Below are 115,343 nucleotides of genomic sequence, written 5' to 3'. Positions count from 1 at the left end.
GACTGATAGAACCATTTGTGGGCGGCGGTTCGGTGTTTCTCAACTCAGACAAGCACGAACGTTTCCTTCTGGCTGACGTCAACGCCGACCTGATTAACCTGTACCAGATGCTGGCCGTAGTGCCTGATTCGGTAATCGCAGAGGCAATAAAAGCTTTCAGACATCTGAATGATGCCGAAAACTACACAGTAATTCGTGAAGCATTCAACGCCCAGAAACTGAATGCGACAGAACGAGCAGCCGCATTCCTTTATCTCAACAGGCACTGCTTTAACGGTCTGATGCGTTACAACCTTGACGGTTTTTTCAATGTTGGATGGGGAAAGTATAAAGCCCCATATTTCCCGGAAGAAGAGATCAGGGCATTCAGGAAGAAGTCTCGCGCGTGCGTATTTATGACTGCGGGTTTCGAACGTACTCTCAGGCTGGCGGGTGATGGTGATGTCGTTTACTGCGATCCGCCATACGAGCCAATACCCGGCACCACTGGCTTCACTAGCTACGCCTCCGGTGGGTTCTCATGGGATAGCCAGGTAGCGCTTGCTGAAAGCTGCGTTGCAGCCCATCAGCGCGGCGCAAAGGTGTTTATCAGTAATTCTACCGCACCACGCGTTATTGAACTTTACGAGCGGCACGGCTTCACTTTGCACCGGGTCAATGCCCGCAGATCAATATCGAGTAAAGGCAGTACCCGAGAAACAGCGAACGATATCGTCGCCTCACTGGGGATTTAGTGATGATGAAACTTATTAACAGAAGCAAGCAATCACCAGTCGGTCGTCGCGCATGTGATATTGCACTGGCTGCGCATCATGAGAAGTTCGGCGATTACGGCAGACAAAAGCACGTTACCAATTACACCGTTGTAGTGGATGGCGTAAAGGTTCCTGTCGAAGTAGTTAACCGGGCCACCAGCTACGTAGCCACCGCAATGATCGGCGTCCGGAAACTTAGAAATCTGCCGGCACAGGCAAACTGAATATTAGCGATGGCCCGCTGCAGGGCCACTGGAGAAAACGATGAGCAACAAAATCGAGAACCCTGTCGTGATTGGCGGTATGCAGTGTGGGAACATTCGACGCCTAACTGCCAGCACTCTTTATTCTACTGCGATGGTCGCTGGTGCTGTCTATGTAGCCAGTCTGTGAGGTGGATATGAACGATATTGCACAGAACAATGTTGGTATGATTGACGAAAAAGAAGCTATGAGAATGATCAAAGTATCTTCACGGATGACCATTTCGAAATATACCAAGCTATATAATTTTCCAAAACCAATCCGAACTCACCCCAAACAATACCTTCAGTCTGAGGTGGTACAGTGGATCTTAAACGGGGGGATCAACCAGAAATCTTCCTGATATGCCAGAATATTTTTTCAGCGTACAGCTCATAGGCGGCTTTCTGTTCAGCAATCCAGTCATGTTTGTTATAAACAGAAAGTACGCCGCCCAGCTCATGCCCCAACATTTTCTCAATAACATGCGGAGCTATACCTTCTTCTGAAAGTCTGGTTGCCAGTGTACGCCGAAAATCATGAGCGGAAAATTCGCCAATACCCAGGGATGATTCTATCCTTCCAAGAAATCTGTTTGCACCAGCAATAGTCATGGACTTTTTCAGATCCGGACCAGGGAAAAGAATATTCCCGTATGTCATTTCTGCTTTTTTAAGCAACTGATCGGCCGCGTCAAAAATTGGTCGTCTGATAATTCTGTTCGTTTTACTTTTTTCGGCGGGTACGGTCCATATCCCCTCCTCACGATCGAATTCCTCCTTAACAGCCAAGCGAAGTTCGCTATTCCTTGCGCCATACAGCATCAGTAGTTGATGGAGCAATCGGTTAGACGTTGACCCTCTGCTACGCTCTATCGCCAGCCAGATTTTAGCAAGCTGATTATAACTGAGTGTCACCTCACCCACGGTTGGTTTTGTCCCCACATCTTTTGGCTGTAACAGCATTAAATCAGCCGTGCTGATAAATTGTCTGCGTGTACACCAGCCAATAGCTGCCCGAAGTTGTACCAGTAACTGACGAGCCCTGCGTGGGTTTAATCGCTCTTCGTCAGTAAATCGTTCAACCCACAGGCGAACAGGAATTTCTTCAATCGGAACACCGGCGAACGCATCACTCATGTGCTTTATGACCGTCGACCTGTAAAGTGCCTTAGTCTTTTCCCTCAAAGCCACGTTAACATAGTTTGCCTCCCAGTAATCCAGGCAGTCTTTTACCGTTGGTTTTTTCTTTGACTTGTTGTTTCCGGCAAGCTCACGAGGATCAATGCCTTTATCGACGGACTCTCTTAAATCTGCGACTATGTTACGGGCGTCACGCAGAGTGAGAGCAGGATAGCGACCAAGTCCCATGCGGTGCTGTTTCCCATCCCAGCGAAAACGGAACTGGAAGCTAATGATTCCCTTTGGAGTAATACGGATACCCAACCCATCAGAATCAGTAATTTCAGATGGGCCGGAATATGGTTTACCATAGACAGAGCGAAGCTTAGTGTCACTGATTGCCATTTTAGTTTTCTGTACTCAATGATTTTATGGTTTATGTACTTATTTTGTACTCAATATCGCATGTACCAACATAAACCACAATATCCAGACATGTACAAATAAAAGCAATCAATATCAAAAACGGCACTAAAAACATTTTATTTCATGGACATACAACATCAGGCGTGTACATCAGGTGACAGTTAAAAACAACAGCGTACAGAATACATTCCTCTTCCACGATTACGAAACCTTCGGTACGCATCCGGCCCTCGACAGACCTGCGCAATTCGCCGCGCTCCGTACGGATAACGACTTCAACGTTATTGGCGAGCCGGAGGTGTTTTATTGCAAACCCGCCGATGATTATCTACCGCAGCCCGGCGCAGTGCTGATTACCGGCATCACGCCGCAGGAAGCGCGTGAGAAAGGAGAAAACGAAGCCGCTTTCGCCAGACGCATTCATGCGCTGTTTACCGTTCCTAAAACCTGCGTTGTGGGCTACAACAATGTGCGCTTTGATGATGAAGTCACGCGCAATATTTTTTATCGCAACTTTTACGATCCCTATGCCTGGAGCTGGCAGCATGATAATTCACGTTGGGATCTATTGGATGTCATGCGCGCCTGTTATGCGCTGCGCCCGGAGGGAATTAACTGGCCGGAAAACGACGACGGCCTGCCCAGCTTTCGTCTGGAACATTTAACCCAGGCGAACGGGATCGAACACAGCAACGCGCATGATGCGATGGCGGATGTCTACGCCACTATTGCGATGGCGCAACTGGTGAAAACACGCCAGCCGCGGCTGTTTGATTATCTTTATAGCCACCGCAGTAAACATAAACTGGCGGCGCTGATTGACGTTCCGCAAATGAAGCCGCTGGTGCATGTCTCCGGCATGTTTGGCGCGTGGCGCGGTAATACAAGCTGGGTCGCGCCGCTGGCGTGGCATCCTGAAAACCGTAACGCGGTGATCATGGTCGATTTAGCAGGCGATATTTCTCCTCTTCTTGAGCTGGACAGCGACACCCTTCGCGAGCGGCTTTATACGGCCAAAGCCGATCTTGGCGATCTCGCCGCAGTGCCGGTAAAGCTGGTGCATATCAATAAATGTCCGGTACTGGCGCAGGCGAATACCTTGCGCCCGGAGGATGCCGACCGGCTGGGAATTAACCGCCAGCACTGCCTGGATAACCTGAAAGTGTTGCGTGAAAACCCGCAGGTCCGCGACAAAGTGGTGGCGATTTTTGCCGAAGCCGAACCTTTTGCCGCCTCGGATAACGTTGATGCCCAGCTCTATGATGGTTTTTTCAGCGATGCCGATCGCGCAGCCATGAAAATCGTACTCGAAACCGAGCCACGTAACCTGCCCGCGCTGGACATTACCTTTGTCGATAAGCGCATTGAGAAGCTGCTGTTTAATTACCGCGCACGCAATTTTCCCGGTACGCTGGATGACGCAGAGCAGCAGCGCTGGCTGGAGCATCGCCGTCAGGTACTGACGCCGGAGTTTTTACAACAGTATGCCAACGAATTGCAGATGCTTTCTCAGCAGTATGCGGAAGATAAAACGAAGCTGGGGTTGCTGAAATCACTGTGGCAGTACGCAACTGAGATTGTGTAATTGACCAATGCCTGACGGGCATTGTTAATCCAGAGCGGATAAATAGTGACGCAGCCATCTGGTAAACGTGCTGGATGACAGACAAAAAACCGGAGGCACTGCCTCCGGTTTTACTATTGCCGATAATACGCGCGATTACGCGACGTCTTCGTACTGTGGAACCGGGTTGCGGAAGCTTTTAGTTACGCAGGCCAGATAAATCAGCCCGATACCCGCCCAGATCAGGCCCAGTACCATTGAGCTCTCTTCCAGGTTAACCCACAACGCGCCAACCGTGAGCGCGCCGCACATGGGCAGGAACAGATACTGGAAGTGATCTTTCAACGTCTTATTACGCTTCTCACGGATCCAGAACTGCGAAATCACCGACAGGTTAACGAAGGTAAACGCGACCAGCGCGCCAAAGTTAATCAGCGCCGTCGCCATCACCAGGTCAAAATTAATCGCCAGCAGCGCGATCGCCCCGACCAGGATGATGTTCATCGCTGGCGTACGCCATTTCGGATGAACGTAACCGAAGAAGCTTTTCGGGAATACGCCGTCGCGCCCCATAACGTACATCAGGCGCGCTACGCCTGCATGCGCCGCCATACCGGAAGCCAGTACGGTGATAGTAGAGAAGATCAGCGCACCCACCTGGAAGGTTTTACCCGCCACGTACAGCATGATTTCCGGCTGAGACGCATCCGGATCTTTAAAGCGAGAGATATCCGGGAAGTACAATTGCAGGAAATAGGTTGCAAAGATGAAGATCAGGCCGCCAATCAGCGCGGTCAGGAAAATCGCACGCGGGATCACGCGTTCAGCATCTTTGGTCTCTTCCGACAGGTTACTGATGCCGTCAAAGCCGGTAAAGGAGAAGCACAGGATCGTCGCTCCCGTAATCATCGGGATAACGTGCGCATCGCCGGACCAGAACGGACGGGTGCTCGCCAGCGTACCGGCGCCTTCGCCTTCAAATACGCCATAAACCACCATGCCCAGAATGACCGCAATCAGCACCACCTGTAGCACTACAATCACGGTGTTGAAGTTAGCGACCGATTTGAGGCTGCGCAGGTTAAAGGCCGTCATAAAGGCCACCAGCGCCACGACAAACACCCATGACGGAATGGAGGGCACCAGCGCTTCAAAATAAATTTTCGCCAACAGAATGTTGATCATCGGCGCGAACAGATAATCGAGCAGAGAAGACCAACCCACCATAAAGCCAACGGTCGGGCTGATGGATTTCTGGGCATAGGTGTACGCCGAACCCGCGGAAGGGTAGCGACGCACCAGTTTCCCGTAGCTCAACGCCGTAAACAGAATCGCGATTAACGCGAATGCATACGCCGTCGGTACGTGACCGTCAGTGAGGCCTGAAACGATACCAAATGTATCGAACAGCGTCATCGGCTGCATATAGGCAAGACCCATCATTACAACCGGAACTAACGTAAGCGTTTTACGTAATTCCACGCGAGAGGTGTTTGGAGTAACGTTATGCGACATGGTCATTCTCCTTTACGGCGAATGCCGTCGCGTAAGCAAAAAATTGCCCCATTTTCTGGATTCCTCAGCGACAACAACTGTCGATTTTTAAGTAAGTATCTATCCGGTACGAAGCCCGGCCTCTTGGTATTGAATGATGTGTTTGAAGCAAAAAAATAACCGACGCGTATTAAAACGTCGGTTAGTGTCATTTTTTGCAAGCGGCGTATTCTGCCCTAAATTGAAGTGAAATGACAAGAGAATGCGAGCGCGTTCAAAAAATTATTTTTCATAAGCGATTGATTTTTAAACCGGCGATTTTGCATACACCCCAGCAATAGCATTATTTGCTAAAATTTCATCCCGCCACCAGCCGCTGGCCAGCCCGGCGGTCTGTTCATTCCAGCCAACCCACACCGGTTCATAGACGATTTGCGCTACAACTTTCTTCTCTATAAGCGCACCGCTTTCCAAAAATCGCTGCGCCAGATAACGCGGTAAATAGCCGCATCCCAGGCCGCTAATTTGCAGCTCCAGCTTGGTTTTAAAATCAAACACGGTAATCGCTTCCTGAGCGTCGAGCAGTTCAGACCCTATTGATCGCGAGGAATGGACGCTATCGCCAACCACAATCGCGCGAAAACGTTTGATCGTCTGGCGGCTAAGCGGTTCCTCTTCATGAACCAGCGGATGATGCGGAGCGACAGCAAACACCAGTTCAAGATCGCCCAGTCTTGCAAAGCCAAAGCCGGTGTCAGGCGGCGGCGCGCGCATGGCGCCAACGATGATATCCGCCCTTCCCTGCGTCAGCGTCTCCCATGAACCGCCGAGAACGCCATTAACAAATTTAAGGCGCGTCACGCTGTGGCGTTGATAAAAAGCGTCGATAAGCGGGGCCAGAAGAGAAAAGGGAAAGGTATCATCCACACCGATGACCAGTTCGTTCTCCCAGCCTTCATGCAGTTTAATCGCCTGCTTTTCCAGCTCGCGAACGGTGTGCAGCACTTCACGGCCTTTTTCCAGTAGCATCTTACCGGTTCGCGTAAATCGCGCGCGATGCCCGCTACGGTCGAGCAGTTGGATATTAAGATCGTTTTCCAGCTTATGAACGGTATAACTAAGGGCGGACGGCGTTTTAAATAATTTTGCCGACGCCGCCGCGAAGCTGCCTTCTTTTTCTAACGCATCAAGAATAATCAGAACGTCCAGCAGTGGTTTCATACTCGTCCCCTTGCGCTATATGGCGACCACCTGCTGGACAGCGACTCACTCCATCGGCATCACCAGCGGATCGGGATATTGATATTCAAATCCCAGCTCATTACAAATCCGGCTACCGTCGATAATCTTCCCTTTGCCGTTGTCCGGTGCGTCACGAAAATGCGGCGGCGCTATTCCCAGCAAGCGCGTCATTTGCGGATAAAACACGTTGCGGGCTGGATGCGCCGGCGCACATATATTATAGATGTGCCCTCCTTTTGGCGCCTGTAGCAAGAGGGTAATTGCGCCAACCACGTCTTCAAGATGCACCAGATTGACCCCGTGTTGACCATCCGGCGCGGTTTTTCCAGCAAAGAAACGTCCGGGGTGGCGTCCAGGCCCGACCAACCCCGCCAGCCGCAGAATATCCACTGACGTGCCCGGCAGATTATGCAGCCAATCTTCCAGTTCCTTCAGGGTACGCCCGCTGGCCGTGACCGGATTACGCGGCGTATTCTCTTTCACCACGCCTTGCGCATCGCCGTAAACAGACGTCGAACTGGTAAAAATAATACGCGGGATACGATAAGCCAGCGCGCTGTCGACCAGTTCCTGCATCGCCTGCAGATAAAAATCCTCTCCCGGACCGCTACGGCGCGCGGGCAGTGTTATCACCAGCGCATCGACATCCAGCAGAGCGTCAAGATCGTCCGCCTCACAGACCAGCTCCGGCTCCAGACGCAGCGGATAGCTTTCAATTCCACTCATACGGGCCGCTTCCACCCCGTCAAGGGTGGTTTTGCTGCCGGTAACCTGCCAGCCTCTCGCTGCCAGCGACATTGCCAGCGGCATGCCTAACCAACCTAAACCGACAATTGCGACCTTTTTCATCCATTTTCTCCTGACTTTAACGCCTTATACATAAGGCTACGCCAGCCCGCCGTGACTGACAATTCATACTATAAATGCGAAATGAAAAAAGCGCTTGCTTTAAGGCGTAAAAGTGGTTTAGGTTAAAAGGTATCAAATGAATAAGCATTCATCGGAATTTTTATGACACGCGTTCAATTTAAACACCACCATCATCACCATCATCCTGACTAGTCTTTCAGGCGATGTGTGCTGGAAGACATTCAGATCTTCCAGTGGTGCATGAACGCATGAGAAAGCCCCCGGAAGATCATCTTCCGGGGGCTTTTTTTTGGCGCGCGATACAGACCGGTTCAGACAGGATAAAGAGGAACGCAGAATGTTAGACAACACCCGCTTACGCATAGCTATTCAGAAATCAGGCCGTTTAAGCGATGATTCACGAGAATTGCTGGCCCGCTGCGGCATAAAAATTAATTTACACACTCAGCGCCTGATTGCGATGGCGGAAAACATGCCGATTGATATCCTGCGCGTGCGTGATGATGACATTCCGGGTCTGGTGATGGATGGCGTGGTCGATCTCGGCATTATCGGCGAGAACGTGCTGGAAGAAGAGCTACTCAATCGCCGCGCGCAGGGCGAAGATCCGCGCTATTTTACCCTGCGCCGTCTTGACTTCGGCGGCTGCCGTTTATCGCTGGCAACGCCGGTTGACGAAGCCTGGGACGGCCCGGCGGCGCTGGACGGTAAACGTATCGCTACCTCTTATCCGCACCTCCTCAAACGCTACCTCGACCAGAAAGGCGTCTCTTTTAAATCGTGTCTGCTAAATGGTTCTGTCGAAGTCGCGCCGCGCGCGGGGCTGGCCGACGCTATCTGCGATTTGGTCTCTACCGGCGCGACGCTTGAAGCTAACGGCCTGCGTGAAGTCGAAGTTATCTACCGCTCTAAAGCCTGTCTGATTCAGCGCGACGGTGAGATGGCACAGAGCAAGCAACAGCTGATCGATAAATTGCTGACCCGTATTCAGGGCGTGATTCAGGCGCGCGAATCGAAATACATCATGATGCACGCGCCAAGCGAACGCCTGGAAGAGGTTATCGCCCTGCTGCCAGGCGCCGAAAGGCCGACAATCCTGCCGCTGGCGGGCGAGCAACAGCGCGTGGCGATGCACATGGTCAGCAGCGAAACGCTGTTCTGGGAAACCATGGAGAAACTGAAAGCGCTTGGCGCCAGCTCGATTCTGGTACTGCCGATCGAGAAGATGATGGAGTGATCTGACGCCTGATGGCGCTGCGCTTATCAGGCCTACGTAATGCGTTGATATTTTGGGTTCTGTAGGCCGGATAAGGCGGAACCCTGTGATGGAGTAAAGACCATGAGCTTCAATACCCTGATTGACTGGAACAGCTGTAGCCCTGAACAGCAGTGTGCGCTGCTGACACGTCCGGCGATTTCCGCCTCTGACAGTATTACCCGGACGGTCTGCGATATTCTGGATAATGTAAAAACGCGCGGTGACGATGCCCTGCGTGAATACAGCGCTAAATTTGATAAAACAGAAGTGACAGCGCTACGCGTCACCCCTGAAGAGATCGCCGCCGCCGGCGCGCGTCTGAGCGACGAATTAAAACAGGCGATGGCCGCTGCCGTCAAAAATATTGAAACGTTCCATTCCGCGCAGACGCTACCGCCTGTAGATGTGGAAACCCAGCCAGGCGTGCGTTGCCAGCAGGTTACGCGTCCCGTCGCGTCCGTCGGTCTGTATATTCCCGGCGGCTCGGCTCCGCTCTTCTCAACGGTGCTGATGCTGGCGACGCCGGCGCGCATTGCGGGATGCCAGAACGTGGTTCTGTGCTCGCCGCCGCCCATCGCTGATGAAATCCTCTATGCGGCGCAACTGTGTGGCGTGCAGGAAATCTTTAACGTCGGCGGCGCGCAGGCGATTGCCGCTCTGGCCTTCGGCAGCGAGTCCGTACCGAAAGTGGATAAAATTTTTGGCCCCGGCAACGCCTTTGTAACCGAAGCCAAGCGTCAGGTCAGCCAACGCCTCGACGGCGCGGCTATCGATATGCCAGCCGGGCCGTCTGAAGTGCTGGTGATCGCCGACAGCGGCGCAACACCGGATTTCGTCGCTTCTGACCTGCTCTCCCAGGCAGAACACGGTCCGGATTCCCAGGTGATTCTGCTGACGCCTGATGCTGACATTGCCCGCAAGGTGGCGGAGGCGGTAGAACGTCAACTGGCGGAGCTGCCGCGCGCGGACACCGCCCGGCAGGCCCTGAGCGCCAGTCGTCTGATTGTGACCAAAGATTTAGCGCAGTGCGTCGCCATCTCTAATCAGTATGGGCCGGAACACTTAATCATCCAGACGCGCAATGCGCGCGATTTGGTGGATGCGATTACCAGCGCAGGCTCGGTATTTCTCGGCGACTGGTCGCCGGAATCCGCCGGTGATTACGCTTCCGGAACCAACCATGTTTTACCGACCTATGGCTATACTGCTACCTGTTCCAGCCTTGGGTTAGCGGATTTCCAGAAACGGATGACCGTTCAGGAACTGTCGAAAGCGGGCTTTTCCGCTCTGGCATCAACCATTGAAACATTGGCGGCGGCAGAACGTCTGACCGCCCATAAAAATGCCGTGACCCTGCGCGTAAACGCCCTCAAGGAGCAAGCATGAGCACTGAAAACACTCTCAGCGTCGCTGACTTAGCCCGTGAAAATGTCCGCAACCTGGTACCGTATCAGTCCGCCCGCCGTCTGGGCGGTAACGGCGATGTCTGGCTGAACGCGAATGAATTCCCGACAGCGGTGGAGTTTCAGCTCACCCAACAAACGCTTAACCGCTACCCGGAATGCCAGCCAAAGGCCGTGATTGAAAACTACGCGCAATATGCTGGCGTAAAGCCAGAGCAGGTGCTGGTCAGCCGCGGCGCGGATGAAGGGATCGAGCTGGTGATCCGCGCCTTCTGCGAACCGGGAAAAGACGCCATTCTCTACTGTCCGCCCACTTACGGTATGTACAGCGTCAGCGCCGAAACCATTGGCGTAGAGCGCCGGACGGTTCCCGCGCTTGAAAACTGGCAGCTGGATCTACAGGGGATTTCCGACAACCTTGACGGCACAAAAGTGGTGTTCGTTTGTAGCCCCAATAATCCTACCGGGCAACTTATCAACCCGCAGGATCTGCGCACGCTGCTGGAGTTGACACGCGGTAAAGCGATAGTCGTCGCCGACGAAGCTTATATTGAGTTTTGCCCGCAGGCCACGCTGACAGGCTGGCTGGTTGAATATCCTCATCTGGTTATCCTGCGCACATTGTCGAAAGCTTTTGCACTGGCGGGTCTGCGCTGCGGCTTTACGCTGGCTAATGAAGAGGTGATCAACCTGCTGTTAAAAGTGATCGCCCCTTATCCGCTTTCTACGCCAGTGGCGGATATCGCCGCCCAGGCGCTGAGTCCGCAGGGAATAAACGCAATGCGCGATCGCGTGGCGCAGACAGTGCAGGAACGTCAGTATCTGGTGAATGCCCTGCAACAGACCGCCTGCGTAGAACACGTCTTTGACTCTGAAACCAACTATATTCTGGCGCGGTTTACTGCCTCCAGCAGCGTGTTTAAATCCTTATGGGATCAGGGCATTATCTTACGCGATCAGAATAAACAACCTTCTTTAAGCGGCTGCCTGCGGATTACGGTCGGCACCCGCCAGGAAAACCAGCGCGTCATTGACGCCTTACGTGCGGAGCCAGTATGAGTCAGAAGTATCTTTTCATCGACCGGGACGGAACCTTAATTTCCGAACCGCCAAGCGATTTTCAGGTAGACCGCTTTGATAAACTGGCCTTTGAGCCAGAGGTGATTCCCGTATTGCTGAAGCTGCAAAAAGCCGGTTTTAAGCTGGTGATGATCACTAACCAGGATGGACTTGGCACGCAAAGCTTCCCGCAGGCGGACTTCGACGGACCGCACAACCTGATGATGCAGATTTTCACTTCTCAGGGCGTATGCTTTGATGAGGTGCTGATCTGCCCTCATCTGCCCGCAGACGATTGCGACTGCCGTAAGCCCAAAGTGAAGCTGGTGGAGCGTTATCTTGCGGAACAAGCGATGGATAGCGCCAACAGCTATGTGATTGGCGATCGTGCAACCGATATCCAGCTCGCTGATAACATGGGCATTACTGGTTTACGCTATCACCGTGAAACGCTGAACTGGACGATGATTGGCGAACAGCTAACGAAACGCGATCGTTATGCGCATGTGGTCCGTAACACCAAAGAAACACAGATTGATGTCAGCGTCTGGCTGGATCGCGAAGGCAACAGCAAGATTAATACCGGCGTCGGCTTCTTTGACCATATGCTCGATCAAATCGCCACCCACGGCGGCTTTCGCATGGAGATTACCGTTAAGGGCGATCTCTATATCGACGATCACCACACGGTAGAAGATACCGGACTGGCGCTCGGTGAAGCATTAAAACTGGCACTCGGCGACAAGCGCGGTATCTGCCGTTTTGGCTTTGTACTGCCGATGGATGAATGTCTGGCGCGCTGCGCGCTGGATATTTCCGGTCGTCCGCATCTGGAATATAAAGCTGAATTTACCTACCAGCGTGTGGGCGATTTGAGCACAGAGATGATTGAACACTTTTTCCGCTCACTCTCTTACACGATGGGCGTCACTCTGCATCTCAAGACTAAGGGTAAGAACGATCACCACCGTGTCGAAAGTTTGTTTAAAGCCTTTGGTCGAACGCTACGCCAGGCTATTCGCGTGGAGGGCGATACATTACCGTCCTCGAAAGGAGTGCTGTGATGAACGTCGTCATCCTTGACACCGGCTGCGCCAATTTAAGCTCGGTAAAATCCGCCGTGGCGCGCCACGGTTACACCCCGGTGGTCAGCCGCGAAGCGGAAATCGTATTACGCGCTGACAAACTCTTTCTGCCCGGCGTCGGCACGGCGCAGGCCGCTATGGATCAACTGCGCGAACGTGAACTGATCGACTTAATTAAAGCGTGTACTCAGCCGGTACTGGGTATCTGCTTAGGGATGCAACTGCTGGGTCGTCGCAGCGAAGAGACGCGCGGCGTGGATCTGCTGAACATTATCGAACAAGATGTGCCGAAAATGACCGACTTTGGTCTACCGCTGCCGCACATGGGCTGGAATCGCGTGTATCCGCAGGCGGGCAACCGACTGTTTCAGGGCATTGAAGATGGCGCCTATTTTTACTTTGTGCACAGCTACGCGATGCCGGTCAACCCGTGGACTATCGCCCAGTGCAATTACGGCGAGCCATTCACCGCGGCGGTACAGAAAGATAATTTCTTCGGCGTACAGTTCCATCCGGAACGTTCGGGCGCGGCGGGCGCACAGTTGCTGAAAAACTTCCTGGAGATGTAATGATTATTCCGGCATTAGATTTAATTGACGGCACCGTGGTGCGTCTCCATCAGGGCGACTACGCCCGCCAGCGGGATTACGGTAACGATCCCCTGCCCCGTTTGCAGGATTACGCCGCCCAGGGCGCCGGGGTGCTGCATCTGGTAGATCTGACCGGCGCTAAAGATCCGGCGAAGCGACAGATACCGCTGATTAAAACCCTGGTCGCGGGCGTGAACGTGCCTGTTCAGGTCGGCGGCGGCGTGCGTACCGAAGAAGACGTTGCGGCATTACTGAAAGCTGGCGTTGCCCGTGTGGTCATCGGTTCAACGGCGGTGAAATCCCCTGACGTGGTGAAAGGCTGGTTTGAACGTTTTGGCGCGCAGGCGCTGGTGCTGGCGCTGGACGTTCGCATAGACGAACACGGCAACAAGCAGGTGGCGGTTAGCGGCTGGCAGGAAAATTCCGGTGTCTCGCTGGAGCAACTGGTGGAGACCTATCTCCCCGTCGGCCTGAAACATGTACTGTGCACCGATATTTCTCGCGACGGCACGCTGGCGGGCTCTAACGTTTCGCTGTACGAAGAGGTATGCGCCAGATATCCGCAGATCGCCTTTCAATCCTCCGGCGGTATTGGCGATATCGATGATATTGCCGCCCTGCGCGGCACCGGCGTGCGCGGCGTGATTGTCGGGCGCGCTCTACTGGAAGGGAAATTTACCGTTAAGGAGGCCATCCAATGCTGGCAAAACGTATAATTCCGTGTCTGGATGTTCGTGATGGTCAGGTGGTGAAAGGCGTACAGTTTCGCAACCATGAGATCATTGGCGATATCGTTCCGCTGGCCAAACGCTATGCCGACGAAGGCGCGGACGAACTGGTGTTCTATGACATTACCGCCTCCAGCGATGGTCGCGTAGTCGATAAAAGCTGGGTGGCGCGCGTTGCCGAGGTGATCGACATTCCGTTTTGCGTAGCGGGCGGTATCCGGTCAATTGACGACGCCGCCAAAATTCTTTCTTTCGGGGCGGATAAGATCTCTATCAACTCCCCGGCGCTGGCTGACCCAACGCTGATTACCCGTCTGGCTGACCGTTTTGGCGTACAGTGCATTGTCGTCGGGATTGATACCTGGTTTGACGACGCCACGGGGAAATACCATGTTAACCAGTATACCGGCGATGAAAACCGTACCCGCGTGACGCAGTGGGAGACGCTGGACTGGGTGCAAGAGGTACAACAGCGCGGCGCGGGGGAAATCGTCCTGAATATGATGAACCAGGACGGCGTGCGTAACGGTTACGATCTGACGCAGTTGAAAAAAGTCCGTGACGTTTGCCGCGTGCCGCTAATCGCCTCCGGCGGCGCGGGCACGATGGAACACTTTCTTGAGGCATTCCGTGATGCCGATGTCGACGGCGCGCTTGCCGCCTCCGTTTTTCACAAGCAAATCATCAATATTGGCGAATTAAAAGCGTACCTGGCAGGCCAGGGCGTGGAGATCAGGATATGTTAACAGAGCAACAACGCCGCGAGCTGGACTGGGAAAAAACCGATGGCCTGATGCCAGCCATCGTGCAACATGCGGTATCCGGCGAAGTATTGATGCTGGGTTATATGAACCCACAAGCGCTGGACAAAACCATTGAATCCGGCCATGTTACGTTCTTCTCACGCACGAAACAGCGTTTATGGACCAAAGGCGAAACCTCAGGCCATGTGCTGAATGTCGTCAGCATTGCGCCAGATTGCGACAACGATACACTGCTGGTGCTGGCAAACCCTGTCGGGCCGACCTGCCATAAAGGTACCAGTAGCTGCTTTGGCGACGCCAGCCATCAATGGTTATTCCTGTATCAACTGGAGCAGCTACTGGCAGAGCGCAAAACCGCCGATCCGGCCAGCTCTTACACGGCGAAACTGTACGCCAGCGGTACCAAACGTATTGCGCAAAAAGTTGGCGAAGAAGGTGTGGAAACCGCGCTGGCGGCCACCGTTAACGATCGTGTTGAGCTGACCAATGAAGCGTCTGATTTGATGTACCACCTGCTGGTGCTGTTGCAGGATCAGGATCTCAACCTCACCACCGTGATCGACAATCTTCGTAAGCGTCATCAATAAGCGTAAAAAAACCGGGCAACGCCCGGTTTTTTAGTGAGAAATTTTACCTGTCGTAGCCGAATAAGGCACTTGTACCACCATCCGGCAAAGAAGCTTACAAGGCTTTTGGCTTATAGCTACGTAGCGCATTGCGTCCCAGCACAATCCCGGCGCCGATCATCCCGCCCAGCAACACTGCCAGCACGAGAGTAATGGCTGTTTTCGGGCTATCGCGACGGACCGGCAGCGTCGGCTTCATCACATAACGATAGACGTGCACCGTATCGGCAGTCACTTTCAGATTTTTAATGTCCAGCAGTGTCTGCTTCGTCTGGTAATAGGCCGGAGAAAAGACCAGTGGACGCGTCGCTTCGTTCTGTATCATCGATTTCAGCGCATCGCTGCCCAGCAGGAACATCGTGTCCTGGGTAACATCCTGGGTTTGCTGAATCTGCGGCTGCGTGATTTTGGCCTCATCCGCATAACGCAACGCTTCTTCGATTTGCTTAATACGCAGATCTTTTTGTTCCTGCGCCACAACTTCCTGCGTCTCAAGAGACTCCTGCAACGTTTTGGTTTGCAGCGTGATGTTATCTTTCAGGTCAACTTCCAGTTCCTTAGCGACCTCTTCATCCACCTGTTGGATATATTCCGCCAGCCGACGCTGCGCCCCTTCAGCGGTAGTACTCACATAAGAAACCGAGAGTGGCAGCGCCTGCCCCTTTACCGACTGTTCAATGGTGAGCTTTTCCCGCTCTTTCTGATTATCCAGCGCTTCCGATAATGCGGAAAACGCAGAGCTAAAGCGGCTTATAAAATTCGCCTGCACTTCAGAGATTTTGGGAGCATTCCCGCCATACAAGACGTTGAGCGCGTTGGTATAGGTGGCAACCTGCGCGGCATCAGGTTGGGTAATAATCGCCGTGGATGTCCATTTTTCTTTGGCTATCATCAGGTAGCCTACGGCCAGCAAAATGGCGATAACAACGGCTACAATAATGGTCATCTTCCCACGCCATAACTGTAGAAATAACTCAATCAAATCAATCTGTTCCGGATCGTTCCCATGCCCGGAAGACGTATTACTATCCACTGTCATAGATACCCTAACTAAAAAAAGGATGAAGCTGGAGACAGTGTAGTCATAAAGAAAATATATGCCATAGGATTAATGATAAAAATCAGACATTATTTCCATTTGGTCAATAAATCATCGGGACTCATCAGCCCCGATTGCCTTATTAATCACTACCGAAAAGATCGCGGGTATACACTTTTTCAGCGACATCCAAAAGCTCTGCCGCCATCCTGTTGGAAATAATGACATCCGCCTGCTGTTTAAAGCAGTGCAAATCACGCTCAAGGCGAGAGTTGAAGTAAGTATCTTCTTCCATTACCGGCTCATAGATAATGACCTCTACGCCTTTCGCTTTAATACGTTTCATAATCCCCTGAATCGATGAGGCGCGGAAGTTATCGGAGCCACTCTTCATAATCAGGCGATAAATGCCCACCACTTTAGGCTTTCTGGCGAGGATAGCGTCGGCAATAAAATCTTTACGCGTACGGTTTGCTTCAACGATAGCGGAGATAATATTATTAGGCACTGACTGATAATTAGCCAGCAACTGTTTGGTATCTTTTGGCAAACAATATCCGCCATAACCAAAAGAGGGATTATTATAATGATTGCCAATACGCGGGTCGAGGCATACCCCTTCAATAATTTGTCGGGTATTTAACCCTAATGTTTCAGCATAGCTGTCTAATTCATTAAAATAAGCGACTCGCATAGCGAGATAAGTATTGGCGAAAAGTTTAATGGCTTCCGCTTCAGTGGAGTCCGTAAACAGCGTCGGAATCTCCTGTTTAATAGCGCCTTCCTGGAGTAATGCGGCAAATTCTCTGGCGCGCTCAGACTGTTCCCCAATCACGATACGGGAGGGATAAAGGTTATCGTAAAGGGCCTTACCTTCACGTAAAAACTCCGGAGAGAAAATGATATTTTCTGTCGCAAACTTCTGGCGCATTGCTGCCGTGAAGCCAACCGGCACCGTGGACTTAATAATCATCACGGCTGCGGGGTTGAAGCTGATCACATCCTGAATGACCGATTCCACACTGGACGTATCAAAATAGTTGGTTTTTGGATCGTAATCTGTAGGCGTAGCAATGATGACGTAATCTGCATTCTGGTACGCATCAAACTTATCCAGCGTTGCCCTGAATGTGATGTTATCTTCCTTTAAAAATTGCTGAATTTCTTTATCAACAATCGGAGATATCCGATCATTTAACAGTTCAACACGGGAAGGAACAATGTCTAACGCCACCACTTCATGGTGTTGTGCAATAAGCAAACCATTAGACAAGCCAACATAACCCGTCCCGGATATCGTGATTTTCATTATTCGCTCTCAGAATTAACTTAATTATGAATCATGATGTATTTCGCATCCTGATAAGATATTAAAGTTTTAACGCCTGAGTATATAAAGTGCAACGCAGACGAAAACAATTCAGATTATCTTCATTACGATAAACACAGATTATTAAGTTAATATTAAGCAAAAGCGATAAATCAATAAGAATAGAGATAAAAAAAAAGCCCGGTATTAAACCGGGCTTAAACATTTTTGCAGAAATTATTCCAACCACTCGGTATGGAAAATGCCTTCTTTATCAGTACGTTTATAGGTGTGCGCACCAAAGTAGTCACGCTGCGCCTGAATTAAGTTAGCTGGCAGTACTGCGGCGCGATAGCTGTCATAGTAGGCCACTGCCGCAGAGAATGTCGGCACCGGAATGCCGTTCTGCACCGCGTAAGCCACAACATCACGCAGCGCCTGCTGGTACTCATCAGCAATTTTCTTGAAGTAAGGCGCTAACAGCAAATTGGCAATACCAGCGTTTTCTGCGTAAGCATCGGTGATTTTCTGCAGGAACTGAGCGCGAATGATACAACCCGCACGGAAAATCTTAGCAATCTCGCCGTAGTTGAGATCCCAGTGATATTCATCAGACGCGGCGCGTAGCTGCGAGAAGCCTTGCGCATAGGAGACGATCTTGCCAAGATACAGCGCGCGACGCACTTTCTCGATAAATTCCGCTTTGTCGCCTGCCGGCTGCGCTTTCGGCCCGGAGAGCACTTTAGATGCGGCAACACGTTGCGCTTTCAACGAAGAGATGTAACGCGCAAAGACAGATTCGGTAATCAGCGACAGCGGTTCGCCCAGATCCAGCGCGCTCTGGCTGGTCCATTTACCGGTCCCTTTGTTGGCGGCTTCATCAAGAATGACATCCACCAGGTAGTTTCCGTCTTCATCTTTTTTAGTGAAGATGTCTTTAGTGATGTCGATCAGATAACTGCTCAGCTCGCCGTTATTCCACTCGGTAAAAGTGTTCGCCAGCTCTTCATTGCTGAGGTTCAGGCCGCCTTTCAGCAAGGAGTAAGCTTCAGCGATAAGCTGCATATCGCCATATTCAATACCATTGTGGACCATCTTGACGTAGTGACCAGCACCATCGGCGCCGATATAGGTCACGCACGGTTCGCCATCTTCCGCCACAGCAGCAATCTTCGTCAGGATCGGCGCCACCAGTTCATAGGCATCTTTCTGACCGCCAGGCATGATAGATGGCCCTTTCAGCGCGCCCTCTTCACCACCGGAAACACCGGTACCGATAAAGTTAAAACCTTCCGCAGACAGCTCGCGATTGCGACGGATTGTGTCCTGGAAGAAGGTGTTACCGCCATCAATAATGATATCGCCTTTTTCCAGATACGGTTTCAGCGAATCGATAGCTGCATCAGTACCTGCGCCCGCTTTCACCATTAACAGGATACGACGAGGCGTTTCGAGGGATTCAACAAACTCTTTCACCGTGTAATAAGGCACCAGCTTTTTGCCGGGATTCTCGGCAATCACTTCTTCGGTCTTTTCACGGGAGCGGTTGAAAACGGATACGGTATAACCACGGCTTTCGATGTTGAGCGCGAGATTGCGCCCCATCACTGCCATACCGACGACGCCGATCTGTTGCTTGGACATTACATACTCCTGTCAGGTGTGGTTACTCATAGGAACTATATCCAATGAGATGAAGTGAATAATATGATAACCCAGACTTAAAGCCCGAAGAAACAATCATTAATTACCTATTTCTACCTACGACACACCGGAATCCTTATCTGGGAACGCGTCGGTAGACTAAATAAAAATCTCCTGAGTAACCTATTACGTGATATTTATCCTAAAATTAACACTTAAACATTAGGCCGCATTAAAGCTAAAATTAGCTTTTAATTGATTCTAAAATCCCGCTTAAATTTTATCTTCCCTATTACTTTCTGTTTCAGAATACTAAAAATTAGAGGCAGTAGCAAACCTAATGCAATGTAGACAGGAACGGACCATTTAGTGATAAAGTGATTATCATATACATCTGTTCCCGATAGGCTATAATCGCCTAAAATTGAAGCAATTATATCTAAAATTACATATACAAGTAAATGATATGCCATGATAGCTCTTGAATTCTGACCTATCATTTTTAGCAGCTTAATTTCTTTCACTCCCCTTGTAATTAATAGAGAGATAAAAAACACAGCATAAATACCTATCAGCGCGTTAATAACAGACATTATTAACCCATCCGGATAATAACTCCATGACATAATTGTCTGCGTAGAGAAACCATAACTTTTCGAAACATATAATATTACAGTTAATAAAATAAAAATATAGAAATTTAATAAGCTATATATCTGATTTCTTATCACATATCCAAAAATATAAAACGACATACCGGTTAACACCTGGCATATAAAATTCAGCTTATAGTCTTTCACCAGAATATACTGAGGAGATAAATATGTTATTGAGACAGTTATTAATAATGCACTAATCGCCACCAATACCGATAATAATAAAGCATTGCTAACAACGACCCGTTTTATGCTTTTTATAATAATCACCGACAAAATGCTCACAAATATATAAGCAAACAGAAACCAACCTGTTAAAAACATTTTATTGTTATGAAAATTTGATTTTATAGCAAGTTTAACCGTTTCATATAGTCCTGTCGAAAAAGCATCACCTGTGTGTATTCCATAACGTACATTAATTAATAATGCAATAGCACCAATAATCAAATAAGTTATTATAAGATAAGGTAACTGTTTTTTTATAACATGCGCTATAAAATTTGTTATACATCTTGTATCTTTATATAAAACCCCACCAATAAAGAAAAATAATGGCATATGAAAAAGATAGGCATAATAAACATTAAATATGTCATTATTTATATGCCCAACCAATACGAAAATCATACCAAAAGCTTTAACATAATCCATAGTTAAGGAATGTTCGTGGCTTATGGGAAAAGAGCTTTTTTCCGTCATAACTCCGATTATGTCTCCATAACAATAATGTTTCTCAATATATATACTGGACGTTTTTCATATAAAAATATAAAAATAATTGCACATGATTTATAATATAAGATAATTAGTACATAAATTACCTCAAACTGAACATGACAATTATACTAGCATTCTGCCAAATATAATATAAAATTAATACGCACCGTTGCGGTGAAAAACAACTTTTACCGTTTTAAACAGAATGGCAATATCATTCCAAAGCGTCCAGTTTTTAACATACCAGGAATCAAAATAAACACGGGTGTCATAATCAACATCATTACGCCCACTCACTTGCCATAGACCTGTCATGCCCGGCTTTGCCATCAAATAATAATCAACATCATCACAATAACGCTCCAGTTCATCCGAAACGATAGGTCGTGGTCCAACCAGGCTCATATCACCTTTTAGTACATTAAAAAGTTGTGGCAACTCATCAAGACTAGTTTTACGTATAAATCGACCTACAGCTGTGATTCGAGGATCATTTTTCAGTTTAAAATCTTTTTCCCATTCAGCCCTGGCAATAGGATCGTTAGCTAAAAGTTCTTTTAGTACCTCTTGAGAATTCATAACCATAGAACGAAATTTGTAGCATGGAAAAAGTTTTCCATGCCGACCTACTCGCTGGTGGCCATAAATAGCCGGACCACCATCCCGAGTAACTTTATACCACAGATAAATCATAAGTGGTGATGCAATAATAAGAATCATTATTGAACAAACAATATCAAATGTCCGTTTGAGAAAACGGGACGACCTTTTAGCCAAGTTATTTTGTATCCTTAATAACATAACTTCATGGCTAAAGATAAAAGACATATCAGTATTATATAATGGCAATCCTCTAAACGAGGGGACTACAGTAACAGAACGACAATGATGTTTTGAAAGTTCACGTAGCCAAAAATGTGTTTTCTCCAACTCGGTGTATTCATAAGCAAGTATATAATGGACATCACCTGTACGATTTAAATCCCAAATAATCTCAGTATCCTTTATCACCGGCAACATATTTATTTCAGCATCTGACGCATCCGTATCAAAAAAAGCGATAACATCAAACCCCATCATTTCCTCACTTTGCAGCGCAGAATATGCACCACGAGCATTCTGTCCGCTCCCCAGGATGATAGTTTTTTTCTTCCAGATACCTAGCTTGTTCAATAAATGCTTTGTAAGTGCGCGAAAAAAAGGCACCAGGATTATGGCAAAAGTCCAACAAAACACCCAGACATAGCGTGAAAACTGCCATTTTGTAAACGCTATCAGAGCCAAATCAAATATAGCAAAAATAACGATCGTACGAAAAATTTCTTTTAACTCATACCAAAATGGCTTGCGGTATGTATAATGTCGCAAACGAATCCAAAACCAACCGACACATACTACTGACAAAATAAAATGTGTAATAACTCTTGTATCTAATTGGTCTTGAGGAATAAATCGCTGTACTTGATCAAAAATAAAATAGACACATCCTAATGAAAACCATAAGGCTAAATTAAAAAAAATCAAATCCGATATAGCCAAAAAAATTTTACATAGCTGTGGATTATACTTATTATCAATATTATCCATTTAATCCTCACCCTCTGACCGTGCATAATGTAAATAAAATAGGCATATTAAGTAAATAACATTCAATTCTTTTACGGCAAGCATCGTTTTTTAATATTAGCAAGCGTTGTATTTACAAGATCCTGAGCTCTATTTAATAAATTAGCTTCTGCATAGCAGCGTAACTCAGGTGCATTACCAGAAGCGCGCAAATGCACAATACATCCATCACGTAAGGTAATTCGCATACCATCTGTCATATCTGTAGAAATTGCACCTTCATTCTCCAAGCCAATATAGCTTAAGAGGTTGCTCAGATTTTCTCTGCCCATACTAATTAAGGATTGGCTTTTATCAGTCGTAATCCCCTGTAATCTGTCAGAATGGGTGTAACGAGTTGGGAGTTCATTGACTAAAGCGCTAATGCTGGTATTCCTACTTTTGTAAAGCAGCATTATTGCCGGTAATACAGCATCACGAGTTGGTAAGGCATGAAGATTCTGCTCGTTAATACAGATGTCGCTTCCTAATAAAAAGCCGCCATTGGCTTCAAAACCGACAATACGACTATAACTCCGCGATAGTTCATTAAAAGCTTCGATAACATAAGGCGAACCTATTTTCGTAAGCTTAACATGTTTAAAAAAGCAGCCAGAAGAGATTATGCTATTACAACTAACAGGAATAGCGACGGCTTCTGCATCCAATGCAAGTGAACATAATAGACCTAGTATATCGCCTCTTAGCCACTCACCGGCCTCATCAGCAATAAGAGGGCGATCACCATCCCCATCTGTCGAGAATATGGCATCTAAATCGAACTCTTTAGCCCATGAGCGAGCTTTTTCCCGATCCTCTTTGCTTACAGCCTCTGTATCTATAGGTACAAAATTATCGCTTCTACCCAAGCTAACGACTTCAGCCCCCAATGCAATAAATAAAGGCTTATAAAGATCACGCCCAGCGCTTGAATGTTCGTAAATACCAATACGCTTATTTTTCAGGAATGGAGTAGAAAATAAAGATGTATAACGAGATATATAATTAACAGCAGCCATTTCTGAAACTATGAGTTCTTTAAGCTCTAAATGGCTACACGTATCTTCAACACTAAGGATCGCAGCCTCATCATGTTTCGTGATTTCACCATCAGGACGATAAAACTTGAGGCCGTTCCGCTCGAATGGAATATGACTTCCCGTAACCATTATCGCAGGCATATTGTCAGACATAGACTGAAAGGCCAAAGCTGGGGTTGGTACCACTCCATAAAAAATACAGTTAACGCCTTTATCCGCCAATGCAGCAGCACACGCCTGAGCCATCCCATAACTACTTGGACGATTATCTATTGCCAATGCTACGGTATCAAACGAAAAATGTTCCTGCATAACGGCAATAAATGAAACCGTAAAAGCAGCACATACCTGAGGTGTAAAATCTTTTACAAGACCGCGAGCCCCACTCGTTCCAAACACAATACCTGATGAATGAATAACATCACGGCTATTATTAACTACGTTCATTAGTCCACTCCTTCGAAAATCCAGAACGTTGTTCTAAACGAATAATATCATCCTCACCAAGATAGGTACCTGATTGAATCTCAATTAACTTCAGGGGGATCATTCCGGGGTTTTCCAGCGCGTGAATAGTATCCGGAGGAATAAATGTTGATTCATTTTCAGAAACCATGTAAATCTGCTCTCCCTTTGTAACACGAGCAGTCCCGGATAATACTATCCAATGCTCAGCCCGGTGGTGATGCATCTGCGCCACAAATTTCTCACCCGGCTTAACAGTGATACATCTAACGAGGTAATTTTTTCCGCTATCAATCACATTATATTTTCCCCAAGGGCGGAAAACTTCTTGATGTTGTTTATATTCGTTCCTATCATTTCGTTTTAAATAATCGACAATTTTTTTAACATCTTGTACTGTATCTTTATTAGCCACCAGTAAAGCGTCTGTTGTTTGAACAATGACAAGATTACTTACACCAATCGCACTTATAAACATATCTTCGGAATAAATGTAATTATCATTACAAGCATGTGCGAAGATATCTCCTTTTAAAACATTTCTCTGATGATCTTTATTCGATATATCCCAAAGTGAGGACCAGGATCCCACATCCGACCAGCCAGCACTCATTGGTATCACCACGGCATGCTGTGTGTGCTCCATAACTGCATAATCGATAGAATCACTCGGGCATGAGATAAACTCTTCTTTATCAATACGAATAAAATCAAGATCGGGATTTATATGTCCTACCGCCTTTTCACAAGCTTTGTAAATTTCAGGTGATAAGCACTTCAATTCGTTTAAATAAGAGCTTGCACGAAATAAAAACATACCGCTATTCCAGTAATATTTCCCTGATTTGAAATAGTCACCGGCGGTATCGATATCCGGTTTCTCCACAAATTCAGCCACTGCATAAGCGTCATTTCCTATCAACTCACCACGACGAATATATCCATAACCCGTTTCAGCATGCGTTGGAACAATACCAAAAGTTACAAGCTTACCATTTGCGGCGTATTCTTCAGCATGTCTGACAGCTTTCGTAAAAGCTATTTCATCTTGGATCACATGATCTGCAGCAAGAACCAACAAAAGAGGATCAGCATTATCAGCATTCTGGAGCGCACAAAACGCGGCAAGAGCGATCGCTGGTGCAGTATTACGGCCTACCGGTTCGAGAATAATATTATTTGCTAACTTGTCAATTTCGCGGAGTTGTTCAGCGACTAAGAAACGGTGTCTGTCATTACAAATGACAACGGGTTCTTCTGTAGAAAGTGAAGCTAATCGCTTTATAGTATTTTGCAGCATTGATAGTTTACCTTCAACGCTTAGAAACTGCTTCGGATGATATTCGCGTGAAAGCGGCCATAAACGGCTACCTGTGCCGCCAGCCATAATTACGGGAAGAAAAGACATTTATTTTATCTCTTTTGACGAAGAATATTGGATATTATTCCAATAACTCTTGTACATGCTAAAATAGCGACATGTAGACAACGGTAAAGATTGCCAATGCTTGCCTAATTTGTAACCCAGAAATTTAGCAAAGGTTGTTAATAAAGCTCTTGGAATCCAGAACGGTGCATTTTTAAGCAGGAATTGAATCTCTGATTTTACGAAGCGGAAACCCTCACCACCGGCTCCGCCAAAGTCACGCTGAATCCAAGGGTTACAGGCATGAAATACCCCTGTATCAAAATACCGTTGGAACTCTTGTTTTGGCGTATAATTATGCGAATGCCTTACACTGGCTTCTGCGCAATAAGCAATTTTATAACCCGCCTGGATCATTCTCGCAGCCATAAACATATCTTCAGCGAGGATAGTATGTTCAGGAAACCCCCCAAGTGCTTCAAAAACAGACCGCCGATAAGCTGCAAAAGAATTTGACATGAACACGGTTTTAATGCCGAGTTTTTTTATATCATTTTTACTTTTAATTAGAGTTTCAGTACCATAATTAAAATTTCTTGCGTGTATAGCAAGAGGATTAGCATCATGATGAGGAAGCTGTCTGCCACATACTGCAGCGACATTTTTGTCATTAAATAATGATAATATTTCTTCCAGGGCATTTTTATTTTCAAATATAGCATCCTGGGTTAAAAAAACAACAAAATCACTTTCTTCGGCGGAAGCTAATGCTTTATTTCTCGTCCCTCCGTGATTAAATTCACTTGGTGATATAACTATAATATTGTTGGTATAAGTGCTTGCAATATTTCTAGTGTCATCTGTCGATGATGAATCAATGATTATCAATTGTGATGGCTGATTAGTTTGTTTTTGAAAAGCGTGAAACCACTCATTCCATCTAGCACTACCAGCATTATATGTAGGAACAATTAAAGTAAAGGAGGGCATTTTTTAGTCCAAAAGCTCAAGTATTTTTTTACCAAATTGTGTTTTATTAACAATGTGAAGCTTTTTATGGCTTTCAATACCTTCAGCCCCAACCTCAGTAGCAACAACCGTTGCACCCGCCTCAAGCATCTGTAACACCTTTATTTTTACTCCAGCTCCATATAGTAAAGGTGCAACACTTAAATCGGCCTTTTGAAAAGCCAAGGTAGGATCTGATACAGCACCAGCGACATGTACATTAGATATACACTTGCCGATCAACTTCAGTAAAGGTCTGGGAGCCAAGCCTAAAATCCAAAGATGGATATGTGGATTTTGTTTTCTTATTTTAAGAAAAACAAAAAATATAAACCATATTATAGACCAGTGGTTTTCCGCACGCTTCATGTAACCAAAAAAAATTAAATTTTTTCTATCCTTAAATTTATTTACAACCTCTTCAATCGGAATACCATTTAATACCTCACCGACTTTTTGTACTCCAAGATCAGCAACCTCTATAACTCCCTTATAATTCATTTGTTCAAGTAACAATTTATCTTTATGAGACATTGCCACAATTTTTTTCAACTTACAGAATAAGTTTGCCTCAACTTTTGCAATCTCTTTATTGATAGGTTTCTTTGTAAGAGAACGACTTGTGCGCTGTGATACAACATCATGGGCAAAATAATGAATATTTGGATGTAAAATATGTTTTACCACTCCTAAAACTGATGGAAAATCAAGCCATACTAAGTCGTAATTCGTGTGAGAGATCTTATTATTTATCCGTTTAATTAAACTTTTATTTACTCTAGTAAAAAACCATGGCGCAATAAAAGATTTATATTTAGCATTGAAAAGTATTCCTTTAAGATAATCTTTCTTACTAACGTTGATCACTTCATAAGAATGGCATAGTGCTTTAATTTCGGGATTTTCATATTGTGTTGCAGGAGATATAACAATAACATCGACTTGACTGCCATTATTTACATGTTTTTTTAAATTATCACCACAAATGGCCTCACCAGCACCGATCGAACCTCTCGCCCCAGGATGAAAGGCACTAATAAAAAGAACTTTATGCATTTTTAATTCAACCATTATTTTTAAGTGGGAGTAACTTATAGATAAAATAAAAAATCATCATAAATATGAACAAAAGAGAAATATATTTAACACCATAGGTAAGGTCTTTTCTCATTGCAACAAATATGAGGGAAATAATTGGAAAATGATAAATTATGAGCCTGCTTTTCTTGGCTACACGATAAAATACTATTAGCATTACACCCAAGATTAAACCATGCAGGAATACTCCGACATAACCAAGTGAATGAAAAGCCTCTGTGAATATAAACTGCCCACCTTTATCCTCATAAAAACGCATCTCATTATTCTCGAACAAAGATTGTTTATCTAAACCAAAAATGCCATATATAAAAGCAGGGATAATAAATAATATGGGAGAAAATAAATCTAATACTCCCCCATAAGGTAAATTATTATATAAATGTGTTCTCACTTCATTAGCCAAAGTCGCTAAAGAAAAATGTGTTTCATACATCACGGCAAAAGGTATAGCTGTAAAAATACTTCCTCCTGAAGTTGAAGTGCTTTCACGCAAATATAAACCTAATCCAGCAATGAAAAACATTATTATACAAATAATGCTTACTTTGATAATACGTTTAAAATTAATTTTATAATTTAGCATATAGAATGACACGAAACATAATATTAGCAAAATTAAATTTTCTCTTCGTCCCTGAATAAATATAGAAACAAGTATTAATAGCGATACTGCTATGACAACTTTATTAGTTATTGATATTTCTTTAAAGTTGACACGAATGCTAGTTAATAGTGCATAGTTAGCAAGCAATCCCGATGAAGATATGAGAATATCTCTGGTTTGATTTTCTGCACTACCTTCATAGATTGCTATATAAGGCGTATGTAGAAATGCTATGTAACCACCATATGCAGCGACACCTAAGGCGAAAATTAGAAACGCTGAAATAATAAAGCATACTGAACAAAAATTTATAAAACAAGAATTATTAAAATCTTTTATTCCTACTAACTTGATTTTAGAAAATGCAAAATAGCCGAGAAAAACTCCCACTATCCCCGTGGATACGACAATGATTACATCGCCCACTGTATCAGTATATGCAAGGGCCCCTAGTGGTGATAATTGAGGAAATTGAAGATAAAGAATTCCACATATTATATATATCCCAATAGCAATAAACCAAGCTAAAAATACCATAACACATCTCATATTATTAAGCGATAAGGAATAAGATAATACTTTATTACATATATTTATCTTGTTTAGATTTATACCTTATTTTCAATAGCCAAATAGTCGCTTTTGCGTACACCACTACGCTTAATATATATCGGTTTCATTATCAAACTATCCAGGCAACGATCTTTTTCTCCAATTTTAGAGAATCAATTTTCCCTATACATTTTTTTAAACATAACAAACATGAATTTCCGAACGTTGCTATCAAAGACGCTGTATATCATTATCAATAACAATAAAGGAGTAATGCTACTCATACACACTTGTATAAAGAAATCTAGCCATTCATTGCTGACTATAACTTTTGCCCTTGTAATAAAAAAGATGGAAAGCAAGAATATGCTTATAAAGAACCATGATCTTATAAGCTCATGAATAATAAATGCATTATCCGATTTAAGGGCATTTTTGTATAAAAATACTGGTTTCAAGATCATGACAACGATGATATTACTAACGATAGTTCCAATAACTATCCCATTTAAACCTAAATAATGTACTAAAACTAATGAAACGATAATATTAATTATGGCTTCCAGTAGGGGTAATTCAATATCTGACATATAACCAAGGCCTACTTTTGCAACATCAAAAGAGATCCTTGCAATCAATACGAAGCAATTAACAGAAAGTAACAAAACTAATTGTTGGCTAAGTACAATTTCTTTTCCCATCCATAAGGATACAAATGTACTTGAAGATATATAAAACATGTACGCGCAAAAAACACCTAGCATAAAAAAAAGTGAATTATAAAGTGATATAATCCTGATAACTTTTTCCTTACTATCAGAATATAATTTTGCTCCTATATAGGCACCCAGTGGGGAAGCTATTGCTGATATCAGAAAACCCAATGCTTGAATTAACATCATATAGGAAGAAAAAGATGTGATAACCGTTATACCTAGAAAGACAGATATAATTAAATAATCTGTATTAAATACAACAACACCAGCAATTTTATGTACAAACGTATATTTTATCTCTCTTTTTATTTTAGATTTTACACTTATTATATTTTCTTTATTGATAGTATCAGTAATATCCAACTTTACTAATTGCGGATATTTTTTTAATGTTAGTCTGTTAAAAAGAATAAGTTGTATTACATTAGAAAGTAATTCAATAGCGCACACAATCCAAAAGGAGACGCCGCAAATCATTAGAAATATTTGCAATATATACGCTAAACTTCTAGTTAACCCAGTAATTAATTTAACCAAATAGACATTCTGGTCTGCTGTTAAAATGACAGATTGAGCAGAGTATAAATATGATAATGATGTACTTATAACAAACACCCCCCATGTTATATATAGATTTTCAGGGGATATACTTGCATTTACTATAGAATTTAATAACAAAAAGAAAAGCAGTCCAATAACTAATATGCCCAATGCTATAAAATGGTATATTTTCTTTATTATAAAATATAATTGTCTTAACTCACTATTTTCTTTTCTATGCAGTGGTTTAAATAGGATATATGTTAAGGCTGTACTTATACCTAGCTCAGCAAGGTTTAATACTCCCATCAACTGTACTACTAATAAATAATACCCGGTTAAATCAGAACCATATACTTTAACAAAGTAACTTCTTAAAAAAAAGTTTGTTATTAATATAAGAACTGAAGTAAACAATCCTATCTGAGACCCAAGAGCAACTTTATTTCTAAACATATTAGGATAAAACTCGAATCATCTGTATTTTGTTAGCTAAAAAGGAATGTTGAATGATAGTTTCTAATATCATATTTTTATTTTCTTGAACTGACTTTACTTATTCCAGGTAAATATCTGTCTGATATTTTTTGAAATCTATCTAACTTGGTTATTTTGTCTAAAAAACCCATATTCACACATCGTTCACACAACAGATGAATAGACTAAGCTCTTTAAAATATCTCTATAACTCTCTAAATTTTAATTACAATGCAATAAATAGGATTAGAAAATTTTAATAACACCTATAAAACGCTTATAGGTGTTGAACAATATCTATTCAATTATAAATAATGGCAATTGTGTTACTTTACTAAACCTTTATGAATTTTATCTTTTAATGAAAGAATTGGACTATCTATTCCCCATGTAATATTAATATCAGGATCATTCCAAATAATACCTCTTTCATGTTCGCCAGAGTAATAGTTTGATGTTTTATAAACAAATTCAGCTTCTTCACTTAATACTAAGAACCCATGAGCAAAACCTTCAGGTATCCACAACTGCCTTTTATTTTCAGAAGAAATATTGACACCAACCCATTTACCAAACGTTTCGGAATCTTTGCGAATATCTACAGCAACATCAAAAACTTCTCCAGCTATACAGCGTACAAGCTTCCCTTGAGCATAAGGTTCAACTTGATAATGTAAACCACGTAACACACCTTTAGTTGATTTTGAATGATTATCCTGAACAAATTCAATCTTTCGGCCAACCGCTTCCTCAAATACTTTCTGATTAAAACTTTCCATAAAGAACCCACGTTCATCACTAAACACTTTAGGTTCAAAAATTAATACATCAGGAATTTCTGTTTTAATAACGTTCATTTTATTAATAACCTTTAATCATGTTCAGGAGATACTGCCCATAAGCATTCTTCGACAACGGTTTAGCCAGATTCTTAATCTGCTCCGCATCAATAAACCCTTTTCTATAAGCGATCTCTTCCGGGCAAGACACTTTTAGTCCCTGGCGTTCTTCGATGGTTGCAATAAAATTACTGGCCTCTATCAAACTCTGATGCGTCCCTGTATCCAGCCAGGCATAACCGCGCCCCATCATGGCGACAGACAATCTTCCCTGATCCATATAGATACGGTTAATATCCGTGATTTCTAACTCACCGCGAGCGGAAGGCTTAAGATTTTTCGCCATCTCCACCACGCTATTATCATAAAAATACAGCCCCGTTACCGCGTAATTACTCTTCGGTTGTAACGGTTTTTCCTCCAGACTAACGGCTGTGCCACTTTGGTCAAACTCAACCACACCGTAGCGCTCTGGATCGTTTACATGATAAGCAAAGACGGTAGCACCACTTTCTTTATTAACGGCAGCTTCCATTAACTTTGGTAAATCATGACCATAGAAGATATTGTCACCTAGTACTAATGCACAATCATCATTACCAATGAACTCTTCACCAATAATAAACGCCTGTGCTAAGCCATCCGGGCTTGGCTGTACTTTATATTGAAGATTCAGCCCCCACTGGCTGCCGTCTCCCAGCAGTTGTTGAAAACGCGGCGTGTCCTGTGGCGTACTGATGATCAGGATATCCCGAATGCCTGCCAGCATAAGTGTGGAAAGGGGATAGTAAATCATCGGTTTATCATAAATTGGTAGCAATTGCTTACTTACCGCCATGGTCACCGGATAAAGACGGGTGCCGGAGCCCCCCGCTAAAATAATGCCCTTACGCGTTTTCATTTCCATTTCTCATTCATAGAAAATGCCCTGATGGGCATTTAAATTTATCAGATGGTTGTCGTCGTAAACATTTCAGTCAGCATGCGCTTAACTCCTAATTCCCATTGCGGCAGAATAAGGTCAAAATTACGCTGAAACTTTTCAGTATTGAGACGCGAATTGCCTGGTCTGCTCGCCGGCGTCGGGTAGGCACTGGTCGGCACAGCATTAAGCTCAGTCAGCGCAAGCGTTATCCCTGCCTTGCGCGCCTCGTCAAAGACTAAGGCCGCGTAGTCATGCCAAGTTGTGGTTCCCCCGGCAACCAGATGGTAAAGACCTGCGACTTCTGGTTTATTTAACGCCACACGGATCGCATGCGCCGTGCAGTCAGCCAGTAATTCCGCACCGGTCGGCGCACCGTACTGATCGTTGATGACTGAAAGTGTCTGACGCTCTTTCGCCAGACGAAGCATTGTCTTTGCGAAATTATTGCCCTTACCTGCATAAACCCAACTGGTGCGGAAGATAAGATGCTTAGGGCAGTTATCCTGCAGGGCCTTTTCTCCCGCCAGTTTGGTCTTGCCATAGACATTCAGCGGCGACGTAGCGTCCGTTTCCTGCCATGGGATATCGCCGGTACCAGGAAATACATAATCGGTTGAATAATGCACTACCCATGCGCCAGTTTCGTTGGCCGCTTTAGCGATGGCTTCCACACTGGTGGCGTTAAGTAACTGCGCCAGTTCTGGTTCAGACTCTGCTTTATCTACTGCAGTATGGGCTGCTGCGTTAACAATCACATCGGGACGAAGTTTACGAACGGTTTCGGCAACGCCTTTCGGATTGCTAAAATCACCGCAAAACTCTTTTGAATGGACATCCAGGGCAATCAGATTCCCCACTGGCGCAAGAGAACGTTGCAACTCCCAGCCTACTTGCCCTGTCTTACCAAAAAGTAAGATATTCATTACTGGCGTCCTTCATAGTTCTGTTCTATCCAACTCTGATACGCCCCACTTTTAACATTGTTTACCCATTGAGTATTTGCAAGGTACCATTCCACTGTTTTACGAATACCGCTTTCAAAGGTCTCCAGCGGTTTCCAGCCTAATTCACGGCTAATTTTACCTGCATCAATGGCATAACGACGATCATGGCCCGGACGATCCGCGACATAAGTGATTTGTTCACGATAAGAAGTCGCTTTGGGTACAATCTCATCCAGCAGATCACAGATAGTAAATACCACATCGAGATTTTTCTTCTCATTGTGGCCACCAATGTTATAAGTCTCCCCTGCCTTGCCTTCAGTCACTACCATATGAAGCGCGCGAGCGTGATCTTCTACATATAGCCAGTCGCGAATCTGATCCCCTTTGCCATAAATTGGCAAAGGCTTTCCTTCCAGTGCGTTCAAAATGACCAACGGAATCAGTTTTTCAGGGAAGTGATAAGGGCCATAGTTATTAGAACAATTGGTAACGATCGTTGGTAGACCATAGGTACGCCGCCAGGCACGGACTAAATGATCGCTGGATGCTTTTGACGCAGAATAGGGGCTACTTGGCGCATATGCCGTCGTTTCAGTAAATAACGGCAGCGTAACGCTGTTTTCAACTTCATCAGGATGCGGTAAATCGCCGTAAACTTCATCAGTGGAAATATGATGAAAACGAAAACTATTTTTTTTATCTTCGCCAAGCGCAGACCAGTATTTACGCGCAGCTTCAAGAAGTACATAGGTGCCGACGATATTGGTTTCAATAAATGCTGCCGGCCCGGTAATCGAACGATCCACATGACTTTCCGCAGCCAAATGCATCACCGCGTCCGGCTGGTACTGCTCAAAAATACGCGTTATTTCAGCGGAATCACAAATATCCGCGTGTTCAAAATTGTAGCGATTACTTTCAGAAATATCAGAAAGGGATTCAAGATTACCGGCGTAGGTTAATTTATCAATATTAACTACAGTGTCCTGTGTATTCTTAATAATATGGCGGACAACAGCTGATCCAATAAAACCTGCCCCGCCAGTAATAAGTATTTTCACTTTTCTATTCCATAAGGCGTATTTAATGTGGTATTTAATTTGCCAATAAAAATTAATTGCTCAAGTCGTTACACACGCTACCGCCCCTGGCTCATCAGCTACCAGTGCACTGCGTACATATCGACTTGTTACAAACCTCGCCCAGCAGGGCAAAGTTCACTAAAACTTAAACGCTAATTGTCTTATTAATTGCATCCGGAAACAAGGATTAATCTTATAAAATCAGCATTAAAATGCTCCAGATAACCCCTTGTTACTTAAGTCCTTTATACAAAACTAAAACGGCAGTCAACACTCGTTTCAGCCAACTTGCCGCTTCGAATGTTCACTGCCGTTATTATGTTTATCACCAACCATTTATCACGGTTGTTAATACTTATTCATGCAGAAGCTGCTCTATGCTCTTACGGAACTTCGCTCCTTCTTTCAGGTTGCGCAGCCCGTACTTCACAAATGCCTGCATGTAGCCCATTTTTTTACCGCAGTCATAGCTGTCACCCGTCATTAGCATCGCGTCAACCGACTGTTTTTTCGCCAGTTCTGCAATGGCATCGGTGAGCTGGATACGGCCCCAGGCGCCCGGTTCGGTTCTTTCCAGTTCCGCCCAGATGTCGGCTGAAAGCACATAACGGCCCACCGCCATCAGATCGGAATCCAGCGTCTGCGGCTGATCCGGTTTTTCGATAAACTCCACAATCCGGCTGACTTTGCCTTCATTATCCAGAGGTTCTTTCGTCTGGATAACGGAATACTCCGATAAATCACCTTTCATGCGCTTCGCCAGCACCTGGCTGCGACCCGTTTCATTGAAACGCGCCACCATCGCCGCAAGGTTATAGCGCAGCGGATCGGCGGTAGCATCATCAATAATAATATCCGGGAGTACCACAATGAAAGGGTTATCGCCCACGACCGGACGCGCGCACAGAATAGAGTGCCCCAGCCCTAACGGCTGCGCCTGGCGCACGTTCATAATCGTTACGCCCGGTGGGCAGATAGATTGCACTTCCGCCAAAAGCTGACGCTTAACGCGCTGTTCAAGAAGTGATTCAAGTTCATAAGAGGTGTCGAAGTGGTTCTCAACGGCGTTTTTGGACGCGTGAGTCACCAGTACGATTTCTTTGATCCCTGCAGCCACAATCTCATCGACAATGTACTGAATCATTGGCTTGTCGACGATCGGTAGCATCTCTTTTGGGATTGCCTTGGTGGCAGGCAACATATGCATACCCAAACCCGCTACCGGTATAACTGCTTTCAAATTCATCATTGTTTCTTCCACCTGTAAAATGGTTGCTGAATTATAGCTCTTTAGCTTGTTTTCGCCAGCATGAATTACTCTGCTGCCAGGGATAATGATGGCACGCTCTACATTACGTCTTAGTCGGCACCATAACATTAAGTATGAACAACTTTTTCCCAGGAATTTTCGTAAAAATAGCGGTACTTACCCTCCCCGCTTCGGCAGCGGAAAATTCACTGCTTCGACATTCACGGTTTGGTGATTAATCCTGTCGATATCCACGGAACTCTGCCCGTTTTCATTGATGGCATGAACATTAGCGAGGGAAAGCAGCGTGTCCTGGCGGGCCATAAATTGACCACGGACATCTTTACGCAAATCGAAGCGCATTTTTAACGCCGGGCCAATGACTGAAGTTTGCATCACGTCGATATTACGCAGAAAAAGATGCTGTGGTTGATTATGCAGTTCCAGCGTAGCACGCGTCATCCGTACATTGGTGATGGCGACAAAAGAGGGGGCGTTACCGGAGGAAATTTGAATGCCGCGTAATTTATAAGCAACCTGGCGATTATCCAACCGAATAGCGTTTAATTTAAAGTTTTGCGGAATTGACAGGTATTTTCCTTTAACAACGCCATAGCCGATGAGCATCCCAGCACTATTCGTCATATCAATATTATCAATGACGAAATTATCACAGCCATAAATTGCGATCGTTGCGTTATCAATACCTGCATTTTTACTGAAATCGGGCGTGATGTTTTTGGCTTTGACATTGCGAATGACGAAATGTTTGCCATTTTCTACGTGCACAAGCTGTCGGCAATCAGATCCGGTAATATTGGCCACCACAAAGTTTTTTACTGCCTGGTCTTCAGGATAACTATTGTCATAGGTGCTACCCGCCAGCCCGATGCCGATCCCCCAGTTGATTTTGCCATTGGTACAATCAATGCGTTCGATGACATGATCGGAAATCAGGATGTCGCGGTCGTGAATCGCGACATTCCACTCAATGGCGTCCCCCTGCAAATCGCTAAAGCGGCTATGCGTAATCCGCACGCCGTCCATTTGGTTATGAAATCCCTGGCGGAGAATGGCGTAGTTGGCGTGGGTAACGGTGATGTCATCGATAATGAGATTACGCATCACCTGCGGTTCCTTACCGCCAATGAAAATTTGCGCGACGGGGCCAAAGCCGCTCATCGTCACGCCTTTAATCACACAGTCCGACCCGCGAACATCCAGCGTCACATTGTGCAGACTGCCGCCCTGCTCCCCCACCACCTGACACCCGTCTAGCAAAATAAACCGTCCCCGGCCATTCCCACGCACCGCGCCCTGTACCCGCAGCGTTTTTCCCGCCGGGATCGTTATCGCCGCATTGATATTTTCACACACCCATCCTGGCGGTACGACCACGGTCTGTCCGTCGGCGAAGGCCTGTTTGAACGAGGCAATACCGTCATCCGCCGGATAATCCTTAATATCGACGGTCTGGCGAGGTTCACGCGCCTGTAGCGGCAAGGCGCGCAGAAAAGGAAGAACAGCAAGCGCGGAACCTGCCGTCAGGAGGGTTCGTCGGGAGAATTTAGTCGCGGGCATACCACCTCGTTTATATCGTTTGTAGCAGGCTGGCTAACTGGCGATTAATCACCTGCTGATTAAAATCTTGCGCCACTTTTTCACGGGCGCGCGTGATCACCGACTCCAGCGTGTCGTGGTCAATCCGGCTGAAATCAGCGAGTCGGGCCGCCAGCGCCTGCGCATCGTGTTCCGGCACCAGCCAGCCGGATTTGCCGGCCTCCACCAGTTCCGGAATGCCGCTATGCACGGTAGACACCACGGGAATCCCCACCGCCATCGCCTCCATCAGCGCTACCGGAATACCTTCCATATCGCCATCCGTACCGGTAATCGACGGCAGCAAAAAAACATCGGCGTCATCCAGCATCGCCTTCACTTCATGGCTCGGTTTAAACCCCGGCATCTCAATGACATCCTCTAACTGATACTGCTCGATGAGCGTGCGCAGCCGACGTTCCCACGGGCCAATCCCCAGAATGCGGTAGCGAAACGCCACGCCCTGCGCTTTCAGTTGCCAACAGGCTTCAATCGCCACATGCAGGCCTTTTTTCTCGGTCAGGCGCGCGACGGAAATCATCTCCAGCGGCATCCCTGGCGCTTTCACTGGACGATGAGTAAAACGCGTCATATCGACGCCCATGCGCGAAACGGCAATCTTTTCCGGCGGGCAGCCCATACTTTTCAGGCGACCGGCCCACAGATCGCTGATGGGCAGCATCAGATCGCCACGACGAAACAACTGCTGATACTCCGGCGTGTAATGACTGAGCACTTCGCGGCTGGAAATATCAATCCCGTGGAAAATAGTCGCGATTTTGCCGCGAAGCACGCCCAGTTCGCGTAGTTTGGCCGCCGTCACGCCCGCCGGACCAAAGTGTGCGATAAACACATCCGCCACAAAAGGGTGGCTCACCTGCGCGCAAATCGCGGAAAGGATCAAATTGCGTGATTCATCGCCATAGCGGGTAAAATTGAGCGCTTTCCAGGTCGCCGCCCGATGCAGCCCCGGCAGCGTTTTACATGCCCGGTAGCGCAGTTTCGCCAGCCGTCCCTGGGGCTCATCCTGTAACCAGCGGGTTTTCGCCGCCAGGCCATACTTCTCCCAGGCGGCGTGAGTATGTTGGGTATCGCCTTTTTGTAACGCGACAATCTCCACCTCATGGCCCATATCAATAAACGCAGTAATCTGATTCAGCACAAAGGTTTCCGATGAGAGTGGAAATTTCAGCAGAAAAAAGCTGACTTTCATTGTTCCTCCCGAATTCTGTCGAGAACGGATTTGATCATCGTGAACCCTTTCGCCCGCTCCTCGGTGACGGCGTTAGCCACTTTTGCCTTTAGCGCAGGCAATTGATTGAGCGTATCGGCCACCACGCTTTGTAATGAACCGTTCAGCAAGTGACGGATATCGATAGCCAATTCCGCCAGGCCTAGCTGCTGCATAATCCCGGCGGATTTATGTTCATAATTAATGGCGATGGCGGGTGTGCCAAAATTCATGGAGATAATGGCGGAATGCAGGCGCGTCCCGATGGTCAGTACGCAGGAGGCGAGGATCTTTCCGATTTCCACGTCATTGAGTTCGTCCATCGCGATATGGAAATGTTCTGAGTCGTTTACATACTTCGCCATCCGTAACGCAACCATCCGGTCATCGCGGTTATAGCGATCGATACTGGTGCAGGTCGACAGCGCCAGTACCTGATAACCGTCCGCAATCAGGCGATTCACGACCTGGGCAAATGCCTGCTCATAGGCCTGCTGAGTGGTGCCCAGGCGTTTATCAAACGGCTCCAGATCGCGCAACGTAATCGCGACGGTTTTGCGGCGCGCGGTGACGTCCAGCCAGTGCTGCACAGCATAACTGGCGACAAACTCGTCGTGACGGCGTTCGACTAACCAGGCAGTATCCACCCCCTGCTCTACTTTTCGGGTATCGATCTGCGCGGCGGTCATCAGATCGCGGCTGACGGTTTCACGCAGGATCAGCGCACTGGTGCGCCCAAAAACATAATTGGCGAGCTGGTTAAAGTCAGGGTTCTGGAAAGGGCCGACGCTATGTCCCACCATATAAATTGGTTTGTTCGCCATAAACGCGCACAGCGGATATTCAAAGTGAGTCAAACCGTATAAGTCGACATAGTTTGAACCGCCCACCTGAATGACGGCGTCATACTGCGCAATAAATTGCGCGAATTCGGCAAATTCCGGCGCGATAGCAAAATTACGCAGCGATCCTTCCTGGGCGACTTTAGACAATAAAATTTTATGCTGAAAACGACGGCGTAATACTTTTTTCACCCGACCGTTAAGTCCTGCCGCCGCCTGCTGTTTCTGACTTAACTGATACAGCGGGTCGGCAATAATCGGGCGCCCCTGCAACCAGGAGGAACTCACCGGGAAACGGCTCATCACATCCATCTCCGCCTCTGGCGCCTGTTGACGGATGGCATCAAGCAAACCGCGCATAATGGCGCTATCACCACGGTTGCCGCATGTGTGGTTGCCTAAAATTAATAATTTCATAAATAGCCTCTTATATCCCCGTCATCCGACACGTAATAACTTTTTCAGTTTTGCACTGCCAACAAGCTGATTTTTAATTTCCATCACCAGCGCATTGCGTGAAAAAATAATCATTAAAATAAAACTCAAAATACCGACCATAACCTGTAGCGCGAATACCCCTGACAACGGTAAATAGCCGTCGACCAGCTTTCCTGCGCCGTAGCTGGTAATAAATGTGGGCAATGAGAGATAAAACGGTAGCCACAGGCTGAGAATATACTGACGATAGCTGGAGCCGAGTACCGGCTTAATCATCACGAAATAGCTCAGAATGGTGTTGATGATTTGCACCACCAGGAACCCCAGCGTCACGCCAATCGCCCCCGCCAGATGGCCACCAATGAGAATTGCCGGGATAAACAGAAACGTTTTAAAGACGTTGAATTTAAAGCTGATATCCACGCGCGCTTTCGCCATCAACAGCGAACCAATCGGGTTGCCGACCGAGCGCAGCAGCCCCACCACGCACAGCAATTGCAGGATCGGGATAATGCTGTTCCACTTCTCGCCAAACACTAACGGCACAAAATTGTTCGCCACTACCATCAGGCCCAACAGCGCGGGAAAATTGATAATTCCCACCACGGAAAGCAACTTATAGAAGTTGACGCGCAGCTTCTCGGTATCGTCCTGGATTTTTGCGAATGCCGGAAATAGCACGCGAGTAATGATGGGGTTAAGCTTCGCCGGCGGCACAACCGCCACGTTGTACGCGAGGTTATATCCCCCGGCGACGCTTGCGCCGAGAATTCTCGCCAGTACCAGCGTCGATAAATTCGTGTTGATGTAATTGACGATACTGTCCGCCGTCAGCCACGCGCCAAAACGCAGGTTCGTGGACACCGATGCCAGCGAAAAATGCAGCCCCGGACGATAAATCTTGCGGCCAAAGTAACCAAACAGCAGCGTTCGCACCGCGCTGTTCACCAGATAGCCGAGAATCGCGGTTAACGCCAGCGGCCAGTAATGGGCGCTAATCACCGTAAAGGTGAACCCCGCCAGCACGGAGGTCGTTTCGATCATGCCGATCTTATTGAACTCCAGCTCTTTTTGCATCAGCGCGCGGAACTGCTGCCCGTGAGGGATCACGATAAACGCCAGCGACAACGTTTTGATTAACGGCGCGAGATCCGGGTTATGCAAAACATGGGCAATCGCATCGCTCAGCCAAAAGACCACCGCAAATACCACAATCCCAAGCCCAACGTTTAGCCAGTAGAGCGTGGTCAGCTCCAGATGCCCAATCGTTTTACGCTGGATAATCGAGTTCGCGATGCCAAAGTCCGAGATCGTGTCGGCCAGCGCAATAATCACCAGCGAGACGGTCAACAGGCCAAACTGGTGGTTGTCGATGATCCGCGCCAGCACCGTCATCTGAATTAACCCCAGACCGATAATCACTATCGTGGCGATAGCCGACCATTTAGCGCCGCTGATCGTTTTTTGTCGTAAACTCATTCTTTTCTCCAGAACCTGTTCACAAGGCATCATTGGCGCAGCCAGATTGAACACGGACTGCGCGGAAAAACCGGAGCGTACACGCTGCCCTGGTGCAATATGGCAAGTAAAATAGCCTTGTGGGTCAGGTTCTTAATACGCCGCTTTATTCACAAACCCTTTAAAAATCGTCAGAAAAACGATTTTGATATCGAACCAAATACTCCATTCGCGGATGTATTCCAGGTCGAACTCCACGCGTTTTTCCATTTTCTCCAGCGTATCGGTCTCACCGCGCCAGCCATTAATTTGCGCCCAGCCGGTGATGCCCGGCTTCATCTTGTGGCGTAGCATGTAACCTTCAATCAACTGACGATACTGTTCGTTATGCGCCACCGCGTGCGGGCGAGGACCGACGATAGACATCCCGCCGGTTAATACGTTGATAAACTGCGGTAATTCATCCAGCGAGGTACGACGCAAAAAGTTACCTACCCGGGTGACGCGCGGATCGTTTTGCGTCGCCTGGGTAACGACCTTATCGTTCTCCATTACCTTCATTGAGCGGAACTTCCAGACTTTGATCGGCTTGCCGTCCATCCCGTAGCGCGTCTGACGGAAAATCACCGGCCCGGGCGAGCTCAATTTGACCGCCAGCGCAATGCAGCACAGTACCGGTGAGATGAGCAGCAGAATCAGCGACGCCAGCACGATATCTTCTGCCCGTTTAAGCAGACGGTTAATCCCTGACAGCGGCGTGTCATACAGCGGAACGACCGGAACGCCGCTCATCTCCTCCACGCGCGAGTGGAGAATATTAAAGGTGAACACATCGGGAATAAGGATCACCGAGCAGGTGGTGTCGGCCAGCTCGCGCACCAATTTTTTCACCATGGCGCCGTCGCTCATTGACATGGCGATATAAACATTGTGAATTCGCGAGGCTTTCGCATCGTCAATTAACTGCTCGAAGTTCCCGGCCCAGTCAGCAGAGACGCCGCCCGGTTTGGGATCGTGATAGACGCCCACCACCTCAAAACCTAGCCACGGCTCATTACGGAAGCTATCCAGCAACGCCTGGCCCGCAGGCAAATCTCCGGCGACGGCGACCCGGCGAGTGTTATAACCACGATTGCGTAGCCAGCCCGCGCCGAAACGAATAAATGAACGGCATAACACTAAGCCCAGGCTGGACAGCGCATACCAGGCCAGCCAGGTGGCAAGGCGGTTGTCAAAGTCATCATTAAACGCCACCAGACCGGCGCTGAAGATCAGGCTCAGCGTCCAGTTTTGCAGTAACAGCGTTAACTCTGTCGACATTTTGACGCCGCGCCAGGAGCGATAAAAATCGGTCATCCCGCCCAGCATTTGAAAAACAACCAGCGTAATCAGCGCCACCAACAGGTGCATGTACAGGAATGGCAGTCCACTGACTTCACAGATGAACCACAGCCCGCCAAACATGATGGTGATATCTGAAAAGCGTTGCACCATAGAGATTAACGATGCATTGGTTTTGGCTCGTTCGCGCTTTTTTAGATTTGTCATCGTTGTTCCTGTGATTGGCCCCTTACCCGCAGGCGGTAAGGGGAGATCTGACGTTACTGATTCAGCAGCGCCAGCAGAGTGCGTGTTCGCGCTTCCATCAGCGGAATATCGCCGCGTGATTCCACATTCAGGCGCACCACCGGTTCGGTGTTCGACGAGCGCAGGTTGAAACGCCAGTCGGCGAACGACATGCTGAGTCCGTCCGTGCGGTCCACCGCCTGCGCCTCTTCCGCGAAGTGCGCTTCCACCCGCGCGATGGCCGCTGCCGGCTCCGCCAGCCTGCTGTTGATTTCCCCGCTCGCCGGGAACGCCGCCATCCGGTCGCGGACCAGTTCACCCAGCGACTGTCCCTTCAGGCACACCAGCTCCGCCACCAGCAGCCACGGGATCATTCCGCTGTCACAGTAGGCAAAATCACGAAAATAGTGATGCGCGCTCATTTCCCCGCCATAAATGGCATCCTCCGTACGCATCCGCTCCTTGATAAAGGCGTGCCCGGTTTTTGACATCACCGGCGTCCCGCCCGCCGCCGTCACCACTGCCTCCGTGTTCCAGGTCAGGCGCGGGTCGTGGATAATCTTCGCCCCCGGGTGTTTTTCCAGAAACGCTTCCGCCAGCAGCCCGACGATGTAGTACCCCTCGATAAACTGCCCTTTCTCATCGAACAGGAAGCAGCGGTCGAAGTCGCCGTCAAAGGCGATGCCCATGTCCGCCCCGTGTTCAATAACGGCCTTGCGGGTGTCGTCGCGACACTCCGGCAGCAACGGGTTGGGAATGCCGTTCGGGAAGGTGCCGTCCGGGGTGTTGTGGATTTTGATGAACTCCACCGGCGCGCCCAGCGCCTTCAGACGCGCTTCGATGGCGTCAATGACCGGCCCCGCCGCCCCGTTGCCGGAATTCACCACCAGCTTCAGCGGGGTGAGATTGTTAACACTGATGTAGGCGAGCAGGTGGTCGATGTAGGCGTCGCGCAGGCTGATTTGTCTGTAGCTGCCGCGCGCGGCCTCGTTCACCGGCGGGAAGTCGCCCGCTTCCGCCAGACGCTGAACGTCGCGCAGACCGGTGTCGCCGCTTATCGGGCGGGCGCCCTCGCGCACCAGCTTCATACCGTTGTAGTCCATCGGATTATGGCTGGCGGTCACTTCAATACCGCCGTCCACGCCGAGGTGGAAGGTGGCGAAGTAAATCTCTTCGGTGCCGGACATACCGATATCCAGCACGTCGACGCCCGCGTCCTGTAACCCTTTCGCCAGCGCCAGCTTCAGCGCCTCGCTGGTCAGACGCACGTCGCCGCCCAGCACGATGGTTTTCGGTTTTAAATATTCGCCGTAAGCGCGGCCAATCCGCCACGCGATATCTTCATTGAGCTCTTCGCCCAGCCTGCCGCGAATGTCGTAGGCCTTGAAACAGGTTAATTTTGTCATGTTCTTACCCTTCTTCAGGCAACAGTTAGCCCTGACCATAAATGGCCAACATCGTTCTTGTTGTTCATTGCCGGATGGCGCGTTGCGCTTACCGGGCACCGTTGCAGGCGTCAGACCCGCCCGTAACGGTCCTCGAACCGCACCACGTCGTCCTCTTCGAGATACGAGCCGGAACGCACTTCAATTAAATCGAGCGGTATTTTTCCCGGATTTTCCAGGCAGTGGGTCGCCCCCAGCGGAATATAGATGGACTCGTTTTCACCGAGCAGCTTAACCTCGCCGTTGATGGTGACTCTGGCGGTCCCTGCCACCACCACCCAGTGCTCGGCGCGGTGATGGTGCATCTGTACCGACAGTCCTTCCCCCGGCTTGACGGTAATGCGCTTCACCTGATAGCGCTCGCCCGCGTCGATGGAGTCGTATTTGCCCCACGGACGGTAAACCTCGCGATGCATGTGGTGCTCATGGCGTCCGTCGGCCTTGATCTTCTCCACCACCTTTTTCACGTCCTGCACCGCGTGGCGATCGGCAATCAGCACGGCGTCTTTGGTCTGCACCACCACCAGATCCTTCACACCGACGGTGGTCACCAGGCCGGATTCGGCGTAAACGTAGCTGTTTTCCGTTTTATGGCTGATGACGTCGCCGTGGTGGACATTTCCCTCCGGGGTGTGGGCGCTGATTTCCCACAGCGAGGACCACGAGCCGACATCGCTCCAGCCCGCGTCCATTGGCATCACCACCGCGTCCGCCGTCCGCTCCATCACCGCGTAGTCAATGGACTCTTCCGGACAGGCGAGGAAGGCCTCTTCATCCACACGAATGAAGTCAAGATCCGGATCGACGCCGCGCATCGCCTGTTCACAAGCGGCCAGAATATCGGGGCGGAACTTTTTCAGCTCTTCCAGATAGCGTCCGGCGCGGAACAGAAACATGCCGCTGTTCCAGTAGTAATCGCCGCTGGCGACGTAGGCCTGGGCGGTTTCCAGCCCCGGCTTCTCAACGAACTGCGCCACCTCAAAAGCCACCGCATCCGTCGCGCCCGGCACGACATCACCGCGCCGGATATAGCCATAGCCGGTTTCCGGCAGATCCGGCACAATACCGAAGGTCACCAGTTTGCCCGCGTAAGCATAGGGCATGGCGCCGCGCACCGCGTCGCGGAAGGCCTCTTCATTGGCGATCGCATGATCCGCCGCCAGTACCAGCATCAGCGGATCGCAGTCCGTATGCTGGCGCGTCGCTGCCAGCGCCGCCAGCGCAATCGCCGGCGCGGTATTGCGCCCGGCGGGCTCAAGAATAATGTTCTCCGTCAGCTTATTGAGCTGGCGGAGCTGTTCGGCAACGATAAAACGGTGCTGTTCGTTGCAGATAACCACCGGGCTTTCGCACTCCACGCCGTTCAGACGGCAAATGGTGGTTTGCAGCATGGTGAGATCGCCTTTCAGGCACAAAAACTGTTTTGGATAAAGCACGCGAGAAAGCGGCCACAATCGGCTACCGGAGCCACCGGCCATCACAACCGGGTAAAGTTTTGTCTGACGCATTATCATCCCCGAATATCTGCAATAAATTGGCGTAGCACGTTCTCTTTATTGAGCGTGCGTTCGGCGTATTCACGTGCCGTCGTGTTGTTTTTCGGCATGGCGAGCGCCTGGCTAATCCCGTCGACCAGCGCGTCGGTTGACTCCGGCTCCACGCAAACGGCGATGCCCGGATAACGCGCGCAAAGTTGTCCTAATTCGGTGTGCGGCTCAGCGGTAATTACCGCATTGCCGCCGACCGCCAGAATGTTAGTCAGCTTGGAGGGCAGTACCGCATCCGCCGCGCCGCGCTTTTGCACCACCAGATGGCAGTCGCCCATTTTCAGCAGCGCGGGTAAGGCGTCGTAAGGCTGCAGCGGGAGGAATTTAATATTTGGCAGGCCGCGTTCGCGGGCCATGTTCTCCAGCCGCGCCTTGCCGCCCCCCTGGCCGACAATCGCGAAAATCAGCGGTCGATCGCGTAATCGTTCCGCGGCGTCTATCACCTTTTCCAGCCCTTGCTTTTCGCCGATATTGCCGGAATAGAGCACGATTTTTTTACCCTCTGGCAAGCCAAGCTGCTGACGCAAAGCCGTCACGTCAGCGTCATTAACGTCCTGAAAGCGCGCCACTTCCGACCAGTTCGGAAAAAAGAGGATTTTTTCCGCCGCGACGCCCTTTTCCCGCGCTTTATTCATCATGGAGCGAGAGATGGTCGAAACATTATCAACGTTACGCAGCGCGCTGCGTTCAAAGGCCGTCGCTAACCGCGCTACGCTGCCGCGCTTGCCTTTTCCCGCCATTCCTAAGCCGAGCATGGCGTCCGCTTCGTAATCCTGAATATGCAGTACGGTACGCGCGCCGGAGAGTGTCGCCAGCAGACGCATTCCCGGCGTACAAAAGAGCGTCGGTACAACGCCGATAATCCGATCCGGCTTCCAGCGACGCTGCGCCATCAGTGGGAAAAAACTGCTCAATGCAAAACTCCCCAGATGAAGCAACCGTTTTAAGGTGGAGGGCTGTTTCGGCACATACAGCGGGCAGCGCCAGACGGTAGCCTCGCCCTCTTCCCGGCGATAGCGCCAGGCGGAATAGCGCTCGCCGACCTTCCACTGCGGGTAGTACGGCGGCGCAGTAATGACCCGCACCTCATGGCCTTCCCGCGCCATCCACGCCACCATTTCGCCGGTATATTTGCCGATACCGGTCAGTTCCGGCGAATAGTTAATGCCATAGACCAGGATCTTCATAGGCCCACCGCCGGCGCGTCAGGAAGGAAGTAGGCCCGACTGTTCTCATGAACATTATCGCTTGCCAGAAGCTGTTCCGGCGTCAGCCAGCGGTAACTGCCATGCTGGGTCTCAGGCAGGCGTAAATCGCTCTCCGCCACGCGCAGACGAAAGCCGAGCACGATGTAGTGAGTTGAAAAATCCTCACCGGAAAAGTTGTCGTCATAGAAGTGCTGCCAGACGCCATAAAACGTCCCTGCCGCCAGCGGCAGACGCACGCCCAGTTCCGCCTGCGTCAGGCGTGCAAAGGCGGCCTCCAGCGTTTCGTCTTTGCACACCCGCCCCCCCGGCACAAACCAGTAGCCCTGCGCCGGACGGTTGAGACGCTGGCCCAGTAAAATTTCCCCCTGGCCGTTTTCCACAATGAAATCGAGGGAGATGAGGGGCGTCGCCCGCACCACGGCGGCGAAATCTTCCTGACGTAAAAACATTGTCACCCCCGGAACCGTTGCTGATTCTCAAGGAACCACTGGTAAGTACCGGCAAGCCCTGCCTCCAGTGAAATTTCGTGATACCAGCCAAGCTGATGCAGGCGCGTGACGTCGAGCAATTTACGCGGCGTGCCGTCCGGCTTCGCGGCGTCGAACACCACCCGGCCCTGGTAACCCACCACCTTTGCGATGGTCTGCGCCAGCTCGCGGATGGTGCAGTCCACGCCAGTGCCGACGTTAATGTGCGACAGCATCGGGGCGGTGTTCTCCTGCCACACTTCGCGCGCCAGCTCCATCACGTGAATACTGGCCGCCGCCATATCGTCAACGTGCAGAAATTCGCGCATCGGCGTGCCGCTGCCCCACACCACCACCTCCGGCGCGTGGCTCTGCGCAGCCTCATGAAAGCGACGCAGCAGCGCCGGGATCACATGTGAATTGTCCGGGTGGAAATTATCATGCGGGCCGTACAGGTTGGTTGGCATCACCGAACGGTAGTCGCGACCGTACTGCCGGTTGTAGGACTCGCACAGTTTAATCCCGGCGATCTTGGCGATGGCATACGGCTCGTTGGTCGGCTCCAGCGTTCCCTGCAGCAGCTCGCTTTCCGCCATCGGCTGCCTTGCCAGTTTCGGATAGATACAGGACGAACCGAGAAACAGCAGTTTGTTCACGTTGTGCAGGTGCGCGGCGTGAATAATGTTGCTCTCTATCATCATGTTTTCATAAATAAAATCCGCCGGATACGTGTTGTTGGCGACAATGCCGCCCACTTTCGCCGCCGCCAGATAAACCTGGTCGATACCCGCCCCGGCAAAGAACGCCTGTACCGCACGCCCGTCGAGCAGATCCAGCTCATCGCGGGTGCGCAGTACCAGTTCCACGTCGCCGCGCTGCGCAAGCTGCCGTACAATCGCGGAGCCCACCATCCCGCGATGGCCCGCCACAAAAATTCGTTGCTTATTCATTCTCAGGACTCCAGCGCGATGGCCACCTCGTAACCGTGAGATTTCAGCAGTGAGTGTTTTTTCGCGGCCTCCAGATCGTTCGCCACCATCTCGGAGACCATCTCCGACAGGGTGATTTCCGGTTTCCAGCCCAGTTTCTCATGCGCTTTGGACGGGTCGCCCAGCAGGGTTTCCACTTCCGCCGGACGGAAATAACGCGGATCAACGGCCACAATCACATCGCCCGGTTTCACGCCCGGCGCATCGTGTCCGGTAACGGATACCACAATCCCTTTCTCATGAATGCCTTCGCCTTCAAAGCGCAGTTTTATCCCCAGCTGCGCCGCCGCCAGCTCCACAAACTGGCGTACGGAATACTGCACGCCGGTGGCAATCACGAAATCTTCCGGCTGCTCCTGCTGTAACATCATCCACTGCATTCGCACGTAATCTTTCGCATGACCCCAGTCGCGCAGCGAGTCCATGTTGCCGAGATACAGGCAGGACTCCAGTCCCTGGGCGATATTGGCGATGGCGCGGGTGATCTTACGGGTGACGAAGGTTTCGCCGCGACGCGGGGACTCGTGGTTAAACAGAATGCCGTTACAGGCGTAAATACCGTAGGATTCACGGTAGTTGACGGTGATCCAGTAGGCGTACAGTTTCGCTACCGCATAGGGGGAACGCGGGTAGAACGGCGTGGTCTCTTTCTGCGGGATCTCCTGCACCAGCCCGTACAGTTCAGAGGTGGAGGCCTGGTAGAACCGCGTTTTCTTTTCAAGACCGAGGAAGCGAATCGCCTCCAGCAGGCGCAGCGTGCCCATCGCATCCACATCGGCGGTATATTCCGGCGACTCAAACGACACCGCCACGTGGCTCATCGCGCCCAGGTTGTAGACCTCGTCCGGCTGCACTTCCTGTAAAATGCGGGTCAGGTTGGAGGCGTCGGTCAGGTCGCCATAATGCAGATGAAATTTCGGGTTGCAGCTGTGCGGGTCCTGATAAATATGGTCCACGCGCTCGGTATTAAACGATGACGCGCGGCGCTTGATACCATGCACCTCATACCCTTTTTCCAGCAGAAATTCTGCCAGGTAAGACCCATCCTGTCCGGTTACGCCAGTAATGAGAGCGACTTTTGACATTTTCATTTCCTCAAATAGTCCCGTTAGGGAGTAACTTTCTGAACGCGCTGGCGCGTTACCACTGCGGGATTGCCCCGACAAATCGCATTTGCCGGTAATGATTTAAATACGCTGCTGCGCGCGCCGACGACGGTGCCATGACCTATCGTCACGCCGGGCGCGACAAAAACATCGGTTGCCAGCCAACATTTTTCGCCAATAACAATCGGCGCGGCGTTAATATCGAAATGGGCGCTGGTATAATCATGGCTACCGGTACACAAATACCCTTTTTGTGAAATGACCGCATGTGCGCCAATATTAATTTCACCCAACGTATATAACACAGCGTCGTCGCCTACCCAGGCATAATCGCCGACGGTTAATTTCCACGGATAGGTAATTTTTACTGACGGTCGGATAACCACATTCTTTCCAATTTTGGCGCCAAACAGACGTAGCAAAAAAGCTCGCCAGCGATACAATATTTGCGGCGACCCGGCGAATAATGTCGCCTGTACCGCCCACCATAATTGTACTTTTAGCGCATTAGCGCCGCGGAACCCTTTCGGCACCGTAAAGCCGCTAAGATCCTGCATAATAACTCCCGGTGATTAGACTTTGTTATACCGCGCTTTTGTTTTACCCGTCGTTTTCAGACGTAATAAATAGGATAATTGCGCCCAAAACCCTGGCACACGTAATATTTTTCGCTGTACATTTTTTGCATCCTGACATAATTCCAGATTATTCGAGGTTGACACGCCGCCCATCGAAAATTCAGATACCAGTCCGTTAATTCGCCGAAAAGGATAGCCTGCTTTATAGAGACGGGCCGCCAGCGCATAATCTGAAGAGACATGATATTGCAGATCATAAGGATACTTTTTTAACGCTACCGTCGGGAAAAATATCGCCTGATGGCTGGCTGGCAAACTATGGTAGATATAATACCCGGGTTTAGCCTTCCGGCGTATTTTATGCCCGCCGCCGAAATCCAGCAGCGCGTCGCCAATATACATCGCCTCGCCCTTTTGTCGCGCCAGTTGGCGGACAAACAGCGCGGCATCATCATGGAACGCATCACCGGAATTAAGAAACAGGGTATAGCGCCCCTGCGCCAGCGCAATGCCTTTGTTCATGGCATCATAAATACCGCGATCCTTTTCACTGATAAAACGCAGGTTAAACTCACCGTGACGTTTTTGCAGAAATTCGCGCGTGCCGTCCTCCGAACCGCCATCCACTACGATCCATTCAAATGACAGACCCGGATCGCGCGCCAGATTGCGCAGCGAGCGCCAGGTTTTTACCACCCCTTCGTAATTGCGAAAGGCGACGGTAACGACGCTTAAAAACATGCCACCCCCCCGTTATGAAATTTTTAACGCCTTGCGCAAAATGAACGGACAGACGATTAAAAAAGCATATTCCGGGCTAAATATTGAACCGGTAAAAAACAGCGACACCGGCGTAAAAAGATAGAGCTGCACCCGAAAATTGCGATTATCGCCAAACGCATTTAGCGCCATTTTTAAAACTTTCCCCATATACCACAGCGTCATTAGCACTGCGAACCAGGAAAAATAAATAATCAGTAGATACAATCCATTGTCTATGGTTTTCCCGACATCCGCACCGTTAAAGATTCCGAATGATGCGACATATTCATAAAGTGAGCCAAATCTGACTACACCATCAATATGGGTCAAGGAATATCCGACCATGACTAAGGGGCCCACAATACGATAATAAGAAGATGAGCCTTCCGTCCCTAAATCGCCAAGTCGTGTCGCGATATAAGGAAATGCAATAATTACCCCAACCAAAAACAGGGTTAATGAGACCAGCGCCAGTGGAAGTTTTTTCTTTATCGCATCCTTATTCAAATATTGGAACGCCCACTCCAGAAGATAAAACAGGATAAAGGTCATTACCCCTGAAAATGATCCTGATAATATTATCCCTGCCAGAATCATAGCATCGCTTTTCGGTGTTTTGATACCAAACTGTTTGATGCTCAGCCAAATTGAGATTAGTGCCAAAGCGAAAAATGCCGGTTCAAAATAAAGCGCAGTGGTACGCTTACCGCCAAATTTTATGAAGTTCAGTACGTAGCTATTACTGTAAATGAGATATTTCGAAATTCCTTCCATAATACTGCTGCCGCCGGTAAGGATAATTTGCGCCATCTCAACCGCGGCGAGCGCGACCACTATACCCACCACCAGATAAAAAAAACGCAAAATCTTTCGGTGGTTATGCACGGAAATGGTTTTGAATCGGATACTCCAGACCATCCCGATAATGACCACAATATAGACAAACAGCATCGTGGACGTGACATATTTACCAGCATTCAGCGACTGGCCGAACAGGAAGTTAAATGCCGTAAGCCCCGCGCCGATGCCTAAGGCGATCATCAATTTTTTTACGCTAATGCGTTCCACAAATAACAGCAGCAACAGCGGTAAAAAAGTGACGATGGTAATGGGAAAGCTTTCCCCCAGTTGGGCAATCTTGACATTGACCAGTAGGTAGATCAGCGGCAGCAGCAGGTAGCTACAGATTCTGATAGAACGAGACATACTCCTCCAGCATCTGTTGACCGCTGTACGCGACGCGGCTACGCATACGAAAGGCGTCCAGCGTGGCGCCAAATACCGCCTGAGCAATCTCTGGCTTACGCCGCTGCGCCAGGCGCAGTACATCTGTAGCGGCAAAGGTCTGGCCGCCGGATTTCGCCAGCACCTCCTGCGCCGCCTCGCTGTGGGTAGCGAGCACCGGTACGCCGATCGAGAGCGCTTCACACAAGATCAGCGGATAGTTATCGACCCGCGAGCTAAAGACCAGCGCATCCATCTCATTGAGCGCGCTCATTAATTTGCGCTTATCGGTTTCAAAACCGTGATTAACAACGTTTTGACCAGTAAAAGGCGAAAATTTACCGAAGGTATGCAGTTCAATTTTTTCGCCCAGCGCCATCATGTCGTGTACCAGACGCTGGTCAGTTTTGCCGTCATAACGCAAGTCATGCGCCACAATGGCAATTCGCGGTTTTCCCGGATTCAGCGGCACAGGTGATAGCTGCGCGAGAATCGCCTCGGTCGCCAGATCGATACCGTTGTTAATAATCTGGCAGCGCCCCGCGCCATAAACGCTGTTAAAGGCCTCGGCCACGTGCTGGCTCGGCGAAATAAACTGGCAGCCCAGCCGCAGCATGTCACGAAAGCGCTGACGTTTGCCGTCAATAAGCTGGTGCGCCCGATCCACCCTGACCGGCGGATAATTGCTTAGGGTCGGGCATTTTTGGCAGCCGCTTTTCCAGCCCTCGCAACCGTCGGTGAAGGCGCAACGCCCGGTGACGCTCCAGTGATCGTGCAGCGTCCAGACCAGCGTGACGTCCGTTTTTTGCGCTTTGACTTTTTCGCAAAACGTCACGATGTCCGCCAGGTTTAGCCAGTAACTGTGGAGAACATGAAAATGCAGCACCAGCGGGCCGGATGTCTGGATAACCGTGCGGTAAAGATTGTCGAGATTGCCAAACAGATCGCGATTCAGGAAACGAAACAGCGCGATATTAGCGATTGCCGTGCCGCGCGGCGTCTGTTTTATCACCTGCGGATAACGGTGGTGGCTGACGCTTTTTTTTCCGCCTTTGCCATAACCATAGACAAAACGTGACGTCAGCCCTTTTTGCAGCGCCCGCAGATGGAGATCCAACGCCACTCCCGCCGCGCCGCCTTCCGCCAGCCGTACATTAAATTGCAGAATATTCATGTGCTGACCTTCACCCGTGCTTTTTCTCCCACCACCAGCGCATGGTCCGGAATACTGTCAAGCACCACGCTACCCGCGCCAATCGTGACGTGATTACCGATAGTAATATCGCCAAGCAGGATGACATTCGCCCCCAGCTCAACGCCGTGACCAATCACCGGACAAGCCAGGCTGTCCGCGCCGCGATTGCCAATGGTGACGCCGTGGCGAATGGTAAAATCGTCACCGGCGACGACATGTTTGTTGATCACTACCGCGTAACCATGATGGATAGTGAACCGCCGACCAATGGTCGCGGCGGCCTGGATTTCATACCCGAACAGGCATTCCGTGATCACGCGATACAGCACCAGCACCGGCGCGGCCCACAGATTATTCAGCACATTCTTTTTGCGCCAGACGGAACAAAAATGAGCGATACGGTAGGCCAGCACCATGCAACAAGGGCGTAAGCTCCAGCTATTCGCGCGTAAGTCTTCCAGCATCGTTATCGCCCCCGCAGCCCGGCCGCCAGGCGTTTGCTATTACGCACGGAGAGCAACGTCAGCAACGTGCGCCAGGTCATTCGCTTATTGCGAATTTGGTACAGGGTAAAAAGCTGGTATTTTTTACTGGCGCGATCAAATTTATCTTTGTGCTTACGATAAAAATGGAAATAGCCGGAGAACTTTTTCGGCGAAGAGGTAATCTGCATCTCGCCGTGGTTGATATGTAAAATTTGCGTCGCCTCTTCGACTTTCCACGGTTCGCCATACTCCACCACCATGCGCAGAAAAATGTCGTAGTCCTGCGCCGCCTTGAGTTCGGTATCGAACAAACACGCTTTAAAACGCCAGGCCCAGGTAAAAACCTGATTGCCAATAATATTGCGCTTGTAGAACAAGCGGCGCGAATAAGGGGATTTCGGATACAGCGGCAGGCTGGCAGGCTGAGAGTAGACCTCGCCCTCGCACACATAGTCGTTGGCATACAAAAAGGCGTGCGTAGTCAACTGGTGTTTATGGGCCAGAAACACGCTCAGACGGTTTGGCGTCCATTCATCGTCATCATCAATACCGGTAATGTAATGCCCTTGCGCCTGCATAATGGCCTGGTTGCGAACCGCGCAGGCGCCAGTATTCCTGGCATTATGGGTATAACGGACGCGCGGGTCGTTCAGCTCCTCAACAAATTGTTGTAGCTGCTGATAAGACGAGGAGCAATCATCCACGATGATCATCTCCCAGTGACGGTAGTCCTGACGTAGTACTGATTTAATCGCCCGGATAGCCAACTGCTGCCTGTTCCAGGTTGGCATATAAATTGAGATCAGCGGATTGTCTGTTGTCATGCTTATTCCCCAGATAGTTTTGCCGCATGGCGCTACGCTTGTCCGGCCTACAGTCACAGGCCGCGCCATCCGGCACGCCTTATTTTTTATTTGGAATCTGACTGGTATTCATACTCGTAATAGCCATAATCCTGGTAACCCGTCGCCCGGCGGAAAATGGAGTTGAGAATGACGCCTTTGACCTGAATGCCATTCTGGTCAAAACGGCTCAGACTGGTTTCCACCTCTTTTAAGGTGTTGACGGCATAACGCGCCACCATCAGCGTCGTCCCGACGTGACGACCCACAATCGCGGCGTCCGTCACGGCCAGAATCGGCGGCGTGTCGATTAATACCAGGTCGTAGCGGCTGCTTGCCCAGGCGATCAGCTCGCCGAAGCGCTCGCTCATCAGCAGTTCCGATGGATTAGGCGGTACCTGACCGCGCGGAATAAGATCAAAATTAGCGATCGCTGTGGGTTTCGCGCAGGAGGCTATCTCGCCTTTGCCCGCCAGAATGTCAGATAAGCCGTCCACGTTATTGGTGCCGAGCAGTTCATGGGTGTAGCCTTTGCGCATATCGCAGTCGATCAGTAATACCCGTTTATGCGTCTGGCTGATGACGGCCGCCAGATTGGCACAAACAAAGGTTTTGCCGATAGAGGGGCTGACGCCTGTGAGCATGAGTACATTATTTTGCGCCTGCATCATGGCGAAATGCAGGCTGGTGCGCAGGCTGCGAATCGCCTCAATCGCCAGATCGGTCGGATTGCCCACCGCCAGCAGTTGGCTCTGCTTGTAACGCTTAATCCCTTTAATGGTTTTGACGCTATCGCGCGCTTTTTGCCATTCCGACAGCGGAATACTGGCATAGACGCTGATCCCGTGCTCCTCCAGCACCTGCGGGCTTTCGATACCACGATTAAACAGCGAGCGCAGCAGCACGCCGACAATCGATAACATTAATCCCAGAATAATGCTGCCGAGAATAATCAACGCCTTTTTCGGCTTCAGCACGCCCGGCTGGGTAATCGCCGGGTCAACGATGCGTACGTCGCCAACGGTGCTGGCTTCGGTGATTTTCAGCTCCTGCTGTTTATTAAGCAGTTGCATATAGACCTGCTGGCCGGACTCCACATCGCGGGTCAAACGCACAATCTCCTGCTGGGTTTTCGGCATTGCCGTCACCCGCCCGTTCAGTTTGGCTTTTTCATCTTCCAGCGCTTTACGTTTTTCCAGCAGGGTGCGGTAAGCCGGATGCGCTTTGGTAAAGAGCTTGGAAATTTCCGCCTCTTTAAACGTCAACTCATTCAACTGGGCGTCGATATTAACCATCGAATCGAGCACCGCCTTCGCCTCCAGCGGTAAATCCACCGAGTCTTTATCCTGGCGGAAAGCGTTTAGCTTGTTTTCCGCCACATCCAGACGGCTGCGGACTTCCGGCAGTTGTTTTGCCAGAAACGCCAGGCTCTTCCCCGCCTCTTCAGATTTCCGCGCAATATCCTGTTGCAGATAGTTACGGGTAATACTGTTGAGAATTTCGCGGATCTGGTCGCGATCCTCTCCCGTGAACGTCAGGCTCAGAACGCCGGTATCTTTGCCGGTTTCCGTTACGGTGAGGTTATTTTGCAGGTTATTAATCATGCCAAGCGTTGAGAATTTACTCACCGTAAATTCCGTATCAGGACGGGCGTCAATTGCCTCTACCCGCATCGTCACGCCGTCTTTATTGAGTGGCTGGCCCACAACGCCCTGCGCGCTAAATCCGCCGTCGCTGACCAACTGATAACGTTTGTCGCCCAGCACTTTGAGGGTGAAGATCTGTCCGCTCATCGTCTCTGGTCGGGTGAATGTCGTGACTTTCACCCTTTCATTGTGACGTCCCATCAGCCGCTCCCACCCGGCGCCGAACAGCGGAAAGGTGTTTTTGGTGACGGCAATATCCAGATCCAGATCGTCAACGGTCTTCCCCAGCACCAGGCGCGATCGAATGAGCTGAATTTCCGCATCGGAAGCCGGCGGCTTATTCGCTAATGCGCTATTGATATCCTGTACCAGCGAATTACCGGCGTTTTGTTCAATCTGTACCAGCGCATCGGCGCTATAGATGGGCGTGGCGAAGAACGTATAAATTACCGCGCACAGCGCAAAGATGGCCGTCGTCCCCAACACCCACCAACGCGCTTCAATCACCGTTCCGACCAGACGCCCGATATCGATTTCATCGCTACCCGTAACCGCCGCAGATTGTTTTACTTTTTCTGTCATGGTTTTCCCTGCTCTGCATTCAGTGCCTGCGCCCACTGGCGGGCAGACCTTTCCAGTAATGTGTACACCGCCTCAAACGCATCGCGGCTTTTGCGATACGGGTCCGGTATTTCACGCTCGCTGTCCCAGTGACCAAACAGCATTACCTTGCCGCGCATTTCCGGCGCAATGTCGCACAGGGCGGCGATGTGACGTTTCTCCATCGTCAGAATCAGGTCATATTCCCGGCACAGACGCGCGGAAATTTGCCTTGCGCAGTGATTTTCCAAAGACAGATCGTGGGCGCTCGCCACGCTCGCCGCCGCAGGATCGGCGCCTTTGCCGACCAGCGCGCCTAATCCGGCGGACGCAACCGTCAGCGAGGGATGAAAGCGCTTTAGCAAACGTTCCGCCGTCGGGGAACGGCAAACATTCCCCACACAGACCACTAAGATTTTGTTAAACATAACGATTACCAGGAATGAATGTCGCTGGCCGTATCCGTCATATAACGGACACCGCTAATGGTCGGCAGCAACTGATTGATCAGACGGTTCCAGCGAGCAACCGGCGCGGTCGTGACGTACACCACATCGTAAGGCTGAAGTCGGAATTCCGTCGCCATCACCAATGACGTAGCGTCAGACATATCAAGCTGGTAGATATTGGCGATCTTGCCGCCGCGTCCCCCCTCGCCTTTCAACGGACGAATCACAAAAATGCCGCTGGCGTTGGAGGTGGTCAGATCGATGCCTTCCGCATTGCCTAATGCTTCGGTGAGCGTCATACCGCTGAAATCCATTTTGAGGGTGCTCTGTTTTTTCACTTCGCCCATGACAAAGACTTTCAGATCGTCATTGCGCGGCACATACAGAATGTCGCCAGGGTAGAGCAAGCGGTTCTGGCTAAGATCGCCATTTTGCATCAGCGCCTGTAGCGAAATGCGCTGTTCTTTGCCGTTGTGCGTCAACACGACGTTGCGCCAGTCCGCCATATCGGTCAGGCCGCCCGCGGCGTTAATCGCATCCAGGACGGTTAGCGGTACGTTAGTAATGGCCTGCTGACCGGATTTATTCACCTGGCCGGAGATGTACGCTTTTTGCGAGCGGAAAGCGGCGATATTGACATCCACCTGCGGATCCGCGATGTACTTCGCTAAACGCCCGGTAATATCGCTGCGAATCTCTGACAAAGTTTTACCGACGACGCTAACCTTGCCAATGTAGGGATAAAACATGGTGCCGTCCGGCTGTACCCAGTTGCCGGTATCGCTTGAGCTGCGGTACTGGCCTGCTGGCGTGGTCAATTCCGGGTGATCCCAGACGGTGACATTCAGCACATCGCCAGGCCCGACGCGATACTGATAGCTGGCGATCTCCTGGTCCAGCGACATATTCGGTTGCGCGACATTGGGCCGCGGGCGTAATTGCTCAACCAACCGTGGCGTCAGCGGATACACATTGACCATCCGGTCAAGATCAAAGTCAGCGTCTTGCTGTTTGATCACATCTTTCCCCATCGTAGACATATTGCTGCCCGGAAGTACTGTGCAACCACTTATCAAGCTGAGCGACGCCAATAATGGCATCAATTTCATTTTGGATTTCATCATTGATTATTTATCACTTTGGCAGAGTCATTATCCTGTGCAATTTAAATAGCGGCTTCGTCCGTGCACATTTACCTTGCAGTTAATGGCAGAGAAAATTAACTGGCATCATTCTGAAAAAAAATCAATTCATCCGCAGGCTATTGACAGAATAATAAAGGCTTATATTCAGGCTTTCAGGCACGCTACCGCCCCTGGCTTCTTAGCTACCAATACACTGATTATTCTAAATTTTCGCATTCCCCTCCGATTTTATCCTCGTTCAGATAAAAATCTTCAGCGAAATAAAGGTTACGTATTAATAGTTTTCTCGATGTTGTGACAGGATATTTAAGAGCGCTATCTTAATCCTGCAAGAATTGTTGCAGCTAACCTAATGACAGGCAAGGTAACAAACCCGCCATTCTATATTTTTAAGATTAATATTAAATGAATTAACAGATGATTTTAGGATTTTATTGATGTTGACAATATTTATTTACTCCACTCCACCTGCGATATTTCCTAAATATATTCTTGACATTATTTAGTTTCCGACAGAAACATTACGGCTATTTTAAAGTTATTTTATAGCCGCGTAACAAAGATAAATTGCTCTGCGGCATTGCATTTTTCCGCCGTATTATCCATGATCGAATTGTGACAATTGTCATATTACAGAAGGTATTGCTCTTACTATGGAATGGATTGCCGATCCGTCAATCTGGGCCGGACTGGTAACGTTAATCGTTATCGAACTTGTTCTCGGCATTGATAACCTGGTCTTTATTGCCATCCTCGCTGAAAAACTACCGCCGGGGCAGCGCGACCGCGCGCGCATTACCGGCCTGATACTGGCGATGATCATGCGCCTGCTGCTGCTGGCGTCAATCTCGTGGCTGGTCACCTTGACTAAGCCGCTCTTTAGCGTACAGGCATTAAGCTTCAGCGCCCGCGATCTGATTATGCTGTTCGGCGGCTTCTTCCTGCTCTTTAAAGCCACCATGGAGCTCAACGAACGGCTGGAAGGGAAAGATAGCGCCAACCCTACCCAGCGTAAGGGGGCGAAATTCTGGGCGGTGGTCGCGCAAATCGTGGTGCTGGACGCTATCTTTTCTCTCGACTCCGTGATTACCGCCGTGGGGATGGTCGATCACCTGGCGGTCATGATGGCGGCAGTGATAATCGCCATTAGCCTGATGCTGCTCGCCAGCAAGTCCCTGACCCGATTTGTGAACAACCATCCCACCATTGTCATTTTGTGCCTTAGCTTCCTGCTAATGATCGGCTTTAGCCTGGTGGCGGAAGGGTTTGGTTTCCACATTCCGAAAGGGTATCTGTACGCGGCTATCGGCTTCTCGGTGATGATCGAGGCGCTCAACCAACTGGCTATTTTTAACCGCCGCCGTTTTCTTTCCGCTAACCATACGCTGCGCCAGCGCACAACGGAGGCCGTGATGCGGCTGATTAGCGGTAAAAAAGAGGATGCCGAACTGGATGCGGAAACCGCTGCGATGCTGGCAGACCATGACGACAGCCAGATTTTTAATCCGCAGGAGCGCAGGATGATCGAGCGGGTGCTGAATCTCAACCAGCGCACCGTAAGTAGCATCATGACGTCGCGCCACGATATCGAGCATATCGATCTCAACGCGCCGGAAGCGGAAATCCGCGCTCTGCTGGAAAAGAACCAGCATACGCGTCTGGTCGTGACGGGTGAAAATGAACAGGAAGATTTACTCGGCGTCGTCCACGTCATCGATCTGTTGCAACAATCGCTGCGCGGCGAACCGCTCAACCTGCGGGCGCTGATTCGCCAACCGCTGGTTTTCCCTGAAACATTGCCGCTGCTGCCTGCGCTGGAGCAGTTCCGTAACGCCAGAACCCATTTTGCCTTTGTCGTAGATGAGTTTGGCTCGGTTGAAGGCATTGTGACATTAAGCGATGTCATGGAGACTATCGCCGGTAATCTGCCGAATGAAGTCGAGGAAATTGACGCCCGCCACGATATTCAGAAGAACCCGGACGGTTCCTGGACAGCAAACGGCCATATGCCGCTGGAGGATTTGGTGCAGTACGTGCCGCTACCACTGGATGAAAAACGGGAATACCATACGATTGCCGGCTTGTTGATGGAATATTTGCAGCGCATACCGCAAACCGGTGAAGAGGTTCAGGTGGGCGATTATTTGCTGAAAACATTGCAGGTAGAAAGCCATCGAGTGCAGAAAGTGCAGTTAATTCCGCTGCATAACGGCGAGCCAGACTCGGAGATGTAACGTCTGTTCGTCTGCCCCGGCCTGCTTACCAGGCAGGCCGGAAGCGCGTTAGCCTCGCCATCCGGCTCTGCCCTTTGGCCAAAAACTACAGCTTATTCAGCAGTTTCTTCACATCTTTACCGTTGCGGGTATCTTTATTGCGATCCGCCCAGTCATTGAGCCGACGCTTTGCCTCATCCTGTAAATGCTTACGCAATAACTGATCCACTTGCAGGGTATAGTTCAGCTCCTGCCACTTGCCATAGACGCGCAGCGGCACCGGCGTCTCTTTCAGGAAGGTGATCAGGTTGCTATTGCCGTTCCAGCCGCCCAGCACACGCAGATTAAATTGCGTATCACAGCTCTGCTTAACCAGATCCAGCGTTCCGCTGCCGGTTAACGCCAGCATAGAAGATTGCCCGACCATGTCGTCGAGCGTCAGCGTGCCCTTATTTAGCGTCAGATCGGTCGTGAAGCGATCCAGTCGGGTCGCGTTGTCCATATTTTCCTGCGACTGCTGCGCGTCGCCGCCGCTTCGCTCTACGGCCTGCTGCACCAGTTGCTGGAAATTCATTCCTTCGAGGCGCGTATTGCTCATGTCAACATGCGCTTTTCCTTTCCAGCTGTGGCGAAATGCCTCTGCGTCAATATCCGCCCCGGAGAAATCGCCAACCAGCGACATCTTACCGGTCAGGCTAATCGGATAATTAAAGGCTTTCAGGATAGTCCCAATCTCAACATGGTTGAGGCGAGGGTGGAACTCGATGCGCGGACTGGCGGTGCGGGCGTCAAGCGTGCCGGGCAGCGACATCTCTCCGTCGGCCAGTTTCCCCTGCAACTCGGTGATATCCAGCAATCCGGCCTGATTAGACATCTTCGTCGAAACCTGGGTAAAGTCCATTCCCCGCCAGCGAACTGAATCCGCCTGTAAAGCAATCTCCGCCGTAAAGCTTTGCAGCCCCTGATAAGGCGGCGCACCAACACGCGACGCGATAACTGGCCTGGTCAGGGGGAGCGTATTTTGCCCCTGCGACACCGCGCCGCCCGTCTGTGCCACGGTGCTATGATGCGGCAACAGGTTGTCCAGATTAAGCTTGCTGGACTGGAGGTCAATTTGCCATTCCGGCTGCTCCGCCAGCGTTACCTGAACATGCCCGGTCAGAGAACTGTCATTCGCCGTTAAATTTAAGTGGTTAAATGAAAGACGTTTTTGCGCCTCCTGCCACTGCGCCTGCAGTTGTCCCTGCCCCTCAATCCCCTGCGCCGGTAGATCCGCGCCCTGCAATTGCCAACGCAGTTGCTCAATACCCGCGGTTAAATTATGCGGATAATCGGAAGCATCCACCGTTCCGCTGAATGATAAAGCAAGATCCCGCTGATCGCGGTTCACGCGTCCCGAAAAATCAAACGTGCCGCGATGCTCGGCATCTTGTTCCATATTCAGACGAATATCGCGCACCGTGACCTGATCATCATTTTCATGCTGGAAAACCAGCACGCTGTCGGCAACGCGCAGGCTACGAATATCAAACGACCAGCCGCGATCTTCCGCTACGTCCGGCAAGGTATTATCTTTCGGCGCGACCGGCGCATCATCGCTGCGTACCGCTTCCGTTTGCGGCGTCAGTTGAATCACCCCGCCTTTCAGCATCACCTGCTTAACATGAAGCTGATGACTCAATAGCGGCCATAAAGCGACGTCCAGGCGCATATTGTCAGCCCGCACCAGCGGTTCGCTGGCGCCTCGCGCCGTTAGCGTCATTCGCCCGGAAAGGATGCTGAGTTGCGGCCATACGTGCCAGCGCAGCGGCCCGTCCAGTTGCAACTGATATTCACTACGCGCGGCAACCTGCTGCACCATATAGGCGCGGAAATCATTCGGATTGACCAACAATACCAACGCAGAGAATCCGGCCACCAGCACGACCAGGAGAATCATCAGCGTCGTCAGAAATCGTCTCATGCTACCCTCAATGGACCGGCAGTATTGCGCCGAATGGCTCAGTCTTTATCAATCCGGCTGGCAACAGCGCCCTGCTGATCGCGATATTTGGCATCCTGACGGCGGTTATAAGGCCGCGCCGCCGGACCGGACAGCGGCTCAAAGCTCAGCGCGCCGATGAGCATACCCGGACGCAACGCCAGCGGCAGCTTCCCGGAGTTGTAAAACTCAAGCACAATGCAGCCCGACCAGCCGGGATCGATACGGTGCGCCGTCACATGCACCATCAGTCCCAGACGCGCCAGCGAGGAACGACCATCCAGCCAGCCCACTAAATCCGGCGGCAGGGTAACGGATTCAAAGGTGACAGCCAGCGCCAACTCGCCCGGATGCAGATAAAATGCCTCGCCGTCCGGCAAAACGATTTCATCGCTCATCACGCGATCCAGCGCCGCGCTGACCTCATCTTTCGGCCCGCTCAGATCGATAAACGCCGCCGTATGGCCACGGAAGGTTCGAAATTTATTGCCAAGACGTACATCGACCGTCGCGCCGTTAATGCGCTCTACGGGAGGTCGCGGGGTGATAGACAAACGGCCTTCATCCAGCCAGGCTTCAATATCTCGGTCGCATAAACGCATGGCACTTTCTCCTTTCGCGCATCAAGCCCTTAAATCAAGCACATCAAGGGCTAACCAGGTTATCACTGAACGGTACACAATTCGCCAGATTTATTCAAAGAACTGGCTGATTTTCGCTTTCAGAATATCAATAGCGATGCGGTTTTTACCGCCGCGCGGCACGATAATATCCGCATATTGTTTGGAAGGCTCAATAAATTGCAGGAACATCGGACGCACCGTTTTCTGATATTGCGCCATCACCGAATCCATTGAGCGACCACGCTCGTTCACATCGCGTTTGATACGGCGCATCAAACAGATATCCAGCGGCGTATCGACAAAAATAGAGAAGTTCATCTCTTCACGCAAACGCGCGTCGGTCAGTAACAGAATACCTTCAAGAATAATCACTTTCTTCGGTTCTACGCGAACCGTTTCCTGCATACGGGTATGCTCAACATAACTGTATACCGGTAATTCAATCGCCGAACCGCGCTTGAGCGCCTGAAGATGCTGAAATAGCAGGCTGTGATCCATCGCATTCGGATGGTCATAGTTGGTTTTTACGCGTTCTTCCATCGACAGATGGCTTTGATCTTTGTAATAACTGTCTTCGGGAATAACGCCAATATGTTCGTCACCCACTTGTTCACGCAATTCGCGGTAAAGGGTACTGGCAATAAGACTCTTGCCGGAAGCCGATGCGCCAGCGATACCGATAATGACGCACTGATGAGACTGATCAGTCATAAATTTAGCGACCTGATTAACCTGGATGTAAGGAAGGGGGGCGCCGAAACGCCAAACGCGGCAATTATAGGGATTTCAGCAGCGCGATACCAGTCCGGCGCTATGCCACGGTGAATTTGTTGGCGGCGCATTCGACGTCGCGACGTAAAAGCGTTCAGTTTTAACGCGGACAGCGGATTTATCGACCCGTCTGGAGGAGGAATACGCCGGGAGCCACAATTTATATTCAGCCAGCGTATAAATCATTACGCGTTTATACTAGCATAATCACAGAGTAAACTGACGCGTCCGGTATTCCGCGACGTTACCGGCGATTCGGATAGAGTGGTAATGAGTAAACCATCCCAACATGTTTTCGTTACCGTCCCCCACCCGCTATTGCGTCTGGTCAGTTTAGGCCTGGTCGCGTTTGTCTTTACGCTCTTTTCGCTCGTATTATCGCGTGTCGGCACCCAACTCGCGCCGCTGTGGTTCCCCACCTCCATTATGATGGTCGCGTTTTACCGCCATGCGGGCCGTCTGTGGCCAGGGATCGCGGTCGCCTGCTCGCTCGGCAGCATCGGCGCCTCACTGACTTTATTTCCTGCCGCCTCGCTTAACTTTAGCTGGACGGCAATAAATATTATCGAGGCGGCCACTGGCGCGATACTGCTGCGAAAACTGCTCCCCAGCTACAACCCCTTACAAAATTTGAATGACTGGTTTCGTCTGGCTATCGGCAGCGCCGTGATTCCGCCGCTACTCGGCGGCATGTTATTTTGGCTGATAGCGCCGGAAGCGGTCGCCTCGAAAGCGTTTCTGATTTGGGTATTATCGGAAGCCATCGGCGCGCTGACGCTGGTACCGTTAGGTTTACTGTTTAAACCACACTATCTGTTGCGTCATCGCGACCCGCATCTGTTGCTGGAAACGCTATTGACGCTGGTCATTACGCTGGCGCTAAGCTGGCTCGCTATGCGCTATATTCCGTGGCCGTTTACGTGCGTTATCGTCCTGTTGATGTGGAGTGCGGTGCGCCTGCCGCGAATGGAGGCGTTTTTAATTTTTTTAGCTACCGTTATCGTGGTCTCGCTCATGCTGGCCAATGACCCCACGCTGCTCGCCACGCCGAAAACCGACGTGATGGTCAATATGCCGTGGCTACCTTTTTTAATGATCCTGCTGCCTGCCAATATGATGACGATGGTGATGTACGCGTTTCGCACGGAACGCAAACATATCACCGAGAGCGAATCCCGCTTTCGCAACGCGATGGAGTATTCCGCCATTGGTATGGCGCTGGTCGGTACGGAGGGTCAGTGGCTACAGGTCAATAAATCTCTGAGCCATTTTCTTGGCTATAGCCAGGATGAATTACGCACGATGACATTTCAGCAATTGACCTGGCCGGAAGACCTGAATAATGACCTTGAACAGCTAAACATGCTGGTGCGCGGCGACATCAATAGCTATTCCATGGAAAAACGCTACTACACCCGCAACGGCGATGTCGTCTGGGCGCTACTGGCCGTCTCGCTGGTTCGTCATAAAGACAATAAACCTCTCTATTTTATTGCTCAGATTGAAGATATTAACGATCTCAAGCAAAGCGAGCAGGAAAACCAGCGGTTGATGGAGCGTATTACACAGGCGAACGACGCGCTATTTCAGGAAAAAGAACGGTTGCACATCACGCTTGACTCTATCGGAGAAGCGGTGGTGTGTATTGATGTCGCGATGAATATCACCTTTATGAACCCGATCGCCGAGAAGATGAGCGGCTGGCGGCAGGAGGATGCTTTAGGCGCGCCATTATTAACGGTTCTGCGCATTACGTCAGGTAATAAGGGGCCGCTGCTGGAGGATATTTATCGCGCCGACAGGTCGCGATCGGACATGGAACAGGAGATAGTGCTCCATTGTCATAACGGCGGCAGCTACGATATTCATTACAGTATCACGCCGCTCAGTACGCTTGACGGCGATAAGATTGGTTCGGTTCTGGTTATCCAGGACGTTACCGAATCACGAAAAATGTTACGCCAGCTCAGCTACAGCGCAACGCATGACGCCCTCACCCATCTTGCCAACCGCGCCAGTTTTGAAAAGCAGCTTCAACAGCGCCTGCAAACAATACAGGAATCGCCTCAACATCATGCGCTGGTGTTTATCGATCTGGACCGTTTTAAAGCGGTTAACGACAGCGCGGGACATGCCGCCGGCGATGCCTTATTGCGCGAACTCGCGTCACTGATGCTCAGTATGCTTCGATCTGGCGATCTCCTGGCCCGTCTGGGTGGCGATGAGTTTGGCCTGTTGCTGCCGGATTGTAATAGTGACAGCGCGCGCTTTATCGTGACGCGGCTTATCAACGCCGTTAATGAATATCACTTTATGTGGGAAGGACGCCTGCATCGGATCGGCGCCAGCGCCGGGATCACAATGATAAATGAACATAACTGCCAGCTCACAGAGGTCGTGTCTCAGGCCGATATAGCCTGCTACGCCGCGAAAAATAGCGGTCGCGGCCGTCTGACCGTGTACGAACCGCAGCACGCATTAACCTCCTCAAAGGGAATGATGCCGCTGGAAGAACAGTGGCATATGATTAAAAATAACCACCTGCTAATGCTTGCCAGAAACGTCGCGCCGCCGCGTACGCCGGAGGCCACCAGCTTTTGGCTGGTCTCACTCAGGCTGTGGACCAGCGAAGGGGAAGTGATGGAAGAGCGCGCGTTCCGGGCAGGATTAGCCGACTCCGCGCTGCATCACGCGCTTGACCGACGGGTATTCCATGAGTTTTTCCACCATGCGGCGACCGCCGTCGCCAGCAAGGGATTAAGCGTTGCGCTGCCGCTGTCCGCCGCGGGATTATACAGCGCGACCCTTATTGATGAGCTGCTGGAACAACTGGAGCATAGCCCACTGCCGCCACGGTTATTACACCTGATTATCCCGGCTGACGTTATCGTTAAGCAGGCGCAGACCGCCGCTGCGACTCTGCGAAAACTGCGGCAACGCGGCTGCCAGGTGATTCTCAGCCATGTCGGGCGCGATTTACAGCTGTTTAATTTACTGCCCCCGCATATCGTCGATTATTTACTGCTGGATAGCGACCTTATCGCCAACGTTCATGAGAGTTTAATGGATGAAATGCTGACCTCGATCATCCAGGGACACGCCCAGCATCTGGACATCAAAACGCTCGCCGGGCCGGTACAAAACCCACAGGTGCTGGATACGCTCTCCCGTATTGGCGTGGATCTAATTTATGGCGACACTATCGCCGAAGCGCAACCACTGGATTTGTTACTGAATACCAGCTATTTCGCTATCCATTGACGGTTGCCAGCCGTGGGTATACCAGATATGCAGTAGCGCGTAGGAACGCCACGGTTTCCAGCGCTCCGCGTAGCGACGGATCTGCGCGGGCGTCATCCCGGCGAAGCGCTGCTTAATTAAGTAATCATCGGGTAAAAAGATATCTTTTGCCTGCCAACCGCGCAGGGCGAAATAGTTCGCCGTCCAGCGGCCAATTCCCGGAAACGTTTGTAAATTTTTAACGCTCTGCTCAATATCCGGCGGCGCGGCGAGCGCCAGTTTTCCCGCCAGCGTCGCCTGCGCCAGATGAATCAGCGCTTCGGCGCGCCGCAGCGGCATCCCCAGAGCTTTAAGCGCCAGCGGATCGGCCAACGCCAGCGTTTCCGGACCGGGAAAACAGACATAATCGGGCGCATCCGGCAACGCCTCGCCATAGCGGCGCGCCACTTTCGCCGTCAACTTTGCCGCCATCGCGACACTCACCAGTTGCCCCAGTATCGCCCGCACGCCTTGTTCAAACGTATCAACCGATCCCGGTAAACGCAGCCCCGGTCTGTCCTCACCCAGTGGCCCCAGCACGGCGGCAACCTGCGCGGGCTGGCAGTCAAGATCAAACAGACGCGAAACCTTCGCCAGACACGCCGGCGCGACGGGAAGTAATCCGGCGCTTACGCTCACCTGCACAGTGTGGGTGGGCAGATTGGGCCTCACGCTGACCAGTCCGCGATGCTCGCCCACCACCAGGCTGCGCGCATAAAAGCCCTCGCCTACCGTTTCTACGCCGTCCACCGCACGCGCGGCAAGAAAGCCCAACATCCACGACCAGTCGTAAGGCGGCTGCCAGCTCAGGGTAAACATACTTTTCTCCTTTATTTGACTTTTCAGCATAAACGCTAATCGCACGTAACGCCTTGCTTTCATATTCCAGTTGTCGCCGCGACGACATTTCGCTAAAGTCACGCCCCTTCTTCACTGGCATGGGGATTTTAAGGTGTTTATAGGATTTGATTACGGTACGGCAAACTGCTCGGTCGCCATTATGCGCGACGGGCATCCACAGTTGCTGACAATGGAGAATAACAGCGCATTACTGCCGTCTATGCTGTGCGCGCCGACGCGCGAAGCGGTGAGCGAGTGGCTGTATCGCCATCATGATGTGCCGGCAACGGACGAAGAAACCCAGGCGCTGCTACGCCGCGCGATACGCTACAACCGCGAGGAAGATATTGAGGTTGGCGCGCAAAGCGTACAGTTTGGTCTGGCGTCGCTGGCGCACTATATTGACGATCCCCAGGAGGTCTGGTTTGTCAAATCGCCGAAATCCTTTTTAGGCGCCAGCGGCCTGAAACCGCAGCAGGTCGCGCTGTTTGAAGATTTGGTCTGCGCCATGATGGTACATATTCGTCATACGGCGCACAGCCAATTGCCGGAGGCCATTACCCAGGCGGTAATCGGTCGCCCGATCAACTTTCAGGGACTCGGCGGCGATGACGCGAACCGCCAGGCGCAGGGTATTCTGGAGCGGGCGGCAAAACGCGCCGGTTTTCAGGAGGTGGTATTCCAGTATGAACCGGTTGCGGCGGGCCTGGACTACGAAGCTACGCTGCGGGAAGAGAAGCGTGTGCTGGTCGTGGATATTGGCGGCGGCACCACCGACTGCTCCATGCTGCTGATGGGGCCGCAGTGGCGTCAGCGCGCCGATCGTGAAAACAGCCTGTTGGGGCACAGCGGTTGCCGCGTGGGCGGAAACGATCTGGATATCGCGCTGGCCTTTAAAAATCTGATGCCTTTGCTGGGCATGGGCGGCGAAACCGAAAAAGGCATCGCCCTGCCGGTGCTGCCGTGGTGGAACGCCGTGGCGATTAACGACGTCCCGGCGCAAAGCGATTTTTACAGTAGCGCGAATGGTCGTCTGTTGAACGATTTGGTTCGCAACGCGCGTGAAGCAGACAAGGTCGCGTTGCTGCTCAAGGTCTGGCGCCAGCGGCTTAGTTACCGCCTGGTACGCTGCGCGGAAGAGAGCAAAATCGCCCTTTCCGGCCAGGCGGATATTACGGCGAGGCTGCCATTTATCAGCGACGACCTGGCGGTCGCTATCAGCCAGCAAGGACTGGAAGCGGCGCTGGATCAACCGCTGGCGCGTATTCTGGAACAGGTGCAACTGGCGCTGGACAGCGCGCAGGAAAAACCGGATGTCATCTATCTGACCGGCGGCAGCGCCCGTTCGCCATTGATTAAAAAAGCGCTTTCCGAACAGCTACCGGGCATACCCGTCGCTGGCGGCGATGATTTCGGCTCCGTCACCGCAGGACTGGCGCGCTGGGCGGAGGTTGTTTTCCGCTAAGCGCCTCGCAAGCTCAGTGCTGATGGATTGACATTATTCTTGATGTGGCTTAACGTCAGGAGTGAGGGTAAGGGAGGATTCCTCCTCCCCCTGGTGTCTTAGTAAGCTGGTAGGCTAATCACTAAGAGTATCACCAGTATGATGACTACCTTCATCATAACCCTTTCCTTATTTTGGCCCCTTCCTCGGGAGGGGCTTTCCCGTTTCAGCGTCCTGCTGAAATCGGTGGCTTACCTTCATTGCCGTGCCGCCACTTTACCGCACTCCGGCGCGTTAACGATTTTCACCGATGAGAGTTGCGTAGCGCCTCGCAAAGCGGGTCGCCATTCAGAATAATCCCGACCGTGTTCCATAATTCCTCCATTTTTCTCCCTTCCCTGCTGACTACAATAGAGGGAGCAACATTCCGCAAAACGTTTCAGGATGAGAAACTTATACCGATGAAAGGCAGTAATACTTTCCGCTGGGCAATAGCGATTGGGGTTGTAGTGGCCGCCGCCGCATTCTGGTTCTGGCATAGCCGTAGCGAAAGCCCGACCGCCGCGCCGGGCGTCGCCGCGCAAGCGCCGCATACCGCCGCCGCAGGTCGCCGCGGTATGCGCGACGGCCCTCTGGCGCCGGTACAGGCCGCGACCGCGACCACGCAGGCCGTACCGCGCTATCTGAGCGGGCTGGGTACCGTGACCGCAGCGAATACCGTTACGGTACGTAGCCGCGTGGATGGTCAACTCATCGCCCTGCACTTTCAGGAAGGTCAGCAGGTCAACGCAGGCGATCTGCTGGCGCAAATCGATCCCAGCCAGTTTAAGGTCGCCCTGGCGCAGGCTCAGGGACAGTTGGCGAAAGATAACGCTACGCTGGCGAATGCGCGTCGTGATCTGGCGCGCTATCAGCAACTGGCAAAAACCAATCTGGTTTCCCGTCAGGAACTGGATGCGCAACAGGCGCTGGTCAACGAAACCCAGGGAACCATTAAAGCGGATGAAGCCAATGTCGCCAGCGCGCAGTTACAGCTCGACTGGAGTCGTATCACGGCCCCGGTCTCGGGACGCGTGGGTCTGAAACAGGTGGATGTCGGCAACCAGATTTCCAGCAGCGATACCGCCGGTATTGTCGTCATTACGCAAACGCACCCGATTGATCTCATTTTTACTCTGCCGGAAAGCGATATCGCGACCGTGGTTCAGGCACAGAAAGCGGGGAAAGCGCTGGTCGTAGAAGCCTGGGATCGGACTAACTCGCACAAACTGAGCGAAGGTGTGTTGCTCAGTCTGGACAACCAGATTGATCCCACGACGGGAACGATCAAAATTAAAGCACGCTTTACCAATCAGGACGATACGCTGTTCCCCAATCAATTTGTGAACGCCCGGATGCTGGTCGATACCGAACAAAATGCCGTTGTGGTGCCTGCCGCGGCGGTGCAAATGGGCAATGAGGGCCACTTTGTGTGGGTGCTGAACGACGAAAATAACGTCAGCAAGAAGCGGGTAAAAATCGGTATTCAGGATAACCGAAACGTGGTGATCAGCGCTGGCTTGTCGGCAGGCGATCGCGTCGTTACCGATGGTATTGATCGACTGACGGAAGGCGCAAAAGTCGAGGTCGTTGAGCCGCAAACCACCGTGGCGGATGAAAAATCCCCTTCCCGCCATGAAGGTCAAAAAGGAGCGCGCGCCTGATGCAGGTATTACCTCCGGGCAGCACGGGCGGCCCTTCGCGTCTGTTTATTCTGCGCCCCGTGGCCACCACTCTGCTGATGGCGGCGATTTTACTCGCCGGGATTATCGGCTATCGCTTCCTGCCCGTCGCCGCTTTGCCGGAGGTCGACTACCCCACTATTCAGGTTGTTACGCTCTACCCTGGCGCCAGCCCGGATGTCATGACCTCCGCCGTCACCGCGCCGCTTGAGCGCCAGTTCGGCCAGATGTCAGGACTGAAGCAGATGTCGTCGCAAAGCTCCGGCAGCGCATCGGTGGTAACGCTACAGTTTCAGTTGACGCTGCCGCTGGACGTTGCCGAGCAGGAAGTACAGGCGGCGATTAACGCAGCCACCAATTTATTGCCTTCCGACCTGCCGAATCCGCCGATTTATAGCAAAGTCAACCCGGCGGACCCGCCGATTATGACGCTTGCCGTCACCTCAAACGCGATGCCGATGACCCAGGTAGAGGACATGGTAGAAACCCGCGTGGCGCAGAAGATCTCGCAGGTCGCCGGCGTCGGGCTGGTGACGCTTGCCGGCGGGCAGCGCCCTGCGGTACGCGTAAAACTGAATGCTCAGGCTGTCGCCGCGCTCGGTCTGACCAGCGAAACGGTCCGTACCGCAATTACCGGCGCCAACGTCAACTCGGCGAAAGGCAGTCTGGATGGCCCCGAACGGGCGGTGACGCTTTCTGCTAACGATCAGATGCAGTCTGCCGACGAATACCGCAGGCTTATCATCGCGTATCAAAACGGCGCGCCGATACGGCTGGGCGATGTCGCCACCGTCGAACAGGGGGCGGAAAATAGCTGGCTCGGCGCATGGGCGAATCAAGCGCCGGCTATCGTGATGAACGTTCAACGCCAGCCTGGCGCCAATATCATTGCGACAGCGGACAGCATTCGCCAGATGCTGCCCCAGCTTACCGAAAGCCTGCCGAAATCGGTGAAGGTCACGGTCCTGTCCGATCGCACCACCAATATTCGCGCTTCCGTGCGCGATACCCAGTTTGAACTGATGCTGGCGATCGCGCTGGTCGTCATGATTATCTATCTTTTTTTACGTAACATTCCCGCCACAATTATTCCCGGCGTCGCCGTACCGCTGTCGCTTATCGGCACCTTTGCGGTGATGGTGTTTTTAGATTTTTCCATTAATAACCTGACGCTGATGGCGCTCACTATCGCCACGGGTTTCGTGGTGGACGATGCGATTGTGGTGATCGAGAACATCTCGCGTTACATCGAAAAAGGAGAAAAACCGCTGGCGGCGGCGCTCAAAGGCGCGGGCGAAATCGGCTTTACCATTATTTCCCTCACCTTTTCACTGATTGCGGTGCTGATCCCGTTGCTCTTTATGGGCGATATTGTTGGTCGACTGTTCCGCGAATTTGCGGTGACGTTGGCGGTAGCGATTTTAATCTCCGCCGTCGTCTCTTTGACGCTCACGCCCATGATGTGCGCGCGTATGCTCAGCCAGCAATCTCTGCGTAAACAAAACCGCTTTTCCCGCGCCTGCGAGCGGATGTTTGACCGCGTGATCGCCAGCTACGGACGCGGATTAGCGAAAGTGCTCAACCATCCGTGGCTTACATTGAGCGTGGCATTCGCCACGCTCCTGCTCAGCGTTATGCTGTGGATAGTCATCCCGAAAGGGTTCTTTCCGGTACAGGATAACGGCATTATCCAGGGGACGCTGCAGGCGCCGCAATCGTCATCGTATGCCAGTATGGCGCAACGTCAGCGCCAGGTGGCGGAGCGGATATTACAGGACCCGGCGGTGCAAAGCCTGACGACTTTTGTTGGCGTAGACGGCGCTAACCCCACGCTGAATAGCGCGCGCCTGCAAATTAACCTCAAGCCGCTGGATGCGCGTGATGACCGCGTGCAGCAGGTGATCTCCCGGCTGCAAACCGCCGTGGCGACGATTCCCGGCGTGGCGCTGTATCTCCAGCCGACGCAGGATTTAACCATCGACACGCAGGTCAGCCGCACGCAGTATCAGTTTACCCTGCAGGCCACGACGCTCGATGCGCTCAGTCACTGGGTGCCAAAACTGCAGAACGCGCTACAGTCGTTACCACAGCTCTCTGAGGTAAGCAGCGACTGGCAAGATCGGGGATTAGCGGCCTGGGTGAATGTCGACCGCGACAGCGCCAGCCGTCTGGGTATCAGCATGGCGGATGTGGATAACGCGCTCTACAACGCGTTCGGGCAACGCCTGATTTCAACGATTTATACCCAGGCGAACCAGTACCGCGTCGTACTGGAACATAATACCGCCAGCACGCCGGGACTGGCGGCGCTGGAGACGATTCGCCTGACGAGCCGCGACGGCGGCACCGTACCGCTCAGCGCGATTGCCCGCATTGAGCAGCGCTTCGCTCCGCTCTCTATCAATCATTTAGATCAGTTCCCGGTTACGACATTTTCGTTTAACGTGCCGGAGGGCTATTCGCTCGGCGATGCGGTGCAGGCGATTCTCGATACGGAAAAAACGCTCGCCCTGCCAGCGGATATTACAACGCAGTTTCAGGGCAGTACGCTCGCCTTCCAGGCGGCGCTGGGCAGCACCGTCTGGCTTATTGTCGCCGCCGTGGTGGCGATGTATATCGTGCTCGGCGTGCTGTATGAGAGTTTTATCCATCCGATCACGATTCTCTCAACGCTGCCTACGGCGGGCGTCGGCGCGCTGCTGGCGCTGATCATCGCCGGTAGCGAGCTCGATATTATCGCCATTATCGGCATTATTTTGCTGATCGGCATCGTGAAGAAAAACGCCATCATGATGATTGACTTCGCCCTCGCCGCCGAACGCGAACAGGGGATGAGTCCGCGCGACGCTATCTTCCAGGCCTGTCTGCTGCGTTTTCGACCGATTCTGATGACCACGCTGGCGGCGTTGCTCGGGGCATTGCCATTAATGTTGAGTACCGGCGTTGGCGCGGAATTACGTCGCCCGTTGGGGATCGCAATGGTGGGCGGCCTACTGGTCAGCCAGGTATTAACTCTGTTTACCACACCGGTGATTTATCTCCTGTTTGACCGCCTGTCGCTGTACGTGAAAAGTCGCTTTCCGCGCCATAAAGAGGAGGCGTAGATGCGCTTTTTCGCCCTTTTCATCTACCGCCCGGTCGCCACCATTTTGATTGCCGCCGCCATTACGCTGTGCGGCATTCTGGGCTTCCGTCTGCTGCCGGTCGCCCCGCTGCCGCAGGTCGATTTCCCGGTGATTATGGTTAGCGCCTCGCTGCCGGGCGCCTCGCCGGAAACCATGGCTTCGTCGGTGGCGACGCCGTTGGAACGCTCTTTGGGACGCATTGCAGGCGTCAATGAAATGACTTCCAGCAGCTCGCTCGGCAGTACGCGCATTATTCTCGAATTTAATTTCGATCGTGATATTAACGGCGCGGCGCGCGACGTGCAGGCCGCCATTAACGCCGCGCAAAGCTTGTTGCCAGGCGGAATGCCCAGCCGCCCGACTTATCGCAAGGCCAACCCATCCGACGCGCCGATTATGATTTTAACGCTCACCTCGGAGAGCTGGTCACAGGGCAAACTGTATGATTTCGCCTCTACCCAACTGGCGCAAACCATCGCGCAAATTGACGGCGTCGGCGATGTTGACGTCGGCGGCAGCTCCCTGCCCGCAGTACGTGTAGGCTTAAACCCGCAGGCGCTCTTTAACCAGGGCGTCTCGCTGGATGAGGTCCGCGAAGCGATCGACAGCGCCAACGTACGCCGACCGCAAGGCGCAATTGAAGATAGCGTCCACCGCTGGCAAATCCAGACCAACGACGAACTGAAAACCGCCGCCGAATACCAGCCGCTGATTATTCACTATAACAACGGCGCGGCGGTACGCCTGGGCGACGTCGCCAGCGTCACCGACTCGGTGCAGGATGTCCGTAACGCCGGGATGACGAACGCTAACCCCGCTATTTTGTTGATGATCCGCAAGCTGCCGGAGGCCAACATTATTCAGACGGTCGACGGCATCCGGGCAAAACTGCCGGAACTGCGGGCAATGATCCCCGCCGCTATCGATTTACAAATCGCCCAGGATCGTTCGCCGACGATTCGCGCATCGCTGCAAGAGGTAGAAGAGACGCTGGCTATCTCTGTCGCGCTGGTGATCCTGGTGGTGTTTTTATTCCTGCGTTCCGGGCGCGCCACGCTAATCCCCGCCGTCGCCGTTCCCGTTTCGCTCATCGGCACCTTCGCCGCCATGTATCTGTGCGGCTTCAGCCTCAACAATCTGTCGCTGATGGCGCTGACTATCGCGACCGGATTTGTCGTTGATGATGCCATTGTGGTGCTGGAAAATATCGCCCGCCATCTGGAGGCGGGAATGAAACCTTTGCAAGCGGCATTACAGGGTACGCGGGAAGTCGGGTTTACGGTCATCTCCATGAGTCTGTCGCTGGTGGCGGTATTTCTGCCGCTGCTGTTAATGGGCGGCCTGCCAGGGCGATTATTACGGGAATTCGCCGTTACCCTCTCGGTGGCGATTGGCATTTCGCTGGTGGTCTCGCTCACGCTGACGCCGATGATGTGCGGCTGGATGCTTAAATCAAGCAAACCGCGCACCCAACCGCGTAAACGGGGCGTTGGCCGTTTGCTGGTCGCCTTGCAACAGGGTTACGGCACGTCGTTAAAATGGGTGCTTAACCATACGCGTCTTGTCGGTGTGGTTTTTCTTGGCACCGTTGCGCTGAACATCTGGCTTTATATCGCCATCCCTAAAACATTCTTTCCGGAGCAGGACACCGGCGTGTTGATGGGCGGTATTCAGGCTGACCAGAGCATCTCTTTCCAGGCCATGCGCGGCAAGCTGCAGGATTTTATGAAAATTATTCGCGACGATCCGGCGGTGAATAATGTCACTGGTTTTACCGGCGGCTCGCGGGTGAATAGCGGCATGATGTTTATTACGCTGAAGCCGCGCGGCGAACGCAAAGAGACGGCGCAGCAAATCATTGACCGACTGCGGGTCAAACTGGCAAAAGAACCCGGCGCCAGGCTGTTTCTGATGGCGGTACAGGATATTCGCGTCGGCGGGCGGCAGGCTAACGCCAGTTACCAATATACGTTGCTGTCTGACTCCCTGGCGGCGCTGCGCGAGTGGGAGCCGAAAATACGCAAAGCGCTCTCGGCCCTGCCGCAACTGGCGGACGTAAACTCCGACCAGCAGGATAATGGCGCGGAGATGAACCTTATCTACGACCGCGACACCATGTCACGGCTGGGTATTGATGTTCAGGCCGCAAACAGTCTGTTAAATAATGCTTTCGGCCAGCGGCAAATTTCCACCATTTATCAGCCGATGAACCAGTATAAAGTGGTGATGGAAGTCGATCCGCGCTATAGCCAGGATATCAGCGCGCTGGAGAAAATGTTCGTTATCAACCGTGACGGAAAAGCGATTCCCCTCTCTTATTTCGCCCAATGGCGGCCCGCCAATGCGCCGCTGTCGGTGAACCATCAGGGATTGTCCGCGGCGTCCACGATTGCCTTTAACCTGCCGACCGGCACATCGTTATCGCAGGCGACGGAGGCCATTAATCGCACAATGACGCAGCTTGGCGTCCCCCCGACGGTACGCGGCAGTTTTTCCGGAACGGCGCAAGTCTTCCAGCAGACCATGAATTCACAGCTTATTTTGATAGTGGCGGCGATCGCTACCGTCTACATTGTGCTGGGGATACTGTACGAAAGCTACGTCCATCCACTGACCATTCTCTCTACTCTGCCATCGGCGGGCGTTGGGGCGCTTCTGGCGCTGGAACTCTTCAATGCCCCTTTCAGCCTAATCGCCCTGATAGGGATCATGCTATTAATTGGCATTGTGAAGAAAAACGCCATTATGATGGTCGATTTTGCGCTTGAAGCGCAACGAAGCGGCGGCCTGACGCCGGAACAAGCCATTTTCCAGGCCTGCTTGTTACGCTTCCGTCCAATAATGATGACCACGCTGGCGGCGCTGTTCGGCGCACTGCCATTGGTGTTATCTGGCGGAGACGGTTCGGAATTACGGCAGCCGCTGGGGATAACCATTGTCGGCGGTTTGGTCATGAGCCAGCTCCTGACGCTCTATACCACGCCGGTGGTGTACCTCTTTTTCGATCGTCTGCGGCGGCGTTTTTCGCGTAAAAATAGCAAACCGGTAGTAGAAATATGACAGAACTTCCTGACAACACCCGCTGGCAACTCTGGATTGTGGCATTCGGCTTTTTTATGCAGTCGCTGGATACCACCATCGTCAACACTGCGCTGCCCTCCATGGCGAAAAGCCTGGGGGAAAGCCCGCTGCATATGCACATGGTAGTGGTGTCATATGTTCTTACCGTCGCCGTAATGCTCCCCGCCAGCGGCTGGCTGGCAGATAAAATCGGCGTGCGTAATATCTTCTTTGCCGCCATTGTGCTGTTCACGCTGGGTTCGCTGTTTTGCGCCCTCTCCGGCACGCTTAATCAACTGGTATTAGCGCGGGTTTTACAAGGCGTAGGCGGCGCGATGATGGTACCGGTCGGACGCCTGACGGTCATGAAAATCGTGCCGCGCGCGCAATATATGGCGGCGATGACCTTCGTCACCCTACCGGGACAGATCGGGCCGTTACTCGGCCCCGCGCTGGGCGGGGTGCTGGTGGAATATGCTTCATGGCACTGGATCTTTCTGAGCAATATCCCGGTGGGAATTGTCGGCGCTATTGCAACCTTTATGCTGATGCCAAACTACACCATAGAGACCCGGCGCTTTGATCTGCCGGGGTTCCTGCTGTTAGCTATCGGCATGGCGGTACTCACGCTGGCGCTGGATGGTAGTAAAAGCATGGGGATTTCGCCCTGGACATTAGCCGGACTTGCTGCGGGCGGCGCGGCAGCCATTCTGCTCTATCTCCTCCATGCCAAAAAAAACTCAGGCGCGTTATTCAGCCTGCGATTGTTCCGCACGCCCACGTTTTCACTGGGGTTGCTGGGCAGTTTTGCCGGGCGTATCGGCAGCGGTATGCTGCCGTTTATGACGCCGGTCTTTTTGCAAATTGGTCTTGGTTTTTCACCGTTTCATGCCGGTTTGATGATGATCCCCATGGTGCTGGGCAGCATGGGAATGAAGCGGATTGTGGTGCAGATAGTTAACCGTTTTGGCTATCGTCGGGTTCTGGTGGCGACCACGCTCGGACTGGCATTGGTTAGCCTGTTGTTTATGTCGGTCGCGCTGCTCGGCTGGTATTATCTCCTGCCGCTGGTACTGCTTTTGCAGGGAATGGTGAACTCGGCGCGCTTTTCTTCCATGAACACCTTAACGCTAAAAGACCTTCCCGATACGCTGGCCAGCAGCGGCAATAGCTTATTATCGATGATTATGCAGCTCTCGATGAGTATTGGCGTCACTATTGCCGGAATGCTGCTGGGTATGTTTGGCCAACAGCATATCGGGATAGACAGTAGCGCCACACATCACGTCTTTATGTACACCTGGTTATGTATGGCGGTTATTATCGCGCTACCGGCGATAATTTTTGCCCGCGTGCCGAACGATACACAGCAAAACATGGTCATTTCACGGCGTAAAAGGAGCCTGTAATGAAAGTCTGGCGGCCCGGAATCACCGGCAAGCTGTTTCTGGCGATTTTCGCCACCTGCATCGTGCTGCTGATCAGTATGCATTGGGCCGTGCGCGTCAGTTTTGAACGCGGATTTATTGACTATATCAAACACGGCAACGAGCAGCGGCTACAAATGCTGGGCGATGCGCTGGGCGACCAGTACCAGCAACACGGCAACTGGCGTTTTTTACGCAACAACGATCGCTTCGTTTTCCAGATTCTGCGTTCATTTGAGCATGACAACGACCGGGATAAACCCGGCCCCGGTATGCCGCCGCACGGTTGGCGCACCCAGTTCTGGGTCGTCGATCAAAATGGCCGGGTGCTGGTCGGCCCACGCGGTCCGGTGCCGCATGACGGTACTCGCCGCCCCATTCTGGTCAATGGCGTCGAAGTCGGCGCGATTATCGCCTCTCCTGTCGAGCGGCTGACGCGCAATACGGATATTAATTTTGATATGCAGCAGCGGCGCGCCAGTTGGATGATCGTGGCATTATCAACGTTGCTGGCCGCGCTGGCGACATTTTTGCTGGCGCGTGGCCTGCTCGCCCCGGTCAAACGGTTGGTCGAGGGTACGCACAGACTGGCGGCGGGGGATTTTACCACGCGCGTGACCCCAACCAGCGCCGATGAGCTGGGAAAACTGGCGCAGGACTTTAACCAGCTTGCCAGCACGCTGGAAAAAAATCAGCAGATGCGCCGCGACTTTATGGCGGATATTTCCCACGAACTGCGCACGCCGCTGGCGGTATTGCGCGGCGAACTGGAAGCCATTCAGGATGGCGTTCGCCAGTTCACGCCAGAATCGGTTATCTCCCTACAGGCGGAAGTCGGTACGCTTACCAAACTGGTTGACGACCTGCATCAGCTTTCGTTGTCTGACGAGGGCGCGCTGGCTTACCAAAAAACGACCGTCGATCTTGTTCCCCTGTTGGAAGTCGCTGGCGGCGCGTTCAGAGAGCGCTTTACCAGCCGGGGGCTAACGCTACATTACGCGTTGCCGGATAGCATGACCGTCTTCGGCGACCCGGATCGCCTGATGCAACTGTTTAATAATCTGCTGGAAAACAGTCTGCGCTACACCGACAGCGGCGGCGGCCTGCATATTTCCGCCGAACAACGCGATAAATCATTATTCCTGACCTTTGCCGATTCTGCACCGGGCGTCAGCGATGAGCAGTTACAAAAGCTTTTTGACCGTTTTTACCGCACGGAAGTGTCCCGTAACCGCGCCAGCGGCGGTTCTGGACTGGGGCTGGCGATATGCGTCAATATTGTACACGCGCATAACGGTCATCTTCACGCCGCTCATTCGCCTTTTGGCGGGGTTAGCATTACAGTAGAGTTACCGCTGGATCGCGATTTACAGAGAGAAGTATGACTGAATTACCCATTGATGAAAACACGCCGCGCATTTTGATTGTTGAAGATGAACCCAAGCTGGGTCAGCTGCTTATTGACTACTTACGCGCGGCGAGTTACGCCCCCACGCTCATCAATCATGGCGACAAGGTACTGCCGTATGTGCGTCAAACGCCGCCGGATCTGATCCTGCTGGATCTGATGCTGCCGGGTACCGATGGTCTGACGCTATGCCGGGAGATTCGCCGTTTTTCCGACATCCCCATTGTGATGGTCACGGCCAAAATCGAAGAGATCGACCGGCTGCTTGGGCTGGAAATCGGCGCCGATGATTATATCTGTAAGCCTTACAGCCCGCGCGAAGTCGTGGCCCGCGTGAAAACCATTTTGCGCCGCTGTAAACCGCAGCGCGAACTCCAGCAGCAGGATGCCGAAAGCCCGTTAATGATTGATGAAAGCCGCTTTCAGGCCTCCTGGTGTGGTAAAGCGCTGGATTTAACCCCCGCTGAATTCCGCCTGCTAAAAACCTTATCGCTTGAACCGGGTAAAGTTTTTTCCCGCGAGCAGTTGTTAAACCACCTCTACGACGACTACCGTGTGGTGACCGATCGTACTATCGACAGCCACATTAAAAACCTGCGCCGTAAACTGGAATCGCTGGATGCCGAACAGTCATTTATACGCGCGGTCTACGGGGTGGGATATCGCTGGGAAGCGGATGCGTGTCGCCTGGTATAATGATTATTGGCATAACAATAACAAGGTCGTAAAACGATATTTTCCGCCAACGCTATTCTGGCGGAATTAACACACTGTCCTCTTTTCTTTGGCCAAGCGGTATCCCGAAAACCATGACGAACGCGATCGGGGACAATAAATTATTTGGCCGCTCTTTTTAGTTTACCGATATACTGTGAGTAGTTTTTTAAACTTATTGCGCATTAATTCATTAAGTGAATCTAAAAATAAATAAACATAATACCAACTTAATTATACATGGATTTTTATGACAGAAACGTCATCTCACCGCTATAAACCACGCAATATAATAAATGCGCCAAATGTAAAATCGTCTATTTTTTCCCGGAGCCAACAACGCGGCGACAGCGAAAATATCCAGCGCTGGTTAAGCAACCATTTTTATCGTTGGATCATCGGTGACTTTCCTCATGTTTATCCTGTGCGCTCCGGCGCCGATTATGCCGTTTATTTTAGCGCTGATGCAGAAATCCCCGCCTGGCTGGCGCCAAAGCTGGGTGGCGATGAGCGCTTTTACTACCTTAACGTTCAGCACCCGCAACTTGTGGCAATGGAAAGAGATTTAGTGGAATTTCTTTCGCGTCAGGAAGGAACGCGGCTGGAAACTAAACTACAGCGCATCAACTGCTTTACCGTGCTGGCAATGCGCGAAGCGGAGCATCAAAAAATGCAGCGCCTGCGTGAACAAGGTTGGTATCCCTCCAACAGCGAGGCGCTAAAACCGGTGATGACGGTGAATAACGGCGTGCTGGTTGAGTTTGATGCAACAAACCCCGGCCTGCGCAGTGAGATGGCGTATGAATCCTGGCATATGCAACACTGCGTCGGAGATTTTGATAATAAAGGCGCGCTTTCCGGCGGCTACGGCGATTACTACGCCCGGCAAATTGAACAACAAAAACTTCGCCTGTTCAGCCTGCGCGACGGCAATAATATTCCCCACGTCACAATAAGCCTGGTGGTTGGTAATAACGGCCTGAGCATTGATCAGATTAAAGGTAAGCAAAATCGCCATCCTATTAAGAAATATGCTAACGATGTTTTATCTCTGTTACGCCATCTGCAACCACTTCCTGAGCGCCACGCCGATTGCGAAGAGATGGGAATAGTTTATGAAGCAACGCCGGAATATTCAGGTTGGAAATTTATTACTCATATTCATGACCTCAATTTTCTGCTCAATGTGCTGCATGACAATTTTCATTTAATGGAGCACTTCCCTACGCCTCCGGTGGCTTTACAGTGGCTGCTGCACAGCGCCCCGGAGGCGCTGCGCTATCTTCAGGTTGTTGATCCTAACGTGGCGACGGCTGCGGAAATGCTGTTTCCACGGCATGAATGGCACCCTACGCTTGCCGGAAAAAACACCAGTAGTGAACCTTTCGAAATTGAAAGCCTGACGCTACAAACCACGCGCTATCTTTCTGCAACCAGGGAGGAGCGCTAATGTTCTGGATTGTTCTTATTATTGCCGCCCTATTTTTTAGCTGGCGCAACTACAAAAAAAACAAACCGCTGATTGCGGCCCGTATCGCCGAGGAGAAAGAAAAAGATCGTCTGAAGGATCTGCGTCGCGATACCCGACGGCGGCAATGGGCGCTGGCGCTAGCTGATATCCTCGCCCGGCGCAACGGGCTACCGACCAAAGGCGTTGAGCTGGTCTTCAAACTTGACGATGACAAACGCCGCTATCTGGCACAGCAGGTAAAAAAAGAGCTGGGCTTGAGCGAAAACCTCGACGGCGCGGCGTTACGCCACAAGGTCGAGGATATCTTACGCCGCTGGCCTGCGGGCATCGGCAGCTCGCCGCGCACGTTTTACCATTATCTGGCGGCCCAGGGACAGGTCCGCGACGCGCTGGCATTCGACTGCATGCGCACCGCCTTCCTGACCCGCTGTATCGCCGGGCTCGGCTGGTGTGATGAAAATCAGGCCTGGCTGGTGTTGTTACTTAACGCCCAGCGCGCTCAGGACTGTTTTGATTCCTGGGAGGATTACGCCACCGCCTACGTTCGCGCACGCCGGGTATGGCTCACGCTACGTGACACGCCAACAGCGCCTGCCGGACGGGATTTACAGGAAGCCACCCATTATCTGCAAGACCCTGTCAGCCGCTGGCGACAACTGCCGTGGAATGAATTCAAAATTTTCGAGCCGATTTAAAGGACGCTTTATGGAACAGGGTGATCGTCTGCTCAACGCTATGTTTGAGATGTGCAACCACAAAAATCCCCTCAATGACGGGCAACGCGAATGGCATATCGCCGATATTCCCGGCCTGCTGCGCGAAGAACGCTATGACGAACTGGACGAACGCTACAACCAGGCGCTGACGGAGAGCTTTACCAGCCGCGAAGCGGAAAAGCGCTATTTCTTCGCCTGGAATCAAATGGACAACCCTTTTTACGATATGGACACGCTGGTTGAGGCCGGGCCGCAAGGATTAGCGCTGATCAAAAACTGGCAGCGCGCCCGCCCCCGCTCTACTCACGCCTGGCTTGCCGAGGCGCAATACTGGAATCACCGTGCGTGGCTGTATCGCAGCTATGGCTGGGCGAGAGAAACCACCCGAGCGATGTGGATCTGCGCTGCCGCCTGCAACGAACGGATGGTCATCGCCGTGCTCAATGCTATCGACTGTGAACCGCGCCAGTGGATGGCGGCGGCCCTGACCAGCACCAACTCAAAAGTCTTCGGCCAGCCCGACTGGCTGGTTGAGTTCCTTGTGGGCGCGGATGTTGCCGGGCAGCCATTAATGGAAGATCTGGCTGAATATCATCGCCATTCACCGCAGGAGGTGGACGCGCTGATGGCCCATTCCGGGCTGTCGTTTGCCGACGCGGTTTGCCCAAATTTGCCGCGCCCGTCCGTGCTACCGGAGTGCAATGACGATGCCGGGCAAAAATACTGGCTCGCCGTCTGCCTGGCTATTTTCCCGACGGCATTTTACGTGCTGGATGAATATATCCCGTTTCGTATGCCGCGCTGGGGAGGGTCTCACGAGGAAATCCGCGAATTTCTGGAATCAAGCGTATGCGATCACCTTTCTGCCGCAGAACGTGAACATCTGGAGCTATTAATCTGGTGGGACGATCACCGCGATCTGCGCATTAAAGAGGTTGACTCCCCGGCAGAACAGGAACGCATTATCGCCAAAGCCGAAGAGATTAGCCTGCGGGCGCATATCCAGGAATCTCGCCACAACGCGCTGGAGTGGCTGCGGGTCTGCTATAGCGATCTGGACGATAATGACGCGCTCTGGCGAACCCTTCAGCGTTCGATCATGGAAAAAGTTAAGCTCAACAATTATTTCTCTGATGACACGATAAAGTTCGCCCTGCGTGATTTTCCTGACACCTGGTGGATGTATAATTTTCTCTGTCAGAATGCGCAGCAAACGCAATTCGCAGTGCCGAAAATCCGTCGTGGCTACGTTCAGTACGCCGGGCTATTGGGTTTCGAAAAGGATGAGGCGCAAGGCCTCGCCTGGCTCGATAGCGTCGCCGACATTAAATATAACCATCACTGGCGGGCGGCGATTAAAAATTTCAACTGGTTCGGGCTCCCGGAACATTTCGTGCCGCTGGCAGAGCTGGGCGCGCAAAGAAATATCCCCGCCGCGCTAAACCTGCTGGGCCTTGAACACAATAATAAAGAGAACAACGGCCTACTACCTTACGATCCTGCCATCGCGTTAGGGTATTTTCAGCGCGCGGCGGAGATTTTGCACCGGCAGTTAGCTCTGCGCGAGAGCACCCCGTACAAATTAATAGATAACGGAGGCTATACTGACTATGAAAATGACCTGCAAAATATTCATTTCAGCATCGGCGTCTGCAACCAGCGTCTGAGTAAACAAGAATTTGATACCGAAAAACGTTCCGCTTATGAAAAAGAACTACTCGATAATCTCTGGCTGGCGCATCAGTTCGGGCATAAAGAGGCCTGGGGCTTGTTCCTGCTGAATATTTTTGAAGTGAAGGATATTACGCTGGCGCATAAGCATCTGGAACTGGTGCAACAAGAGGCCAACAAAGGCACGCTACACGCTATGGTGACCCTATCGCGCCTGCACGGTAATAAACACGATCGAACGCTGTTTAATATGAAGCTAAGCGCACGCTGGGCACATTTTGCCTTCACGCTTTACCCGGATAATGAAATCGTTATGGACTGCCTGGACCACCTGCATTTCGATTCTTTCTGGAAACGCTTTCGTTTCGCCTGGTATACCGTCCGCATCCCGAATTCAGAGCTGCCGGGACAGGTCAACTCAATGGTGTAAGGTGGTTTACTCCCCTCTCCCACGGCGCTACAATGCCCGCCCTTAAAGTGAGGACTCTCCTCCAGCCGCCTCATCAGGTGAGGCGGATCTGACCTGTCATCAGAACGAGAAAATGATGTTTAAACCAGAACTTCTTTCGCCGGCGGGAACGCTGAAAAATATGCGTTACGCTTTCGCTTACGGTGCCGATGCCGTCTATGCGGGCCAACCGCGCTACTCTTTACGCGTGCGTAATAACGAATTCAATCACGAAAATTTGCAGCTTGGCATCAACGAAGCCCACGCGCTCGGAAAAAAATTCTACGTGGTGGTGAACATCGCCCCGCATAACGCCAAGCTCAAAACCTTTATCCGTGACCTGAAACCCGTCGTCGAGATGGGCCCGGATGCGCTGATCATGTCCGATCCAGGGTTGATTATGCTGGTACGCGAGCACTTCCCGGCAATGCCGATTCACCTGTCGGTACAGGCTAATGCCGTAAACTGGGCGACGGTAAAATTCTGGCAGCAGATGGGGCTGACCCGTGTGATTCTCTCCCGCGAGCTGTCGCTGGAAGAGATTGAGGAAATTCGCCAGCAGGTGCCGGATATGGAAATAGAAATTTTCGTCCACGGCGCGCTATGCATGGCCTATTCCGGCCGCTGCCTGCTTTCCGGCTACATCAATAAACGCGATCCGAATCAGGGCACCTGCACCAATGCCTGCCGTTGGGAATATAACGTGCAGGAAGGAAAAGAAGACGTTGTCGGCAACATCGTGCATAAGCACGAACCGATTCCGGTACAGAACGTTGAGCCGACGCTCGGTATCGGTGCGCCGACGGATAAAGTGTTTATGATAGAAGAGGCCCAAAGACCGGGCGAATACATGACCGCGTTCGAAGACGAGCATGGCACCTATATCATGAACTCAAAAGATTTGCGCGCTATCGCCCACGTGGAGCGCCTGACGAAAATGGGCGTCCACTCGCTGAAAATCGAAGGCCGCACCAAATCCTTTTATTACTGCGCCCGTACCGCGCAGGTCTACCGTAAGGCCATCGACGACGCCGCCGCGGGTAAACCCTTCGACCCTACGCTGCTGGAAACGCTGGAAGGTCTGGCTCATCGCGGCTATACCGAAGGTTTCCTGCGTCGCCATACGCACGACGATTACCAGAATTACGAGTACGGTTACTCCGTTTCCGAACGCCAGCAATTTGTCGGCGAGTTCACCGGCGAGCGTAAAGGCCAACTGGCGGCCGTGGCGGTGAAGAATAAATTCTCCGTTGGCGATAGTCTGGAGCTGATGACACCGCAGGGAAATATCAATTTCACCCTGGAACAGATGGAGAACGCCAAAGGAGACGCTATGCCGGTGGCACCTGGCGATGGCTATACCGTCTGGATGCCCGTCCCGCAGGACGTTACGCTGGATTACGCACTATTGATGCGTAATTTCTCAGGCGAATCAACGCGTAACCCCCATGCTAAGTAGTTAATTGCGGTTATTTTTTCATGGCGGGAAGATTCTTAGAAATTGATCACATACCGCTTCGCTCAATGCGGGTATTATTCAACGCGCTGAAAAACATAACCCATAAATGCTAGCTGTACCAGGAACCACCTCCTTGGCCTGCGTAATCTCCCTTACGCAGGCTTATTTTTTGCATATAATCAATAAAAAAGTGGTACTTCCCGCCATATCCAAAAATTGACCACACTAACCAAAGCGCAAATGGGCGCTTTGGTTTAGAGACCTCCCCTATCCATTGCCAGCCAGCAAGTCACAATCCTCCCGCATCCGGTCAGACTCAGGACTTAGCATTCTGACATTTACGTTTAAAATCAGTGAATTAAATCAAGAACTGCTTTGTGAGAACTTACACAAAAAGTTTCCAGGTTATTAAATTAAGGTTAAAAACCGATAATTTAAGCGTGTAAAGTTATGGCACGTTTTAATGCCGGTTTTACAAGGATTAAAATAATGTTTTCCCGGATTAGAGGTTTGATTTCATGTCAAAGTAATACTCAAACCATCGCACCTACGCTCAGTCCACCTTCATCAGGCCATGTAAGTTTTGCTGGGATTGATTATCCTCTATTACCACCAGATCACCAAACACCCTTCCCACCGTCACGTATAATCGGTATCCAGAGTTATTCCTTTATCCTGTAAAATGTGATACAGATTCTCCATTGATCTAATAACTACCTCAATTTCACATTCAAGTTTCTCTACAGAACTTTCATTGAGTGAGAAATTGAGAGCCAGTAATAATGATTGTGAGTTATTATCATAACACAAATGTGGTCCATTATTCTCTGCAAACCATAAATTAGCATTGAGAAATTCAAAAGCAAGATTATTATTATCCGGAGGTCTTCCGCAAAAACCGTATATCATTATATACTCGCTATTAGTGCTTGTTAGTAAGATACGGTAACGGTTATCTATAATAAATGAGCATAATCTGTTTTCGTCAAAGGCAATTGAATCGGAATTTAATTTTAGTGAAAACTGTCTTAATAAGCGATCGGCTCTTGAATACATAACACCCCATACTCTATTTAAAGAGTTTCTATATAAGTCATAAGCCTCTTGTCTGGACGCTTAACACCCCGTGTCATCGTCGGAATTCATCTTTTCCCTATGACTTGCTGTGTTTGCTCATTTATGGCCAGGCTGGCCGGGTTCTGATGCCATTTGCGCTAAGGTATAGTCCGGCGCATATTCCCATCATACCAATTCCCCCCATGCCAAGCGATGCGCCTAAAACCGTCAGAGCGGTAGTATATGCAGCACCACTACTGACACTGGCGACAGCCCCTGAGCATACCCCACTGAAAACACTTGTAAACAATGCCGAGGTTCCCAGACACATTAAACATCTGGGTTTATTGCCGTAAGCGTTAAACTCAACGATTTCAGCTACTGGTTTTTCGTCATTACCCCGTTCAGAAGGAGGGAGCAATGGCGTTTGCGCATTCACGCCTGAAGTGACATTCATATAAACCTCTTCATGCACATGCCTGTTTATGTTTATGAGAAAAGCGGTACCTCAGGCACGACTATAAGACACCGCGCTAAGTCATCATCTAAATAGGTTTTATTTGATAACAAGAATAGTGTACTGCTAATAGTGCGTCTTGTTCCTGCCAAAGCAGTCTAAAGAACATTTCGATTTTATGCTATTAAAAAGTATGTTTGGTAATAAATATCAGGTTTTTATCTGATATTATGGTGTTTGAAATTAATACTGATAACTGACGTATGTTCGTCTTGTTAATCCTCCGTTTCGTTATTAAAGGCGCTATATCGGAAAGCGTCTGACTCCCCCTTGTGGTTTCCCTGCACTCTCACAAGCGCTACTCAATGCGCATACCGGCATCTCTCTTGTCGCCATTTGTCTTAAACCATGCTTCGCTTACCGCTGCGTACAGCAGGAAGAAAAACGGTAAAGCAATAAGTGCGCAACATTTCAATTTTCATCCTGTTCTGACCTCGCTTTTTCATTTCTGCTATACACTTTCTGGAGATTGTTGTTCAACTTATTAAGGCATAACGGATGGCTAACTTTCCCGCCAGCTTACTGATCCTCAATGGCAAAAGCGCTGATAACCAGCCGCTACGTGAGGCCATTACTCTACTTCGCGACGAAGGTATACAGATTCACGTTCGGGTAACCTGGGAAAAAGGCGACGCGCAGCGTTACGTTGATGAAGCCCGTAGACTGGGCGTTGAAACGGTGATTGCCGGCGGCGGAGACGGTACCATTAATGAAGTGTCGACCGCGCTCATCCAGATCCGCGACGGCGTAGCCCCTGCACTGGGCCTTTTGCCGCTCGGCACTGCCAACGATTTTGCCACCAGCGCCGGTATTCCTGAAGCGCTGGACAAAGCGCTGAAACTGGCGATTGCCGGAAACGCGATGGAAATTGATATGGCCAGGGTCAATGATAAAACCTGTTTTATCAATATGGCGACGGGCGGTTTTGGCACCCGCATTACCACCGAAACGCCGGAAAAACTTAAAGCCGCGTTGGGCGGCGTCTCCTATCTTATTCACGGTCTGATGAGAATGGATACGCTGACCCCTGACCGCTGCGAAATACGTGGCGAAAACTTTCACTGGCAGGGAGATGCGCTGGTAATCGGCATCGGCAACGGTCGTCAGGCCGGCGGCGGGCAGCAATTATGTCCCACCGCGCTGATTAACGACGGGCTGTTACAGCTACGGATTTTTACCGGCGAAGAGCTGCTGCCGGCGCTGTTTTCCACACTCACGCAGTCAGATGACAATCCGAATATTATTGACGGCGCCTCGGCGTGGTTTAATATTCATGCGCCGCATGAAATCACGTTTAATCTGGATGGCGAACCACTCAGCGGACAAGAATTTCATATTGAGGTGCTACCTGGCGCATTACGCTGTCGGCTGCCGCCAGACTGCCCGTTGCTACGTTAATAACACCTGTCGCTGGCCGGATGCGCTCACATCCGGCTTTTCTTCGTTAAACTCAGGCGATGGTGACTTTGCTATCCAGATAGACATCCTGTACGGCGTTAATCAACTTCACGCCATCAGCCATCGATTTCTTAAAGGCTTTACGTCCCAGAATTAGCCCCATTCCACCGGCTCGTTTGTTGATCACCGCGGTACGAACCGCGTCGCCGAGATCAGTGTCGCCGCCGTCCGCGCCGCCGGAGTTGATAAGCCCGGCGCGTCCCATATAGCAGTTCGCCAACTGGTAACGTACCAAATCAATCGGGTTATCGCTGGTCAGTTTGCTGTACACGCGATCGTCGGTATAGCCGAAGTTGACCGCTTTATAACCGCCATTATTCTCGGCCATTTTCTGTTTCACAATATCCGCGCCAATCGTAGCGGCCAGATGGTTGGCTTGCCCCGTCAGGTCAGCGGATACATGGTAATCGACGCCGTCTTTTTTAAAGGAAGAATTACGCAGGTAAGCCCACAATACGGTCACCATACCCAGCTCATGCGCACGCTCAAAAGCGGCGGAGATCTCTTCAATCTGGCGACGAGACTGTTCCGAACCGAAATAGATCGTCGCGCCTACCGCCACGGCGCCCATATTGAACGCCTGCTCAACGCTGGCGTACAGGGTCTGATCGTACTCTGTCGGATAGCTCAATGTTTCGTTGTGATTCAGTTTGACCAAAAACGGAATACGGTGCGCATAACGCCGTGAAACCGAGGCCAGTACGCCGTAGGTAGAGGCCACGCAGTTACAGCCGGCCTCAATCGCCAATTCAACAATGTTTTTTGGGTCAAAGTAGCGCGGGTTGGCCGCAAAAGAAGCGCCGGCGGAGTGCTCCACCCCCTGATCGACGGGCAGTATCGAAAGGTATCCTGTTCCCGCCAGGCGACCAGTATTATAGAGCGTCTGCATATTACGCAGAACGGCTGGTGGACGATTATTGTCAATCATCACCCGGTCAACGTAATCCTTGCCGGGTAGATAAAGCTGATCGGACGGAATGGTCATACAACGATGCTGTAAAAGGCTGTCGGCGTCTTTGCCAAGCAACTGCGCAATATCAGTCATAGCTATGCTCCCGTAAGTTCCGATAGGGTATCGGAAGGTGAATAGTCCTGTCCCGCAGATTGCGGGTCGCAATAAGCCTGGTACTGACCGACCATTTTTGCCAACTTTAGCGCATTTTTTCGGCGCTATCTGCTGACTCGATTCACGTCCGAAAAAGTGTTAGATCGGTCAAAATTAATGCTCATTGGTATTTAAAAGGTATTATTAAATGGTATTGTCATGGCGTACCTTACCTGTCATGAAGGATTCAAAAATGAAAACGACCTTTAAACTGTCGTTCATGATGTTCGTGGAGTGGTTTATCTGGGGCGCCTGGTTCGTCCCCCTGTGGCTATGGCTAAATAAAAGCGGGTTTTCCGCCGGTGAAATAGGCTGGTCTTATGCCTGTACCGCCATTGCGGCGATCCTGTCGCCGATTCTGGTCGGCTCCGTTACCGACCGTTTTTTCTCGGCGCAAAAAGTCCTGGCGGTACTGATGTTTGCAGGCGCCGTGCTGATGTATTTCGCGGCGCAGCAAACCACCTTTGTCGGATTCTTTCCGCTGCTTCTGGCCTATTCATTGACCTATATGCCGACCATCGCGCTGACAAACAGCATTGCCTTCGCTAACGTACCGGATGTTGAACGCGATTTTCCACGCATTCGCGTTATGGGAACCATTGGGTGGATAGCCTCCGGCCTCGCCTGTGGATTCCTGCCGCAAATGTTAGGCTATAACGATATTTCCCCCACCAACATTCCACTGCTCATAACCGCCGCAAGTTCAGCGTTGCTGGGCGTATTTGCGTTCTGTCTGCCAGACACGCCGCCAAAAAGCACCGGCAAGATGGATATTAAAGTGATGCTGGGGCTGGATGCGCTGGTCCTGCTGCGCGATAAAAACTTTCTCGTTTTCTTCATCTGCTCCTTCCTGTTTGCGATGCCGCTGGCCTTCTACTACATCTTCGCTAACGGCTATCTGACAGAAGTGGGAATGAAAAACACCACCGGCTGGATGACGCTCGGCCAGTTCTCTGAAATCTTCTTTATGCTGGCTTTGCCCTTTTTCACTAAGCGCTTTGGTATTAAAAAGGTATTATTACTTGGTCTTATTACCGCCGCGATCCGCTACGGCTTTTTTGTCTATGGCGGCGCGGAGACGTACTTCACTTACGCCCTGCTGTTCCTCGGTATTTTGCTGCACGGCGTAAGTTACGATTTCTACTACGTCACCGCCTACATTTATGTCGATAAAAAAGCGCCGGTTCATATGCGTACCGCTGCGCAAGGGCTTATCACCCTCTGCTGTCAGGGATTCGGCAGCCTGCTGGGGTATCGTCTCGGCGGCGTGATGATGGAAAAAATGTTTGCTTATCCGCAACCGGTTAACGGTCTGACATTCAACTGGGCGGGCATGTGGACGTTTGGCGCAGTGATGATTGCCGTCATCGCGCTACTGTTTATGATTTTCTTTCGCGAATCGGACAAAGAGATCACTGCTATTGACGATCGCGATATTGCGTTGACACAAGGGGAAGTAAAATGAAAGCAGAACGTATTCTCGGTGCTCTTTACGGGCAAGCGTTAGGGGATGCGATGGGAATGCCCTCTGAGCTGTGGCCGAGAACGCGCGTCAAAGCGCATTTCGGCTGGATTGACCGCTTTCTGCCCGGGCCAAAAGAGAATAATGCCGCCTGCTATTTTAACCGCGCGGAGTTTACGGACGATACCGCAATGGCGCTCTGCCTGGCCGACGCGCTACTCGAATGCGAAGGCAGTATTGATCCCGAGATTATTGGACGTAACATCCTCGCCTGGGCGGAACGCTTTGATGCGTTCAATAAAAATGTACTCGGCCCGACGTCAAAAATTGCGCTGAATGCGATTCGCGACGGCAAACCCATCGCGGCGCTGGAAAATAACGGCGTGACTAACGGCGCGGCCATGCGCGTTTCGCCGTTGGGCTGCCTGTTGCCGCCAACTAACCTGACAGCCTTTATAGCAGAAGTAGCGTTAGCCTCCAGCCCGACGCATAAATCCGATCTGGCGGTGGCTGGCGCCGTGGTTGTCGCCTGGGCCGTCTCGCGAGCGGTTAACGGCGACACGTGGCAAAGTATTGCCGACTCGCTCCCCGCCGTCGCCCATCAGGCGCAGACAGCGCGTATTACCACGTTTAGCGCCTCGCTATCGTCACGTCTGGAACTGGCGCTAAACATTGTCCGCCGCGCCGACGGCGTCGAATCTGCCAGCGAACAGCTCTATCAGATCATCGGCGCGGGAACCAGCACCATTGAATCGGTTCCCTGCGCTATCGCCATGGTGGAACTGGCGAATACCGATCCTAACCGCTGTGCCGTGCTGTGCGCTAACCTCGGCGGCGATACCGACACTATCGGCGCGATGGCTACCGCCATTTGCGGCGCGTTGCACGGGGTAAGCGCCATTAACCCCCAGTTAAAGCAAACGCTGGACGAGGTTAATCAGCTGGATTTTGCGCGCTATGCCGTTGCGCTGGCGAGTTATCGTCAACGGCGGGAGGCACTATGAACGGCGCACGGTTGCTGACATTATTACCGACCCTGCATACCCGGCGTCCGCTCACCGTTATCGGCGCGGCAGTGATCGATATCATTGCCGACGCCTGGACGTTGCCGCGTCGCGGAGGCGATATTGAACTGCAACAACAGAGCGTCAATGTCGGCGGCTGTGCGCTGAATATTGCCGTGGCGTTGAAACGACTGGGGATTGACGCCAGCAATGCGCTGCCGCTGGGCCAGGGCGTGTGGGCGGAGAGGATTCGCCGCCGTCTGGCAAAAGAGGGATTATCCAGCGTGATTGACGCGGTTGAAGGAGATAACGGCTGGTGTCTGGCGTTAGTCGAACCGGATGGCGAACGCACGTTTATGTCTTTTAGCGGCGTGGAAAACCAGTGGAATGCGGACTGGCTGTCGCAGCTCAGGACACCGCGGGGCAGTCTTGTCTACCTGTCCGGTTATCAACTGGCCTCGTCCTGTGGCGAACCACTGATCCAGTGGCTGGAAACCGTCGACGATGTCACGCCTTTTATCGATTTTGGCCCACGAATCGGTGATATTACAGACGATGTAATGGCGCGCATTATGGCCTGCCGACCCATCGTCTCCCTCAATCGCCAGGAAGCCATCATCGCCGCGGAACGCGCCGGACTTGCGACCGATACGCGCACTTTCGGCGAAGCATGGGTAAACCGCTTTTCCGCGCCGCTGGTGGTGCGCCACGATAAAGACGGAGCGTGGTATTTTAGCGCGCAATCTTCCGGCGTTGTGCCAGCGTTTCCGACAACCGTGGTGGATACCATCGGCGCAGGCGACAGCCATGCTGGCGGCGTGCTGGCAGGACTGGCGTCAGGCTGGCCGCTCGCGGATGCCGTACTGCTGGGAAATGCGGTGGCAAGCTGGGTGGTCGGGCATCGCGGCGGCGACTGCGCGCCCACGCGCGAGGCGCTACTCCTCGCACACAAAAACGTATAGGTCGCTACGACAATAACTGATGCTGTATTCAATAGGCCGCTGCTGCTGATCGAGCGCCACCTGCTTAATCACCAGCACCGGCACTTTACCATCCATTTGAATATGCGACTGAAACTCATCATCCGGCATCCGGGCGCTGACGCGAGATCGGGTACGCTGAGGGTAAATGTGCTGGCGACGAAAATAGTCATACAGCGAAATGCCAATCGCGTCGACATCATGAATCAGATGCGCGGGCACCCAGGACTCTTCAATCGACACCGCGTCCTCATCAACATAACGAATGCGTTTGAGTAAAAAGACGTCGCTGCCTGCGGGGATCGCCAGATGCTGCGCGACCTCATCCGGACAACTTACCACGCGTTTGTTAACCCATAGCGTATCCGGTTTTTTGCCGCGCAAGACAACCTGCTGAGAAAATCCCCGCGCCTCTTTCAGGGAATATTCAAAGATATTATTGATTTGCGTACCGTAGCCGCGGGCGCGCGTGACGACACCCTCTTCTTCCAGCGCCTGCATCGCTTTCCGTACCGTGATGCGCGAGACGCCAGTAAGCTGGCTGAGATCGCGTTCGCCAGGCAAAATATTACCGTGCTCAAGAATACCGCTGCGCACGGCATCCTTTACCGTCTGGGCGAATTTCATGTATAGCGGCGTATTATCCGCCGCTGAAATTCGTTCATTCAGTTGCGCGATGAGCCGGGTATGCGCTTGTTCCATTTATCATTTCCTGACGACGGGTCTGTAGGCAGTATACTACCACCACGCGTGGAAATGATGTACCGGACCAATGCCCTTCCCCACTTCCAGCGTGTCCGCCTGCGCCAACGCCGCCGAAAGCCATGCCTTCGCCTCGTTTACCGTCTCTCCCCAACTGCGATGCCGGGGCCGTAACGCCGCCAGCGCCGCCGACAACGTACAGCCCGTCCCATGCGTATTTTTGGTGTTCACACGCGGCGCGCTAAAACGTTGCTCGCCCTCACGGGTAAAGAGCCAGTCCGGGCTTTGCGCATCCTCTAAATGCCCGCCTTTCATCAATACCGCTTCACACCCCATCGCCAGTAACGCCCGCCCCTGCGCCAGCATCTCCTGTTCCGTATGCGCATGGGGCGCATCCAGCAATGCTGCGGCTTCCGGCAAATTAGGCGTAATCAGCGATACCTGCGGCAACAGCCGGACGCGTAATGTTTCTATCGCAGAGGGCGAGAGCAGCGGATCGCCGCTTTTCGCCAGCATCACCGTATCCAGCACCACATTACGTACATGATGGCGCTGTAGTCGCTCCGCCACGGCCTCGACAATATCGGTTTCCGCCAGCATCCCGATTTTTGTGGTATCAATTCGCACATCGCTGAGCACGGAATCAAGTTGAGCGGCGACAAAGTCCGGCTCTATCCGGTACACCGACTGTACGCCACAGGTATTTTGCGCCACCAGCGCGGTGATGACCGAACAGCCATACGCGCCCAGCGCGGAAAAGGTCTTGAGATCCGCCTGGATACCGGCCCCGCCGCTGGGATCGGTGCCAGCAATCGTCAGCGCGTTAATTCGTTGCATTGGCCGCCTCCACATCCAGATGATAGAGCGCATCAAGAAAAGCCGGGATGAAGCTGCCCGGTCCTTCGCTACGCTCTGCCGCGGCCTGTCCAGCCAGTTTCATCCAGCAGCAGGCCGAAGCGACATTGTCCAGCGCGGCGCCCGGTAACGCGCAACTGGCGGCGACGACCGCCGACAACGCGCAGCCGGTGCCTACAATGCGAGTCATTAACGGATCGCCGCCGGGAATGCTCAGCGTGCGCTGACCGTTAGTGACGTAATCTACCTCTCCGGTAACCACAACGATGCAGTCTATCTGACGCGCCAGCGCCTGCGCCGCAGGCAGTGCGGCCAACGCCGCCTCGGTGGTATCTACGCCGCGTCCGCCCAGCGCCATGCCGGATAACGCCAGGATTTCCGAGGCGTTGCCGCGTATTGCCGCCGGGCGCAGGGGCAAGAGATCCAGGCAAAATCGCCGACGAAATTCCAGCGCGCCCACCGCGACAGGATCAAGCGTCCACGGCGTTTTGGCATCATAAGCGCTTTCTACCGCCGCACGCATCGCGTCAGCGCGTGAGGCGGTTAAGGTTCCGACATTAACCAGCAAGGCGTTGGCGATGGCGGCAAACGATCTGGCCTCGACAGGATCAATCACCATGGCGGGTGAAGCGCCCAGCGCCAGCAGCGTATTGGCGGTAAATGTTTGTACGACGTCATTCGTCATACAGTGCGTAAGCGGGGAGTGCGCGCGAAAGTGTTTTAACGTATGCGCCGCAAGCGTGCGGCAGTGCAGGTCAGGCTGCATGGTTCAGCTCCTGCCCGCGTGAAGAAGGGACACGAGCAGTGTCAGACTTCCCTACGCTGGCATTATCCAGATCAGGTGGTACGGGTATTTCTCAGCCTTCACAAAGAAGGGCACCCCGAGTCGTCAAGCCCCACCGTGTTAAGCGGGGTTTCGCTATTAAGCATACTGTCTGCGCCAGACAATGTAAATTTACAGCCAACGGCGGACGATAATTTCAGCGTTATCAGATAGTTCTCAAAACCTATTCGGTTCTGGCAAACTTGCTGGCGGATATGTTGCTGCACGACGCTTTCGTTTACACTTTTTACGAAAAGGGGCGTGAGATAACAAAATAGCGCTTGTCAGATACGCCACCAGCAGAAATGATACACACGATGTTAACTGACCCGCATATGTGGAGGGTAAAAGTATGAAAAGTAAGTTGCTGCCTTGCGCGCTGTTGCTTGCAACCAGTTTTGCATGGGCCGCCCCCGCGACAACGGGCATTGATCAATATGAGTTAAAAAGTTTTATCGCCGACTTCACCCACTTCAAGCCCGGCGATACCGTTCCGCAAATGTACCGCACCGATGAGTATAATATTAAACAGTGGAAATTACGTAATCTGCCCGCGCCAGATGCCGGTACTCACTGGACCTATATGGGCGGCGCGTATGTACTGATTAACGATACCGATGGAAAAATCATCAAAGCCTATGATGGCGAGATTTTTTATCATCGATAATGATATACGCACTCTTTGTATAAAGAGTGCGTACAGCATAAAATTAATTATAAGATACCACGATTAATGCTTTCGATTGTAATGGCCCCGCTTTAACTTTTGCAGGATCAAGAACATAATATGTGGCAAAGACAGGAATAGCTTCCACCGAATTCACTGCACTGCCTTTGGCATAGGTTTTGAAAATACTGTTTATCGCTGCTCCTTTGTTTATTTTAAGCAGGCTCCGATTTGAATCTCTTAAGATAAACCCAACGCCATTATCGTTATCCGGTTTCAGGACTGCTTCATTCTCATCCCAGACTAAATCACTACGTAGATTCACCGCTATTTGCCGTGATGTCAGCATCGCATTCCGTACCTGATTTTTGCAATCCAGAATAATATCACCCTGCTTAGAAAATTCACTAACCTCTCCTTTAGTGCGGAGTTTAGTCATAGGCACCGGGTCCAGCGTGATGGTGAGATTCTGGGGGGCGCAGGTAGTTTCTTTACGGTTGTAATTTATCGTTAAATTGGCTTTATAAACGCCTTTCCCATTCAGATCAGTGATAACGTTCGCAACACACTCTCTATTCCCCCAACAGCCAATATATTTTAAAATAAATACCACCCAATCGCTACCGCTCCATTGATTCTTTGCACCCGACATCACCGTTATATTATCTATCGTAACCGAGTATCCCCCCCTGGCAGACACAGTCACCGCCTCCAGTGAGTTTATTTCTGAAATCGTTATCTTATAGGGGGCTTCAATTACACCGTTTTGGTTGCGCATATTTATCGCACTACTGCTTTGCCATTCAACTTTTAATTTTAACTTAACACTATCATTCGGCCCCATACCAATAATATGATCGGATGTCTCTAATTTAGTCACAACATCACTATTAGAACAATTGGCATCAGTGAAACCATTTGTAATAATGGCTGACTCCTCCCCCCCCAGCATTAAGCTATCGGATTGAATCGTATAATCCTTCGTGTTGGTTAAGGTCGCATTACACGCCGCGTAACCCAACTGCGTAAACTGCATCATTATTAATAAAAATAGTAGTCTTTTCATGGCGTCACCTAAAGATTACCGACAAATATAAACGTTATTTTCATCAATCTGTTTATCAAAAGTGATCTTACAGAAAAGACCCTGTTGTTTATCTGTTGCGACTTTTACCGAAACGGGAACCTTTTCAGTACGAATAAATACCCGGCTCCCCTGACCTACCAGTCCTACATTATTTCCCTCGTCATCTTCCACTTCATAACCAAACGTTAAAGGCTCGCCATCTGCGCGCCGCGCCAGGAAATAAAAAGGTTTACTGGTCTCTGTTTCAAAATCAACCACCACTACGGCTCCGCGATAAGGCACTGTAACTTTACGGTTTCCCAGCAGAGCGACATCACTTTCACTCTCGGAGACATCAAGAGAGATAAAATTTTGCCGGTATGGCGTCAATGCTTCAAATACGGCATAACCTTTTGCATTGGTACGTAAATAGGGACGCCCCTGCACCGCCGCGCCTTCCAGGTACGGCGCGTTAATAATCGCGATAGTATCATTAAGGCGAGAGGCTAAATGCACGCCATCGGCCCATGCAACCAGCCCTCCCTGAATATTTCCGCCCACCTGATGATATTGATTGGATTGGCTGTAACTGCCGCCGACCGTCGCCAGCGGGGCGTTCCAGGTTACTGATCCCCCGAATGTCGTTTGGTGTTCCTGTCGCTGCTGGCTGAGGTTAGTCGTATAATTAAACTGATCGCGATTACCGAACGTGCCGCTAAGGCTGGTGTTATTCGCCTCATAACCTTGATCGTCAAAGGTGGTGGAATTCGATAAATGGATATCACGATTTCCCCCATTCTCCTTTACTCCCCATGTTAAGGGAATCGATAAATAGATATTAAAGCGCTTATCTTCACGGTTATCGCTGTCATAAGTCTGGGTTGCCGATAGCGTAAAACTGAGCCGCTGCCAGGTATTACTGTAGCTTAACTGATAATCCTTGCCTGTACCGCTACGCCCCCAATAGTCGCGCCACAGGGCGCTGGCAGTAAAATATCCCCACCCATCGGGTAGCGTCTGATTAATATTGAGAGTGAAAGTATTTTTACGCCCAAAGTCATTCTCATAATAATCTGCAATATCATAAATATCGTCATCATCGCGACGATAGTTGTCCCGGTTATTAGCCCAGACATGATCGTTAAAAGTGCGATAATCACGTGATGAGTAGCGATATGCTGCCAGAGAAAAATGGGTGGCTGATTGCGGGAGATATTTATTCCAGGCAATCTGGTAGCTTTCCCCATCAAAAACATCGCCATTATCCTGCTTGCTATGAGACAACGTACCGTCGACAGATACCGCGCCAATCAGCGTGTTCCACCCGGTGCCAAGGGTAAATGAGCGATAATCGCTGGCTAACATCGTTCCGCCATACAACGTTAGCAGGTTATTGATCCCGTACTGATAGGTTCCCTGGAGAAAATCAGTTTGCTGAGAGGCTCCTTCAATTCTGCTTCGTCCGGCGGCGAAATCATATTTTGCTACGCCGGGCTGCACCATATTGGGAACGGAAGAATACGGAACAATAAACCGTGAAACAGTACCGTCAGCCTCTTTAACGCTCACGTCCAGATCGGCTCCCCCCCCTGCCAGCTGAAGATCTTCAAATACAAAGGGGCCAGGCGGAACTTCTTTTTGATAAACAATGAAGCCATTCTGTTCAACCGTCACCAGGGCGTTACTTTGCGCCACGCCACGCACAACCGGAGCGAAATTTTGCTTAGAGTGCGGCAGCATTTGCATATCACGCCAGAAGCGCACCCCGCGAAAGCGCACCGTATCAAACATATCCCCGCTAGTGTACTGTTCCCCCAGACGCATTGTCCCCAGTACCGCCGGGAAATCACGTTCCAGATACAGAGTATTGCTCTGCCATTTGCCAGCTGAATTGTCACTTTTGGAAAAATTAGCGTTAGAATGTAATTGCCATCCAAGCAGATTCAATCCGCTGACAAAATTTGCGTAAGTATTTTTCTCACTACCGCCGCTTTTATAATGGCTGTAATATTCGCTGGCATAATACGATGTATAAAAAGCGTTAATTCCACGGTCCCATGTCTCTGGAGACGCATAGCCCGCTTCATATTCCAACACATAAGCCTGAGGGACGCTCAGATAAAGGTTAAAAGCGGCAGTGTCATAAGAAACACTACCTCCATGAACCACCGTTTTCAGCGCAATACATTCATTTTCTACTGTTGTACTCTGCGGGGTAAATTTAATTCCCAGGCTGGCGATCAGATCCGGAGAAATACAGGTACTATCGGGGTCATCCTGAATATTAACCTCATAAGTTCCACGCCATTCTTTATTGACATAAACGTCCATCTCATAAACGCCAGCCATGGGTTTGGTGCTATCAATCTGATAACGGGACACCTTTTCACCTTTCAACCCACCGAACATAAAGTTAGTATCGAATGTTTCTTCTTCAGCCCAGGCGGGTGAAGTAAGCAACGCTGCAAAAAGTGACAGCGTGATGGCGTTTAACTTTTCCATTATCTATCCTTAGGTTAATTCCCCGCTTTTAATTTTCTATTTTGATAGTCTCGTTTAAATAATTCCCAGAATCATCAATTAGCGTCACGGTATAACTATTTACAACTGCCGTTGTGGTGATACTCTGCGATGACCATGGAGCCAGTAATAAGGTTTCTTTATTTACTTTACTTTTTGCTTTAACTTCTGGAATAGTGATCCAGTTTGCGGAATTATTTTTCACGCTAATACTCCCTGGCGCACGAAGCAACTGCAAGCGGGAAAATGTTGCTTTATCGACTTTCTGTACCCCCGGTGGGCGATAGATCAACTTTATCCGGTTTTGTAGCGCAAATTTAATAATGTTTTTATCTTTGTTCTCGTCTGAATTTGGTGGAATATCCAGTACATTGAGGTAGAAAAGACTTTCACGATCGCCAGGCAAGTTATTAGCGAGTTTTTTTATTTTTAATTGCTGACCTGAATTTGCCGCGACTCTAATTACAGGTGGGGTCATAATAAATGGAACCTGTAATTTTTCTGGCGGCAGGCTGGTATCACCGTTATCAATCCACGCCTGGATGAGTGAGCTTCGTTTACCGTCATTCATTAATTGTACGGTAATATCTTTTTTCTGCGCCGGATAAATAATACGTGTACCATATATATAAATGCCGCTCCACGCAGGCATAGCGGCACAAGCCAGGCATAATGCAATCATCCGTTTCATGGCCGATAACCTTATAAAAGAGATACAAGCGGCTAAAAGCTTAGCCGCCAAAAAAAGATTGTTAATCAGTTAATACCGTCATTGTCAGTACAGATTCAACAGAACCTGGTGTTACAGTATTTTCAACGGCGGCATAGCGGGCAGAAAAGTTCAGGGTATATACACCATTTTCAAACTTACTTGAATTCAGAGTGTAATTCCCCGACTCATCAGGTTTCACCTGAATACCATCAAGATAAACAGCGAAGCCCGCGCCATTATTAGTAGCATTATTTTTGGTGATTTGCATATTATCCACAAATTGAGAACGGTTAAAACTAATTCGTGGATTAGCTGTATTCGAACATTTTACTTTTAAAATCGCTTCTGGACTAGTGTATCCTGTATATATATCGCCAGGGTTTAAGTCAGTCAATCTATCAACACCTACCTGGGATAATTCAATAGTCGCGCTATTTGCGCCTTCGAACGTACAGGATGTTCCTACCACTTCTCCGTTGATTTTTAATTCACCCATATCTTCATCAGCAGCAAAAGCCCCAGCGCTCATAAATACAGCAGACAATACAGAAGCAGCAATAAGTGAACGTTTCATAATCTCTTCCTTAATGAAGTAATTTCTATTTGTTAAGAGTTATTAACCCTTGCAAAGAAAATTCTCACAGACAGGAAGTTATCGCAATGTAAACACGATGTTTTGTTGATTTAAAACAATTTACAGATTGCAATATAATTGCAACAAATAATCATTGCTTATCATTATTTTGTAAACTTATTAATTTCCGAAATTTACTGCCCTTACATATAAACACAACGAATAAAAAAGCCCATATCATTGATGTCAATGATATGGGCCTGCGGAATTAATAAGAATTAGTCGTAATGATTAACAACAATCTGTCGGGTGCTATCACCAGGCACCGTGTATAGCTGCGTTGTCACACCTCTCATCGGCGTAGCGGCGGGTGTTTGCAGCGTTGAAACGTGGATAGTGTTGCCGCAACGCTGCTGCAACTGTGCGTTTACCACTTCTGTACTGCACGTTGGCGCGGTCACTTTTCCACTGATGGTTAATGTTGCGGTGTCGGAGGCAAAAACAGGTACGCTTATCCCATAAGCCGAAACTATAATTCCCATCAGCAAATATTTTTTCATAGTGAGCAATTGTTCCTCTGGTGAACGTCAAACAGTATGCAGGCCGTCCTGATGAGCAGGATGAACGTATCGATACCTTAAAACCAATTGAAAAAATAAATCAGTAGGATAGGTATGATCAATTCAAATAATGTTTTTGCCGATTATTTCAGATAAACACCTGTCTGTTTAAGCAGGAATTAACAATGCGGGGGCTATTATTTTATTAATACATTCACTGCATCAATATATATTAATGCAGTGAATGCCATATTCTCTTTAGAATACGTCAGGAGGATTACACCGCGCGGAAGGCGATTTCACCCGGAATCACTTCACCCTGCCAGTAAAGCTGTGCCGCAACGCGATCGGCCAGTTCGCGATAGATCGCGGTAAATTCGCTCTCCGGACGGCTAACCACCGTCGGCGTACCGCGATCGAGATCTTCGCGCAGACTAATATGCAGCGGCATCTGACCCAGAAGCTGAGTATGGTATTTTTCCGCCAGCTTCTGCGCACCGCCCGTGCCGAAGATCGGTTCGTGATGGCCGCAGTTGCTACAAATATGCATACTCATATTTTCCACAATGCCGAGCACCGGCACTTCCACCTTCTCGAACATCACGATACCTTTTTTGGCGTCGATTAGCGCGATATCCTGCGGCGTAGTCACCACCACCGCGCCGGTTACAGGAATGTTCTGCGCCAGCGTTAGCTGAATATCCCCGGTTCCCGGCGGCATATCCAGTACCAGATAATCCAGATCCGGCCACAGCGTCTCCTGCAACATCTGCATCAGCGCCTTACTGGCCATTGGGCCGCGCCATACCATCGCGTTATCGTCAGTCACCAGATAACCGATCGAGTTGGTCGCCAGGCCGTGAGACATAATCGGCGCCATATGCGTACCGTCTGGCGATGTCGGGCGCTGATCTTCTGCGCCAAGCATGGTTGGGATCGACGGGCCGTAAATATCGGCATCGAGAACCCCGACCTTTGCGCCTTCAACCGCTAACGCCAGCGCCAGGTTTACCGCCGTGGACGATTTACCCACCCCGCCTTTACCGGAGCTCACGGCAATGATGTTTTTCACGCCATTAATGCCAGGCTGATTTTTGACGCGTTTCAGCGTCGCAATGTTGTACGACAGTTTCCAGTCGATCGCTTTTGCGCCTGTAATACGTAACAGATCGGCGCTGCATTGCTCTTTTAAGACCTCAAACGCGCTGTTCCAGACGAACGGCATGACCAGCTCAACGTGCAGCGTATCATCCATCCAGGCGACGTGGTGCAACGCCTTAAGCGTGGTGAGGTTATGCTTCAGGGTTGGGTGCTGAAAATTCGCCAGCGTCCCGGCGACCATCGCTCGCAGGGTATCTGGTGATTTGGCCTGGGATTGTTCGTTCATCCCGACTCCTTTTGTAGTTCTGAAAAGTACGATTGTAACTTTGTAGTTTACTCCAGCGGTAACAATTATTCATTTACGGATAAATGCCCTTATCGCTTGGCGCAGTAATTACCATTTTGGTACTATCAAAGCCCTTTTTTACAACAGAAGAAGTAATACCCACTATGACTCAAGTCGCGAAGAAAATTCTGGTAACGTGCGCGCTGCCGTACGCCAACGGCTCTATCCACCTCGGCCATATGCTGGAGCACATCCAGGCTGATGTCTGGGTCCGTTACCAGCGAATGCGCGGCCATGAGGTTAACTTCATCTGTGCCGATGACGCTCATGGCACGCCGATCATGCTGAAAGCGCAGCAGCTTGGTATTACGCCGGAGCAAATGATCGGTGAAATGAGCCAGGAGCACCAGACCGATTTCGCCGGTTTTAATATTAGCTACGACAACTACCACTCAACGCACAGCGACGAGAATCGCGAGCTGTCCGAGTTGATTTATACGCGCCTGAAAGAGAACGGTTTTATTAAGAACCGCACTATTTCTCAACTCTACGATCCGGAAAAAGGCATGTTCCTGCCGGACCGATTTGTGAAAGGCACCTGCCCGAAATGTAAATCCGCGGACCAGTACGGCGATAACTGTGAAGTCTGCGGCGCAACTTACAGCCCGACCGAACTTATCGAGCCGAAATCCGTGGTGTCCGGCGCGACGCCGGTAATGCGTGACTCCGAGCACTTTTTCTTTGACCTACCGTCATTCAGCGAAATGCTGCAGGCGTGGACCCGCAGCGGCGCGCTGCAGGAGCAGGTGGCGAACAAAATGCAGGAGTGGTTTGAATCCGGCCTCCAGCAGTGGGACATTTCCCGCGACGCGCCGTATTTTGGTTTCGAAATCCCGAACGCGCCGGGCAAATATTTCTACGTCTGGCTGGACGCGCCGATTGGCTATATGGGCTCCTTCAAAAATCTGTGCGATAAGCGCGGTGACACGACCAGTTTTGATGAGTACTGGAAAAAAGACTCCGATGCCGAGCTGTACCACTTTATCGGCAAAGACATCGTCTATTTCCACAGCCTGTTCTGGCCTGCCATGCTGGAAGGCAGCCACTTCCGTAAGCCGACCAACCTGTTCGTTCACGGTTACGTGACGGTGAACGGCGCGAAGATGTCTAAGTCTCGCGGCACCTTTATTAAGGCCAGCACCTGGCTGAAACACTTTGACGCCGACAGCCTGCGCTACTACTACACCGCGAAGCTTTCTTCACGCATTGATGACATCGACCTGAACCTGGAAGACTTTGTCCAGCGCGTCAATGCCGATATCGTCAATAAAGTAGTCAACCTGGCCTCGCGTAACGCCGGTTTTATCAATAAGCGTTTCGACGGCGTGCTGGCGGCTGAACTGGCCGATCCGCAATTGTACAAAACCTTTACTGACGCCGCTGCGGTGATTGGCGAAGCATGGGAAAGCCGTGAATTCGGTAAAGCTATCCGTGAGATTATGGCGCTGGCCGACGTCGCTAACCGTTATGTTGACGAGCAAGCGCCGTGGGTGGTGGCTAAACAGGAAGGCCGCGACGCTGACCTGCAGGCCATTTGCTCGATGGGCATCAACCTGTTCCGCGTGCTGATGACGTATCTGAAACCGGTACTGCCGACGCTTTCTGAACGCGTTGAAGCCTTCCTGAACAGCGAACTGAACTGGGATGCCATCGAACAGCCGCTGCTCGGTCACAAGGTCAACACCTTTAAGGCGCTCTACAATCGCATCGACATGAAGCAAGTTGAAGCGCTGGTTGAAGCGTCTAAAGAAGAGGTGAAAGCCGCAGCTGCGCCGGTTACCGGCCCGTTAGCCGACTTCCCGATTCAGGAAACCATCACCTTTGACGATTTCGCCAAAATTGACCTGCGCGTAGCATTGATTGAAAACGCCGAGTTTGTGGAAGGCTCTGACAAATTGCTGCGTCTGACGCTGGATCTGGGCGGCGAGAAGCGTAACGTCTTCTCCGGCATTCGTTCCGCCTACCCGGACCCGCAGGCGCTGATTGGCCGCCAGACGGTAATGGTCGCCAACCTCGCGCCGCGCAAAATGCGCTTTGGCGTTTCCGAGGGAATGGTGATGGCCGCAGGCCCTGGCGGGAAAGATATCTTCCTGTTAAGCCCTGATGAGGGCGCGAAGCCTGGCCAGCAGGTGAAATAAGCAACAAGCCGGAGCATGCTCCGGCTTTTTTAACCGCTTAATCCTGACTGGCATATCGCCCCCTCCGCGCGTTTTAACTTTTTCCTTAATAAGCAATAGCGCTAAGACTCCATATCCGGACTGCTAAATAACGGCTAAAAGTCATATTCTATCCCTCCCTGATACATTGCTATTACTGGGTTAAATTAATTCATTGAAATTATTTTAAAAACCCAATCATTATATAAAATGGAGTTTTAGATGAAAATTTCTGGCAAGTTATTGTCCGCGGCTTTGGCTTCCGTACTGGTGTTCTCTCTTGCTGGCTGTGGCGATAAAGAAGAATCAAAGACCTTTAACGCAAACCTGGCGGGGACAGAAATTTCAATTACTTACACCTATAAAGGTGACAAAATCATTAAGCAGACGTCTGAAAGTAAAATCAGCTATGCCACTGTAGGCGCTAAAACGAAAGAAGATGCCGCCAAAATTCTCGATCCGCTGAGCGCGAAATATAAAAATATCGCCGGAGTGGAAGAAAAATTAACCTATGAAGATACCTATGCCCAGGAAAACGTCTCTGTGGATATGGAAAAAGTGGACTTTAAAGCGTTACAGGGAATCTCTGGGACAATGGTGTCCGGCGATACCAGCAAAGGTATCAGCATGAAACAAACCCAGACGCTGCTGGAAGCTGCTGGTTTTAAAGAAGCGAAATAACTGGCAGGCATAATGTATTGCATCGACTGGTAAAGTCGCTCAGGGCGCTGCTTCGGCAGCGTCTTTTCTTTATGAATTCCGAAAAAAGACAGCCTCGCTGTAAGTCCCCTCGCCAAAGCCTATAATCCCTGAATTCCTGGCCACACCAATACTTAACGACAAGGAATTGTTATGCGGATTCTACGCCTTATGGCGCTGCCACTATTCGCGCTCTCTCTATCGGTTAGCATAACTGGCTGCGATCAGAAAAACGATACTTTCCAGGGAAACCAAAATAACATGACAGCGTTTATCAAAAAGATAGCCGCTAACAAAGAGTCAGAGGAAACACAACGCTATGTAGGTAATCTCAACGGTATTGAAATCAAGTTAACCTATTACTACAAAGGGGATATCGTTTTACGTCAATCATCTGAAAATAAAATACTTTATAAAACCCTGAAAGCCAATAATAAAGAAGAAGCACAAAAAATGCTGAGTCAAGTCAGCGAAGCTTATCAGGGTATGCCGGGTTTGACTGAACGAATCGACTATTATGATAGCTATGCTACAGAATATGTGAATATTGATTTTACCCAGGCAAAAATGAGCGACCTCTGTAAATTGCCAGGATCATCAATTGACAACTGTTCCGCGCACTATCTGTCAATGATTCGCTCGCAGAAACTGTTGGAAGAGAGCGGGTATCATAGAATCAATTAGTATAATAATGCGTTTTCCCGGTCAGACAGGACGCTGCCGGGAACAATACCGCAGAATTACTTCGCCGCGTGTTCACGGGCCGCCAGACCGCGCAGAAAATAACGCATAAACTGATCGCCGCATTCGCGGAAGTTCTTATGATCCGGCGCGCGCATCATCGCGGTGATCTCTGGCATCGAGACACGAAACAACTGATCGGTAAGTATCGCCAGGATATCATCTGTTTTTAGCGAAAAGGCAATACGCAGCTTTTTCAGCACAATATTGTTGTTGATACGACGTTCCGCCGTCAATGCAGGCGCCGCCTCATCTTTGCCGCGTTTTTCATAAATGAGGCCATTGAGAAATGAGGACAACACGATATCCGGGCAACGCTGAAACCCCTCTTCCTCTTCTTTGCGCAACCAGATTGCAATCTGCTCCGGCGTAGCATCAACGTTACCCAGCGCCAGGATACGCGCCAGATCGGTATTATTAGCTTTTAAAATGTAGCGCACGCTACGCAGAATATCGTTACTCAGCATGAGGCCTTCGGTCGTTTCTATGGCAAAACGATATTCTAACAGTCTTTTACAGGCCAATCGCCTCTTTTAAACTTTTCAGATAGCGACGGCTTACCGGCACCGTCAGGCCGTTGCGTAAAATCAGCTCTGCCTGCCCATTATCCTCCAGCCGAATTTCCTGCAAATGGGCCATATTCACCAGAAACTGACGATGACAACGCAGTAGCGGCGTCCGGCTTTCCAGCGTACGCAGCGTCAGCTCGGTAAACCCCTCTTTACCTTCACTGCTGGTCACATAAACGCCGCTCATACGGCTACTGACAAAGGCGACATCATCCATTTGCAACAAATAGATCCGGCTGTGTCCGGTACAGGGAATGAATTTAAGCGCCTGCTGGTTTTCCGGCAACAACGAAACATCCTGTTTACTGCGCTCCTGACGCAGACGATGTAACGTTTTCTCCAGCCGTTTCTCCTCTATCGGCTTGAGCAGATAATCAAAAGCGTGTTCTTCAAAGGCTTTGATGGCGTATTCGTCAAACGCGGTTAAAAAAACGATATACGGGCGGTGTTCCGGGTCAAGCATTCCTACCATCTCCAGTCCACTGATACGCGGCATCTGAATATCCAGAAACAGCACATCAGGTCGCAGCTTATGTACCGCGCCAATCGCTTCTACCGCGTTCGCGCATTCCCCCACAATCTCAATGTCATCCTGCCCCTGGAGCAAAATCCGCAGATTTTCCCGCGCTAACGGCTCATCATCCACAATCAGCACTTTAATCATGCGTCCTCCTCCAGTGGAAGTCGTAATGTAATTCGGGTAAAACAGTCCGGCTCGCAGGCCACGCTAATACCATAATCATCGCCAAAGTGTTCGCGCAGACGTTTATCCACCAGACTCATCCCCAGCCCGCTACTGCCGGCGGAAGGCTGATACAGTCCCGCATTATCTTCAATATCTAACATCAAATGCTGCCCTTCTCGCCGGGCGCGAATAGCGACGTTGCCGGTATCAAGCAGTTGCGACGTGCCATGTTTAATGGCGTTCTCAACAATCGGCTGTAATGTAAACGCAGGCAATTTCTGACGTGAAAGCGTCGATGGAACATCAAGCTGTACCTGCAGACGCGACTGAAAACGCGCTTTTTCAATTTGCAGATAAGCGTTCACGTGTTCAATTTCATCCGCCAGCGTGACGATTTCCGACGGGCGTTTTAAATTTTTGCGAAAAAAGGTCGACAAGTACTGCACCAGTTGGCTGGCCTGTTCGCTGTCGCGGCGAATCACCGCTTTAATGGTATTGAGTGCATTAAACAGAAAATGCGGATTCACCTGCGCGTGCAACAGCTTGATCTCTGACTGCGTCAGCAACGCCTTCTGCCGTTCATACTGCCCGGCCAGGATCTGCGCGGATAAAAGCTGCGCAATACCCTCTCCCAGGGTGCGGTTAATTGAGCTGAACAGCCGGTTTTTCGCTTCGTACAATTTAATGGTGCCCATGACTCGCTGATTTTCGCCACGCAGCGGGATCACCAGCGTCGAGCCGAGTTTACACTGCGGGTGTAGCGAACAGCGATACGGCACTTCGTTGCCATCGGCATAAACCACCTCTCCGGTTTCAATTGCTTTCAGCGTATAACCTGATGAAATGGGTTTGCCCGGTAGATGGTGATCGTCGCCAATACCAGTAAAAGCCAGCAGTTTTTCGCGATCGGTGATGGCGACGGCGCCGATATCCAGCTCCTGATATAACACCTGCGCCACCTTCATACTGTTCACTTCGTTAAATCCCTGACGCAGAATCCCCTCCGTTGACGCGGCGACCTTCAGCGCGGTAGCAGAAAATGCCGAAGTATATTTTTCGAACATGGCGCGCTTATCGAGCAAAATACGCATGAACAGCGCGGCGCCAACGGTATTCGTCACCATCATCGGCGCGGCAATATTACTGACCAGATGCAGGGCATCGTCAAACGGCCTGGCTATCAGTAAAATGATCAGCATCTGCACCAGTTCGGCAACACACGTAATTGCTCCCGCCGTCAGCGGGCTAAACACTTTGTCCGGGCGTCCGCGACGTATGAGAACGCTGTGTACCAACCCGCCCAGTAGCCCTTCGACGATGGTGGAAATCATACAGCTCAGCGCCGTCATGCCGCCCATAGAATACCGATGTAACCCACCGGTCAGACCGACCAGCCCGCCGACGACCGGCCCGCCGAGTAGGCCACCCATCACCGCGCCAATCGCGCGGGTATTGGCAATCGAATCTTCGATATGCAGCCCAAAATAAGTGCCCATAATGCAGAAGATAGAAAACGTGACGTAACACAGAAGCTTGTGCGGCAGACGAACCGTGACCTGCATAAGCGGGATGAACAGGCGCGTTTTACTCATTAGCCACGCAATGACCAGAAACACGCACATCTGCTGAAGCAGCAGCAACACCAGATTAAACTCGTACATACCCGCAAACCACACTTCAATTAAAAGCGCGTAACATACATTGAGTACGATTAACTTTCTTTGAACTGTTGCATAAAAATATGAATTCGTGAATACGATCACTTAAACGCCGCGCCGCAACCCGCTACTTCGCGTTTTAATGCATAAAAAACAGGCAAAACTTCCTGGTTAGTAAAAGAGCGTCTAAAGTTAAACCGGGACCTCGCGAGCAAGGGTGAAACGATGGCGCTTTACACAATTGGTGAAGTGGCTTTGCTTTGTGATATCAATCCTGTCACGTTGCGCGCGTGGCAGAGACGTTATGGACTTTTAAAACCACAGCGAACGGATGGCGGTCATCGTCTGTTTAACGATGCCGATATCGACAGAATCCGCGAAATCAAGCGCTGGATAGATAACGGCGTCCAGGTCAGCAAAGTCAAAGTGCTGCTCAGTAGCGACAGTAGCGAACAACCTAACGGCTGGCGCGAACAGCAGGAGATTCTGCTGCACTACCTGCAAAGCAGTAATCTGCACAGTTTACGGTTATGGGTCAAAGAACGCGGTCAGGATTATCCAGCCCAGACATTGACCACTAACCTGTTCGTCCCCCTGCGGCGACGATTACAGTGCCAACAACCCGCCCTTCAGGCGCTGCTCGGCATTCTTGACGGTATCCTGATCAACTATATTGCGCTCTGCCTGGCGTCTGCGCGTAAGAAACAGGGAAAAGATGCGTTGGTGATCGGCTGGAATATCCATGATACCACCCGCCTGTGGCTGGAAGGTTGGGTCGCCAGCCAACAGGGATGGCGAATCGACGTGCTGGCGCACTCGCTTAGCCAGTTCCGCCCGGAACTGTTTGACGGCAAGACGTTACTGGTATGGTGCGGAGAAAACCAGACGCTGGCGCAGCAGCAGCAACTTTTGGCCTGGCGCGCCCAGGGATGCGACATTCATCCCCTTGGCGTTTAAACAGCAGCTAACAAATTCGCTTTAATGTATACTCCTTTTATTAACATAAGGAGTACATAATGCGCGTAGCGAAAATCGGGGTGATCGCCCTTTTCCTGCTGATGGCTATTGGCGGTATCGGCGGCGTGATGCTGGCAGGTTACAGTTTTATTTTGCGTGCCGGGTAAGCGCGCGCGTCAGCCTTTCAAACAGGCGATCGATAATGATCGCCGCCAGCGCCACCAGCAGCGCCCCCTGGATAACATAGGCCGTATTAAAGCCGCTAAGCCCGATAATGATCGGCGTGCCTAACGTACTGGCCCCCACCGTTGAAGCGATGGTCGCCGTACCAATATTGATAATCACCGAGGTTCGGATGCCCGCCAGAATCACCGGCGCGGCCAGCGGCAGCTCAACCTGATACAACTGTTGGCGACGGCTCATTCCCATACCGCTGGCAACGCTCATCACGCTGGCAGGCACCGCTCCCAGCCCGGCCAGGGTCGCCTGCAGGATGGGCAACACCCCATACAGGATCAAGGCGATAATGGCCGGTTGCTGACCAAAACCCATGACGGGTACCGCGATCGCCAGTACCGCGACCGGCGGAAAGGTCTGCCCGACGGCAGCGATAGTCTCCACCAGGGGACGAAACTCCTTCCCACTTTCTCGCGTGACCGCAATCCCTGCGCCGACGCCCACCACGACGGCAAACAAACTTGAGATGCCCACCAACCAGAAATGGGCGAGCGCGAGGGCGGCAAAACTCTCCTGTTGGTAGACCGGGCGCGGTAAATCGGGAAACAGCGCGGCGAAGAACGGCTGGCTATAAGGCAATCCAAACAGCAGAAGCAAGAACAGAACAATAAGCCAGAGAAGCGGATCACACAGTCGTTTCACGGGGGGACGTCTCCGAAAGCAGATCGCGGAAATGGAGCGTACCGCAGGGCTCGCCCTGCTGATTCGCCACCGGCAGGACGTCGCACCGGCGGGCGACAAACATCGATAGCGCATCGCGTAACGTCATCTCTTCCACCAGCGCGTCGCCGCTGAGCTGTTCATGCCGGCGTACATAATCGCCTACGCTACGTAACGAAAGCAGCCTTACGCCCAGCTCGCTGCGGCCAAAAAACGCCTGCACGAAATCATTTTCCGGCGAGGTCAGCATAGAAAGCGGCGATCCCTGTTGGATAACGTGGCCCCCGTCCATCAGCACCAGATGGTCGGCGAGGCGTAGCGCCTCGTCGATGTCGTGCGTCACCAGTACGATGGTGCGTCCCAGTAGCTGATGAATGCGGGTCATCTCCTGCTGCAATGCGCCGCGCGTTACCGGATCAAGCGCGCCGAAAGGCTCGTCCATCAGCAATACCTGCGGATCGGCAGCCAGCGCCCGCGCAACGCCGACCCGCTGCTGTTGCCCGCCGGAAAGCTGATGCGGATAGCGATCGCGCAGCGCGCTTTCCAGACCCAATAATGCCATCAGTTCATCAATACGATCGTTAATCCGCGCACGCGACCACTTTTGTAGTTGCGGTACGGTGGCGATATTTTGCGCCACCGTCCAGTGGGGAAAAAGACCGATAGACTGAATGGCATAGCCCATGCGACGGCGCAGTTCAAGCACCGGCAGGCTGCGGATCTCTTCCCCGGCAAAACGGATCGTTCCGCTATCATGCTCTACCAGCCGGTTAATCATCTTCAGAGTGGTCGATTTTCCCGAACCGGAGGTGCCAATTAACACCGAAAAGCTGCCTTCGCTAAAGTGCAAATTGAGGTCGCTAACAGCCTGTTGATCGCCGAAGGTTTTACTGACATGGTTAAATTCAATCATCGGTTGCTCCCTTCAAAAACGCGATCCATAAATCAAACAGCGCGTCGATCACTACCGCCAGCGCAATCACCGGAATGACGCCCAACAGGACTAAATCAATGGCGCTGCTCAATAGCCCCTGAAACACCAGCGCGCCGAAACCTCCCGCGCCAATCAGCGCGGCGACGACGGCCATTCCCACTGTCTGGACCATTACTACCCGCAGGCTACGTAAAAAGACCGGCAGCGCCAGCGGCAGTTGCACATGCCTGAAGCGCTGGCCGCTACTCATTCCCATTGCTCTTGCGCTCTCCAGCACATCGCGCGGCACCTGATTGAGCCCGGCGACCACGCCGCGCACCAGCGGCAATAACGCATAGAGCACCAGCGCTATCAGCGCAGGCGTCATGCCGGTTCCCGCGACGCCGAATGCGGCAAGCCACGGAAAATGTTTCACCAGCCCGGCCAACGGCGCAATCAGCAGGCCAAACAGCGCGACCGAAGGAATAGTCTGGATCACATTCAGCACGGTAAACACCGGCCCCTGGCGTGAGGCGGAAAAATAACACCAGACGCCCAACGGTAGTCCGATCGCCAGCGCCGGCAGCACCGTGCCCGCCAGTAACATCAAATGTTGCACCAGCGCGGCATCGAAAACATCCTGGCGATTGGTATACTCTTTCAGAAGCGAGAGGTTGTCGAACGTGCCTGAAAACAGCAGCGCCAGCGGGACAATGACAATTTGCGCGTGCAGCAACCAGCGCCACAGCGGCCCAGTGGTAATACGGCGGATCGCATCGCTACAGGCCAGCAGCATCAGACCGAGGCCCAGCCACAATCCACTTCCCAGACTGGTACGCGCCAGCGGACTGCCCTCCTGCGCCAACTGGGTCGCCGCCCTGCCGACTCCCCACAGCATGACAATAAAAAGCGTCTGCGCCATCATCAGCGTCAGTACGCTACCGCGTTTACCGGGTATAAAGCACAGCGTAAACAGCGCGCATCCCGCGCCAGTCAGCATCCAGATGGTCGCCGGCCAGATCTCCCATAACTGGCGCCCCTCGCCGCTCACCAGACGATTCGGGGCGTAATTAATGAAAGGCAGCGCGACAGCAAGCAGGGTCAGAACAACCAACAGCAACAGCACACGATTAACCGTAATTTTTTTGGCAGCGTCACTCACAGATTACTTCACCCACCCTTTTTGTCGGAGGTAATCTGCGGCGACTTTTTTCGCATCCAGCCCTTCTACGGCGATTCTGGCATTCAACTGTTGCAGCGTTTTCTCATCAAGGCTGGCGAAAACGGGTTGCAGCCAGTCGGCTATCTGAGGATAGGCCTGTAACACCGATTCACGCACTACCGGCGCGGGCGCATAAATAGGCTGGACGCCTTTCGGGTCGCTCAGGGTTTGCAGACCCAGCGCGGCGACCGGGCCGTCGGTGCCATACGCCATCGCGGCGTTAACGCCGGATGTTTGTTGCGCGGCGGCTTTGATCGTGACCGCCGTATCGCCGCCCGCCAGCGACAAGAGCTGGTTCTGATTCAAGGTAAAATCATAGGCTTTTTCAAATGCCGGCAGCGCATCCGCCCGTTCGATAAATTCCGCAGACGCCGCCAGTTTAAAAGTGCCGCCCTCTTTCAGATAACGGCTGAGATCGGCAAGCGAGGAGAGTTTATTTTTTTCCGCGATGTCCTGGCGTACCGCGATGGTCCAGGTGTTATTTGCCGGCGCAGGCGTCAACCAGACCAGCTTATTCTGCTCCGCATCCAGTTTTTTGACTTTCTCAAAGCCTTGCTTTGCATTCTTCCATGCCGGATCGTTTTCATCTTTAAAAAAGAACGCCCCGTTACCGGTGTATTCCGGATAGATATCCAGCTCTCCGGCGGTAATCGCGCCACGAACGACTGGCGTGGTCCCGAGCTGAATTTTATTGACCGTTTTAACGCCGTGGCTTTCCAGTACCTGCAAAATCATGTTGCCGAGCAGCGCGCCTTCGGTATCAATCTTTGACCCGACCGTCACGGGCGATGCCGCCTGTAAAGGTAAACTCACCGTCGCCAGCAACGCCAGCGAACTTACCCATAGCTTTGAGATCGTCATGATGCTTTCCTCATCCTTTTACGGCCTTTTTCAGAGACTTGAGAAAAAAGCATAGTTGAAAAGTCTGCGTTTAACCTGGGATTTTCCGCCAGTGTAAGTGACGTGACTGGTAATAAAAGGGGGGACAGGAAAAGTCATTGCCAGACAGGGCGCAGCTATCGCGCCCTGTTGA

At 51.0% G+C, this 115,343-nt stretch carries 101 protein-coding genes, 1 pseudogene, 1 riboswitch and 1 other annotated feature (1 of these 104 cut by a window edge); of the genes and pseudogenes, 37 read left to right on the top strand and 65 right to left on the bottom strand.

The genetic code is table 11. The features are described from left to right. The 3 genes from LCS67_RS08410 to LCS67_RS08400 all read left to right on the top strand — a co-directional run. Positions 1-734, top strand: the 3' portion of a protein-coding gene (locus LCS67_RS08410; RefSeq protein ID WP_039501142.1) for a DNA adenine methylase. It extends 136 nt beyond the left edge of the window; only the last 734 of its 870 coding nucleotides appear in the window; the start codon falls outside the window, past its left edge; the stop codon is at positions 732-734. A gap of 5 nt (positions 735-739) precedes the next feature. Beyond that, positions 740-979: a DUF4060 family protein gene (locus LCS67_RS08405; RefSeq protein WP_001754984.1), complete on the top strand. Its 240-nt coding sequence runs from the start codon at positions 740-742 to the stop codon at positions 977-979. 176 nt (positions 980-1,155) lie between these two features. Continuing rightward, positions 1,156-1,362, top strand: coding sequence for a helix-turn-helix transcriptional regulator (locus LCS67_RS08400; RefSeq protein ID WP_000997833.1), 207 nt, complete (start codon positions 1,156-1,158; stop codon positions 1,360-1,362). On the opposite strand, the gene LCS67_RS08395 is transcribed toward LCS67_RS08400, so the two are convergent. Next, positions 1,343-2,524: a tyrosine-type recombinase/integrase gene (locus LCS67_RS08395; protein WP_001007943.1), complete on the bottom strand. Its 1,182-nt coding sequence runs from the start codon at positions 2,522-2,524 to the stop codon at positions 1,343-1,345. The genes LCS67_RS08400 and LCS67_RS08395 overlap by 20 nt on opposite strands. 175 nt (positions 2,525-2,699) lie before the next feature. Between LCS67_RS08395 and sbcB the strand changes: the two genes are divergently transcribed. Further along, positions 2,700-4,130, top strand: a complete 1,431-nt coding sequence (gene sbcB / locus LCS67_RS08390; protein WP_129331651.1) for an exodeoxyribonuclease I — start codon at positions 2,700-2,702, stop codon at positions 4,128-4,130. A 135-nt stretch (positions 4,131-4,265) separates the two neighbouring features. Here sbcB and plaP read toward each other — a convergent pair whose 3' ends face one another. The 4 genes from plaP to LCS67_RS08370 form a co-directional block, all read right to left on the bottom strand. Next, positions 4,266-5,624, bottom strand: coding sequence for a putrescine/proton symporter PlaP (plaP, locus tag LCS67_RS08385; RefSeq protein WP_001519005.1), 1,359 nt, complete (start codon positions 5,622-5,624; stop codon positions 4,266-4,268). After that, positions 5,614-5,676 carry a membrane protein YoeI gene (yoeI, locus tag LCS67_RS08380; protein WP_096335044.1) on the bottom strand — a complete coding sequence of 21 codons (63 nt, stop codon included), beginning with the start codon at positions 5,674-5,676 and terminating at the stop codon, positions 5,614-5,616. Before yoeI ends, plaP begins: the two co-directional genes overlap by 11 nt. Before the next feature lie 233 nt (positions 5,677-5,909). Beyond that, entirely contained in the window at positions 5,910-6,824 is a 915-nt protein-coding gene (locus tag LCS67_RS08375) for a LysR family transcriptional regulator (protein WP_000803316.1), read from the bottom strand. Positions 6,825-6,869: 45 nt separating this feature from the next. Continuing rightward, complete coding sequence (locus LCS67_RS08370) at positions 6,870-7,694, bottom strand: SDR family oxidoreductase (RefSeq protein ID WP_000754711.1); 825 nt, start codon at positions 7,692-7,694, stop codon at positions 6,870-6,872. A 162-nt stretch (positions 7,695-7,856) separates the two neighbouring features. On the opposite strand from LCS67_RS08370, the gene hisL reads away from it, so the two are divergent. The 9 genes from hisL (at position 7,857) to hisIE (ending at position 15,189) form a co-directional block, all read left to right on the top strand. Further along, the gene (hisL, locus tag LCS67_RS08365; RefSeq protein WP_001364200.1) at positions 7,857-7,907 is read left to right on the top strand and encodes a his operon leader peptide; all 51 of its coding nucleotides are present in this window, start codon (positions 7,857-7,859) and stop codon (positions 7,905-7,907) included. Next, positions 7,883-8,006 (top strand) — a sequence feature (His leader region). It overlaps the preceding gene by 25 nt. Before the next feature lie 46 nt (positions 8,007-8,052). Beyond that, positions 8,053-8,952 carry an ATP phosphoribosyltransferase gene (gene hisG, locus LCS67_RS08360; protein ID WP_000886600.1) on the top strand — a complete coding sequence of 300 codons (900 nt, stop codon included), beginning with the start codon at positions 8,053-8,055 and terminating at the stop codon, positions 8,950-8,952. A gap of 102 nt (positions 8,953-9,054) precedes the next feature. Further along, a complete protein-coding gene (gene hisD / locus LCS67_RS08355; protein WP_023231084.1) occupies positions 9,055-10,359 on the top strand; it encodes a histidinol dehydrogenase in 1,305 nt (434 codons plus the stop codon). After that, positions 10,356-11,435, top strand: coding sequence for a histidinol-phosphate transaminase (hisC, locus tag LCS67_RS08350; protein ID WP_000102715.1), 1,080 nt, complete (start codon positions 10,356-10,358; stop codon positions 11,433-11,435). Before hisD ends, hisC begins: the two co-directional genes overlap by 4 nt. Then, positions 11,432-12,499, top strand: a complete 1,068-nt coding sequence (gene hisB / locus LCS67_RS08345; RefSeq protein ID WP_000080044.1) for a bifunctional histidinol-phosphatase/imidazoleglycerol-phosphate dehydratase HisB — start codon at positions 11,432-11,434, stop codon at positions 12,497-12,499. Before hisC ends, hisB begins: the two co-directional genes overlap by 4 nt. Continuing rightward, positions 12,499-13,089 carry an imidazole glycerol phosphate synthase subunit HisH gene (gene hisH / locus LCS67_RS08340; protein ID WP_001103591.1) on the top strand — a complete coding sequence of 197 codons (591 nt, stop codon included), beginning with the start codon at positions 12,499-12,501 and terminating at the stop codon, positions 13,087-13,089. Before hisB ends, hisH begins: the two co-directional genes overlap by 1 nt. After that, a complete protein-coding gene (gene hisA / locus LCS67_RS08335) occupies positions 13,089-13,826 on the top strand; it encodes a 1-(5-phosphoribosyl)-5-[(5-phosphoribosylamino)methylideneamino]imidazole-4-carboxamide isomerase (RefSeq protein WP_000586406.1) in 738 nt (245 codons plus the stop codon). The genes hisH and hisA overlap by 1 nt, the downstream gene beginning before the upstream one ends. Further along, a complete protein-coding gene (gene hisF, locus LCS67_RS08330; protein ID WP_000880125.1) occupies positions 13,808-14,584 on the top strand; it encodes an imidazole glycerol phosphate synthase subunit HisF in 777 nt (258 codons plus the stop codon). The genes hisA and hisF overlap by 19 nt, the downstream gene beginning before the upstream one ends. Next, positions 14,578-15,189, top strand: coding sequence for a bifunctional phosphoribosyl-AMP cyclohydrolase/phosphoribosyl-ATP diphosphatase HisIE (gene hisIE / locus LCS67_RS08325; RefSeq protein ID WP_000954847.1), 612 nt, complete (start codon positions 14,578-14,580; stop codon positions 15,187-15,189). Before hisF ends, hisIE begins: the two co-directional genes overlap by 7 nt. A gap of 94 nt (positions 15,190-15,283) precedes the next feature. On the opposite strand, the gene wzzB is transcribed toward hisIE, so the two are convergent. The 36 genes from wzzB to LCS67_RS08145 all read right to left on the bottom strand — a co-directional run bounded on the left by wzzB (position 15,284) and on the right by LCS67_RS08145 (position 57,913). After that, on the bottom strand, positions 15,284-16,267 hold the full coding sequence (gene wzzB, locus LCS67_RS08320) for an LPS O-antigen chain length determinant protein WzzB (protein ID WP_000215247.1): 984 nt from the start codon (positions 16,265-16,267) through the stop codon (positions 15,284-15,286). Positions 16,268-16,409: 142 nt separating this feature from the next. Then, positions 16,410-17,576 (bottom strand): UDP-glucose 6-dehydrogenase, encoded by a 1,167-nt coding sequence (gene ugd, locus LCS67_RS08315; protein ID WP_000704835.1) that lies wholly within the window; start codon positions 17,574-17,576, stop codon positions 16,410-16,412. Between the two features lie 237 nt (positions 17,577-17,813). Continuing rightward, the gene (gene gndA, locus LCS67_RS08310) at positions 17,814-19,220 is read right to left on the bottom strand and encodes an NADP-dependent phosphogluconate dehydrogenase (protein ID WP_000043532.1); all 1,407 of its coding nucleotides are present in this window, start codon (positions 19,218-19,220) and stop codon (positions 17,814-17,816) included. 251 nt (positions 19,221-19,471) lie between these two features. Beyond that, the gene (locus LCS67_RS08305; protein ID WP_000137016.1) at positions 19,472-20,578 is read right to left on the bottom strand and encodes an acyltransferase family protein; all 1,107 of its coding nucleotides are present in this window, start codon (positions 20,576-20,578) and stop codon (positions 19,472-19,474) included. A gap of 174 nt (positions 20,579-20,752) precedes the next feature. Continuing rightward, the gene (locus LCS67_RS08300; RefSeq protein WP_000368704.1) at positions 20,753-22,183 is read right to left on the bottom strand and encodes an undecaprenyl-phosphate galactose phosphotransferase; all 1,431 of its coding nucleotides are present in this window, start codon (positions 22,181-22,183) and stop codon (positions 20,753-20,755) included. 71 nt (positions 22,184-22,254) lie between these two features. Next, positions 22,255-23,688 carry an O-antigen biosynthesis phosphomannomutase RfbK gene (rfbK, locus tag LCS67_RS08295; protein WP_001103634.1) on the bottom strand — a complete coding sequence of 478 codons (1,434 nt, stop codon included), beginning with the start codon at positions 23,686-23,688 and terminating at the stop codon, positions 22,255-22,257. Then, positions 23,675-25,114: a mannose-1-phosphate guanylyltransferase/mannose-6-phosphate isomerase gene (locus LCS67_RS08290; RefSeq protein WP_023231086.1), complete on the bottom strand. Its 1,440-nt coding sequence runs from the start codon at positions 25,112-25,114 to the stop codon at positions 23,675-23,677. The genes rfbK and LCS67_RS08290 overlap by 14 nt, the downstream gene beginning before the upstream one ends. After that, positions 25,115-26,062 carry a glycosyltransferase family 2 protein gene (locus LCS67_RS08285; RefSeq protein WP_001138990.1) on the bottom strand — a complete coding sequence of 316 codons (948 nt, stop codon included), beginning with the start codon at positions 26,060-26,062 and terminating at the stop codon, positions 25,115-25,117. A 3-nt stretch (positions 26,063-26,065) separates the two neighbouring features. Beyond that, positions 26,066-27,136, bottom strand: a complete 1,071-nt coding sequence (locus LCS67_RS08280) for a glycosyltransferase (RefSeq protein WP_225090904.1) — start codon at positions 27,134-27,136, stop codon at positions 26,066-26,068. Positions 27,137-27,143: 7 nt separating this feature from the next. Then, complete coding sequence (locus LCS67_RS08275) at positions 27,144-28,322, bottom strand: O-antigen polymerase (RefSeq protein WP_023231088.1); 1,179 nt, start codon at positions 28,320-28,322, stop codon at positions 27,144-27,146. Positions 28,323-28,510: 188 nt separating this feature from the next. Next, on the bottom strand, positions 28,511-30,049 hold the full coding sequence (locus LCS67_RS08270; protein ID WP_000489515.1) for a lipopolysaccharide biosynthesis protein: 1,539 nt from the start codon (positions 30,047-30,049) through the stop codon (positions 28,511-28,513). A 347-nt stretch (positions 30,050-30,396) separates the two neighbouring features. Then, a complete protein-coding gene (gene rfbC, locus LCS67_RS08265; protein WP_001100807.1) occupies positions 30,397-30,927 on the bottom strand; it encodes a dTDP-4-dehydrorhamnose 3,5-epimerase in 531 nt (176 codons plus the stop codon). A gap of 4 nt (positions 30,928-30,931) precedes the next feature. After that, positions 30,932-31,810 carry a glucose-1-phosphate thymidylyltransferase RfbA gene (gene rfbA / locus LCS67_RS08260; protein ID WP_001612007.1) on the bottom strand — a complete coding sequence of 293 codons (879 nt, stop codon included), beginning with the start codon at positions 31,808-31,810 and terminating at the stop codon, positions 30,932-30,934. A gap of 47 nt (positions 31,811-31,857) precedes the next feature. Continuing rightward, complete coding sequence (rfbD, locus tag LCS67_RS08255; protein WP_001023662.1) at positions 31,858-32,757, bottom strand: dTDP-4-dehydrorhamnose reductase; 900 nt, start codon at positions 32,755-32,757, stop codon at positions 31,858-31,860. Further along, positions 32,757-33,842, bottom strand: a complete 1,086-nt coding sequence (gene rfbB, locus LCS67_RS08250; RefSeq protein WP_000697842.1) for a dTDP-glucose 4,6-dehydratase — start codon at positions 33,840-33,842, stop codon at positions 32,757-32,759. Before rfbB ends, rfbD begins: the two co-directional genes overlap by 1 nt. Positions 33,843-34,218: 376 nt before the next feature. After that, positions 34,219-35,112, bottom strand: a complete 894-nt coding sequence (gene galF, locus LCS67_RS08245) for a GalU regulator GalF (protein ID WP_000981469.1) — start codon at positions 35,110-35,112, stop codon at positions 34,219-34,221. Positions 35,113-35,289: 177 nt separating this feature from the next. After that, complete coding sequence (gene wcaM / locus LCS67_RS08240) at positions 35,290-36,693, bottom strand: colanic acid biosynthesis protein WcaM (protein ID WP_001111834.1); 1,404 nt, start codon at positions 36,691-36,693, stop codon at positions 35,290-35,292. A 10-nt stretch (positions 36,694-36,703) separates the two neighbouring features. After that, positions 36,704-37,924 carry a colanic acid biosynthesis glycosyltransferase WcaL gene (gene wcaL / locus LCS67_RS08235; protein WP_000868508.1) on the bottom strand — a complete coding sequence of 407 codons (1,221 nt, stop codon included), beginning with the start codon at positions 37,922-37,924 and terminating at the stop codon, positions 36,704-36,706. Continuing rightward, a complete protein-coding gene (gene wcaK, locus LCS67_RS08230) occupies positions 37,921-39,201 on the bottom strand; it encodes a colanic acid biosynthesis pyruvyl transferase WcaK (protein WP_000770915.1) in 1,281 nt (426 codons plus the stop codon). Before wcaK ends, wcaL begins: the two co-directional genes overlap by 4 nt. Positions 39,202-39,222: 21 nt before the next feature. Continuing rightward, positions 39,223-40,701: a colanic acid undecaprenyl disphosphate flippase WzxC gene (gene wzxC / locus LCS67_RS08225; protein ID WP_000058681.1), complete on the bottom strand. Its 1,479-nt coding sequence runs from the start codon at positions 40,699-40,701 to the stop codon at positions 39,223-39,225. Positions 40,702-40,833: 132 nt separating this feature from the next. Further along, a complete protein-coding gene (gene wcaJ / locus LCS67_RS08220; RefSeq protein ID WP_000183163.1) occupies positions 40,834-42,228 on the bottom strand; it encodes an undecaprenyl-phosphate glucose phosphotransferase in 1,395 nt (464 codons plus the stop codon). Between the two features lie 53 nt (positions 42,229-42,281). Further along, positions 42,282-43,652, bottom strand: coding sequence for a colanic acid biosynthesis phosphomannomutase CpsG (gene cpsG / locus LCS67_RS08215; protein WP_000164192.1), 1,371 nt, complete (start codon positions 43,650-43,652; stop codon positions 42,282-42,284). A gap of 110 nt (positions 43,653-43,762) precedes the next feature. Next, a complete protein-coding gene (gene cpsB, locus LCS67_RS08210; RefSeq protein ID WP_000605953.1) occupies positions 43,763-45,205 on the bottom strand; it encodes a mannose-1-phosphate guanyltransferase in 1,443 nt (480 codons plus the stop codon). Then, the gene (gene wcaI, locus LCS67_RS08205) at positions 45,202-46,425 is read right to left on the bottom strand and encodes a colanic acid biosynthesis fucosyltransferase WcaI (RefSeq protein WP_000699646.1); all 1,224 of its coding nucleotides are present in this window, start codon (positions 46,423-46,425) and stop codon (positions 45,202-45,204) included. The genes cpsB and wcaI overlap by 4 nt, the downstream gene beginning before the upstream one ends. After that, positions 46,422-46,895 (bottom strand): GDP-mannose mannosyl hydrolase, encoded by a 474-nt coding sequence (locus tag LCS67_RS08200; RefSeq protein ID WP_001530314.1) that lies wholly within the window; start codon positions 46,893-46,895, stop codon positions 46,422-46,424. The genes wcaI and LCS67_RS08200 overlap by 4 nt, the downstream gene beginning before the upstream one ends. A gap of 2 nt (positions 46,896-46,897) precedes the next feature. After that, positions 46,898-47,863, bottom strand: coding sequence for a GDP-L-fucose synthase (fcl, locus tag LCS67_RS08195; protein ID WP_001041701.1), 966 nt, complete (start codon positions 47,861-47,863; stop codon positions 46,898-46,900). 2 nt (positions 47,864-47,865) lie between these two features. Then, positions 47,866-48,987, bottom strand: a complete 1,122-nt coding sequence (gene gmd, locus LCS67_RS08190) for a GDP-mannose 4,6-dehydratase (protein ID WP_000048158.1) — start codon at positions 48,985-48,987, stop codon at positions 47,866-47,868. A gap of 23 nt (positions 48,988-49,010) precedes the next feature. Further along, complete coding sequence (wcaF, locus tag LCS67_RS08185; protein ID WP_001153603.1) at positions 49,011-49,565, bottom strand: colanic acid biosynthesis acetyltransferase WcaF; 555 nt, start codon at positions 49,563-49,565, stop codon at positions 49,011-49,013. A 15-nt stretch (positions 49,566-49,580) separates the two neighbouring features. Then, positions 49,581-50,327, bottom strand: a complete 747-nt coding sequence (gene wcaE, locus LCS67_RS08180; protein WP_000480134.1) for a colanic acid biosynthesis glycosyltransferase WcaE — start codon at positions 50,325-50,327, stop codon at positions 49,581-49,583. 12 nt (positions 50,328-50,339) lie between these two features. After that, a complete protein-coding gene (gene wcaD, locus LCS67_RS08175; RefSeq protein ID WP_000091402.1) occupies positions 50,340-51,554 on the bottom strand; it encodes a colanic acid polymerase WcaD in 1,215 nt (404 codons plus the stop codon). After that, the gene (gene wcaC, locus LCS67_RS08170) at positions 51,529-52,746 is read right to left on the bottom strand and encodes a colanic acid biosynthesis glycosyltransferase WcaC (protein ID WP_023202787.1); all 1,218 of its coding nucleotides are present in this window, start codon (positions 52,744-52,746) and stop codon (positions 51,529-51,531) included. Before wcaC ends, wcaD begins: the two co-directional genes overlap by 26 nt. Beyond that, positions 52,743-53,231, bottom strand: a complete 489-nt coding sequence (gene wcaB / locus LCS67_RS08165; RefSeq protein WP_000888724.1) for a colanic acid biosynthesis acetyltransferase WcaB — start codon at positions 53,229-53,231, stop codon at positions 52,743-52,745. Before wcaB ends, wcaC begins: the two co-directional genes overlap by 4 nt. A 2-nt stretch (positions 53,232-53,233) precedes the next feature. Further along, positions 53,234-54,076, bottom strand: coding sequence for a colanic acid biosynthesis glycosyltransferase WcaA (gene wcaA / locus LCS67_RS08160; protein ID WP_000205695.1), 843 nt, complete (start codon positions 54,074-54,076; stop codon positions 53,234-53,236). 86 nt (positions 54,077-54,162) lie between these two features. Continuing rightward, a complete protein-coding gene (gene wzc, locus LCS67_RS08155) occupies positions 54,163-56,322 on the bottom strand; it encodes a tyrosine-protein kinase Wzc (RefSeq protein ID WP_000137232.1) in 2,160 nt (719 codons plus the stop codon). Then, the gene (gene wzb / locus LCS67_RS08150) at positions 56,319-56,768 is read right to left on the bottom strand and encodes a low molecular weight protein-tyrosine-phosphatase Wzb (protein WP_000482224.1); all 450 of its coding nucleotides are present in this window, start codon (positions 56,766-56,768) and stop codon (positions 56,319-56,321) included. The genes wzc and wzb overlap by 4 nt, the downstream gene beginning before the upstream one ends. Before the next feature lie 5 nt (positions 56,769-56,773). Beyond that, positions 56,774-57,913: a polysaccharide export protein gene (locus LCS67_RS08145; protein WP_000978077.1), complete on the bottom strand. Its 1,140-nt coding sequence runs from the start codon at positions 57,911-57,913 to the stop codon at positions 56,774-56,776. A 674-nt stretch (positions 57,914-58,587) separates the two neighbouring features. Between LCS67_RS08145 and LCS67_RS08140 the strand changes: the two genes are divergently transcribed. Continuing rightward, entirely contained in the window at positions 58,588-60,168 is a 1,581-nt protein-coding gene (locus tag LCS67_RS08140) for a TerC family protein (protein WP_000454714.1), read from the top strand. Positions 60,169-60,253: 85 nt separating this feature from the next. Here the strand turns inward: LCS67_RS08140 and asmA are convergent, their stop codons facing one another. The 3 genes from asmA to udk form a co-directional block, all read right to left on the bottom strand. Next, positions 60,254-62,110 (bottom strand): outer membrane assembly protein AsmA, encoded by a 1,857-nt coding sequence (asmA, locus tag LCS67_RS08135; protein ID WP_031567820.1) that lies wholly within the window; start codon positions 62,108-62,110, stop codon positions 60,254-60,256. 38 nt (positions 62,111-62,148) lie between these two features. Then, positions 62,149-62,730 carry a dCTP deaminase gene (gene dcd, locus LCS67_RS08130; RefSeq protein ID WP_001234783.1) on the bottom strand — a complete coding sequence of 194 codons (582 nt, stop codon included), beginning with the start codon at positions 62,728-62,730 and terminating at the stop codon, positions 62,149-62,151. A 90-nt stretch (positions 62,731-62,820) separates the two neighbouring features. Then, the gene (gene udk / locus LCS67_RS08125) at positions 62,821-63,462 is read right to left on the bottom strand and encodes a uridine kinase (RefSeq protein WP_000132082.1); all 642 of its coding nucleotides are present in this window, start codon (positions 63,460-63,462) and stop codon (positions 62,821-62,823) included. A gap of 330 nt (positions 63,463-63,792) precedes the next feature. On the opposite strand from udk, the gene LCS67_RS08120 reads away from it, so the two are divergent. Beyond that, positions 63,793-66,783 carry an MASE1 domain-containing protein gene (locus LCS67_RS08120; RefSeq protein ID WP_031567818.1) on the top strand — a complete coding sequence of 997 codons (2,991 nt, stop codon included), beginning with the start codon at positions 63,793-63,795 and terminating at the stop codon, positions 66,781-66,783. Here LCS67_RS08120 and alkA read toward each other — a convergent pair. Further along, positions 66,751-67,620: a DNA-3-methyladenine glycosylase 2 gene (gene alkA, locus LCS67_RS08115; RefSeq protein ID WP_023207356.1), complete on the bottom strand. Its 870-nt coding sequence runs from the start codon at positions 67,618-67,620 to the stop codon at positions 66,751-66,753. The genes LCS67_RS08120 and alkA overlap by 33 nt on opposite strands. A 133-nt stretch (positions 67,621-67,753) precedes the next feature. Here alkA and yegD point away from each other — a divergent pair, with 133 nt between their 5' ends. Further along, positions 67,754-69,106 carry a molecular chaperone gene (gene yegD / locus LCS67_RS08110; protein WP_000469623.1) on the top strand — a complete coding sequence of 451 codons (1,353 nt, stop codon included), beginning with the start codon at positions 67,754-67,756 and terminating at the stop codon, positions 69,104-69,106. 98 nt (positions 69,107-69,204) lie between these two features. Here the strand turns inward: yegD and LCS67_RS08105 are convergent, their stop codons facing one another. Next, complete coding sequence (locus tag LCS67_RS08105; RefSeq protein WP_105887528.1) at positions 69,205-69,264, bottom strand: type I toxin-antitoxin system Ibs family toxin; 60 nt, start codon at positions 69,262-69,264, stop codon at positions 69,205-69,207. 282 nt (positions 69,265-69,546) lie between these two features. On the opposite strand from LCS67_RS08105, the gene mdtA reads away from it, so the two are divergent. From mdtA to LCS67_RS08050, 11 genes and pseudogenes are all read left to right on the top strand, one after another. Next, the gene (gene mdtA, locus LCS67_RS08100) at positions 69,547-70,788 is read left to right on the top strand and encodes a multidrug efflux RND transporter subunit MdtA (protein ID WP_000678813.1); all 1,242 of its coding nucleotides are present in this window, start codon (positions 69,547-69,549) and stop codon (positions 70,786-70,788) included. Beyond that, positions 70,788-73,910 (top strand): multidrug efflux RND transporter permease subunit MdtB, encoded by a 3,123-nt coding sequence (mdtB, locus tag LCS67_RS08095; protein ID WP_031567813.1) that lies wholly within the window; start codon positions 70,788-70,790, stop codon positions 73,908-73,910. Before mdtA ends, mdtB begins: the two co-directional genes overlap by 1 nt. After that, a complete protein-coding gene (mdtC, locus tag LCS67_RS08090) occupies positions 73,911-76,991 on the top strand; it encodes a multidrug efflux RND transporter permease subunit MdtC (RefSeq protein WP_023217261.1) in 3,081 nt (1,026 codons plus the stop codon). Beyond that, positions 76,988-78,400 carry an MFS transporter gene (locus LCS67_RS08085; protein WP_023231098.1) on the top strand — a complete coding sequence of 471 codons (1,413 nt, stop codon included), beginning with the start codon at positions 76,988-76,990 and terminating at the stop codon, positions 78,398-78,400. Before mdtC ends, LCS67_RS08085 begins: the two co-directional genes overlap by 4 nt. Beyond that, positions 78,400-79,803: a two-component system sensor histidine kinase BaeS gene (gene baeS, locus LCS67_RS08080; RefSeq protein WP_023231099.1), complete on the top strand. Its 1,404-nt coding sequence runs from the start codon at positions 78,400-78,402 to the stop codon at positions 79,801-79,803. Before LCS67_RS08085 ends, baeS begins: the two co-directional genes overlap by 1 nt. Next, complete coding sequence (baeR, locus tag LCS67_RS08075) at positions 79,800-80,522, top strand: two-component system response regulator BaeR (RefSeq protein WP_000137854.1); 723 nt, start codon at positions 79,800-79,802, stop codon at positions 80,520-80,522. Before baeS ends, baeR begins: the two co-directional genes overlap by 4 nt. A 268-nt stretch (positions 80,523-80,790) precedes the next feature. Further along, complete coding sequence (locus tag LCS67_RS08070) at positions 80,791-81,990, top strand: cytoplasmic protein (protein WP_141085979.1); 1,200 nt, start codon at positions 80,791-80,793, stop codon at positions 81,988-81,990. Next, positions 81,990-82,706 carry a DUF1266 domain-containing protein gene (locus LCS67_RS08065; protein ID WP_000498590.1) on the top strand — a complete coding sequence of 239 codons (717 nt, stop codon included), beginning with the start codon at positions 81,990-81,992 and terminating at the stop codon, positions 82,704-82,706. Before LCS67_RS08070 ends, LCS67_RS08065 begins: the two co-directional genes overlap by 1 nt. Positions 82,707-82,716: 10 nt before the next feature. Further along, positions 82,717-84,828 (top strand): DUF4034 domain-containing protein, encoded by a 2,112-nt coding sequence (locus LCS67_RS08060; RefSeq protein ID WP_000434799.1) that lies wholly within the window; start codon positions 82,717-82,719, stop codon positions 84,826-84,828. 115 nt (positions 84,829-84,943) lie between these two features. Further along, the gene (gene yegQ / locus LCS67_RS08055) at positions 84,944-86,305 is read left to right on the top strand and encodes a tRNA 5-hydroxyuridine modification protein YegQ (protein WP_001517981.1); all 1,362 of its coding nucleotides are present in this window, start codon (positions 84,944-84,946) and stop codon (positions 86,303-86,305) included. 450 nt (positions 86,306-86,755) lie between these two features. Then, positions 86,756-86,935: pseudogene (locus tag LCS67_RS08050) on the top strand (non-LEE encoded effector protein NleB); the annotation flags it as partial. Positions 86,936-86,944: 9 nt separating this feature from the next. Here the strand turns inward: LCS67_RS08050 and LCS67_RS08045 are convergent. Beyond that, complete coding sequence (locus LCS67_RS08045; RefSeq protein WP_001543023.1) at positions 86,945-87,361, bottom strand: CesT family type III secretion system chaperone; 417 nt, start codon at positions 87,359-87,361, stop codon at positions 86,945-86,947. Between the two features lie 121 nt (positions 87,362-87,482). Beyond that, the gene (steD, locus tag LCS67_RS08040) at positions 87,483-87,818 is read right to left on the bottom strand and encodes a type III secretion system effector SteD (RefSeq protein WP_001612048.1); all 336 of its coding nucleotides are present in this window, start codon (positions 87,816-87,818) and stop codon (positions 87,483-87,485) included. Between the two features lie 558 nt (positions 87,819-88,376). Between steD and yegS the strand changes: the two genes are divergently transcribed. After that, positions 88,377-89,276, top strand: coding sequence for a lipid kinase YegS (gene yegS / locus LCS67_RS08035; protein WP_023207587.1), 900 nt, complete (start codon positions 88,377-88,379; stop codon positions 89,274-89,276). Between the two features lie 52 nt (positions 89,277-89,328). On the opposite strand, the gene fbaB is transcribed toward yegS, so the two are convergent. Further along, a complete protein-coding gene (gene fbaB, locus LCS67_RS08030) occupies positions 89,329-90,381 on the bottom strand; it encodes a class I fructose-bisphosphate aldolase (RefSeq protein ID WP_000129590.1) in 1,053 nt (350 codons plus the stop codon). Positions 90,382-90,634: 253 nt separating this feature from the next. Between fbaB and LCS67_RS08025 the strand changes: the two genes are divergently transcribed. From LCS67_RS08025 to LCS67_RS08015, 3 genes are read left to right on the top strand one after another with little or no spacing between them, the layout of a single operon-like run. Beyond that, positions 90,635-91,906, top strand: a complete 1,272-nt coding sequence (locus LCS67_RS08025) for a nucleoside permease (RefSeq protein WP_000858700.1) — start codon at positions 90,635-90,637, stop codon at positions 91,904-91,906. Beyond that, positions 91,903-92,907, top strand: a complete 1,005-nt coding sequence (locus LCS67_RS08020; protein ID WP_000642803.1) for an ADP-ribosylglycohydrolase family protein — start codon at positions 91,903-91,905, stop codon at positions 92,905-92,907. Before LCS67_RS08025 ends, LCS67_RS08020 begins: the two co-directional genes overlap by 4 nt. Continuing rightward, positions 92,904-93,869, top strand: a complete 966-nt coding sequence (locus LCS67_RS08015; protein ID WP_001012666.1) for a PfkB family carbohydrate kinase — start codon at positions 92,904-92,906, stop codon at positions 93,867-93,869. Before LCS67_RS08020 ends, LCS67_RS08015 begins: the two co-directional genes overlap by 4 nt. Here the strand turns inward: LCS67_RS08015 and LCS67_RS08010 are convergent. From LCS67_RS08010 to thiM, 3 genes are read right to left on the bottom strand one after another with little or no spacing between them, the layout of a single operon-like run. Continuing rightward, positions 93,843-94,589, bottom strand: coding sequence for a GntR family transcriptional regulator (locus LCS67_RS08010; RefSeq protein WP_000434062.1), 747 nt, complete (start codon positions 94,587-94,589; stop codon positions 93,843-93,845). The two genes, LCS67_RS08015 and LCS67_RS08010, sit on opposite strands and share 27 nt — an antisense overlap. 36 nt (positions 94,590-94,625) lie before the next feature. After that, on the bottom strand, positions 94,626-95,426 hold the full coding sequence (thiD, locus tag LCS67_RS08005) for a bifunctional hydroxymethylpyrimidine kinase/phosphomethylpyrimidine kinase (protein WP_001188959.1): 801 nt from the start codon (positions 95,424-95,426) through the stop codon (positions 94,626-94,628). After that, a complete protein-coding gene (gene thiM / locus LCS67_RS08000; protein WP_031567799.1) occupies positions 95,413-96,210 on the bottom strand; it encodes a hydroxyethylthiazole kinase in 798 nt (265 codons plus the stop codon). The genes thiD and thiM overlap by 14 nt, the downstream gene beginning before the upstream one ends. 31 nt (positions 96,211-96,241) lie before the next feature. After that, positions 96,242-96,338: riboswitch (TPP riboswitch) on the bottom strand. 281 nt (positions 96,339-96,619) lie between these two features. Here thiM and rcnB point away from each other — a divergent pair. Further along, positions 96,620-96,934 (top strand): Ni(II)/Co(II) efflux transporter accessory subunit RcnB, encoded by a 315-nt coding sequence (rcnB, locus tag LCS67_RS07995; RefSeq protein WP_000837534.1) that lies wholly within the window; start codon positions 96,620-96,622, stop codon positions 96,932-96,934. Positions 96,935-96,977: 43 nt separating this feature from the next. Here rcnB and LCS67_RS07990 read toward each other — a convergent pair whose 3' ends face one another. The 6 genes from LCS67_RS07990 to apbC all read right to left on the bottom strand — a co-directional run bounded on the left by LCS67_RS07990 (position 96,978) and on the right by apbC (position 103,753). Beyond that, entirely contained in the window at positions 96,978-98,000 is a 1,023-nt protein-coding gene (locus tag LCS67_RS07990) for a fimbrial protein (RefSeq protein ID WP_000825909.1), read from the bottom strand. Positions 98,001-98,015: 15 nt separating this feature from the next. Further along, the gene (locus LCS67_RS07985) at positions 98,016-100,502 is read right to left on the bottom strand and encodes a fimbrial biogenesis outer membrane usher protein (RefSeq protein WP_000413360.1); all 2,487 of its coding nucleotides are present in this window, start codon (positions 100,500-100,502) and stop codon (positions 98,016-98,018) included. Positions 100,503-100,530: 28 nt separating this feature from the next. After that, positions 100,531-101,211, bottom strand: a complete 681-nt coding sequence (locus LCS67_RS07980) for a fimbrial assembly chaperone (RefSeq protein ID WP_000827109.1) — start codon at positions 101,209-101,211, stop codon at positions 100,531-100,533. Between the two features lie 61 nt (positions 101,212-101,272). Next, positions 101,273-101,806, bottom strand: coding sequence for a fimbrial protein YehD (gene yehD / locus LCS67_RS07975; protein WP_000830680.1), 534 nt, complete (start codon positions 101,804-101,806; stop codon positions 101,273-101,275). A 278-nt stretch (positions 101,807-102,084) separates the two neighbouring features. After that, a complete protein-coding gene (locus LCS67_RS07970) occupies positions 102,085-102,366 on the bottom strand; it encodes a YehE family protein (RefSeq protein WP_000760404.1) in 282 nt (93 codons plus the stop codon). A 277-nt stretch (positions 102,367-102,643) separates the two neighbouring features. Beyond that, positions 102,644-103,753 (bottom strand): iron-sulfur cluster carrier protein ApbC, encoded by a 1,110-nt coding sequence (apbC, locus tag LCS67_RS07965; RefSeq protein WP_001005425.1) that lies wholly within the window; start codon positions 103,751-103,753, stop codon positions 102,644-102,646. Between the two features lie 164 nt (positions 103,754-103,917). Here apbC and metG point away from each other — a divergent pair, with 164 nt between their 5' ends. From metG to LCS67_RS07950, 3 genes are all read left to right on the top strand, one after another. Beyond that, positions 103,918-105,951: a methionine--tRNA ligase gene (gene metG / locus LCS67_RS07960; protein ID WP_000195336.1), complete on the top strand. Its 2,034-nt coding sequence runs from the start codon at positions 103,918-103,920 to the stop codon at positions 105,949-105,951. 240 nt (positions 105,952-106,191) lie between these two features. After that, positions 106,192-106,650 (top strand): YehR family lipoprotein, encoded by a 459-nt coding sequence (locus tag LCS67_RS07955; RefSeq protein ID WP_000703136.1) that lies wholly within the window; start codon positions 106,192-106,194, stop codon positions 106,648-106,650. A gap of 171 nt (positions 106,651-106,821) precedes the next feature. Continuing rightward, on the top strand, positions 106,822-107,352 hold the full coding sequence (locus tag LCS67_RS07950) for a YehR family lipoprotein (protein ID WP_001221794.1): 531 nt from the start codon (positions 106,822-106,824) through the stop codon (positions 107,350-107,352). A gap of 56 nt (positions 107,353-107,408) precedes the next feature. Here LCS67_RS07950 and LCS67_RS07945 read toward each other — a convergent pair whose 3' ends face one another. The 3 genes from LCS67_RS07945 to LCS67_RS07935 are packed head-to-tail and all read right to left on the bottom strand — an operon-like array spanning position 107,409 to position 110,324. Further along, positions 107,409-107,876: a DUF1456 family protein gene (locus LCS67_RS07945; protein WP_000950412.1), complete on the bottom strand. Its 468-nt coding sequence runs from the start codon at positions 107,874-107,876 to the stop codon at positions 107,409-107,411. A gap of 46 nt (positions 107,877-107,922) precedes the next feature. After that, entirely contained in the window at positions 107,923-108,642 is a 720-nt protein-coding gene (gene btsR, locus LCS67_RS07940) for a two-component system response regulator BtsR (protein WP_000598637.1), read from the bottom strand. Then, on the bottom strand, positions 108,639-110,324 hold the full coding sequence (locus LCS67_RS07935; protein ID WP_000272850.1) for a sensor histidine kinase: 1,686 nt from the start codon (positions 110,322-110,324) through the stop codon (positions 108,639-108,641). The genes btsR and LCS67_RS07935 overlap by 4 nt, the downstream gene beginning before the upstream one ends. A gap of 222 nt (positions 110,325-110,546) precedes the next feature. Here LCS67_RS07935 and mlrA point away from each other — a divergent pair, with 222 nt between their 5' ends. Next, a complete protein-coding gene (gene mlrA / locus LCS67_RS07930) occupies positions 110,547-111,278 on the top strand; it encodes an HTH-type transcriptional regulator MlrA (RefSeq protein WP_001240416.1) in 732 nt (243 codons plus the stop codon). Positions 111,279-111,337: 59 nt separating this feature from the next. Beyond that, positions 111,338-111,445, top strand: a complete 108-nt coding sequence (locus LCS67_RS07925) for a protein YohO (RefSeq protein WP_001261696.1) — start codon at positions 111,338-111,340, stop codon at positions 111,443-111,445. Here the strand turns inward: LCS67_RS07925 and LCS67_RS07920 are convergent. From LCS67_RS07920 to LCS67_RS07905, 4 genes are read right to left on the bottom strand one after another with little or no spacing between them, the layout of a single operon-like run. Beyond that, the gene (locus LCS67_RS07920) at positions 111,426-112,157 is read right to left on the bottom strand and encodes an ABC transporter permease (RefSeq protein WP_000824854.1); all 732 of its coding nucleotides are present in this window, start codon (positions 112,155-112,157) and stop codon (positions 111,426-111,428) included. The genes LCS67_RS07925 and LCS67_RS07920 overlap by 20 nt on opposite strands. Next, the gene (locus LCS67_RS07915) at positions 112,141-113,088 is read right to left on the bottom strand and encodes an ABC transporter ATP-binding protein (protein ID WP_000569166.1); all 948 of its coding nucleotides are present in this window, start codon (positions 113,086-113,088) and stop codon (positions 112,141-112,143) included. The genes LCS67_RS07920 and LCS67_RS07915 overlap by 17 nt, the downstream gene beginning before the upstream one ends. Next, entirely contained in the window at positions 113,081-114,250 is a 1,170-nt protein-coding gene (locus tag LCS67_RS07910) for an ABC transporter permease (RefSeq protein WP_031567776.1), read from the bottom strand. The genes LCS67_RS07915 and LCS67_RS07910 overlap by 8 nt, the downstream gene beginning before the upstream one ends. A gap of 3 nt (positions 114,251-114,253) precedes the next feature. Then, positions 114,254-115,171 (bottom strand): ABC transporter substrate-binding protein, encoded by a 918-nt coding sequence (locus LCS67_RS07905; protein ID WP_000155876.1) that lies wholly within the window; start codon positions 115,169-115,171, stop codon positions 114,254-114,256. Positions 115,172-115,343: the final 172 nt, after the last annotated feature.

Origin of the sequence: Salmonella sp. A7, assembly GCF_020181675.1 — a bacterium.
GTDB lineage: Bacteria > Pseudomonadota > Gammaproteobacteria > Enterobacterales > Enterobacteriaceae > Salmonella > Salmonella enterica.
This window is presented reverse-complemented; position numbering and strand designations above follow the sequence as displayed.

Bases quoted from the DNA above. Each gene is read 5' to 3' on its own strand.
- LCS67_RS08405 (WP_001754984.1), top strand. From the start codon at position 740: ATGAAACTTATTAACAGAAGCAAGCAATCACCAGTCGGTCGTCGCGCA.
- LCS67_RS08400 (WP_000997833.1), top strand. From the start codon at position 1,156: ATGAACGATATTGCACAGAACAATGTTGGTATGATTGACGAAAAAGAA.
- LCS67_RS08395 (WP_001007943.1), bottom strand. From the start codon at position 2,524: ATGGCAATCAGTGACACTAAGCTTCGCTCTGTCTATGGTAAACCATAT.
- plaP (WP_001519005.1), bottom strand. From the start codon at position 5,624: ATGTCGCATAACGTTACTCCAAACACCTCTCGCGTGGAATTACGTAAA.
- LCS67_RS08375 (WP_000803316.1), bottom strand. From the start codon at position 6,824: ATGAAACCACTGCTGGACGTTCTGATTATTCTTGATGCGTTAGAAAAA.
- LCS67_RS08370 (WP_000754711.1), bottom strand. From the start codon at position 7,694: ATGAAAAAGGTCGCAATTGTCGGTTTAGGTTGGTTAGGCATGCCGCTG.
- hisG (WP_000886600.1), top strand. From the start codon at position 8,053: ATGTTAGACAACACCCGCTTACGCATAGCTATTCAGAAATCAGGCCGT.
- hisD (WP_023231084.1), top strand. From the start codon at position 9,055: ATGAGCTTCAATACCCTGATTGACTGGAACAGCTGTAGCCCTGAACAG.
- hisC (WP_000102715.1), top strand. From the start codon at position 10,356: ATGAGCACTGAAAACACTCTCAGCGTCGCTGACTTAGCCCGTGAAAAT.
- hisB (WP_000080044.1), top strand. From the start codon at position 11,432: ATGAGTCAGAAGTATCTTTTCATCGACCGGGACGGAACCTTAATTTCC.
- hisH (WP_001103591.1), top strand. From the start codon at position 12,499: ATGAACGTCGTCATCCTTGACACCGGCTGCGCCAATTTAAGCTCGGTA.
- hisA (WP_000586406.1), top strand. From the start codon at position 13,089: ATGATTATTCCGGCATTAGATTTAATTGACGGCACCGTGGTGCGTCTC.
- hisF (WP_000880125.1), top strand. From the start codon at position 13,808: ATGCTGGCAAAACGTATAATTCCGTGTCTGGATGTTCGTGATGGTCAG.
- hisIE (WP_000954847.1), top strand. From the start codon at position 14,578: ATGTTAACAGAGCAACAACGCCGCGAGCTGGACTGGGAAAAAACCGAT.
- wzzB (WP_000215247.1), bottom strand. From the start codon at position 16,267: ATGACAGTGGATAGTAATACGTCTTCCGGGCATGGGAACGATCCGGAA.
- ugd (WP_000704835.1), bottom strand. From the start codon at position 17,576: ATGAAAATCACGATATCCGGGACGGGTTATGTTGGCTTGTCTAATGGT.
- gndA (WP_000043532.1), bottom strand. From the start codon at position 19,220: ATGTCCAAGCAACAGATCGGCGTCGTCGGTATGGCAGTGATGGGGCGC.
- LCS67_RS08305 (WP_000137016.1), bottom strand. From the start codon at position 20,578: ATGACGGAAAAAAGCTCTTTTCCCATAAGCCACGAACATTCCTTAACT.
- LCS67_RS08300 (WP_000368704.1), bottom strand. From the start codon at position 22,183: ATGGATAATATTGATAATAAGTATAATCCACAGCTATGTAAAATTTTT.
- rfbK (WP_001103634.1), bottom strand. From the start codon at position 23,688: ATGAACGTAGTTAATAATAGCCGTGATGTTATTCATTCATCAGGTATT.
- LCS67_RS08290 (WP_023231086.1), bottom strand. From the start codon at position 25,114: ATGTCTTTTCTTCCCGTAATTATGGCTGGCGGCACAGGTAGCCGTTTA.
- LCS67_RS08285 (WP_001138990.1), bottom strand. From the start codon at position 26,062: ATGCCCTCCTTTACTTTAATTGTTCCTACATATAATGCTGGTAGTGCT.
- LCS67_RS08280 (WP_225090904.1), bottom strand. From the start codon at position 27,136: ATGCATAAAGTTCTTTTTATTAGTGCCTTTCATCCTGGGGCGAGAGGT.
- LCS67_RS08275 (WP_023231088.1), bottom strand. From the start codon at position 28,322: ATGGTATTTTTAGCTTGGTTTATTGCTATTGGGATATATATAATATGT.
- LCS67_RS08270 (WP_000489515.1), bottom strand. From the start codon at position 30,049: ATGTTTAGAAATAAAGTTGCTCTTGGGTCTCAGATAGGATTGTTTACT.
- rfbC (WP_001100807.1), bottom strand. From the start codon at position 30,927: ATGAACGTTATTAAAACAGAAATTCCTGATGTATTAATTTTTGAACCT.
- rfbA (WP_001612007.1), bottom strand. From the start codon at position 31,810: ATGAAAACGCGTAAGGGCATTATTTTAGCGGGGGGCTCCGGCACCCGT.
- rfbD (WP_001023662.1), bottom strand. From the start codon at position 32,757: ATGAATATCTTACTTTTTGGTAAGACAGGGCAAGTAGGCTGGGAGTTG.
- galF (WP_000981469.1), bottom strand. From the start codon at position 35,112: ATGATGAATTTGAAAGCAGTTATACCGGTAGCGGGTTTGGGTATGCAT.
- wcaM (WP_001111834.1), bottom strand. From the start codon at position 36,693: ATGCCCGCGACTAAATTCTCCCGACGAACCCTCCTGACGGCAGGTTCC.
- wcaL (WP_000868508.1), bottom strand. From the start codon at position 37,924: ATGAAAGTCAGCTTTTTTCTGCTGAAATTTCCACTCTCATCGGAAACC.
- wcaK (WP_000770915.1), bottom strand. From the start codon at position 39,201: ATGAAATTATTAATTTTAGGCAACCACACATGCGGCAACCGTGGTGAT.
- wzxC (WP_000058681.1), bottom strand. From the start codon at position 40,701: ATGAGTTTACGACAAAAAACGATCAGCGGCGCTAAATGGTCGGCTATC.
- wcaJ (WP_000183163.1), bottom strand. From the start codon at position 42,228: ATGACAAATCTAAAAAAGCGCGAACGAGCCAAAACCAATGCATCGTTA.
- cpsG (WP_000164192.1), bottom strand. From the start codon at position 43,652: ATGACAAAATTAACCTGTTTCAAGGCCTACGACATTCGCGGCAGGCTG.
- cpsB (WP_000605953.1), bottom strand. From the start codon at position 45,205: ATGATAATGCGTCAGACAAAACTTTACCCGGTTGTGATGGCCGGTGGC.
- wcaI (WP_000699646.1), bottom strand. From the start codon at position 46,425: ATGAAGATCCTGGTCTATGGCATTAACTATTCGCCGGAACTGACCGGT.
- LCS67_RS08200 (WP_001530314.1), bottom strand. From the start codon at position 46,895: ATGTTTTTACGTCAGGAAGATTTCGCCGCCGTGGTGCGGGCGACGCCC.
- fcl (WP_001041701.1), bottom strand. From the start codon at position 47,863: ATGAATAAGCAACGAATTTTTGTGGCGGGCCATCGCGGGATGGTGGGC.
- gmd (WP_000048158.1), bottom strand. From the start codon at position 48,987: ATGTCAAAAGTCGCTCTCATTACTGGCGTAACCGGACAGGATGGGTCT.
- wcaF (WP_001153603.1), bottom strand. From the start codon at position 49,565: ATGCAGGATCTTAGCGGCTTTACGGTGCCGAAAGGGTTCCGCGGCGCT.
- wcaE (WP_000480134.1), bottom strand. From the start codon at position 50,327: ATGTTTTTAAGCGTCGTTACCGTCGCCTTTCGCAATTACGAAGGGGTG.
- wcaD (WP_000091402.1), bottom strand. From the start codon at position 51,554: ATGTCTCGTTCTATCAGAATCTGTAGCTACCTGCTGCTGCCGCTGATC.
- wcaC (WP_023202787.1), bottom strand. From the start codon at position 52,746: ATGAATATTCTGCAATTTAATGTACGGCTGGCGGAAGGCGGCGCGGCG.
- wcaB (WP_000888724.1), bottom strand. From the start codon at position 53,231: ATGCTGGAAGACTTACGCGCGAATAGCTGGAGCTTACGCCCTTGTTGC.
- wcaA (WP_000205695.1), bottom strand. From the start codon at position 54,076: ATGACAACAGACAATCCGCTGATCTCAATTTATATGCCAACCTGGAAC.
- wzc (WP_000137232.1), bottom strand. From the start codon at position 56,322: ATGACAGAAAAAGTAAAACAATCTGCGGCGGTTACGGGTAGCGATGAA.
- wzb (WP_000482224.1), bottom strand. From the start codon at position 56,768: ATGTTTAACAAAATCTTAGTGGTCTGTGTGGGGAATGTTTGCCGTTCC.
- LCS67_RS08145 (WP_000978077.1), bottom strand. From the start codon at position 57,913: ATGATGAAATCCAAAATGAAATTGATGCCATTATTGGCGTCGCTCAGC.
- LCS67_RS08140 (WP_000454714.1), top strand. From the start codon at position 58,588: ATGGAATGGATTGCCGATCCGTCAATCTGGGCCGGACTGGTAACGTTA.
- asmA (WP_031567820.1), bottom strand. From the start codon at position 62,110: ATGAGACGATTTCTGACGACGCTGATGATTCTCCTGGTCGTGCTGGTG.
- dcd (WP_001234783.1), bottom strand. From the start codon at position 62,730: ATGCGTTTATGCGACCGAGATATTGAAGCCTGGCTGGATGAAGGCCGT.
- udk (WP_000132082.1), bottom strand. From the start codon at position 63,462: ATGACTGATCAGTCTCATCAGTGCGTCATTATCGGTATCGCTGGCGCA.
- LCS67_RS08120 (WP_031567818.1), top strand. From the start codon at position 63,793: ATGAGTAAACCATCCCAACATGTTTTCGTTACCGTCCCCCACCCGCTA.
- alkA (WP_023207356.1), bottom strand. From the start codon at position 67,620: ATGTTTACCCTGAGCTGGCAGCCGCCTTACGACTGGTCGTGGATGTTG.
- mdtA (WP_000678813.1), top strand. From the start codon at position 69,547: ATGAAAGGCAGTAATACTTTCCGCTGGGCAATAGCGATTGGGGTTGTA.
- mdtB (WP_031567813.1), top strand. From the start codon at position 70,788: ATGCAGGTATTACCTCCGGGCAGCACGGGCGGCCCTTCGCGTCTGTTT.
- mdtC (WP_023217261.1), top strand. From the start codon at position 73,911: ATGCGCTTTTTCGCCCTTTTCATCTACCGCCCGGTCGCCACCATTTTG.
- LCS67_RS08085 (WP_023231098.1), top strand. From the start codon at position 76,988: ATGACAGAACTTCCTGACAACACCCGCTGGCAACTCTGGATTGTGGCA.
- baeS (WP_023231099.1), top strand. From the start codon at position 78,400: ATGAAAGTCTGGCGGCCCGGAATCACCGGCAAGCTGTTTCTGGCGATT.
- baeR (WP_000137854.1), top strand. From the start codon at position 79,800: ATGACTGAATTACCCATTGATGAAAACACGCCGCGCATTTTGATTGTT.
- LCS67_RS08070 (WP_141085979.1), top strand. From the start codon at position 80,791: ATGACAGAAACGTCATCTCACCGCTATAAACCACGCAATATAATAAAT.
- LCS67_RS08065 (WP_000498590.1), top strand. From the start codon at position 81,990: ATGTTCTGGATTGTTCTTATTATTGCCGCCCTATTTTTTAGCTGGCGC.
- LCS67_RS08060 (WP_000434799.1), top strand. From the start codon at position 82,717: ATGGAACAGGGTGATCGTCTGCTCAACGCTATGTTTGAGATGTGCAAC.
- yegQ (WP_001517981.1), top strand. From the start codon at position 84,944: ATGTTTAAACCAGAACTTCTTTCGCCGGCGGGAACGCTGAAAAATATG.
- LCS67_RS08045 (WP_001543023.1), bottom strand. From the start codon at position 87,361: ATGTATTCAAGAGCCGATCGCTTATTAAGACAGTTTTCACTAAAATTA.
- steD (WP_001612048.1), bottom strand. From the start codon at position 87,818: ATGAATGTCACTTCAGGCGTGAATGCGCAAACGCCATTGCTCCCTCCT.
- yegS (WP_023207587.1), top strand. From the start codon at position 88,377: ATGGCTAACTTTCCCGCCAGCTTACTGATCCTCAATGGCAAAAGCGCT.
- fbaB (WP_000129590.1), bottom strand. From the start codon at position 90,381: ATGACTGATATTGCGCAGTTGCTTGGCAAAGACGCCGACAGCCTTTTA.
- LCS67_RS08025 (WP_000858700.1), top strand. From the start codon at position 90,635: ATGAAAACGACCTTTAAACTGTCGTTCATGATGTTCGTGGAGTGGTTT.
- LCS67_RS08020 (WP_000642803.1), top strand. From the start codon at position 91,903: ATGAAAGCAGAACGTATTCTCGGTGCTCTTTACGGGCAAGCGTTAGGG.
- LCS67_RS08015 (WP_001012666.1), top strand. From the start codon at position 92,904: ATGAACGGCGCACGGTTGCTGACATTATTACCGACCCTGCATACCCGG.
- LCS67_RS08010 (WP_000434062.1), bottom strand. From the start codon at position 94,589: ATGGAACAAGCGCATACCCGGCTCATCGCGCAACTGAATGAACGAATT.
- thiD (WP_001188959.1), bottom strand. From the start codon at position 95,426: ATGCAACGAATTAACGCGCTGACGATTGCTGGCACCGATCCCAGCGGC.
- thiM (WP_031567799.1), bottom strand. From the start codon at position 96,210: ATGCAGCCTGACCTGCACTGCCGCACGCTTGCGGCGCATACGTTAAAA.
- rcnB (WP_000837534.1), top strand. From the start codon at position 96,620: ATGAAAAGTAAGTTGCTGCCTTGCGCGCTGTTGCTTGCAACCAGTTTT.
- LCS67_RS07990 (WP_000825909.1), bottom strand. From the start codon at position 98,000: ATGAAAAGACTACTATTTTTATTAATAATGATGCAGTTTACGCAGTTG.
- LCS67_RS07985 (WP_000413360.1), bottom strand. From the start codon at position 100,502: ATGGAAAAGTTAAACGCCATCACGCTGTCACTTTTTGCAGCGTTGCTT.
- LCS67_RS07980 (WP_000827109.1), bottom strand. From the start codon at position 101,211: ATGAAACGGATGATTGCATTATGCCTGGCTTGTGCCGCTATGCCTGCG.
- yehD (WP_000830680.1), bottom strand. From the start codon at position 101,806: ATGAAACGTTCACTTATTGCTGCTTCTGTATTGTCTGCTGTATTTATG.
- LCS67_RS07970 (WP_000760404.1), bottom strand. From the start codon at position 102,366: ATGAAAAAATATTTGCTGATGGGAATTATAGTTTCGGCTTATGGGATA.
- apbC (WP_001005425.1), bottom strand. From the start codon at position 103,753: ATGAACGAACAATCCCAGGCCAAATCACCAGATACCCTGCGAGCGATG.
- metG (WP_000195336.1), top strand. From the start codon at position 103,918: ATGACTCAAGTCGCGAAGAAAATTCTGGTAACGTGCGCGCTGCCGTAC.
- LCS67_RS07955 (WP_000703136.1), top strand. From the start codon at position 106,192: ATGAAAATTTCTGGCAAGTTATTGTCCGCGGCTTTGGCTTCCGTACTG.
- LCS67_RS07950 (WP_001221794.1), top strand. From the start codon at position 106,822: ATGCGGATTCTACGCCTTATGGCGCTGCCACTATTCGCGCTCTCTCTA.
- LCS67_RS07945 (WP_000950412.1), bottom strand. From the start codon at position 107,876: ATGCTGAGTAACGATATTCTGCGTAGCGTGCGCTACATTTTAAAAGCT.
- btsR (WP_000598637.1), bottom strand. From the start codon at position 108,642: ATGATTAAAGTGCTGATTGTGGATGATGAGCCGTTAGCGCGGGAAAAT.
- LCS67_RS07935 (WP_000272850.1), bottom strand. From the start codon at position 110,324: ATGTACGAGTTTAATCTGGTGTTGCTGCTGCTTCAGCAGATGTGCGTG.
- mlrA (WP_001240416.1), top strand. From the start codon at position 110,547: ATGGCGCTTTACACAATTGGTGAAGTGGCTTTGCTTTGTGATATCAAT.
- LCS67_RS07925 (WP_001261696.1), top strand. From the start codon at position 111,338: ATGCGCGTAGCGAAAATCGGGGTGATCGCCCTTTTCCTGCTGATGGCT.
- LCS67_RS07915 (WP_000569166.1), bottom strand. From the start codon at position 113,088: ATGATTGAATTTAACCATGTCAGTAAAACCTTCGGCGATCAACAGGCT.
- LCS67_RS07905 (WP_000155876.1), bottom strand. From the start codon at position 115,171: ATGACGATCTCAAAGCTATGGGTAAGTTCGCTGGCGTTGCTGGCGACG.